The sequence below is a fragment of the Pseudomonas subflava genome (genome assembly GCF_023823685.1).
Taxonomy (GTDB): domain Bacteria; phylum Pseudomonadota; class Gammaproteobacteria; order Pseudomonadales; family Pseudomonadaceae; genus Aquipseudomonas; species Aquipseudomonas subflava.
On sequence record NZ_JAMXBF010000006.1, the window covers coordinates 279,178 to 389,198 of the forward strand.

107 protein-coding genes (2 of these 107 only partly in view) are annotated in these 110,021 nt (G+C 65.8%); 80 read left to right on the forward strand and 27 right to left on the reverse strand.

What is annotated here, in order from left to right:
- The 10 genes from NF616_RS10460 to NF616_RS10505 form a co-directional block, all read left to right on the forward strand.
- Positions 1-29, forward strand: the 3' end of a protein-coding gene (locus tag NF616_RS10460) for a PilZ domain-containing protein (RefSeq protein WP_286675006.1). 1,186 nt of this gene lie to the left of the window's left edge; 29 of the gene's 1,215 nt are visible here — the last part of the coding sequence; its start codon lies beyond the left edge, outside the window; it ends in the stop codon at positions 27-29.
- A gap of 29 nt (positions 30-58) precedes the next feature.
- On the forward strand, positions 59-1,396 hold the full coding sequence (locus NF616_RS10465; protein ID WP_252273195.1) for a tetratricopeptide repeat protein: 1,338 nt from the start codon (positions 59-61) through the stop codon (positions 1,394-1,396).
- Entirely contained in the window at positions 1,393-2,811 is a 1,419-nt protein-coding gene (locus NF616_RS10470) for an alginate export family protein (RefSeq protein WP_252273197.1), read from the forward strand. Before NF616_RS10465 ends, NF616_RS10470 begins: the two co-directional genes overlap by 4 nt.
- A gap of 73 nt (positions 2,812-2,884) precedes the next feature.
- Positions 2,885-4,372 (forward strand): mannuronan 5-epimerase AlgG, encoded by a 1,488-nt coding sequence (algG, locus tag NF616_RS10475; protein WP_252273396.1) that lies wholly within the window; start codon positions 2,885-2,887, stop codon positions 4,370-4,372.
- On the forward strand, positions 4,369-5,790 hold the full coding sequence (locus tag NF616_RS10480; RefSeq protein WP_252273198.1) for an alginate O-acetyltransferase: 1,422 nt from the start codon (positions 4,369-4,371) through the stop codon (positions 5,788-5,790). Before algG ends, NF616_RS10480 begins: the two co-directional genes overlap by 4 nt.
- 66 nt (positions 5,791-5,856) lie before the next feature.
- Complete coding sequence (locus tag NF616_RS10485) at positions 5,857-7,353, forward strand: MBOAT family O-acyltransferase (protein WP_252273199.1); 1,497 nt, start codon at positions 5,857-5,859, stop codon at positions 7,351-7,353.
- 12 nt (positions 7,354-7,365) lie between these two features.
- Positions 7,366-8,520 (forward strand): alginate O-acetyltransferase, encoded by a 1,155-nt coding sequence (locus NF616_RS10490; RefSeq protein WP_252273200.1) that lies wholly within the window; start codon positions 7,366-7,368, stop codon positions 8,518-8,520.
- A 16-nt stretch (positions 8,521-8,536) separates the two neighbouring features.
- Positions 8,537-9,187 carry an alginate O-acetyltransferase AlgF gene (locus tag NF616_RS10495; protein ID WP_252273201.1) on the forward strand — a complete coding sequence of 217 codons (651 nt, stop codon included), beginning with the start codon at positions 8,537-8,539 and terminating at the stop codon, positions 9,185-9,187.
- Positions 9,187-10,308, forward strand: a complete 1,122-nt coding sequence (locus tag NF616_RS10500; protein WP_252273202.1) for a mannuronate-specific alginate lyase — start codon at positions 9,187-9,189, stop codon at positions 10,306-10,308. Before NF616_RS10495 ends, NF616_RS10500 begins: the two co-directional genes overlap by 1 nt.
- A 75-nt stretch (positions 10,309-10,383) precedes the next feature.
- Entirely contained in the window at positions 10,384-11,832 is a 1,449-nt protein-coding gene (locus NF616_RS10505) for a mannose-1-phosphate guanylyltransferase/mannose-6-phosphate isomerase (protein WP_252273203.1), read from the forward strand.
- Positions 11,833-12,108: 276 nt separating this feature from the next.
- Here NF616_RS10505 and acnA read toward each other — a convergent pair whose 3' ends face one another.
- On the reverse strand, positions 12,109-14,850 hold the full coding sequence (gene acnA, locus NF616_RS10510; protein ID WP_252273204.1) for an aconitate hydratase AcnA: 2,742 nt from the start codon (positions 14,848-14,850) through the stop codon (positions 12,109-12,111).
- 130 nt (positions 14,851-14,980) lie between these two features.
- Here acnA and rlmM point away from each other — a divergent pair, with 130 nt between their 5' ends.
- The 3 genes from rlmM to NF616_RS10525 all read left to right on the forward strand — a co-directional run bounded on the left by rlmM (position 14,981) and on the right by NF616_RS10525 (position 16,889).
- Positions 14,981-16,030, forward strand: coding sequence for a 23S rRNA (cytidine(2498)-2'-O)-methyltransferase RlmM (gene rlmM / locus NF616_RS10515; RefSeq protein ID WP_252273205.1), 1,050 nt, complete (start codon positions 14,981-14,983; stop codon positions 16,028-16,030).
- Between the two features lie 131 nt (positions 16,031-16,161).
- Positions 16,162-16,401, forward strand: a complete 240-nt coding sequence (gene tusA / locus NF616_RS10520) for a sulfurtransferase TusA (protein WP_252273206.1) — start codon at positions 16,162-16,164, stop codon at positions 16,399-16,401.
- Between the two features lie 35 nt (positions 16,402-16,436).
- Positions 16,437-16,889, forward strand: a complete 453-nt coding sequence (locus tag NF616_RS10525) for a gamma-glutamylcyclotransferase family protein (RefSeq protein WP_252273207.1) — start codon at positions 16,437-16,439, stop codon at positions 16,887-16,889.
- On the opposite strand, the gene NF616_RS10530 is transcribed toward NF616_RS10525, so the two are convergent.
- Positions 16,847-18,253, reverse strand: coding sequence for an MATE family efflux transporter (locus NF616_RS10530; protein ID WP_252273208.1), 1,407 nt, complete (start codon positions 18,251-18,253; stop codon positions 16,847-16,849). The genes NF616_RS10525 and NF616_RS10530 overlap by 43 nt on opposite strands.
- Before the next feature lie 143 nt (positions 18,254-18,396).
- Here NF616_RS10530 and pdxB point away from each other — a divergent pair, with 143 nt between their 5' ends.
- A complete protein-coding gene (pdxB, locus tag NF616_RS10535) occupies positions 18,397-19,527 on the forward strand; it encodes a 4-phosphoerythronate dehydrogenase PdxB (protein WP_252273209.1) in 1,131 nt (376 codons plus the stop codon).
- Positions 19,528-19,535: 8 nt separating this feature from the next.
- On the opposite strand, the gene NF616_RS10540 is transcribed toward pdxB, so the two are convergent.
- A complete protein-coding gene (locus NF616_RS10540; protein WP_252273211.1) occupies positions 19,536-19,703 on the reverse strand; it encodes a PA1571 family protein in 168 nt (55 codons plus the stop codon).
- 112 nt (positions 19,704-19,815) lie between these two features.
- Between NF616_RS10540 and NF616_RS10545 the strand changes: the two genes are divergently transcribed.
- The 5 genes from NF616_RS10545 to NF616_RS10565 are packed head-to-tail and all read left to right on the forward strand — an operon-like array spanning position 19,816 to position 24,176.
- Entirely contained in the window at positions 19,816-20,928 is a 1,113-nt protein-coding gene (locus NF616_RS10545) for an ATP-NAD kinase family protein (RefSeq protein WP_252273212.1), read from the forward strand.
- Positions 20,929-20,942: 14 nt separating this feature from the next.
- Positions 20,943-21,341 (forward strand): GFA family protein, encoded by a 399-nt coding sequence (locus tag NF616_RS10550; RefSeq protein ID WP_252273213.1) that lies wholly within the window; start codon positions 20,943-20,945, stop codon positions 21,339-21,341.
- Between the two features lie 2 nt (positions 21,342-21,343).
- Positions 21,344-21,916: a DUF1287 domain-containing protein gene (locus NF616_RS10555; protein ID WP_252273214.1), complete on the forward strand. Its 573-nt coding sequence runs from the start codon at positions 21,344-21,346 to the stop codon at positions 21,914-21,916.
- A 53-nt stretch (positions 21,917-21,969) separates the two neighbouring features.
- Positions 21,970-22,401 carry a thiol-disulfide oxidoreductase DCC family protein gene (locus NF616_RS10560; protein WP_252273215.1) on the forward strand — a complete coding sequence of 144 codons (432 nt, stop codon included), beginning with the start codon at positions 21,970-21,972 and terminating at the stop codon, positions 22,399-22,401.
- On the forward strand, positions 22,398-24,176 hold the full coding sequence (locus NF616_RS10565; protein WP_252273216.1) for an ABC transporter transmembrane domain-containing protein: 1,779 nt from the start codon (positions 22,398-22,400) through the stop codon (positions 24,174-24,176). The genes NF616_RS10560 and NF616_RS10565 overlap by 4 nt, the downstream gene beginning before the upstream one ends.
- Before the next feature lie 119 nt (positions 24,177-24,295).
- Here NF616_RS10565 and rhtA read toward each other — a convergent pair whose 3' ends face one another.
- The 3 genes from rhtA to NF616_RS10580 all read right to left on the reverse strand — a co-directional run bounded on the left by rhtA (position 24,296) and on the right by NF616_RS10580 (position 26,215).
- Positions 24,296-25,156, reverse strand: coding sequence for a threonine/homoserine exporter RhtA (gene rhtA, locus NF616_RS10570; protein WP_252273217.1), 861 nt, complete (start codon positions 25,154-25,156; stop codon positions 24,296-24,298).
- A 153-nt stretch (positions 25,157-25,309) separates the two neighbouring features.
- A complete protein-coding gene (gene ppnP / locus NF616_RS10575; protein ID WP_252273218.1) occupies positions 25,310-25,591 on the reverse strand; it encodes a pyrimidine/purine nucleoside phosphorylase in 282 nt (93 codons plus the stop codon).
- A gap of 81 nt (positions 25,592-25,672) precedes the next feature.
- Complete coding sequence (locus tag NF616_RS10580) at positions 25,673-26,215, reverse strand: 3'-5' exonuclease (protein ID WP_252273219.1); 543 nt, start codon at positions 26,213-26,215, stop codon at positions 25,673-25,675.
- 143 nt (positions 26,216-26,358) lie between these two features.
- On the opposite strand from NF616_RS10580, the gene NF616_RS10585 reads away from it, so the two are divergent.
- Positions 26,359-27,231 (forward strand): NAD(P)-dependent oxidoreductase, encoded by an 873-nt coding sequence (locus NF616_RS10585; protein ID WP_252273221.1) that lies wholly within the window; start codon positions 26,359-26,361, stop codon positions 27,229-27,231.
- A 266-nt stretch (positions 27,232-27,497) separates the two neighbouring features.
- Here NF616_RS10585 and NF616_RS10590 read toward each other — a convergent pair whose 3' ends face one another.
- On the reverse strand, positions 27,498-27,839 hold the full coding sequence (locus NF616_RS10590; protein ID WP_192398343.1) for a DMT family protein: 342 nt from the start codon (positions 27,837-27,839) through the stop codon (positions 27,498-27,500).
- A gap of 132 nt (positions 27,840-27,971) precedes the next feature.
- On the opposite strand from NF616_RS10590, the gene NF616_RS10595 reads away from it, so the two are divergent.
- Entirely contained in the window at positions 27,972-28,223 is a 252-nt protein-coding gene (locus tag NF616_RS10595; RefSeq protein WP_252273222.1) for a YkgJ family cysteine cluster protein, read from the forward strand.
- A 63-nt stretch (positions 28,224-28,286) separates the two neighbouring features.
- Positions 28,287-28,895 (forward strand): START domain-containing protein, encoded by a 609-nt coding sequence (locus NF616_RS10600; protein ID WP_252273223.1) that lies wholly within the window; start codon positions 28,287-28,289, stop codon positions 28,893-28,895.
- Positions 28,896-28,957: 62 nt separating this feature from the next.
- Here the strand turns inward: NF616_RS10600 and gltA are convergent, their stop codons facing one another.
- Complete coding sequence (gene gltA / locus NF616_RS10605; RefSeq protein ID WP_252273224.1) at positions 28,958-30,244, reverse strand: citrate synthase; 1,287 nt, start codon at positions 30,242-30,244, stop codon at positions 28,958-28,960.
- Between the two features lie 351 nt (positions 30,245-30,595).
- On the opposite strand from gltA, the gene sdhC reads away from it, so the two are divergent.
- The 22 genes from sdhC (at position 30,596) to NF616_RS10715 (ending at position 57,957) form a co-directional block, all read left to right on the forward strand.
- Positions 30,596-30,982 (forward strand): succinate dehydrogenase, cytochrome b556 subunit, encoded by a 387-nt coding sequence (sdhC, locus tag NF616_RS10610; protein ID WP_252273225.1) that lies wholly within the window; start codon positions 30,596-30,598, stop codon positions 30,980-30,982.
- Positions 30,976-31,344 carry a succinate dehydrogenase, hydrophobic membrane anchor protein gene (gene sdhD / locus NF616_RS10615; RefSeq protein WP_252273226.1) on the forward strand — a complete coding sequence of 123 codons (369 nt, stop codon included), beginning with the start codon at positions 30,976-30,978 and terminating at the stop codon, positions 31,342-31,344. The genes sdhC and sdhD overlap by 7 nt, the downstream gene beginning before the upstream one ends.
- Positions 31,345-31,347: 3 nt before the next feature.
- Positions 31,348-33,123, forward strand: coding sequence for a succinate dehydrogenase flavoprotein subunit (gene sdhA / locus NF616_RS10620; RefSeq protein WP_252273228.1), 1,776 nt, complete (start codon positions 31,348-31,350; stop codon positions 33,121-33,123).
- Between the two features lie 11 nt (positions 33,124-33,134).
- Positions 33,135-33,854, forward strand: coding sequence for a succinate dehydrogenase iron-sulfur subunit (locus tag NF616_RS10625; RefSeq protein WP_252273229.1), 720 nt, complete (start codon positions 33,135-33,137; stop codon positions 33,852-33,854).
- 244 nt (positions 33,855-34,098) lie between these two features.
- Positions 34,099-36,930 (forward strand): 2-oxoglutarate dehydrogenase E1 component, encoded by a 2,832-nt coding sequence (locus NF616_RS10630; protein WP_252273231.1) that lies wholly within the window; start codon positions 34,099-34,101, stop codon positions 36,928-36,930.
- Positions 36,931-37,002: 72 nt separating this feature from the next.
- On the forward strand, positions 37,003-38,223 hold the full coding sequence (gene odhB / locus NF616_RS10635) for a 2-oxoglutarate dehydrogenase complex dihydrolipoyllysine-residue succinyltransferase (protein ID WP_252273233.1): 1,221 nt from the start codon (positions 37,003-37,005) through the stop codon (positions 38,221-38,223).
- A gap of 69 nt (positions 38,224-38,292) precedes the next feature.
- Positions 38,293-39,729, forward strand: coding sequence for a dihydrolipoyl dehydrogenase (gene lpdA / locus NF616_RS10640; RefSeq protein ID WP_252273235.1), 1,437 nt, complete (start codon positions 38,293-38,295; stop codon positions 39,727-39,729).
- Positions 39,730-39,917: 188 nt separating this feature from the next.
- A complete protein-coding gene (gene sucC / locus NF616_RS10645; RefSeq protein WP_252273237.1) occupies positions 39,918-41,084 on the forward strand; it encodes an ADP-forming succinate--CoA ligase subunit beta in 1,167 nt (388 codons plus the stop codon).
- A complete protein-coding gene (gene sucD / locus NF616_RS10650) occupies positions 41,084-41,971 on the forward strand; it encodes a succinate--CoA ligase subunit alpha (RefSeq protein WP_044400216.1) in 888 nt (295 codons plus the stop codon). Before sucC ends, sucD begins: the two co-directional genes overlap by 1 nt.
- A gap of 279 nt (positions 41,972-42,250) precedes the next feature.
- Positions 42,251-43,564, forward strand: a complete 1,314-nt coding sequence (gene brnQ, locus NF616_RS10655) for a branched-chain amino acid transport system II carrier protein (RefSeq protein ID WP_252273238.1) — start codon at positions 42,251-42,253, stop codon at positions 43,562-43,564.
- A gap of 155 nt (positions 43,565-43,719) precedes the next feature.
- On the forward strand, positions 43,720-44,526 hold the full coding sequence (locus NF616_RS10660; protein ID WP_252273239.1) for an alpha/beta fold hydrolase: 807 nt from the start codon (positions 43,720-43,722) through the stop codon (positions 44,524-44,526).
- Positions 44,523-45,386: an alpha/beta hydrolase gene (locus tag NF616_RS10665; protein WP_252273241.1), complete on the forward strand. Its 864-nt coding sequence runs from the start codon at positions 44,523-44,525 to the stop codon at positions 45,384-45,386. Before NF616_RS10660 ends, NF616_RS10665 begins: the two co-directional genes overlap by 4 nt.
- A gap of 49 nt (positions 45,387-45,435) precedes the next feature.
- A complete protein-coding gene (locus tag NF616_RS10670; RefSeq protein ID WP_252273242.1) occupies positions 45,436-46,089 on the forward strand; it encodes a glutathione S-transferase family protein in 654 nt (217 codons plus the stop codon).
- Between the two features lie 8 nt (positions 46,090-46,097).
- On the forward strand, positions 46,098-46,898 hold the full coding sequence (locus NF616_RS10675) for a DUF4892 domain-containing protein (protein WP_252273243.1): 801 nt from the start codon (positions 46,098-46,100) through the stop codon (positions 46,896-46,898).
- Positions 46,899-46,948: 50 nt separating this feature from the next.
- Positions 46,949-48,022 carry an AI-2E family transporter gene (locus NF616_RS10680; RefSeq protein WP_252273245.1) on the forward strand — a complete coding sequence of 358 codons (1,074 nt, stop codon included), beginning with the start codon at positions 46,949-46,951 and terminating at the stop codon, positions 48,020-48,022.
- A gap of 193 nt (positions 48,023-48,215) precedes the next feature.
- A complete protein-coding gene (locus NF616_RS10685) occupies positions 48,216-49,796 on the forward strand; it encodes a YdgA family protein (RefSeq protein ID WP_252273246.1) in 1,581 nt (526 codons plus the stop codon).
- Positions 49,797-49,975: 179 nt separating this feature from the next.
- Positions 49,976-50,065: a K(+)-transporting ATPase subunit F gene (gene kdpF, locus NF616_RS10690; protein ID WP_081963146.1), complete on the forward strand. Its 90-nt coding sequence runs from the start codon at positions 49,976-49,978 to the stop codon at positions 50,063-50,065.
- Between the two features lie 8 nt (positions 50,066-50,073).
- Positions 50,074-51,762 carry a potassium-transporting ATPase subunit KdpA gene (gene kdpA, locus NF616_RS10695; protein WP_252273247.1) on the forward strand — a complete coding sequence of 563 codons (1,689 nt, stop codon included), beginning with the start codon at positions 50,074-50,076 and terminating at the stop codon, positions 51,760-51,762.
- Between the two features lie 12 nt (positions 51,763-51,774).
- Positions 51,775-53,820 carry a potassium-transporting ATPase subunit KdpB gene (gene kdpB / locus NF616_RS10700; RefSeq protein WP_252273248.1) on the forward strand — a complete coding sequence of 682 codons (2,046 nt, stop codon included), beginning with the start codon at positions 51,775-51,777 and terminating at the stop codon, positions 53,818-53,820.
- Between the two features lie 111 nt (positions 53,821-53,931).
- On the forward strand, positions 53,932-54,507 hold the full coding sequence (gene kdpC, locus NF616_RS10705) for a potassium-transporting ATPase subunit KdpC (protein WP_252273249.1): 576 nt from the start codon (positions 53,932-53,934) through the stop codon (positions 54,505-54,507).
- Positions 54,504-57,158 (forward strand): sensor histidine kinase, encoded by a 2,655-nt coding sequence (locus tag NF616_RS10710; protein ID WP_252273251.1) that lies wholly within the window; start codon positions 54,504-54,506, stop codon positions 57,156-57,158. Before kdpC ends, NF616_RS10710 begins: the two co-directional genes overlap by 4 nt.
- Positions 57,159-57,261: 103 nt before the next feature.
- Positions 57,262-57,957, forward strand: a complete 696-nt coding sequence (locus tag NF616_RS10715; RefSeq protein WP_252273252.1) for a response regulator — start codon at positions 57,262-57,264, stop codon at positions 57,955-57,957.
- Positions 57,958-57,963: 6 nt separating this feature from the next.
- Here NF616_RS10715 and NF616_RS10720 read toward each other — a convergent pair whose 3' ends face one another.
- Positions 57,964-58,965: a patatin-like phospholipase family protein gene (locus NF616_RS10720; RefSeq protein WP_252273253.1), complete on the reverse strand. Its 1,002-nt coding sequence runs from the start codon at positions 58,963-58,965 to the stop codon at positions 57,964-57,966.
- A gap of 133 nt (positions 58,966-59,098) precedes the next feature.
- On the opposite strand from NF616_RS10720, the gene NF616_RS10725 reads away from it, so the two are divergent.
- The 6 genes from NF616_RS10725 (at position 59,099) to NF616_RS10750 (ending at position 64,919) form a co-directional block, all read left to right on the forward strand.
- Positions 59,099-59,377: a lipoprotein gene (locus NF616_RS10725; protein WP_252273254.1), complete on the forward strand. Its 279-nt coding sequence runs from the start codon at positions 59,099-59,101 to the stop codon at positions 59,375-59,377.
- 1 nt (position 59,378) lies between these two features.
- Entirely contained in the window at positions 59,379-59,987 is a 609-nt protein-coding gene (locus NF616_RS10730) for a flavin reductase family protein (protein ID WP_252273255.1), read from the forward strand.
- 110 nt (positions 59,988-60,097) lie between these two features.
- Positions 60,098-61,015: an AAA family ATPase gene (locus tag NF616_RS10735; protein ID WP_252273257.1), complete on the forward strand. Its 918-nt coding sequence runs from the start codon at positions 60,098-60,100 to the stop codon at positions 61,013-61,015.
- Complete coding sequence (locus tag NF616_RS10740; protein ID WP_434091880.1) at positions 61,015-61,974, forward strand: DUF58 domain-containing protein; 960 nt, start codon at positions 61,015-61,017, stop codon at positions 61,972-61,974. Before NF616_RS10735 ends, NF616_RS10740 begins: the two co-directional genes overlap by 1 nt.
- Positions 61,971-64,007 (forward strand): transglutaminase TgpA family protein, encoded by a 2,037-nt coding sequence (locus NF616_RS10745; protein ID WP_252273259.1) that lies wholly within the window; start codon positions 61,971-61,973, stop codon positions 64,005-64,007. Before NF616_RS10740 ends, NF616_RS10745 begins: the two co-directional genes overlap by 4 nt.
- Positions 64,008-64,121: 114 nt before the next feature.
- On the forward strand, positions 64,122-64,919 hold the full coding sequence (locus NF616_RS10750) for an acyl-CoA thioesterase (RefSeq protein WP_252273260.1): 798 nt from the start codon (positions 64,122-64,124) through the stop codon (positions 64,917-64,919).
- Here the strand turns inward: NF616_RS10750 and NF616_RS10755 are convergent.
- The gene (locus NF616_RS10755; RefSeq protein ID WP_252273261.1) at positions 64,916-65,719 is read right to left on the reverse strand and encodes a TatD family hydrolase; all 804 of its coding nucleotides are present in this window, start codon (positions 65,717-65,719) and stop codon (positions 64,916-64,918) included. The genes NF616_RS10750 and NF616_RS10755 overlap by 4 nt on opposite strands.
- Positions 65,720-65,947: 228 nt before the next feature.
- Here NF616_RS10755 and NF616_RS10760 point away from each other — a divergent pair, with 228 nt between their 5' ends.
- Positions 65,948-67,354 carry an MltF family protein gene (locus NF616_RS10760; protein WP_252273262.1) on the forward strand — a complete coding sequence of 469 codons (1,407 nt, stop codon included), beginning with the start codon at positions 65,948-65,950 and terminating at the stop codon, positions 67,352-67,354.
- A gap of 107 nt (positions 67,355-67,461) precedes the next feature.
- Positions 67,462-67,896, forward strand: coding sequence for a DoxX family protein (locus NF616_RS10765; RefSeq protein ID WP_252273263.1), 435 nt, complete (start codon positions 67,462-67,464; stop codon positions 67,894-67,896).
- 49 nt (positions 67,897-67,945) lie between these two features.
- Here NF616_RS10765 and NF616_RS10770 read toward each other — a convergent pair whose 3' ends face one another.
- From NF616_RS10770 to thpR, 3 genes are all read right to left on the reverse strand, one after another.
- Positions 67,946-68,977 (reverse strand): lipase secretion chaperone, encoded by a 1,032-nt coding sequence (locus tag NF616_RS10770; protein ID WP_252273264.1) that lies wholly within the window; start codon positions 68,975-68,977, stop codon positions 67,946-67,948.
- 54 nt (positions 68,978-69,031) lie between these two features.
- Positions 69,032-69,973 (reverse strand): triacylglycerol lipase, encoded by a 942-nt coding sequence (locus tag NF616_RS10775; RefSeq protein ID WP_252273265.1) that lies wholly within the window; start codon positions 69,971-69,973, stop codon positions 69,032-69,034.
- A gap of 263 nt (positions 69,974-70,236) precedes the next feature.
- Positions 70,237-70,734, reverse strand: coding sequence for an RNA 2',3'-cyclic phosphodiesterase (gene thpR / locus NF616_RS10780; protein WP_252273266.1), 498 nt, complete (start codon positions 70,732-70,734; stop codon positions 70,237-70,239).
- A gap of 166 nt (positions 70,735-70,900) precedes the next feature.
- Between thpR and NF616_RS10785 the strand changes: the two genes are divergently transcribed.
- Positions 70,901-71,212, forward strand: a complete 312-nt coding sequence (locus tag NF616_RS10785; RefSeq protein WP_252273267.1) for a class I SAM-dependent methyltransferase — start codon at positions 70,901-70,903, stop codon at positions 71,210-71,212.
- On the opposite strand, the gene greB is transcribed toward NF616_RS10785, so the two are convergent.
- From greB to NF616_RS10800, 3 genes are read right to left on the reverse strand one after another with little or no spacing between them, the layout of a single operon-like run.
- The gene (greB, locus tag NF616_RS10790) at positions 71,199-71,711 is read right to left on the reverse strand and encodes a transcription elongation factor GreB (protein ID WP_252273269.1); all 513 of its coding nucleotides are present in this window, start codon (positions 71,709-71,711) and stop codon (positions 71,199-71,201) included. The two genes, NF616_RS10785 and greB, sit on opposite strands and share 14 nt — an antisense overlap.
- Positions 71,712-71,751: 40 nt before the next feature.
- A complete protein-coding gene (locus NF616_RS10795; protein ID WP_252273270.1) occupies positions 71,752-74,244 on the reverse strand; it encodes an ABC transporter permease in 2,493 nt (830 codons plus the stop codon).
- Positions 74,244-74,927, reverse strand: a complete 684-nt coding sequence (locus NF616_RS10800) for an ABC transporter ATP-binding protein (protein WP_252273271.1) — start codon at positions 74,925-74,927, stop codon at positions 74,244-74,246. Before NF616_RS10800 ends, NF616_RS10795 begins: the two co-directional genes overlap by 1 nt.
- Before the next feature lie 10 nt (positions 74,928-74,937).
- On the opposite strand from NF616_RS10800, the gene NF616_RS10805 reads away from it, so the two are divergent.
- The 3 genes from NF616_RS10805 to NF616_RS10815 all read left to right on the forward strand — a co-directional run bounded on the left by NF616_RS10805 (position 74,938) and on the right by NF616_RS10815 (position 76,906).
- Entirely contained in the window at positions 74,938-75,543 is a 606-nt protein-coding gene (locus NF616_RS10805) for an arylesterase (protein ID WP_252273272.1), read from the forward strand.
- Between the two features lie 56 nt (positions 75,544-75,599).
- Positions 75,600-75,881: a hypothetical protein gene (locus NF616_RS10810; protein ID WP_252273273.1), complete on the forward strand. Its 282-nt coding sequence runs from the start codon at positions 75,600-75,602 to the stop codon at positions 75,879-75,881.
- Between the two features lie 71 nt (positions 75,882-75,952).
- On the forward strand, positions 75,953-76,906 hold the full coding sequence (locus tag NF616_RS10815; RefSeq protein ID WP_252273275.1) for a L,D-transpeptidase family protein: 954 nt from the start codon (positions 75,953-75,955) through the stop codon (positions 76,904-76,906).
- Positions 76,907-77,030: 124 nt separating this feature from the next.
- Here NF616_RS10815 and oprI read toward each other — a convergent pair whose 3' ends face one another.
- Positions 77,031-77,282, reverse strand: coding sequence for an outer membrane lipoprotei OprI (oprI, locus tag NF616_RS10820; protein ID WP_003239826.1), 252 nt, complete (start codon positions 77,280-77,282; stop codon positions 77,031-77,033).
- Between the two features lie 311 nt (positions 77,283-77,593).
- Between oprI and NF616_RS10825 the strand changes: the two genes are divergently transcribed.
- Both NF616_RS10825 and NF616_RS10830 read left to right on the forward strand, forming a co-directional pair.
- Positions 77,594-78,856: a hypothetical protein gene (locus tag NF616_RS10825; protein ID WP_252273276.1), complete on the forward strand. Its 1,263-nt coding sequence runs from the start codon at positions 77,594-77,596 to the stop codon at positions 78,854-78,856.
- 16 nt (positions 78,857-78,872) lie between these two features.
- On the forward strand, positions 78,873-79,154 hold the full coding sequence (locus NF616_RS10830) for a GNAT family N-acetyltransferase (protein ID WP_252273277.1): 282 nt from the start codon (positions 78,873-78,875) through the stop codon (positions 79,152-79,154).
- Between the two features lie 55 nt (positions 79,155-79,209).
- Here NF616_RS10830 and NF616_RS10835 read toward each other — a convergent pair whose 3' ends face one another.
- Both NF616_RS10835 and NF616_RS10840 read right to left on the reverse strand, forming a co-directional pair.
- Complete coding sequence (locus NF616_RS10835) at positions 79,210-80,286, reverse strand: 3-deoxy-7-phosphoheptulonate synthase (protein WP_252273278.1); 1,077 nt, start codon at positions 80,284-80,286, stop codon at positions 79,210-79,212.
- Between the two features lie 120 nt (positions 80,287-80,406).
- Positions 80,407-80,826: a PilZ domain-containing protein gene (locus NF616_RS10840; protein WP_252273279.1), complete on the reverse strand. Its 420-nt coding sequence runs from the start codon at positions 80,824-80,826 to the stop codon at positions 80,407-80,409.
- Positions 80,827-80,840: 14 nt separating this feature from the next.
- Between NF616_RS10840 and NF616_RS10845 the strand changes: the two genes are divergently transcribed.
- The 4 genes from NF616_RS10845 (at position 80,841) to cysB (ending at position 83,846) form a co-directional block, all read left to right on the forward strand.
- The gene (locus NF616_RS10845) at positions 80,841-81,212 is read left to right on the forward strand and encodes a thioredoxin family protein (RefSeq protein WP_252273280.1); all 372 of its coding nucleotides are present in this window, start codon (positions 80,841-80,843) and stop codon (positions 81,210-81,212) included.
- On the forward strand, positions 81,212-82,165 hold the full coding sequence (locus NF616_RS10850; RefSeq protein WP_252273281.1) for a putative 2-dehydropantoate 2-reductase: 954 nt from the start codon (positions 81,212-81,214) through the stop codon (positions 82,163-82,165). Before NF616_RS10845 ends, NF616_RS10850 begins: the two co-directional genes overlap by 1 nt.
- An 88-nt stretch (positions 82,166-82,253) precedes the next feature.
- On the forward strand, positions 82,254-82,739 hold the full coding sequence (locus NF616_RS10855) for a universal stress protein (protein WP_252273282.1): 486 nt from the start codon (positions 82,254-82,256) through the stop codon (positions 82,737-82,739).
- A gap of 132 nt (positions 82,740-82,871) precedes the next feature.
- A complete protein-coding gene (gene cysB / locus NF616_RS10860; RefSeq protein WP_252273283.1) occupies positions 82,872-83,846 on the forward strand; it encodes an HTH-type transcriptional regulator CysB in 975 nt (324 codons plus the stop codon).
- 54 nt (positions 83,847-83,900) lie between these two features.
- On the opposite strand, the gene NF616_RS10865 is transcribed toward cysB, so the two are convergent.
- Positions 83,901-84,521 carry a phosphoadenosine phosphosulfate reductase domain-containing protein gene (locus NF616_RS10865; protein WP_252273284.1) on the reverse strand — a complete coding sequence of 207 codons (621 nt, stop codon included), beginning with the start codon at positions 84,519-84,521 and terminating at the stop codon, positions 83,901-83,903.
- A 142-nt stretch (positions 84,522-84,663) separates the two neighbouring features.
- Between NF616_RS10865 and thrH the strand changes: the two genes are divergently transcribed.
- Positions 84,664-85,281, forward strand: a complete 618-nt coding sequence (thrH, locus tag NF616_RS10870) for a bifunctional phosphoserine phosphatase/homoserine phosphotransferase ThrH (RefSeq protein WP_252273285.1) — start codon at positions 84,664-84,666, stop codon at positions 85,279-85,281.
- Between the two features lie 51 nt (positions 85,282-85,332).
- On the opposite strand, the gene pabB is transcribed toward thrH, so the two are convergent.
- From pabB to rloA, 4 genes are all read right to left on the reverse strand, one after another.
- Positions 85,333-86,676: an aminodeoxychorismate synthase component I gene (gene pabB / locus NF616_RS10875; RefSeq protein WP_252273286.1), complete on the reverse strand. Its 1,344-nt coding sequence runs from the start codon at positions 86,674-86,676 to the stop codon at positions 85,333-85,335.
- Between the two features lie 101 nt (positions 86,677-86,777).
- Entirely contained in the window at positions 86,778-87,761 is a 984-nt protein-coding gene (locus tag NF616_RS10880; RefSeq protein ID WP_252273398.1) for an alpha-L-glutamate ligase-like protein, read from the reverse strand.
- Between the two features lie 7 nt (positions 87,762-87,768).
- The gene (rloB, locus tag NF616_RS10885) at positions 87,769-89,295 is read right to left on the reverse strand and encodes an osmotic stress tolerance membrane protein RloB (protein WP_252273287.1); all 1,527 of its coding nucleotides are present in this window, start codon (positions 89,293-89,295) and stop codon (positions 87,769-87,771) included.
- 5 nt (positions 89,296-89,300) lie between these two features.
- Positions 89,301-89,837, reverse strand: coding sequence for a retropepsin-like aspartic peptidase RloA (rloA, locus tag NF616_RS10890; RefSeq protein WP_252273288.1), 537 nt, complete (start codon positions 89,835-89,837; stop codon positions 89,301-89,303).
- A 277-nt stretch (positions 89,838-90,114) separates the two neighbouring features.
- On the opposite strand from rloA, the gene NF616_RS10895 reads away from it, so the two are divergent.
- From NF616_RS10895 to prpF, 5 genes are all read left to right on the forward strand, one after another.
- Entirely contained in the window at positions 90,115-90,834 is a 720-nt protein-coding gene (locus tag NF616_RS10895) for a GntR family transcriptional regulator (RefSeq protein ID WP_252273399.1), read from the forward strand.
- Positions 90,831-91,730, forward strand: coding sequence for a methylisocitrate lyase (gene prpB, locus NF616_RS10900; RefSeq protein WP_252273289.1), 900 nt, complete (start codon positions 90,831-90,833; stop codon positions 91,728-91,730). The genes NF616_RS10895 and prpB overlap by 4 nt, the downstream gene beginning before the upstream one ends.
- A gap of 57 nt (positions 91,731-91,787) precedes the next feature.
- Positions 91,788-92,948 (forward strand): bifunctional 2-methylcitrate synthase/citrate synthase, encoded by a 1,161-nt coding sequence (gene prpC / locus NF616_RS10905; protein WP_252273290.1) that lies wholly within the window; start codon positions 91,788-91,790, stop codon positions 92,946-92,948.
- Positions 92,949-92,959: 11 nt separating this feature from the next.
- Positions 92,960-95,569, forward strand: a complete 2,610-nt coding sequence (acnD, locus tag NF616_RS10910) for a Fe/S-dependent 2-methylisocitrate dehydratase AcnD (RefSeq protein WP_252273291.1) — start codon at positions 92,960-92,962, stop codon at positions 95,567-95,569.
- 117 nt (positions 95,570-95,686) lie between these two features.
- Positions 95,687-96,874 (forward strand): 2-methylaconitate cis-trans isomerase PrpF, encoded by a 1,188-nt coding sequence (gene prpF, locus NF616_RS10915; protein ID WP_252273292.1) that lies wholly within the window; start codon positions 95,687-95,689, stop codon positions 96,872-96,874.
- A 16-nt stretch (positions 96,875-96,890) separates the two neighbouring features.
- On the opposite strand, the gene NF616_RS10920 is transcribed toward prpF, so the two are convergent.
- Positions 96,891-97,538: a LysE family translocator gene (locus NF616_RS10920; protein WP_252273293.1), complete on the reverse strand. Its 648-nt coding sequence runs from the start codon at positions 97,536-97,538 to the stop codon at positions 96,891-96,893.
- A 12-nt stretch (positions 97,539-97,550) separates the two neighbouring features.
- Positions 97,551-98,369 carry a posphoenolpyruvate synthetase regulatory kinase/phosphorylase PpsR gene (gene ppsR, locus NF616_RS10925; RefSeq protein ID WP_252273294.1) on the reverse strand — a complete coding sequence of 273 codons (819 nt, stop codon included), beginning with the start codon at positions 98,367-98,369 and terminating at the stop codon, positions 97,551-97,553.
- A gap of 154 nt (positions 98,370-98,523) precedes the next feature.
- Here ppsR and ppsA point away from each other — a divergent pair, with 154 nt between their 5' ends.
- From ppsA to galU, 10 genes are all read left to right on the forward strand, one after another.
- A complete protein-coding gene (gene ppsA, locus NF616_RS10930; protein ID WP_252273295.1) occupies positions 98,524-100,899 on the forward strand; it encodes a phosphoenolpyruvate synthase in 2,376 nt (791 codons plus the stop codon).
- 124 nt (positions 100,900-101,023) lie between these two features.
- Positions 101,024-101,992, forward strand: a complete 969-nt coding sequence (locus tag NF616_RS10935; RefSeq protein WP_252273296.1) for an alpha/beta fold hydrolase — start codon at positions 101,024-101,026, stop codon at positions 101,990-101,992.
- 64 nt (positions 101,993-102,056) lie between these two features.
- The gene (locus NF616_RS10940; RefSeq protein ID WP_252273297.1) at positions 102,057-102,356 is read left to right on the forward strand and encodes a Rieske (2Fe-2S) protein; all 300 of its coding nucleotides are present in this window, start codon (positions 102,057-102,059) and stop codon (positions 102,354-102,356) included.
- Positions 102,357-102,376: 20 nt separating this feature from the next.
- The gene (gene rraA, locus NF616_RS10945) at positions 102,377-102,865 is read left to right on the forward strand and encodes a ribonuclease E activity regulator RraA (protein WP_252273298.1); all 489 of its coding nucleotides are present in this window, start codon (positions 102,377-102,379) and stop codon (positions 102,863-102,865) included.
- Positions 102,866-102,878: 13 nt separating this feature from the next.
- Positions 102,879-103,859, forward strand: a complete 981-nt coding sequence (locus tag NF616_RS10950; protein ID WP_252273299.1) for a zinc transporter ZntB — start codon at positions 102,879-102,881, stop codon at positions 103,857-103,859.
- Positions 103,860-103,915: 56 nt separating this feature from the next.
- On the forward strand, positions 103,916-104,155 hold the full coding sequence (locus NF616_RS10955) for a CrfX protein (RefSeq protein WP_252273300.1): 240 nt from the start codon (positions 103,916-103,918) through the stop codon (positions 104,153-104,155).
- A 2-nt stretch (positions 104,156-104,157) separates the two neighbouring features.
- Positions 104,158-104,982 (forward strand): mechanosensitive ion channel family protein, encoded by an 825-nt coding sequence (locus tag NF616_RS10960; protein WP_252273301.1) that lies wholly within the window; start codon positions 104,158-104,160, stop codon positions 104,980-104,982.
- An 88-nt stretch (positions 104,983-105,070) separates the two neighbouring features.
- Positions 105,071-105,661 carry an RNA polymerase sigma factor SigX gene (sigX, locus tag NF616_RS10965; RefSeq protein WP_252273302.1) on the forward strand — a complete coding sequence of 197 codons (591 nt, stop codon included), beginning with the start codon at positions 105,071-105,073 and terminating at the stop codon, positions 105,659-105,661.
- Between the two features lie 140 nt (positions 105,662-105,801).
- The gene (locus NF616_RS10970; RefSeq protein WP_252273303.1) at positions 105,802-106,767 is read left to right on the forward strand and encodes an OmpA family protein; all 966 of its coding nucleotides are present in this window, start codon (positions 105,802-105,804) and stop codon (positions 106,765-106,767) included.
- 153 nt (positions 106,768-106,920) lie between these two features.
- On the forward strand, positions 106,921-107,760 hold the full coding sequence (gene galU, locus NF616_RS10975) for a UTP--glucose-1-phosphate uridylyltransferase GalU (RefSeq protein WP_252273304.1): 840 nt from the start codon (positions 106,921-106,923) through the stop codon (positions 107,758-107,760).
- 46 nt (positions 107,761-107,806) lie between these two features.
- Here galU and NF616_RS10980 read toward each other — a convergent pair whose 3' ends face one another.
- A complete protein-coding gene (locus NF616_RS10980) occupies positions 107,807-108,229 on the reverse strand; it encodes a VOC family protein (RefSeq protein WP_252273305.1) in 423 nt (140 codons plus the stop codon).
- Positions 108,230-108,323: 94 nt separating this feature from the next.
- Between NF616_RS10980 and gorA the strand changes: the two genes are divergently transcribed.
- The gene (gene gorA, locus NF616_RS10985) at positions 108,324-109,679 is read left to right on the forward strand and encodes a glutathione-disulfide reductase (protein WP_252273306.1); all 1,356 of its coding nucleotides are present in this window, start codon (positions 108,324-108,326) and stop codon (positions 109,677-109,679) included.
- 59 nt (positions 109,680-109,738) lie between these two features.
- Positions 109,739-110,021 carry the 5' portion of a trimeric intracellular cation channel family protein gene (locus NF616_RS10990; protein ID WP_252273307.1) on the forward strand. 341 nt of this gene lie beyond the right edge of the window, so only the first 283 of its 624 coding nucleotides appear in the window; its start codon is at positions 109,739-109,741; its stop codon lies off the right edge, out of view.

Genomic DNA, 110,021 nt, shown 5'->3' on the forward strand with positions numbered 1-110,021 from the left:
CGGCCAGTGAAACGGCGGCCGGCCAATGAACGGGCGTCTCACCGCGATCGCGCTGTGCGTGGCCATCGGCGGCTGCGCCCAGCTGCCCGATCTGGAGCGCGCCGAGCGCGCCAAGACTGGCGGTGATCTGCAAACGGCGGAGGAGAACTTCCGCCCGTTGGCAGAAATGGGCTACGAGGAGGCGCAGCTCGGCCTGGCCGATGTCCTGGTGAAAAGCCCGGCTCCCGAGCGCCGGGCTGAGGGCGAGGCCATTTACCGTCGCGCCGCCGCCAGCTCCGTGCAGGCAAGGATCAAGCTGGGCAAGTGGCTGGCGGTCAAGGAGAACGCCACCGAGGCCGAACGCCAGGAGGCTATGGGTCTTCTGAGCGATGCCATCGACAGCGGCGATCAGAGCGTGCTCATCGCCTTGGTGCGGTTGCAGCTGGAGGACCCGCAGCGCCAGGGCACGGCCGAGCTGGAACGCCAGCTCGCGGCCTGGCAGGCCCAGGGCATGCCCCAGGCGAAGCTCGGTTGGATCATGCTCTACCGCGCCCGTGGCGACTACGAGCAGCATCTGGATGAGATCCGTCAGTCCTGCGAGACCTGGCTCAATGAGGTCAGCGACTGCTATGCCGAACTGGCCACGGTCTACCGCATCCAGGGCGACGAGGAAGCGCTTAAGGGCCTGCTCGTGCGTCTTGAAGCCGACTACACGAGCGAGCGTGTGCCGCCGGTCGAGGTCAAGAGCGTAGCCCGGGCCCTAGCCGACGAGGGCTCAGGCGAGCCGCGGCCGGACGAGGCCAAGCAACTCTACGAGATGATTGCACCGCAGTGGCCGGATGCCTGGGCCAGTCTCGCCACCCTGGTTCGCAACTACCCCCAATTGGGTGAGGGCGAGCAGGTGGTGGAATACCTGGAGAGGGGCGTTGAAGCCGGCTCGAGCAAAGCTGCCGCCAGCCTTGGGCAGGTTTACCTCAACGGTCAGCTCGTCCCGGCGGAGCCGGACAAGGCCGAGAAGTACCTGCTGATCGCTGCGCCGCAAGAGCCCAAGGCGCGAATCATGTTGGCTCGACTGTACCGCGAAGGAAAGCTCGGCGCGGTTTATCCCGAGAAGGCCCTCGAGCAGCTCCTGATCGTCGCCCGCAGCGGCAATCCGAGCGCCGACGTGGCGCTGGCACAACTGTTCGGCGACGGCCGCGGCATTCGCATCAATCCGGTCTATGCCTACGGTTTCGCCACCCTGGCCAAGGAACAAGGCATGCCTCAGGCCGACCTCTGGCTGGAGCGAATTGCACCGCGCCTGCAACCCGGAGACATGGAGCGGGTTAGGGCAATGGTGGCCAAGGAAAAGGCAGCCAGGACTGGCGAGCAAGTCAGTCTGGGCGCCTCCAATAATCTAGTGCGGGAAACGCTATGACCCTTAGCAAATCTCTCCTCGGTATTGTCATCGCGGCCAGCGGAACTCTGACCGTCAATGGCGTGCGCGCCGATGAGGCCTCGAGCTTCGATTACGGCGTCAACTTCAAATTCACTGCCCAGTCCGTGGACGACCTGGACCTGGGCACTCGCGACGAGGGCGACTACAACGGCGTCGGCCTCAGCGCCCGGCCCTGGCTGTTCGGCCAGCGCGGCGACTGGTCCGGTTTCGTTCGCGGCGAGGCATTTGTTGCCACCGACGTGCTCGAGTCCTCCCAGGTGGACAGCGACGCCATCGAATCCCAGGACGCCCGCGAGCGCGACGAGAACTTCCTCGCGCTGCACGAGTTCTGGGTCGACTACGGCGGCTTTACTTCCTATCCCGGAGAATCGCTGCGCTTCGGCCGTCAGCGCATCCGTACCGAGGATGGCTTGTGGTGGGACTCCAATATCGAGGCGCTGCGCTGGAACTTCGATACCACGCTGCTGAGTGGTCATGTGGCGATCGCCGAGCGCTTCAGCGACTACCGCACCGACCTGGACGACCTAGCGCCGCAGGACGAGGATCGCCAGCACTTGCTGGCCGGTGTCGCCACTCAGTGGCGCCCCAACCACTGGGCCGGGCTCAAGCTGCATCACAGCCGCGACAACGGCGACCTGCCGAATACCGGCGAGCGCATCGATGAACTGAGCAAGACCTACACCGGCGACATCACCTGGTTCGGTGCCGAACTCAATGGTGACTTCTTCAATCCGCGCAGCACCGCTCCGATCAACTATTGGGCCGCGGCTACGGTCATGCGCGGTGACGCCGAGCTGCTGCAGACCAGCAGTGTCACCGGCGAGCGCCGGGCGGCCGGCAGCCGCGATCAGGATGTGGACGGCTGGGCCGTGGATCTGGGTCTGCGCTGGAACATCGACGAGAACTGGCGCGTCGGCGGCACCCTGACCCGCGCCAGCGGCGGTGGCGATGCTGAGGACTCCGACCAGTTCATGCAGACCGACCTGCACAGCAACCGTGCGCGCTTCACTGGCACCCGCTCGACGGTCCACCGTTTCGGTGAGGCCTACCGCGGTGAGATGAACAACCTGCAGGCCGCCTCGCTGTTCGGCAGCTGGATGTTCGACAAGAAGTACGACGCCAGTCTGGTCTACCACCGCTTTTGGCGCGTGGACGAGGACCTGGACAGCACCAGCGGCCTGAACGCCCCCCTGGAAGCCGGCGACAAGGATCTCGGCCAGGAGGTCGACCTGGTGCTGACCCGCTACTTCGATCGCAGCGAACTGGGTGTGGTCGAGGCCGACTCCGCCCTGGTGCGCCTGCGTGGCGGCGTGTTCTTCCCCGGCGATGCCTATGCCAGCGGTACTGATTCGAGCATGCATCGGGTGATGCTCGACGTGATTTGGCGCTATTGAGGAATTGACCATGAAGCAGTGCAATCACGGATGGCCGCGTGGCATCGGGCTAGGGCTCTGCGCCTGGCTCGCCATGGCCGGCAACGCCCACGCGGTCAACACCGAGGTGTCACCGGAGTTCTACCGCGTCAGTAGCGCGCCGGCCGAGCCGCTACAGATGGATCCACCCAAATTACCCGATTTGACCCCGTTCACCCCCGCGGCGGTTGAAGCAAAGATCGTACGCAAGCCGGCGGCCAAGGTGTCCCTGCAGCGCATGACCGGTATGGATCAGTTGACCGAGTTTACCGGTGGCGACGAGCGTCTGCGCGAGTGGGTATCGCGGCAGCGCGGCATGCCCCAGGCCATCGTGGTAGAGGGCGGATACTTGACCCCCGCCGGGCTGGCCAAGGCCCTGCAGCCGCGCTATTTCGCCGAGGTCGAGCCAGGCGTGTACATGCTGCGCGCCCCGCTGGTGGTGATGCCAGGCGCGACGCTGCACATCGATAAGGCTACCAAGGACTTCCGCATGTCCACGGACCGCGGGGCCTTCCTCATCAACGACGGCAAGCTGTTCATCACCGACACCCGGGTTACCGCCTGGCGCGAGGCCGATAACAAGCAGGACTGGTTCGCGAAGAAGGGGCAGTTCCGCCCCTTCATCAACGCCTGGGGCGGCACCGAGACCTACGTCGTCGGTTCGACCATCTCCAGTCTCGGTTACACCTCGAGTAAGTCGTACGGCTTCTCGATCTCCCAGTACAGCCCATCGATGCACCCGAAAATGAAGCGTGGCCACCCCACCGGCTGGCTGCTGAACTCGAAATGGGATGACATGTGGTACGGCTTCTACTGCTACGAGGCCGACGATGTAGTCATTCGTGGCAATACCTACATCAACAACCTGGTGTATGGCATCGACCCGCACGACCGTTCGCGGCGCCTGATCATTGCCGAGAATACCGCCTACGGCACCAAGCAGAAGCACGGGATCATCGTCTCGCGTGAGGTCAACGACAGCTGGATCTTCCACAACCGTTCCTACGAGAACGAGTTGTCTGGCATCGTCATCGACCGCAGCAGCGTGAACAACGTGCTCGCTTACAACGAGACGTACCGCAACAAGTCCGACGGCGTGACCATTTACGAGAGCGGCAACAACCTGCTGTGGGGTAACAAGGCCTACAACAACGAGCGTCACGGCATCCGCGTGCGCAACAGCATGAATATCAAGCTGTACGAGAACCTGGTGGTGAGCAACGGCAAGTTGGGTGTCTACGGCCACGTCAAGGACCTCAGCAATACCGATCGCGACCTCCTCCTCGACCCCTTCGAAACCAGCATCTCGATGCTCATCGTTGGCGGCAAGCTGGTTGCCAATTCTTCCGGGCCCATGGGCGTGGACTCTCCGCTGAGCCTGGAACTGTACCGGGTGGAAATGCTGTCGCCGACCAAGAGCGCCGGCATCACGCTGCCGGGCATCCTCGGTCCCTACCAGGACAAGATCCTTGACCTGATGGTGCGCCAGGACAAACCGGTACTAATCGATTATCTCGGCAAGGACATGGAGGCGAAACGATGAATGCTCTGCTGCGCGCCCGCCACGGTCTGGCGCTAGGTCTGCTGCTTGCCACCACTCCGACGGTCGCGGCCCAGTTCCCCACCTACGAGATCGAGCTGATCGACGGGCTGTGCCCGGCGGCAGCCGACCCGGCCAGGTACGACACGAAGGAACTGCAGTTCCACTTCTCGCTGATCGACGGGCAGGACGGCTGGCTATTCCGCACCAAGAATGACTTGCGCACCGACATCGGGACCTCGCCGCAAGGCTATGCCCAGCTCAAGCGTTTCCGCGATGCGCTCAAGGCCCGTGGCGTGGAACTGCTGGTGGTGTTCCAGCCGACAAAGGGGCTGGTCAACCGGGAGAAGCTGACGCCCGAATGGCAGGCCAAGTACGACTGGGAAACCGCCCGCGCCAACTACATCAAGACCATCGAGCAGTTTCGCAAAATCGGCATCTGGGCTGCGGATTACTCGCCGCTGTTTGACGAGCATCACCAGGAAACCAACTTCTTTTTCAAGGATGACCACCACTGGACATCTCGTGGCGCTCGCGAGACGGCCAAACTGACCGCGGAAGTGCTGAAGCAGATTCCGGCCTATGCCGACATGCCGAAAAAGGAATTCGTGACCAAGCGCGTCGGCATTCTCGGTAGCCCGGGCAGCTCGGGCGAGGCGGCCGGCAAGCTCTGCAACAATAGCTACGACACCGAGTACGTCGACCGCTTCGCCACCGAGCCGGCCGACGAAAGCTCTGGCGACAGTCTGTTCGGCGACGAGCCCACGTCGGATGTCGTGCTGGTGGGCACCAGTAACAGCGGCGTCGCCTACAACTTTTCCGGATATCTGGAGCAGTACAGCGGCGTGCCGGTCATGAACATGGCGGTTACCGGCGGTGGCTACGAGGCGGCCATGCTGCAGCTACTGGCCAGCGATGAGTTCCAGAAGAATCCGCCGAAGGTGGTCGTCTGGGAGTTCGCCACTCATTACGACATGTCCCTGCGTGACTTCTACCGCCAGGCCGTTCCCATGGTCAACAACGGTTGCGCCGGCCAGCCGGCGTTGATGAGCAATAAGGTCAAGCTGCATCAGGGTAACAACCAGGTACTGCTCAACGGGACGAATGGCCTGAAGGAGCTGCGTAGCGCCGATCACATGATCGACCTTCGCTTTAGCGATCCGAGCATCCACGAAGCCAAGACGACTGTCTGGTACTTCAGTGGACGCAAGGAGGGCTACAAGCTTGAACAGAGTGACCGCATCGATACCGGTGGCCGCTATGTCTTCGAACTTCGCGATGAGGGTGACTGGGCCGACCTGACCTTGATGGGGTTGGAAGTGGAGGCGCCGGAGAACACGCCTGAGGGCCTGACTGTCGAAGCGACGGTGTGCAAACGTCACGACATGGGAGGCCGCCAGCGGCTGGCGCGCAACGACTGATGAATCTGCAATCCATTCCGGTCGCGCTGACGGCCGGCGGCCTGCTCATTTCCAGGAGAGACTAGGATGGTTTTCTCGTCTAACGTGTTTCTGTTCCTGTTCCTGCCGATCTTCCTCACGCTCTACTACCTGTGCGGAAATCGCTATCGCAACCTGCTGCTGCTGGTTGCCAGCTATATCTTCTATGCCTGGTGGCGGGTGGACTTCCTCGCCCTGTTTGCCGGCGTCACTGTGTTCAACTACTGGATAGGCCTGCGCATTGGCGCGGCCGGGGTGCGCACGAAAAAGGCCCAACGCTGGCTGCTGTTCGGTGTGGGCGTCGATCTCTGCGTGCTGGGTTACTTCAAGTACGCCAACTTCGGTGTCGAGAGCTTCAACGCGGTAGTCGCTTCGTTCGGCATGGATCCCTTCGTGCTGACCCACATCCTGCTGCCGATCGGCATCTCGTTCTACGTATTCGAGTCGATCAGCTACATCATCGACGTGTACCGCGGCGATACCCCGGCGACCCACAATCTGATCGATTTTGCCGCCTTTGTGGCGATCTTCCCGCACCTCATCGCCGGTCCGGTGCTGCGTTTCCGCGACTTGGTGGACCAGTTCAATCACCGTACCCACACGGTGGACAAGTTCGCCGAGGGCTGCACGCGCTTCATGCAGGGCTTCATCATGAAGGTGTTCATCGCCGACAGCGTGGCGCCAATCGCCGATCATTGCTTCGCCCTGTCCGACCCCACCACGGGTGAGGCGTGGCTCGGTGCGGTGGCGTACACGGCGCAGCTGTACTTCGACTTCGCCGGTTACAGCAGCATGGCCATCGGCCTGGGCCTGATGATGGGCTTCCGCTTCATGGAGAACTTCAACCAGCCCTACATCAGCCAGTCGATCACCGAGTTCTGGCGGCGCTGGCACATCAGCCTGTCCACCTGGCTGCGCGACTATCTGTACATCAGCCTGGGCGGCAATCGCGGTAGCACCTTCCAGACCTACCGCAACCTGTTCCTGACTATGCTGCTGGGCGGTCTGTGGCACGGCGCCAACTTCACCTACGTGATCTGGGGTGCCTGGCACGGCATGTGGCTGGCCATCGAGCGGGCCCTGGGCGTGGATGCCGCGCCGCGTACTCTCAATCCGCTGAAATGGTTGTTCACCTTCTTCCTAGTGGTCCTGGGTTGGGTCATCTTCCGCGCGGAGAACCTCGACGTGGCCGGGCGCATGTACGGCGCGATGTTCAGCTTGTCCAACTGGGGGCTGTCGGAGCTGACCGTGGCGCAGCTGACCAGCCTGCAGATCGGCACGCTGATCCTGGCCTACGTGGTGATCGCGGTGCTGGGCATTCGCCAGTTCTATTCCAACCCGCTGGCCAAGCGCGCGCCGCAGGCCAAAGCTGGGGAGGAGGGCGGAGCCGTCGCGCCGCTGGGCGCCGGTACGGCAGTCGCCGCGGCCGCCGCGCCGGCCTATGCGGTCGTGCTCGGACGCACGCTGGTTCTGCTGCTGTTTGTCGCCTCGGTACTGAAGCTGTCGGCGCAAAGCTTTTCACCCTTCCTGTACTTCCAGTTCTAAGGAGGAGCCGACATGCGCACCATCAACATCGCTTATGGCCTGATCTTCGTCGCGCTGCTCGTCGGGCTGTCGCTGGCCTCGCTGCCCAACCTGTTTAGCTTCTCGGCGGCGGCCGGCACACCATTCCTCAACGGCAAGCTGTCCCATGCCATCGAGAAGCACTATGACAAGGGCTTCCCGGTCAAGGAGTTCGGTACCAATGCCTGGGCTGCGGTGGAGTACGGCCTGTTCGGCGAGGGGCGTCCGGGCGTGGTCGTGGGTCGCGAAGGCTGGCTGTACACCGACGAGGAGTTCAAGCCGGCCAAGCAGGCCGACCAGCTGGATGACAATTGGAAGCTGATCGCCGGCGTGCAACGTGAGTTGCAGCGCCGTGGCATAGAGTTGCAACTGGTGCTGTTGCCGGCCAAGGCACGCCTGTACCCGGAGCACCTCGCAGGACGGCAGCCCGCTCGTCAGCAGCAGGAGCTCTATGGCCAGGCGCAGGAACGCATGCGAGCTCTCGGTCTGCAGGGGCCGGATCTGCTCGCCGCCATGCGTAACGGCAAGGCGCAGGGCCAGGTCTTTCTGCGGACCGACACACACTGGTCGCCCTACGGAGCAGAGGTGGCGGCGCGGGCGGTGGTCGACCATCTGCAGCGCAACGCGCAGTGGCAACGGGGCGGGGTGGGTTATCACACCCAGGTGACCGGCAGCGAAACGCACAAGGGCGACTTGCTCAGCTACTTGCCGCTGGACCCGTACTTCGCCGGCATGCAGCCACCGCACGAGGAACTCGAGCAGCGTCGCACCGATCAGAACGGTGGTGAAGATGCTGCCGATCTGTTCGGCGGCAGCGTTCCCCAGCTGGCTCTCGTCGGCACCAGCTACAGCGCCAATCCCAAGTGGAATTTCCCCGGCGCACTGCGCCAGGCCCTGGGGGCTGACCTCTACAACTACGCCGAGAACGGCCACGGCCCGCTGGTGCCGATGCTGCGTCTGCTGGCCAAGGGCGAGGAGGAAACCCAGGGCATCAAGCTGGTGCTGTGGGAAGTGCCGGAACGCTACCTGACGATGCCCAGCGACCTGACCGAGTTCGATCCCCAGTGGCTGGCGCAGCTGCAGGGCGATTCGGGTGAGGCCGAGCGTCTGGCGATGAAGGGCACCGCCAAACCCCTGGCGGCCCATTGAGAACCCCCATAAGGAGATGAATATGCATACCACCATCCGCAAACTGGCCCTGGGTCTGAGCTGCCTGAGCCTGGGAGTCGCCATCAACGTTGCCCACGCTGACGAAGGCGGCTTGTACGGGCCTACCGCACCGGCCGGTTCGGCTTTCGTGCGCGCCTATAACGCTGGCTCCAGCGAACTGGACCTGACCCTCGGCTCGGTCAGCATCAAGGATGTGGGGCCGCGCGCCAGCAGTGACTTTTCCTTCCTGCCGGCTGGCAGCTACAGCGCCAGCGCCTCCGGCAAGAGCCTGCCGGTGGACCTCAAGGCCAATCAGTACTACACCTTGGTGCAACTGCCCAGCGGCGAGCTGAAGCTGGTCGAGGATCCGGCCTTCAAGAACCGCCAGAAGGCCCTGGTGCGCATCCAGAATCTGTCCGACACCCCCGTCAGCCTGAAGACCGCCGACGGCAAGACCGCGGTGATCGAGTCCGTGGCCGGCAAGAGCCGTGGCGATCGTGAGATCAATCCGGTCAAGGTGCGCATGGCGCTGTTCGCCGGTGATCGCAAGGTCAGCGAGCTGAGTCCGGTGGTTCTGGAGCGCGGCGAAGTGGCAGCGCTGTATGTGACCGGCAGCGGCTCGAGCCTGACCCCTGTGTGGGTCCAGCGCCCCGCAGGTACCGAGTGATGCTTGTGACCCCGTCCAAGCGCCTCGTGTCGTCCGTCGCAGTGCTGAGCGCACTGCTGGCGGGCTGCACCCCGTCCTCCGAGCGCGGCCCGTCCGGCTCGGCGGCACTGGTGGCGCCGACCGGCTATTACCGCGCCGCGCCGCCGCCGGAAGGCAAGCCGCGTGAGTGCGAGGCGCCGCCGCCGCCCTATACCGGCGAGCTGGATTTCCCCAGCAAGTACCAGGGCTCCGACTCGTCGCGCGACACGCTCAACGTGGCTGCCGAGCGGCGTTATCTGAAGCTGACCGGCGACATGCGCGAGATGGAGAAGGGCGTCAACCGCATGGTGGGACGCTACTTCAAATACGGCAGGCCTCAGGAAGTGGACTGCGCCATGACCTGGCTGGAGAGCTGGGCCGATGCCGGCGCACTGCTCAGCAAGGACTACAACCACACCGGCATGTCGGTGCGCAAATGGACCCTTGGTAGCCTGGCCGGCGCCTATCTGCGTCTGAAGTTCTCTACCTCGCGACCACTCGACGCACATACGGAGCAGAGCGCCAAGGTGGAGCGCTGGTTCGGTCAGATGGCCGATATGGTAGTGGCGGACTGGAACGCGTACCCGAAGGAACGCAGCAACAACCACAACTACTGGGCGGCCTGGTCGGTGATGGCCAGCGCAGTGATTCTGGACCGCCGTGACCTGTTCGACTGGTCGGTGGGTCAGTATCGCCATGGCGTGGACCAGATCACCAGGGACGGTTACCTGCCCCGCGAACTGGTGCGGGAGACCCGTGCCTTGTCCTACCACAACTACAGTATCGCTCCGCTGATGATGGTGTCGGCCTTCGCCAAGGCCAACGGCCTCGATCTGCGCGGCGAAGACGACGGCGCCTTGCTGCGCCTGGCCCGCAACGTGGAAGCGGGCCTGCAGAACCCGAAGATATTCCAAGAAAAGACCGGCTATGAGCAGAAAGCTGTCGACCTGCAACAGAGCAGCCGGTTCGCCTGGTTGGAGCCTTACTGCGCGCTGTATCAGTGCTCACCGAGCACCGAGGCGTGGCGGCGTTCGATCGAACCGCTCAGCACCTATCGGCTAGGCGGCGATCTAACTCAACTCTTTTCCGGGCAACTGCCTTGAGATCGACCCTGACGTTCACCCCCGACCGGGTTGTCCGGTACGGGATATGACAGAGATTCGAATGGAGATTGACCCATGATTCCGGTAATCCTCTCTGGTGGTAGCGGTTCCCGCCTGTGGCCCCTGTCGCGCAAGATGTATCCCAAGCAATTCCTCGCCCTGACCGGCGAGCAGTCGCTATTCCAGCAGACCCTGCAGCGTTTGAGCTTCGACGGCATGCAAAAGCCGATGGTGGTGTGCAACCTCGAGCACCGCTTCATCGTCAACGAGCAGCTCGGCAAGATCGGCATCACCACTCAGGGCCTGCTGCTCGAGCCGTTTGGCCGCAACACCGCGCCGGCCGTGGCCATGGCCGCCCTGCAACTGATCGCCGAAGGCCGTGACGAGCTGATGCTGGTGCTGCCGGCCGATCACGTGATCGACGACGAACTGGCCCTGCGCAAGGCCCTGGAGCTGGCCCGCGTAGCCGCCGAGGAAGGCGAGATGGTGTTGTTCGGCATTCCCGCCAACGCGCCGGAAACCGGCTTCGGCTACATCAAGGCCGCCCGCAGCGACGATGGCGACGACCTAGTGCCGGGCGCGTTCCGCGTCAGTCAGTTCGTTGAGAAGCCCGATCACGAACGCGCCGCCGAATTCGTACGCAGCGGCGGCTATTACTGGAACAGCGGCATGTTCCTGTTCCGCGCCAGCCGCTTCCTCGATGAGCTACGCAACCACGAGCCGGACATCTACGACACCTGTGTGCTGGCGCTGGAGCGCAGCAAGGCGAGCAACGGCGTGGTGACCATCGACGCCGGCACCTTCGAGTGCTGCCCGGACAACTCCATCGACTACGCCGTGATGGAAAAGACCAGCCGCGCCTGCGTGGTGCCCCTGGCCGCGGGCTGGAACGATGTCGGCAGCTGGTCCTCGCTGTGGGACGTGCACGAGAAGGACAGCGACGGCAACGTGCTCAAGGGCGACGTGGTCACCCACAGCAGCCACAACAGCTTCGTCCATGCCACGTCCAAGCTGGTCACCCTGATCGGCATGGACGACGTGGTGGTGGTCGAGACCAAGGACGCGGTGATGATCGCCCACAAGAGCGCCGTGCAGGACGTTAAGAAGATGGTCGGCATGCTCGACGCCAAGGGCCGCCAGGAAACCCAGAGCCACTGCGCCGTGTACCGCCCGTGGGGCAGCTATGACTCGGTGGACAACGGCAACCGTCACCAGGTCAAGCACATCACCGTGCGTCCGGGCGCGCAGCTGTCGCTGCAGATGCACCACCACCGCGCCGAGCACTGGATCGTGGTGTCCGGCACCGCGCAGGTGACCTGCGACGACAAGACCTTCCTGCTCACCGAGAACCAGTCGACCTATATCCCGATCGCCTCGGTGCACCGCCTGGCCAACCCCGGCAAGATCCCGCTGGAGATCATCGAGGTGCAGTCCGGCAGCTACCTCGGCGAGGACGACATCGAGCGGCTGGAGGATGTCTACGGACGCACCCAGACCCAAACTCAGCCGGCAACGGTTGGCTGATCGGTTGAATGAAAAGGGGCGGCCAGATGGCCGCCCCTTTTCTTTTGTCGTCCCATCGTGCCGTCGCGGGAGCGTCGCCCGGGACGTAGGGTGGCCTCGCCGCGAAGCGGCAGTCCACCGGACGCGGCAAGAAGGATCGCATCGCCGACACCCACCTCCGAGCCGTAGCCGGCGGCGCGCTGCCCTGCGGGCGAGGGCGCCCTACATGGAGCGTTGCTCTACACGGAGCGTCGCCCGACGTAGGGTGGCCTCGCCGCGCAGCGGCAGCCCACCGCATCATCCCCTGAGCAGCTGACGCAGCACGTAGTGCAGGATGCCGCCGGCCTTGAAGTACTCCACTTCGTTCTGCGTGTCGATGCGGCAGAGGACCTCCACCAACTGATGGCTGCCGTCCTCACGCTGAATGTCCAGCTCCAGGGTCATCTGCGGCCGCAGTTCGACGCCCTCCAGCCCGCGGATATCCACCTTTTCCCGGCCGCTCAGGCCGAGGCTCTTGCGGTCCTGGCCCGGCTTGAACTGCAGCGGCAGCACGCCCATGCCCACCAGGTTGGAGCGGTGGATGCGCTCGAAGCTCTCGGCGATCACCGCCTTCACCCCGAGCAGGTTGGTGCCCTTGGCCGCCCAGTCGCGGGACGAGCCGGTGCCGTACTCCTTGCCGGCGAAGATCACCAGCGGCACGCCCTCGGACTGGTAGCGCATGGCCGCGTCGTAGATGGCCAGCTTGTCGCCGCCGGGCAGGTGCAGGGTGTTGCCGCCTTCCTCGCCACCGAGCATCTCGTTTCTGATGCGGATGTTGGCGAAGGTGCCGCGCATCATCACCTCGTGGTTGCCGCGCCGCGAGCCGTAGGAGTTGAAGTCCACCGGTGCCACGCCGTGTTCGCTGAGGTAGCGCCCGGCGGGGCTGTCCTTCTTGATGTTGCCGGCCGGCGAGATGTGGTCGGTGGTCACCGAGTCGCCGAGCAGGGCGAGAACCCGCGCGCCCTGGATGTCGCCGACCCGTGGCGGGGCGTCGGCGATGCCTTCGAAGAACGGCGGGTGCTGGATGTAGGTGGAATCGGTCTGCCATTCGTAGGTCGCCGCCTGCGGCACGGCGATGGCCTGCCATTGGGCGTCACCGGCGAACACCTCGGCGTATTCCTTGCGGAACATGGCGGTGTCGACCTTGCCGATGGCCTCGGCGATTTCCAGCTGGCTCGGCCAGATGTCCCTGAGGTACACCGGCTGGCCGTCCTTGCCGGTGCCCAGCGGGTCGCGGCTCAGGTCGATGCGCACGCTGCCGGCCAGGGCGTAGGCCACCACCAGCGGCGGCGAGGCCAGCCAGTTGGTCTTCACCAACGGATGCACGCGGCCCTCGAAGTTGCGGTTGCCGGACAGCACCGAGGCCACCGTCAGGTCGGCGCTCTGGATCGCCTGCTCGATGGGCTCCAGCAGCGGGCCGGAGTTGCCGATGCAGGTGGTGCAGCCGTAGCCGACCAGGTCGAAGCCCAGCTGGTCCAGGTAGGGCGTCAGGCCGGCGGCCTTGAAGTATTCGGTGACCACCTTGGAGCCGGGCGCCAGCGAGCTCTTCACCCAGGGCTTGCGGGTCAGGCCCTTTTCCACCGCCTTCTTCGCCAGCAGGCCGGCGGCCATCATCACGCTGGGGTTGGAGGTGTTGGTGCAGGAGGTGATCGCTGCGATCACCACCGCGCCGTGCTGCAGGCGGTGAGTGGCGCCTTCATAGCGGTATTCGGCCTCGTTGACCTGGGCGGCATTGCCCACTGCCACGCCGCCGCCACCTTCGCTGAGCAGGCGGCCTTCCTCCTTGCTCGGCGGCTTCAGCTGCACGCCGAGGAAGTCCTCGAAGGCGGCCGGCACGTCCGGCAGCGCGACACGGTCCTGCGGGCGTTTAGGGCCGGCCAGGCTGGCTTCGACGCTGCCCAGGTCCAGCGCCAGGCTGTCGGTGAACACCGGCTCTTGGCCGGGCAGGCGCCACAGGCCCTGGGCCTTGGCGTAGGCTTCCACCAGCTGCACGCTCTGTTCCGGGCGGCCGGACAGGCGCAGGTAACCCAGGGTGATGTCGTCCACCGGGAAGAAGCCACAGGTGGCGCCGTACTCCGGCGCCATGTTGGCGATGGTGGCGCGGTCGGCCAGCGGCAGGTCGGCGAGGCCGTCGCCGTAGAACTCGACGAATTTCCCCACCACGCCTTTCTTGCGCAGCATCTGGGTAACGGTCAGCACCAGGTCGGTGGCGGTGATGCCCTCACGCAGCTTGCCGCTGAGCTTGAAACCGATCACCTCGGGAATCAGCATCGACACCGGCTGGCCGAGCATGGCCGCCTCGGCCTCGATACCGCCCACGCCCCAGCCGAGTACGCCGAGGCCGTTGACCATGGTGGTGTGCGAATCGGTGCCTACCAGGGTGTCGGGGAAGGCCCAGGTGGCGCCGTTCTCGTCCTTGGTCCACACGGTGCGGGCCAGATATTCCAGGTTCACCTGGTGGCAGATGCCGGTGCCCGGCGGCACCACGCTGAAGTTGTCGAAGGCGTTCTGCCCCCAGCGCAGGAAGGCGTAGCGCTCGCCATTGCGCTGCATCTCGATGTCGACGTTCTGCTCGAAGGCGGCGGCGGACGCGTAGCGATCGACCATCACCGAGTGGTCGATGACCAGGTCCACCGGCGACAGCGGGTTGATCTTCTGCGGGTCGCCGCCGGCCTTGGCCATGGCCGCGCGCATGGCGGCCAGGTCGACCACGGCGGGTACGCCGGTGAAGTCCTGCATCAGCACTCGCGCCGGGCGGTACTGGATCTCGTGATCGGAGGTGCGCGGGCCGAGCCAGCCGACCATGGCGCGGATGTCCGCTGCGCTGACGGTGTGTTCATCCTCGAAGCGCAGCAGGTTCTCCAGCAGCACCTTGAGCGACATGGGCAGGCGGTCGATTTCGCCGAGGTTCTTGGCGGCCTCGGGCAAGCTGTAATAGAAGTAGGTCTTGTCGCCCACCTTCAATTCACGTCGGCAATTCAGGCTATCCAGGGAAGGCATTATCAGACTCCTGCTCGGTTGAGCTTTTGAAACTAGACCTTCAGGTCAGCTCCTGCCACTGGTCTGGACCGGCCGGGCGCGCCTGGGGTTCCCGAGTTCGCTATCATGCGCGCCCTGAGGAGAACCCCGGATGAACATTCTGCTACTGCATTGCCGCCCCGGCTTCGAGGGCGAGGTCTGCGCCGAGATCAGCGACCACGTCGCGCGCCTCGGTGTGGCCGGTTATGCCAAGGCCAAGCCGAACAGCGCCCATGCCGAATTCACCTGCCTGGAGCCCGGCGGCGCCGAGCGATTGATGCGAGGCCAGCGCTTCAACCGGCTGATCTTTCCGCGCCAGTGGGCGCGGGGCGACTATCTGCCACTGCCGGAAACGGACCGCATCAGCGTGCTGCTGCAGGCCCTGGCCGACTACCCGGTGTGCGGCAGCCTGTGGCTGGAGGTATTCGATACCAACGACGGCAAGGAGCTGTCGAACTTCTGCAAGAAGTTCGAGGGGCCGCTGCGCAAGGCGCTGGAAAAGGCCGGCAGGCTGGTCGAGGACGCGAGCAAGCCGCGCCTGCTGCTGACCTTCAAGAGCGGCCGCGAAGTCTTCCTCGGTCTGGCCGAGGCCGACAACCAGGCGCCCTGGCCGATGGGCATCCCGCGCCTGAAATTCCCCCGCGAGGCGCCGAGTCGCTCGACCCTCAAGCTGGAGGAGGCCTGGCACTTCTTCATTCCGCGCGAGCAGTGGGGCGCACGCCTGTCGGATGAGATGACCGGCGTCGACCTCGGGGCCGCCCCCGGTGGCTGGACCTACCAGCTGGTGCGCCGCGGCATGTTGGTCACCGCCATCGACAATGGCCCCATGGCCGAGAGCCTGATGGACACCGGCCTGGTGACCCACCTGATGGTCGACGGTTTCACCTGGAAGCCCAAACAGCCGGTGGACTGGATGGTCTGCGACATCGTCGAGAAGCCGGCGCGCACCACGGCGATGGTCGAGGAGTGGATCGGCGGCGGGCACTGCCGCGAGGCGGTGGTCAACCTCAAGCTGCCGATGAAGCAGCGCTACGCCGAAGTCTGCAAGCTGCTGCAGCGCCTGGAAGATGCGTTCGCCGAACGCAGGATCAAGGTCTCCATCGCCTGCAAGCAGCTGTACCACGACCGCGAGGAAGTCACCTGCCACCTGCGCCGTCACTGAGGCGTGGGCGCCGCGGGTGAGCGGCGCTCGCCGCCGAGCCCAGGTGTCGCCGCCGGCCACCGTTCGGCCTCCCGCGCTGGGCGCGTCTGACCCTTTGCGCCACAATAGCCGCCTGTTTTCCGGAGTAGCCCATGTCCCAGCAACCCGACGCCATCCTCGACGCCTGCGGCCTCAACTGCCCGGAGCCGGTGATGATGCTGCACAACAAGGTGCGCGACCTGCCGGCCGGCGGCCTGCTCAAGGTGCTCGCCACCGACCCCTCGACCAAGCGTGACATTCCCAAGTTCTGCCTGTTCCTGGGGCACGAGCTGCTGGAGCAGGGCGAGGACGCGGGCACCTATCTGTACTGGATTCGCAAGAAGCTCGATTGATCCACCGGCGCCCGCGCTGGCGCCCCGAGTTCCCCATGCCTTATTACTTCGCCTACGGCTCCAACATGAACCCCGCACGCATGCAGGCCCGCGGGCTCGTGGTGGAGGAGATGATGGCCGCGCGCCTGCCGGGCTACGCCCTGAGCTTCAACAAGCGCGCCCTCGACCAGCCCGGTCGGGCCTACGCCAACATCCGCCATCAGGCCGGCGGCGTGGTGGAGGGCGTGCTGTACCGGCTGGCGGACGAACGCGAGATCCTCAAGCTGGATGTGTTCGAAGGCACGCCCATCAACTACAGCCGCGAGCGCATGCGCGTCGAGACCGAGCGCGGCGCCATCTCCGCCTGGCTTTATATCGCCAATCCGGCCTGGCGCAGCGACGGGCTGGCGCCCAGCAGCGGCTACCTGGCCCATCTGCTGGCCGGGCGCGAGTTGCTGTCCGCGGACTACTGGGCGGCGCTGGCCGCCACCGTCGCACTGGCCGACTGAATGCGGATCTGCCGGCGCGCGCTGCGCTGCAGGCGGATGCCGAGCAGCACGGCGGCGCAGGTCAGGCCGACCACCAGGCCCTGCCACAGGCCCTTCGGCCCGGAAGGCTCGCCGAACAGGTCGCTCAGGCCCAGGGCGTACCCCACCGGCAGGCCGATGCCCCAGTAGGCGAACAGGGTGAAGACCATGGTCGCGCGGGTGTCCTGATAGCCGCGCAGGGCGCCGGCGGCGGTGACCTGGATGGCGTCGGAGAACTGGAACAGCGCGGAGTAGACGATCAGCCCGCCGGCGATGACGATCACCTCGGGGGCCGAGGTGTAGATCTGCGCGATCTCGTGGCGCAGTGCGAACATCAGGCTCGCCGACAGGCAGGCGTAGCCCAGCGCCGTGCCCATCGCCACGCCCGCGGCGAAGCGCGCCTCGCGCGGCTGACTGCGGCCCAGCGCCTGGCCGACCCGCACCGTGGCGGCCATGCCCAGCGAGTAAGGGATCATGAACACCAGCGAGCTGAAGTTCAGGGCGATCTGGTGGCCGGCCACCACCGTGGCGCCCAGGCCGCCGATCAGCAGGGCGATGACCGAGAAGATGCTTGCCTCGGCGAAGATCGACACGCCGATCGGCACGCCGATCGACAGCAGGCGCCGGATCACCGGCCACTGCGGTCGGTCGAAGCGCACGAACAGCTGGCTGGCCCGATAGTAGGGCGCGCGCCGCACCCACCACAGCAGGGCCAGCAGCATGGCCCACATGACGATGCCGCTGGCCCAGCCGCAGCCAACGCCGCCCAGCGCCGGCAGGCCGAGGTGGCCGTAGATCAGCACGTAGTTGAGCGGGATGTTCAGCAGCAGGCCGGCGATGCCGATGACCATGGTCGGCCGGGTGTGGCCCAGACCGTCGCTGAAGCAGCGCAGCACCTGGTAGATGGCCACCGCGGGAAAACCGACGGCGATGCCCTGCAGGTAGCGCATGGACATGTCGGTCAGCGCCGGCTCCACCTGCATCAGGCGCAGCACCGGCGTGGCATGCCACAGGGCCAGGCCGGCCAGGCAGCCGATGGCCAGGCCCAGCCACAGGGCCTGGCGCACCAGCGGGCCGATCTCCGCGTGCTGGCCGGCGCCGAAGCGCTGCGCCACCTTGGGCGTGGTGGCCAGCAGCAGCCCGGTCATCAGCAGGTACACCGGCACCCACAGCGAGTTGCCCAGGGCCACGGCGGCCAGGTCGCGGGCGCCGACACGGCCGGCCATCACGGCGTCGACGAAGCCCATGGCGGTGTGCGCCAGCTGGGCAATGATGATCGGTGTCGCCAGGGCCAGCAGGGCGCGCAATTCGGCCATGGCTCGGGCGGAACGGGAGAGGGCGGGCATGGAGGGTCCGGCGGGAGGAGCGAAGAGGCGCGCTAGTCTAGCCCTGTCCTCCCGGTCAGCAAAGTGCTTGCGCGCGGTCGCATGCCGGCCGCGACGAAATCCGGGCGGGCCCTTAGAATGGCCGCTCGTGATTGGAGTGCCCCATGCAGATAGTCGCCGACGAAAACATCCCGCTGCTCGACGAGTTCTTCTCCACCTTCGGCGCGATTCGTCGTCACCCCGGCCGCGCCATCGACCGCGCCGCGCTGGGCGACGCCGAGGTGCTGCTGGTGCGCTCGGTGACCCGCGTCGACCGCGCGCTGCTCGAAGGCAGCCAGGTGCGCTTCGTCGGCACCTGCACCATCGGCACCGACCATCTCGACCTGGACTACTTCGCCGAGGCCGGCATCGCCTGGTCCAGCGCCCCCGGCTGCAACGCCCGCGGCGTGGTGGATTACGTGCTGGGCTGCCTGCTGGCGCTGGCCGAGCGCAGCGGTGCACGGCTGGCCGAGCGTCGCTATGGGGTGGTCGGCGCCGGCCAGGTCGGCGGGCGCCTGGTCGAGGTGATGCGTGGCCTGGGCTGGAATGTGCGGGTCTGCGATCCGCCGCGCCAGGCCGCCGAGGGCGGCGACTTCGTCGACCTGCAGACCATCCTGCGCGAGTGCGACGTGATCAGCCTGCACACACCGCTGGATGCCGGCACCCGCCACTTGTTGGGCGCCGAGCAGTTGCGCGCGCTGCAGCCCGGTGCCTGGCTGATCAACGCCAGTCGCGGTGCGGTGGTCGACAACGCGGCGCTCAAGGCCCACCTGCAGAGTGGCGCCGACCTCGAGGTGGCGCTGGATGTATGGGAGGGCGAACCGCTGGCCGATCCCGAGCTGGCCGCGCTGTGCCGGATCGCCACGCCGCATATCGCCGGCTACAGCCTGGACGGCAAGCTGCGCGGCACCGCGCAGATCTACCGGGCCTATTGCGAGCGCATGGGGCTGGAGGAGGCGGTGCAGCTGGACGACCTGTTACCGCCGGCCTGGCTGGGCGAGCTGACGCTGCACGAGGATGCCGATATCGACTGGGCGCTGGCGACCCTGTGCCGTGCGGTCTACGACCCGCGGCGCGACGATGCGGATTTCCGCCGCAACCTGGTCGGCGATGCGGCCCGTCGCAAGGCGGCGTTCGACGCGCTGCGCAAGCACTATCCCTATCGCCGCGAGATCGACGGCCTGCGGGTGCAGCTGGTGGGTGAGGCGCCGCACCTGGCGGCGCTGGCGGCCGCGCTGGGGTGCGGGATTTCCTGAGGCTCGTCTCAGGAGGCGCGGCGCGCGGGCTGCCAGGTCTGGTCCAGTTCGCGGCAGGCCTGCTGGATCATCTGCTCGGTGATGGGGATTTCCCGGCCCTGAGCATCGATGATGGCGCCACCGACCGGCTGTTGCGGGTTGAAGGGGAATTCACGGTTCTGCTGTTGTGCGTTCATGGCCGACTCTCTCCTGGCTGTGGGGCGCAGTCTAGGCAGGGCATATGAAAGCGCCGTTACAGCGGCGCGACAGTGTTTCGGGCGCCGGCAGGTGCCGTGATGTGGAGTGGTTATGAGCGTTTTCCATCTGGGTCTGATCATCAACCCGCTGGCCGGCCTCGGCGGCCCGGCGGCGCTCAAGGGCAGCGACGGCGTGGCCGCCGAGGCCCTGGCCCGTGGCGCCGAGCCGCGTGCGGCGGAGCGTACGCGCATCGCCCTGGAATGCCTGCGGCCGGTGGCCGGGCGGCTGGAGTTCGTCACGTTCCCCGGGCCCATGGGCGCCGACCTGCTGGCCGAGCTGGGTTACGCCCACCGGGTGCTCGGCAGCCTGGGCGAAGGCCCGACCACCGCGGCGGACACCCAGGCCGCGGTGCACGCCCTGCAGGACGCCGGCTGCGCGCTGATCCTGTTCGCCGGCGGCGACGGCACCGCGCGTGATGTGTGCAGCGCGGTGCGCGAGGATCAGCCGGTGCTGGGCATTCCCGCCGGGGTGAAGATCCATTCCGCGGTCTACGCCATCAGCCCGCGCGCCGCCGGGCAAATGGCCCTGCGCCTGATCGAGGGCCGCCTGGTGCGGCTGTCCAGCGGCGAGGTGCGCGATATCGACGAGGCAGCCCTGCGCGACGGCAAGGTCGGCTCGCGTCACTACGGCGAGATGTGCGTGCCGGTGGAGGGCGAGTTCATGCAGCACGTCAAGCAGGGCGGCATGGAGTCCGAGGAACTGGTGCTGGTGGACCTGGCCGACTGGCTGGCCGAGAGCTGGGAGGAGGGCGTGCGCTATGTGTTCGGCCCCGGCTCGACGCTGCACGGCCTGGCGCAGAACCTGAATCTCGAGACCACGCTGCTGGGAGTGGACGTGGTCGAGAACGGCACGGTGATCGCCCGCGACGTCACCGAGGCGCAGCTGTTCGAACTGGTCGACGGTCACTCGGCGCGCCTGCTGGTCACCGCCATCGGCGGCCAGGGCCATATCCTCGGCCGCGGCAACCAGCAGATCAGCCCGCGGGTGCTGCGCGCCATCGGCCTCGACCACCTGCGGGTCGTCGCCACCAAGCGCAAGCTCGGCACCCTGGAGGGCAGACCACTGTTGGTGGACAGCGGCGATCCTGCGCTGGATGACGCCTTCCCGGATGCGGTACGGGTGTGGGCGGGTTACAAGGAAGAACTGTTGTATCCAGTGCGTTGAGCCAGGAGGGAGCCATGCACCAGGGAAGCTGTCTGTGCGGCGATGTCCGCTACCGGATCGAGGGCGAGCTGCCGCCGATCCAGCTGTGCCACTGCAGCCAGTGCCGCAAGGCGCAGGGTGCGCCGTTCGCCAGCAACATCCCGATCGACGAATCCGCCTTCCAGTTGCTCAGCGGTGCTGAGCGTCTGCAGGCGTTCGAGTCCTCGCCGGGCAAGCAGCGGGTGTTCTGTTCGCGCTGCGGCTCGCCGATCTACAGCCGCACCAGTAAGCTGCCGGGCGTGCTGCGCATCCGCGCCGGCAGCCTCGAGGGTGAAGTGGCCAGCCGGCCCGGCTGGCATATCTTCGCCGACTCCAGGGCCAACTGGTGGGAGCTGCAGGACGATCTGCCGCGCTACGCCGAACGCAAGGAGTAGCCATGCGTGTGTTGCTACTGTGGCTGTTCCTGTTTGTCATGCCCGCCTGGGCCGCGGCCATCGACCCGCAGCAGCTGGTCGACGACGCCCGCCGCCAGGTCGGCGTGACCCTGGGTTACGACCCGGTCTACCGGCAGCTCGACTACCCCGGCGGCGACGTGCCGCTGAGCACCGGCGTGTGCACCGACGTGGTGATACGCGCCCTGCGCGAGCAGGGCCTGGACCTGCAGAAGCGCGTGCACGAGGACATGCGCGGCCACTTCGCTGCCTACCCGCGCAACTGGGGGCTGACGCGTGCGGACCGCAATATCGACCACCGCCGGGTGCCCAACCTGATGACCTGGTTCCAGCGCCAGGGCATGGCGCTGAAGGTGAGCGACAAGCCGGTGGACTACCGGCCCGGCGACATCGTCACCTGGGACCTTGGCCGCGGCCTGACCCATATCGGCATCGTCTCCGACCGCCAGGGCACGGGCGGCGTGCCGTTGATCCTGCACAACATCGGGCGCGGCACGCAGGAAGAAGACATCCTGTTCAGCTTCCGCATCACCGGCCATTATCGGCTCGCTCGATAGGCCGTCGTTTCGCCCGATGGGTTAGCATCCGCCTAACCAATCCGGAGATAGCGATGGCCCTCCCACCCCATATTCAGGCCGGCGAGCGCGTGGTGCTGTTCGATGGCGTATGCCGGCTGTGCAACGGCTGGGCGAAATTCCTGATTCGCCATGACCGCGAGAGGCGCTTCCGTCTGTGTTCGGTGCAGTCCGCCGAGGGGCAGGCGATCCTGGCCTGGTTCGGTCTGCCCACCGACGCTTTCGAGACCATGGCCTATGTCGAGGGCGAGACGCTGTTCGTGCGCTCCGACGCCGTGCTGCGCATCGTCGCCCAGCTGCCCGGTGCCTGGCGCCTACTGGCCGTCCTGCGCTGCCTGCCGCGCGTGTTGCGCGACTGGTGCTACGACCGCATCGCTCTGAACCGCTATCGCCTGTTCGGCCGCTACGACAGCTGCCTGCTGCCGGACCCGGACCACGACCGCCGTTTCCTCGAGTCCCGCCAATGAGCCTGCTGTCTTCGGGCCGGCGCCAGGCACTGCGCCTGGCCTGGCGCTTCGTCGCGCCATACCGCTGGCGCCTGGCCGGCGCCCTGGCGGCGCTGCTGTTCACTGCCGCCATCACCCTGTCCATGGGCCAGGGCATTCGCCTGCTGGTGGACCAGGGCCTGGCGACCCAGTCGCAGGCGGCGCTCAACCATTCCATCGGCCTGTTCTTCGTGCTGGTGCTGGCCCTGGCCGTCGGCACCTTCAGCCGTTTCTACCTGGTCAGCTGGATCGGCGAGCGTTTCGTCGCCGATATCCGCCAGCGCGTGTTCGACCACCTGATCGGCCTGCACCCGGGCTTCTACGAGAGCAACCGCGCCTCGGAGATCCAGTCGCGGCTGACCGCCGACACCACGCTGCTGCAGACGGTGATCGGCTCCTCGCTGTCCATGGCCCTGCGCAACGGCATCATGCTGATCGGCGGCATCGTCCTGCTGTTCGTCACCAATGCCAAGCTCAGCGCCATCGTGGTCTGTTCGTTGCCGCTGGTGGTGGCGCCGATCCTGCTCTTCGGCCGCCGGGTGCGCGCGTTGTCCCGGCAGACCCAGGACCGGGTCGCCGACGTGGGCAGCTACATCGGCGAGACCCTGGGCCAGATCAAGACGGTGCAGGCCTACAACCACCAGGCCCAGGACCAGGCGCGCTTCGCCGGTACGGTAGAGGCGGCGTTCGCCACGGCCGGCAAGCGCATTCGCCAGCGCGCCTGGCTGATCACCACGGTGATCGTCCTGGTGCTGGGCGCGGTGGGCGCCATGCTCTGGGTCGGCGGCATGGACGTGATCGCCGGGCGCATCAGCGGCGGCGACCTGGCCGCGTTCGTGTTCTATAGCCTGATCGTCGGCATGGCCTTCGGCGCCATCAGCGAGGTGATCGGCGAACTGCAGAGCGCGGCCGGCGCCGCCGAACGCATCGCCGAGCTGCTGCGCACACGCAACCTGATCAGCGCGCCGCCGGAAGGCGAGCGGCTGCACCTGCCCGAACGGGTCAGCGGCGCGCTCGAGCTGCGCGGCGTGCGCTTCAGTTATCCGAGCCGCCCGGAGCATCCGGCCATCGATGGCATCGACCTGAGCGTGCGCGCCGGCGAGACCCTGGCGCTGGTCGGCCCCTCTGGCGCCGGCAAGTCGACCCTGTTCGACCTGCTGCTGCGCTTCTTCGACCCGCAGGAGGGCGAGGTGCTGGTCGAGGGGCTGCCGATCTGGCGCCTCGATCCGGCCGATCTGCGCCGCTGCTTCGCGCTGGTGTCGCAGAACCCGGCGCTTTTTTATGGCAGCGTGGCGGACAACCTGCGCTACGGCCGGCCCGACGCCAGCGACGCGGAGGTCGAGGCGGCGGCGCGTGCGGCGCATGCCCACGAATTCATCGAGCGCTTGCCGCAGGGCTACCAGACCCACCTGGGCGAGGCGGGTCTCGGCCTCTCCGGCGGCCAGCGCCAGCGCCTGGCGATTGCCCGCGCGCTGCTCACCGACGCGCCGATCCTGCTGCTCGACGAGGCCACCAGCGCGCTGGACGCCGAGAGCGAACACCTGATCCAGCAGGCCCTGCCGGGACTGATGCGTGGGCGCACCACCCTGGTGATCGCCCATCGCCTGGCCACGGTGAAGAACGCCGACCGCATCGCGGTGATCGACCGCGGCCGCCTGCAGGCCATCGGCAGCCATGGCGAGCTGGTGCAGAGCAATCCGCTGTATGCCCGGCTGGCGCAGCTGCAGTTCAATACCGAGCGTCGCGAGCGCGACTGAGGCCAAGGCGGAGAGGGATCTCCGCGTGGTGGCCAACTTCGCCTGGTGATGCTCCGCCAGCCGATCTGCATCGTGGCGCCATGCCCGCCTGCGATGGGGACGGCGTGCGCCGACTCTGCTCAGTCGTGCTGCCGCGGCTTGATGGTCGCCGCCGCGCCCGTCGAGGCGAGGATGATGGCGCCGATCGCCAGCCACTGGGTCGGGCTGAGCACCTCGCTGAGGAAGATCAGCCCGGAGAGCGCGGCGATGGCCGGCTCCAGGCTCATCAACACGCTGAAGGTGCGCGCCGGCAGGCGGGTGAGGGCGATCATTTCCAGGCTGTAGGGCAGGGCCGAGGACATCACCGCCAGGGCCAGCGCCACCGGCAGCAGGTCCAGCGAAAACAGCCCGCTGTCGACCTGCCAGAGCCCCACCGGGAACACCAGCAGGGCGGCGACCACGGTGCCGAATGCCACGGTCTGCGCGCCGTGGGCGGCACCGGCCTTCTGCCCAAAGAGGATGTACAGCGCCCAGCAGACCCCGGCGCCCAGGGCCAGGGCCATGCCCAGCGGGTCGAGGTGGTCACTGGCGCTGGTGTCCGGCAGCAACAGCCAGAGGCCGAGCGCGGCCAGGACGATCCAGGCGAAGTCCAGCAGACGGCGCGAGGAGAACAGCGCCAGGGCCAGCGGGCCGGTGAATTCCAGGGCGACGGCGATGCCCAGCGGGATGGTCTTCAGCGACATGTAGAACAGCAGGTTCATCGCCCCCAGCGACAGTCCGTAACCGAGCAGGGAGCGCCACGCGGCGAAGTTCGGACGCGTGCGCCAGGGGCGCATGACCAGGCAGAGGATCAGCGCCGCCAGGCTCAGGCGCAGCGCGGTGGTGCCCTCGGGACCGACCAGCGGGAACAGGCTCTTGGCCAGGGAGGCGCCACTCTGGATGGACGTCATGGCGACCACCAGCAGGGCGATGGGCAACGCTATCGAGGTGGCGCGAGGCATGGGGGAATTCCAGAGAAGCGCTAGCAGGGTGCGTGGTGCGCACCTTGGCACGGTGTCGGCCTGTCGGTGCGGCGCAGCCTACGACAGCGCGTGGCCAACGGATGGCCAATAAAAAACCGGCCGCCAGGGCCGGTTCATTCAACCCGGCCCGACTCAGCGATATTCGCAGAGGTAGGCGGTGTCCACGGCGACCTTCAGCTGGAACTTGCTGTTGCCCGGTACGGTGAACTGGCTGCCGGCGGCGAAGGTTTCCCAGCTCTCGCTGCCCGGCAGCTTGACGATCAGCTCGCCGGCCACCACGTGCATCACTTCCAGCTGGGCGGTGCCGAATTCGTACTCGCCGGGGGCCATCACGCCGATGGTGGCCGGGCCTTCGGCCATGGTGAAGCCGATGGATTTGACGGTGCCGTCGAAGTATTCGTTGACCTTGAACATGGCGGGTTCCTCGGGAGGGGCTAAAAAGGCCCGCCAGTATGCCCAAGGCGGAGGGCGCCGTCAGCTCTGCAACCCGCTGATTCAGGGGGCAAATATCAGTGGCAACAGGCGTGCGGTGTTGCGCGCGTCTTCCAGCGCGCGGTGCTGCTGGCCCTGGAACTGCAGCCCGGTCAGCTGCAGGGCGCCGTTGAGCCCCACCGGGCGCTTGAGCTGGCGGCTCTCGGCAAAGCGCTGCTTGAGGTTGTGGTGGGGAAGTTCCTGCAGGCAGCTGTGTAGGCCATGGCGCTGCCATTCCAGTTGCAGCTGGCGGCGGTCGTAGTCGCCCCAGCTGCCCCAGCCCACCAGGTGCGCCAGGTGCGACTCCAGCCAGCGCTCGAACTGCGGCCAGACCACGTCCAGTGCCTGGGCGCCGTCGACCTGGGCCTGGTCGATATGCGTCAGCTCGCGGCAGAAGGCGGTGAGGCAGGGGCGGCGCAGTGGGCGCACGAAGCGCTGGAAATGCTCCAGCTCATGGCCATCGGCGGCTACCAGGCTGGCGCCGATCTCGATGATCTCCATGTCTTCCACGGGCCAGCCGCCTTCTTCGGTGGTGGCCTCCAGGTCGATGATCAGCCATTGGCGCATGCGTCCCTCCTTAGCTGCTGGCCAGTATGGTCGGGCTCGACGCGCCGGGCAAAGCGCCGCGCACAGTTTTGCCGCTCGGCTGTATCGGCCGGCGTGGCGTTGATCCGGGCTATGCTTGGGCCTCGTTCAACGAGGAGGTGGGCATGGCGAAGGTGGCTTTCATCGGTCTGGGGGTGATGGGGTTTCCCATGGCCGGACATCTGGCGTGCGAGGGTCATGAGGTCTGCGTGTACAACCGCAGCCCCGACAAGGCCCGGTTGTGGCAGGACGAATTTGCCGGCGAGACGGCGCGGACCCCGCGTGAGGCTGCCCAGGGCGCCGAGCTGGTGATGACCTGCGTCGGCAACGACGACGATCTGCGCAGTGTGGTGCTCGGCGCGGACGGTGCCTTCGCCGGCATGGCGGCCGGTGCCGTGCTGGTCGACCACACCACCGCCTCGGCCAATGTCGCCCGCGAGCTGGCGGCGGTCGCGGCGAAGAAGGGGCTCGGCTTCCTCGATGCGCCGGTATCAGGTGGTCAGGCCGGCGCCGAGAACGGCATGCTGACGGTGATGGTCGGCGGCGAGGAGGCTTTTTATAAGCGTGCCGAACCGGTGATCGACGCCTACGCCAAGATGATCAAGTTGATGGGCCCGGTCGGCAGCGGCCAGCTGACCAAGATGGTCAACCAGATCTGCATCGGTGGCCTGGTCCAGGGGTTGTCCGAGGCCCTGCATTTCGCTCAGTGCGCCGGCCTCGACGGCCACGCGGCGATGGAGGTGATCAGCAAGGGCGCGGCGCAGTCGTGGCAGCTGGAGAACCGCCACCAGACCATGCTGGAGGGCAAGTTCGATTTCGGCTTCGCCGTGGACTGGATGCGCAAGGACCTGTCGATCCTGCTGGAAGAGGCCCGCCGCAATGGCGCGCAGCTGCCGGTGACGGCGCTGGTCGATCAGTTCTATTCCGATGTACAGGCGATGGGCGGTGGCCGCTGGGATACATCCAGCCTGATTGCCCGTCTCAAGCAGCGCCCCTGAGAACCTGTCTACGATCTGCTGCGCGTCGGCCAGGCGTCGTTAAAAACAGGCGGGACGCGGCGTCTCGGAATGCTCATTTGCCATTCGTGAGCTCGGATGCGAGCCCAGTCCGCTTCTTCCCCTGTTTTTGCGGGGCCGCCGAGGCCTAGCTTGGCTCCAGCTCGCGAAATCGTAGACAGGTTCTACGTCGCATCGCCCGCCCGGCCCCGGGCGGGCTTACTGGCGTCATTCGCCGCCCGTTTCGACGTGCTCAGCCGCCGCGCGCCTCAGGCGCGGAAGATAAAGTACACCGCGCCGAGCAGGCACAGGCCCGCCCACAGGTAGTCCAGCTTCAGCGGCTGCTGCATCACGTAGACGCTGAAGGGGACGAACACCGCCAGGGTGATGACCTCCTGCATGATCTTCAGCTGGCCCACCGACATCTCGGTGTAACCGATGCGGTTGGCCGGCACCATGATCAGGTACTCGAACAGCGCGATGCCCCAGCTGACCAGCGCCGCGACCAGCCACGGCTTGCTGTTCATGGTCTTCAGATGGCCGTACCAGGCGAAGGTCATGAAGATGTTGGAGAGGGTGAGCAGGGCGGCGGTTTGCATCCAGACCGGCATGACAGGCGTCTCGTGGGGGAAAGCGGCAAGCCTAATGGCCGCCACGCGGCCGGCCAAGCCCCTCGAGCGGCGGCGATGGATCGAGACGGGCGCAGGCGTTAACATCGCGCCCGCTCAGCGCATGAGGTCTTCATGGAGTGTCGTCCCGGCTGCGGTGCCTGCTGCATCGCGCCTTCCATCAGTTCACCGATTCCCGGATTGCCGCAGGGCAAGCCCGCCGGGGAGCGCTGTCCGCACCTTACCGCCGAATTTCGCTGCGCCATCTTCGGTCGCCCCGAGCGGCCGAGCGTCTGCGCGGGCTTCGCCGCCGCCGACTATGTCTGTGGCAATAGCCGCGAGGAGGCGATCCGCCTGATCGGCTGGCTGGAACAAGCCACCGCCTGATCGAATCGAACCCCTAGGTCCGGTCGCGTCGTGCAGCGGACCTTTTTTCACCAAGGAGCAATGATGATTTCGTTGAGTCGAGCGGCCGCAATTTGCGGTCTCGGTCTGCTGGCAAGCGGCCTGGCCCATGCCGAGGACTGGAAACTGGCCAAGGACGAGGATGGCATCAAGGTCTACCTGAGCGAGGTGCAGGGCTCCAAGTACAAGGCCTACCGTGGTGTGACCACCATCGCCAGCGATGTCGCTTCCCTGCGCGCGCTGCAGGAGGACGTCGACGGTTCGTGCAAGTGGATCCATGCCTGCGCCGAGCAGAAGCTGTTGAAGCACGAAGGCGCCGAGAGCTGGGTCTACACCCGCTTCGACATGCCCTGGCCGGTGGAGGCGCGGGATTCGGTGCTGCACGTGGTGTCGGAGGAGGGCGCCGATGGCAGCGTGCTGCGCAAGCTGGACGGTCAGCCGCAGTACCTGCCGAAGGAGGACGGTTATACCCGTGTGGCCAGCCTGCAGGGCTTCTGGAAGTTCGTGCCGCAGGGCGACGGCAGGGTCGAAGTGACCTATCAGGTACACACCGAGCCGGGTGGCAGCGTGCCGTCCTGGCTGGCCAACAGCTTCGTGGTCGAAGCGCCGTTCAATACCCTCAGCGGTCTGCGCGCGCTGGCCGAGAAGCGCTGAGCAGCCGGCGGAAATGAAAAAGGCTGCCGATTGGCAGCCTTTTTATTGCTCGGCAGCGGCGCTTACTTGCGCGCTTCCACCGCGACGAAGTCACGCTTGTCGTAGCCGGTGTACAGCTGGCGCGGACGGCCGATCTTGTACGGACCGGAGAGCATTTCCTTCCAGTGCGAAATCCAGCCGACGGTGCGCGCCAGGGCAAAGATCACGGTGAACATGCTGGTCGGGATACCGATGGCCTTGAGGATGATGCCCGAGTAGAAGTCCACGTTCGGGTACAGGTTGCGCTCCTTGAAGTACGGATCGTTGCGGGCGATCTCGTCGAGCTTCATGGCCAGCTCCAGCTGCGGGTCGTTGATGCCCAGCTCGGCCAGCACTTCGTCGCAGGTCTGCTTCATCACCTTGGCGCGCGGGTCGAAGTTCTTGTACACGCGGTGGCCGAAGCCCATCAGCTTGAACGGATCGTTCTTGTCCTTTGCCTTGGCGATGTACTTGTCGATGTTCTCGACGCTGCCGATCTCGTCCAGCATAGTCAGCACCGCCTCGTTGGCGCCGCCGTGGGCCGGGCCCCAGAGGGCGGCGATGCCGGCGGCGATACAGGCGAACGGGTTGGCACCCGACGAGCCGGCCAGGCGTACGGTGGAGGTGGAAGCGTTCTGCTCATGGTCGGCATGCAGGACGAAGATGCGGTCCATGGCCTTGGCCAGCACCGGGCTGATCGGTTTGATCTCGCACGGGGTGTTGAACATCATGTGCAGGAAGTTTTCCGCGTAGTTCAGGTCGTTACGCGGGTACATCATGGGCTGGCCCATGGAGTACTTGTAGGTCATGGCGGCGATGGTCGGCATCTTGGCGATCAGACGCATGGCCGACACTTCGCGGTGGTGCGGGTTATTGATGTCCAGCGAGTCGTGGTAGAAGGCGGAGAGGGCGCCGACCACGCCACACATGATGGCCATCGGGTGGGCATCGCGGCGGAAACCGTTGAAGAAGTTCTTCAGCTGCTCGTGAACCATAGTGTGGTTCTTGATGGTGCTGACGAACTTGGCTTTTTCTTCGGCGTTGGGCAGTTCGCCGTTCAGCAGCAGGTAGCAGGTTTCCAGGTAATCGGATTTCTCTGCCAGCTGTTCGATGGGATAGCCGCGGTGCAGCAGGACACCGGCGTCGCCATCGATATAGGTGATCTTCGACTCGCAAGAGGCGGTCGACATAAAGCCAGGATCAAAGGTGAAGCGACCCGTGGCGGTCAGGCCCCTCACGTCGACTACATCGGGACCCACGGTGCCGGTCAGTACGGGCAGCTCTACGGGGGCATTGCCCTCGATGATCAACTGCGCTTTTTTGTCAGCCATGTGTGGCCTCCTGTTTATGCTTGGAATCATCTGACAGCCCCCCACGCAGGGCCCGGGACACTATAGAGACATAAATCTGAAAGTCAATTTGCCAGAACCCAGACAGCAGAGGGGTTCCAGCCGGTTTTGAAGGGGCGGGGAACGGCCTAATACGTCATTTATTAATGGCGCGCAATCCGCTTTTTAGGGTGGGCCATTGCATTGTCATTAGTGTCCTAACTGTCTATACTCTGCGCCCGGCCGTCAGGGGCTTGAAAGCCCATAAACAGGCGGCTGGCACTCCCTTTGGTGAAGGGGTACCTGACCAGTGCACTTCCCGACAACTTGCCCTGCTTGTTAGGGGCCTCTAGTGTGAAAAAAGCCGTGAATAGCCAACGACCTGTAAACCTAGATCTCAGGACCATAAAACTCCCGATCACAGCTTATACGTCCATTCTGCACCGTATTTCCGGTGTCATCCTCTTCCTGGGTATCGTCATCGTGCTCTTCGCACTCGACAAATCCCTGGCCTCCGAGGAAGGCTTCGCAGAAGTTCAGGCGTACCTGGCCAGCCCGCTGGCGAAGCTGATCATCTGGGGTCTGCTGTCCGCCCTGCTGTATCACCTGGTGGCCGGCGTGCGCCACCTGATCATGGACATGGGTGTCGGCGAGTCGCTGGAAGGCGGCAAGCTGGGCTCGAAGATCGTCATCGCCGTCTCGGTGGTGGTCATCGTTCTGGCGGGGGTCTGGGTATGGTAACCAACGTAACCAACTTCTCGCGCTCGGGCCTCTATGACTGGATGGTTCAGCGCGTATCGGCGGTCGTTCTCGCGGCTTATTTCCTGTTCCTGATCGGCTACATGGTGGTCAATCCGGGCATCGGCTACGCCGAATGGCATGGCCTGTTCTCCCACACTGCGATGCGCATCTTCAGCCTGCTGGCTCTGGTCGCGCTGATCGTGCACGCCTGGGTCGGTATGTGGACCATCACCACCGACTACCTGACGCCCATGGCCATCGGCCGCTGGGCGACCGGTGTGCGTTTCCTCGTCCAGGCGGCTTGCGGCGTGCTCCAGTTCGTCGTGTTCGTCTGGGGTGTGCAGATTCTGTGGGGTTTCTGATTCATGGCTAGCATTCGTACTCTTTCTTATGACGCCATCATCGTCGGTGGTGGCGGTGCCGGCATGCGTGCCGCGCTGCAACTGGCCCAGGGTGGTCACAAGACCGCCGTGGTGACCAAGGTCTTCCCGACCCGTTCGCACACTGTTTCCGCCCAGGGCGGCATCACCTGCGCCATTGCCTCGGCCGACCCGAACGACGACTGGCGCTGGCACATGTACGACACTGTCAAGGGCTCCGACTACATCGGTGACCAGGACGCGATCGAATACATGTGCTCCGTCGGTCCGGAAGCCGTGTTCGAGCTCGAGCACATGGGTCTGCCGTTCTCCCGTACCGAACAGGGTCGCATCTATCAGCGTCCGTTCGGTGGCCAGTCCAAGGGTCCAGACAATCCGTCCGTCCAGGCTGCCCGTACCTGCGCCGCGGCCGACCGTACCGGTCACGCCCTGCTGCACACCCTGTACCAGGCCAACCTGAAGGCCGGCACCTCGTTCCTCAACGAGTGGTACGCCGTGGACCTGGTGAAGAACCAGGACGGCGCCATCGTCGGCATCATCGCCATCTGCATCGAGACCGGCGAAACCGTCTACATCCGCTCCAAGGCCGTGGTTCTGGCCACCGGCGGTGCTGGCCGTATCTACGCCTCCACCACCAACGCCCTGATCAACACCGGCGACGGCGTGGGCATGGCCCTGCGTGCCGGCGTACCGGTGCAGGACATCGAGATGTGGCAGTTCCATCCGACCGGCATCGCCGGCGCTGGTGTACTGGTCACCGAAGGTTGCCGTGGCGAAGGTGGTTACCTGATCAACGCCCATGGCGAGCGCTTCATGGAGCGTTACGCTCCGAACGCCAAGGACCTGGCCGGTCGCGACGTGGTCGCCCGCTCCATGGTCAAGGAAGTGATCGCCGGCAACGGCTGTGGCCCGGACAAGGACCACGTGCTGCTGAAGCTCGATCACCTCGGCGAGGAAGTGCTGCACAGCCGCCTGCCGGGCATCTGCGAACTGTCCAAGACCTTCGCCCATGTCGACCCGGTACTCGCTCCGGTTCCGGTGATCCCAACTTGCCACTACATGATGGGCGGCGTTGCCACCAACATTCATGGCCAGGCCATCACCCAGGACATCAACGGCAACGACAAGATCATCGAAGGTCTGTTCGCCGTGGGCGAAGTCGCCTGCGTATCGGTACACGGTGCCAACCGTCTGGGCGGCAACTCGCTGCTCGACCTGGTCGTGTTCGGCCGCGCCGCCGGCCTGCACCTGGAAAAAGCGCTGAAAGAAGGCGTGGAAGTCCGTGGTGCCAGCGAAACCGACATCGAGGCTTCCCTGAAGCGTCTGTCCGGCGTCAACGAGCGCAGCACCGGCGAAGACGTGGCTCCGCTGCGTAAAGAACTGCAGCAGTGCATGCAGAACTACTTCGGTGTGTTCCGTACCGGCGAATACATGAAGAAGGGCATCGCCCAGCTGGCCGATCTGCGTCAGCGTATCGCCAACGTCAAGATCGCCGACAAGAGCCAGGCCTTCAACACCGCGCGTATCGAAGCGCTGGAGCTGCAGAACCTGCTGGAAGTGGCCGAAGCCACTGCCATCGCCGCCGACACCCGTACCGAGTCCCGTGGCGCTCACGCCCGCGAAGACTACGAGGATCGCGACGACGAGAACTGGCTGTGCCACTCCCTGTACTTCCCGGGTGAGAAGCGCGTGTCCAAGCGCGCCGTCAACTTCGCGCCGAAGACCGTTCCGGCGTTCGAACCCAAAGTACGTACTTATTAAGGGTGGCCACCATGTCTCTTGGTAACACTTTGCAAGTCAGCGTTTATCGCTACAACCCGGAAAAGGACGCCGCGCCGTTCATGCAGGACTTCACCGTCCAGATCGACGGCAAGGATCTGATGGTGCTCGACGTACTGGCCCTGATCAAGGAACAGGACGAAGGCTTCTCCTACCGTCGCTCCTGCCGTGAAGGCGTGTGCGGTTCGGACGGCATGAACATCAGCGGCAAGAACGGCCTGGCCTGTATCACCCCGATCTCCACCGTGGTGAAGGGCGATAAGCTGGTGATCCGTCCGCTGCCGGGTCTGCCGGTCATTCGTGACCTAGTCGTCGACATGAGCATCTTCTACAAGCAGTACGAGAAGGTGCAGCCATTCCTGCAGAACGATACCCCGGCTCCGGCCATCGAACGTCTGCAGAGCCCGGAAGAGCGCGAGAAGCTGGACGGTCTGTACGAGTGCATCCTGTGCGCGTGCTGCTCCACCAGCTGCCCGTCCTTCTGGTGGAACCCGGACAAGTTCCTCGGTCCCGCCGCGCTGCTGCAGGCCTACCGCTTCCTGGCCGACAGCCGCGACACCAAGACCGCAGAGCGTCTGGCGTCCCTGGACGATCCGTTCAGCGTGTTCCGCTGCCGCGGCATCATGAACTGCGTGAACGTGTGCCCGAAGGGTCTGAATCCGACCAAGGCCATCGGTCACGTACGCAACATGCTGCTGCAGAGCGGTACCTGATACACGGCTTCACGCAACACCTGCGCCGGCGGATCGATTCGCCGGTGCAGTAAAGCCAGAGCCCCAGCTCACAAAGCCAGGGTTCTTATTTTGAAAGAAAATGACGACCAGCAGGGGCATCCGGGCTGGTACCCGGACTATCTGCGGGATCCGTAGTGGCTTATCAGGTCGCTGCTTCAGGACTTCGAATGGCCAAGCTACGGCTTCCACGCCGGTGGTGTCCCCTTACCGAGGGTGACCAAGCATGCAAGAAAGCGTGATGCAGCGCATGTGGGAAAGCGCCCACCTATCCGGTGGTAACGCGGCCTACGTGGAAGAGCTCTATGAGCTCTACCTGCACGATCCCAACGCTGTGCCCGAAGAGTGGCGCACCTACTTCCAGAAACTGCCGGCCGACGGCAATGCCGCCACCGACGTTTCGCACTCCACTGTCCGCGATCATTTCGTGCTGCTGGCGAAGAACCAGCGCCGCGCTCAACCGGTTTCCGCCGGGAGCGTCAGCAGCGAGCACGAGAAGAAGCAGGTGGAAGTCCTGCGCCTGATCCAGGCATACCGCATGCGCGGCCACCAGGCCTCGGCACTCGACCCGCTGGGTCTGTGGCAGCGTCCTGCGCCGGCCGATCTGGCGGTCAACCACTATGGCCTGACCAACGCCGACCTCGACACCACCTTCCGTACCGGTGAGCTTTACATCGGCAAGGAGGAGGCGACTCTACGAGAAATCCACGAGGCGCTGCAGCAGACATATTGTCGCACCATCGGTGCAGAGTTCACCCATATCGTCGATTCCGAGCAGCGCAAGTGGTTCCAGCAGCGCCTGGAAAGCGTGCGCGGCCGCCCGGCCTATTCGGCCGAGGTGCAGGGCCACCTGCTCGAGCGTCTGACCGCGGCCGAGGGCCTGGAAAAGTACCTGGGCACCAAGTACCCGGGCACCAAGCGCTTCGGCCTGGAAGGCGGCGAGAGCCTGATTCCGCTGCTGGACGAGATCATCCAGCGTTCCGGCTCCTACGGCGCTCAGGAAATCGTCATCGGCATGGCCCACCGCGGCCGCCTGAACGTGCTGGTCAACACCTTCGGCAAGAACCCGCGCGACCTGTTCGACGAGTTCGAAGGCAAGCAGGTCGAGGGTCTGTCCTCCGGCGACGTGAAGTACCACCAGGGCTTCTCCTCCAACGTCATGACCGCGGGCGGCGAAGTGCACCTGGCGCTGGCATTCAACCCTTCGCACCTGGAGATCGTCTCCCCGGTGGTCGAAGGTTCGGTGCGCGCCCGCCAGGATCGCCGCAACGACTCGACCGGCGACAAGGTACTGCCGATTTCCATCCACGGTGACGCGGCGTTCGCCGGTCAGGGCGTGGTCATGGAAACCTTCCAGATGTCGCAGACCCGTGCCTACAAGACGGGCGGCACCATCCACATCGTGATCAACAACCAGGTTGGCTTCACCACCAGCCGTGCCGACGACGCGCGTTCGACCGAATACGCCACCGACGTGGCGAAGATGATCCAGGCGCCGATCCTGCACGTGAATGGCGACGACCCGGAAGCGGTGCTGTTCGTCACCCAGCTGGCCGTCGACTACCGCATGCAGTTCAAGCGTGACGTGGTCATCGACCTGATCTGCTACCGCCGCCGCGGCCACAACGAGGCCGACGAGCCGAGTGGCACCCAGCCGCTGATGTACCAGCAGATCGCCAAGCAGCGCACCACCCGCGAGCTGTATGCCGAGAGCCTGGTGCAGGCCGGCCGTGTCGCCGACGACGCAGTCACTGCCCGCATCGAGGAATACCGCAGCGCGCTGGATAACGGCCAGCACGTGGTCAAGAGCCTGGTCAAGGAGCCGAACAAGGAGCTGTTCGTCGACTGGAAGCCGTACCTGGGCCACGCCTGGACCGCGCGCCACGATACTCGCTTCGAGCTGAAGACCCTGCAGGACCTCGCCAGCAAGCTGCTGGAGATCCCGGAAGGCTTCGTGTTGCAGCGTCAGGTCTCCAAGGTGCTGGAAGACCGCGCCAAGATGACTGCCGGCGCCATGCCGATCAACTGGGGCTACGCCGAGAACCTGGCCTACGCCACCCTGCTGTTCGAGGGCCACCCGGTACGCATGACCGGCCAGGACGTCGGCCGCGGCACCTTCTCGCACCGCCATGCGGCGCTGCACAACCAGAAGGACGCGACCACCTACCTGCCGCTGCAGAACCTCTACGAGGGTCAGCCGCGCTTCCAGCTGTACGACTCCTTCCTCTCGGAAGAGGCGGTGCTGGCGTTCGAATACGGCTACTCCACCACCATGCCCAACGCGCTGGTGATCTGGGAGGCCCAGTTCGGCGACTTCGCCAACGGCGCCCAGGTGGTGTTCGACCAGTTCATTTCCAGCGGTGAGCACAAGTGGGGCCGTCTGTGCGGCCTGACCATGCTGTTGCCGCACGGCTATGAAGGGCAGGGCCCGGAGCACAGCTCCGCGCGGCTGGAACGCTATCTGCAGCTGTGCGCCGAGCACAACATGCAGGTGTGCGTACCGACCACCCCGGCGCAGGTCTACCACATGCTGCGTCGTCAGGTGATCCGCCCGCTGCGCAAGCCGCTGGTGGTACTGACGCCCAAGTCGCTGCTGCGCCATCCGCTGGCCATCTCGACCCTGGAAGAACTGGCCGAAGGCTCGTTCCAGACCGTCATCGGCGAGATCGATCAGATCGACCCGCAGAAGGTCGAGCGCGTGGTCCTGTGCAGCGGCAAGGTGTACTACGATCTGCTGGCCAAGCGCCGTGCCGAGGGTCGTGAGGACATCGCCATCGTGCGCATCGAGCAGCTCTATCCGTTCCCGGAAGACGACCTCACCGAAGCGCTGGCACCGTATAAGAACCTCAAGCACATCGTCTGGTGTCAGGAAGAGCCGATGAACCAGGGCGCTTGGTACTGCAGCCAGCACCACATGCGTCGTGTCGCTTCCGCGCACAACAAGGAGCTCTTCCTTCAGTACGCCGGCCGCGATGCCTCGGCCGCTCCGGCCTGTGGTTACGCATCGATGCACGCCGAACAGCAGGAAAAACTGCTGAACGACGCCTTTACTGTCTAACGCCTTCGTGCACGGAGGCGCGGCACGGGCCACTGCCTCTAAGAAGAAATCGAATTTAAGGAAACACACACAATGGCTATCGAGATCAAAGCCCCAACCTTCCCGGAATCGGTTGCCGACGGCACCGTGGCCACCTGGCACAAGAAGCCGGGCGATGCGGTCAAGCGCGATGAGCTGATCGTCGACATCGAAACCGACAAGGTGGTGATGGAAGTCCTCGCCGAAGCCGACGGCGTACTCGCCGAAATCGTCAAGAACGAGGGCGAAACCGTCCTCTCCGGCGAACTGCTGGGCAAACTGGGTGACGCCGGCGCTGCCGTTGCCGCCCCGGCCGCTGCCCCGGCTGCCGCTGCACCTGCTGCTGCCGCTCCGGCTGCCGCCGCCGATGACGACGCCATCCTGTCGCCGGCCGCGCGCAAGATCGCCGAAGAAGGCGGTATCGACCCGAACAGCATCACCGGCACCGGCAAAGGTGGTCGCGTCACCAAGGAAGACGCCGTCGCCGCCGTCGCCGCCAAGAAATCCGTTCCGGCCGCTGCCGCCAAGCCGGCCGCTCCGGCCGCCGAGGCTCCGGTGTTCGCCGCTGGCGACCGCGTCGAGAAGCGCGTGCCGATGACCCGCCTGCGCGCCAAGGTCGCCGAGCGTCTGGTCGAAGCCCAGTCCACCATGGCCATGCTGACCACCTTCAACGAAGTGGACATGCACGAAGTCATGGCCCTGCGCAGCAAGTACAAGGACCTGTTCGAGAAGACCCACAACGGCGTGCGCCTGGGCTTCATGTCCTTCTTCGTCAAGGCGGCCGTCGAGGCGCTGAAGCGCTTCCCGGCGGTCAATGCCTCCATCGACGGCAACGACATCGTCTACCACGGCTACCAGGACATCGGCGTGGCCGTATCCAGCGACCGTGGCCTTGTGGTTCCGGTGCTGCGCAACGCCGAGCTGATGAGCCTGGCCGAAGTCGAGAACGGCATCGCCACCTTCGGCAAGAAGGCCCGTGACGGCAAGCTGTCCATCGAAGAGATGACCGGTGGTACCTTCACCATCACCAACGGCGGCACCTTCGGTTCGATGATGTCGACCCCGATCGTCAACCCGCCGCAGGCCGCCATCCTCGGCATGCACAACATCATCCAGCGTCCGGTGGCCATCAACGGCCAGGTCGTGATCCGCCCGATGATGTACCTGGCGCTGTCCTACGATCACCGTCTGATCGACGGCAAGGAAGCGGTCAGCTTCCTGGTCACCATCAAGAATCTGCTGGAAGACCCGGCTCGCCTGCTGCTGGACATCTGATCCGAGCGGCTGTGCAACGCGGTGGCTCCCACAAGGAGCCACCCGGTTTTATTCGAGAAGGAATGAGTTATGACCCAGAAATTCGACGTGGTAGTGATTGGCGCGGGCCCGGGGGGCTACGTGGCCGCCATCAAGGCCGCGCAACTCGGTCTGAAGACCGCCTGCATCGAGAAGTACCAGGACAAGGACGGCAAGGTCGCCCTGGGCGGCACCTGCCTGAACGTCGGCTGCATTCCGTCGAAGGCGCTGCTGGACAGCTCCTACAAGTACCATGAGGCCCACGAAGGCTTCAAAGTCCATGGCATCGAGGCCACGGGCGTTACCATCGACGTACCGCAGATGGTCGCGCGCAAGAACACCATCATCAAGAACCTGACCGGCGGCGTCGCCGGCCTGTTCAAGTCCAACGGCGTCACCCTGCTGGAAGGCCACGGCAAGCTGCTGGCCGGCAAGAAGGTCGAAGTCACCGGTCTGGACGGTAGCACCCAGGTCGTCGAGGCCGACAACGTGATCCTCGCTTCCGGCTCCCGCCCGGTGGACATTCCGCCGGCCCCGGTCGATCAGGACGTGATCGTCGACTCCACCGGCGCCCTGGAATTCCAGGCCGTGCCGAAGAAGCTGGGCGTGATCGGTGCCGGCGTCATCGGTTTGGAGCTGGGCTCCGTCTGGGCCCGCCTGGGCGCCGAAGTGACCGTGCTGGAGGCCATGGACAAGTTCCTCGCTTCCGCCGACGAGCAGATTTCCAAGGAAGCCCTGAAGATCCTCGGCAAGCAGGGTCTGGACATCCGTCTGGGTGCCCGCGTGACCGGCAGCGAAGTGAAGGACAAGCAGGTCACCGTGACCTTCAGCGACGCCACCGGCGAGCAGAAGCTGACCTTCGACAAGCTGATCGTCGCCGTCGGCCGTCGCCCGGTGACCACCGACCTGCTGGCCGCCGACAGCGGCGTGACCCTGGACGAGCGTGGCTTCATCTACGTCGACGACCAGTGCGAAACCAGCGTCCCGGGCGTCTACGCCATCGGTGACGTGGTGCGCGGCGCCATGCTGGCGCACAAGGCCTCGGAAGAGGGCGTGATGGTCGCCGAGCGCATCAAGGGCCACAAGGCCCAGATGAACTACGACCTGATCCCGTCGGTCATCTACACACACCCGGAAATCGCCTGGGTCGGCAAGACCGAGCAGCAGCTCAAGGCCGAAGGCGTCGAGATCAACGTCGGCACCTTCCCGTTCGCTGCCAGCGGCCGCGCCATGGCTGCCAACGATACTGCCGGCCTGGTCAAGGTCATCGCCGATGCCAAGAGCGATCGCGTACTGGGCGTCCACGTGATCGGCCCGAGCGCGGCCGAGCTGGTCCAGCAGGGCGCCATCGGTATGGAATTCGGCACCAGCTCCGAAGACCTGGGCATGATGGTGTTCTCGCACCCGACCCTGTCCGAAGCGCTTCACGAAGCGGCCCTGGCGGTGAATGGCCACGCCATCCACATCGCCAATCGCAAGAAGCGCTGACGCGTGCAGGCGCCTCGCGAGCCGGGGCGCCTAACCCGAAAAAACCACGGCGGACGGCCCGTGGCGGTTCGCGACGACCCGTCGCAGGAATGTCCGTCGGACTGCTAACCAGTGCAGTCACAGGTGGTGCGGCGCCTCGAGCGCAGCGCCGAAATGCGCAATACCTAAACGAAGAACGGTAGATAAGCATGAATCTTCACGAGTATCAGGGTAAGCAGCTGTTCGCTGAGTACGGCCTGCCTGTATCCAAGGGCTTTGCCGTCGACACGCCGGAAGAAGCAGCCGAAGCCTGCGACAAGATCGGTGGCAGCGAGTGGGTTGTCAAAGCCCAGGTGCACGCCGGTGGCCGCGGTAAGGCCGGTGGTGTAAAGCTGGTCAAGAACAAGGAAGACGCCAAGGCCTTCGCCGCCAACTGGCTGGGCAAGCGTCTGGTGACCTACCAGACAGACGCCAACGGTCAGCCGGTCAGCAAGATCCTGGTCGAGTCCTGCACCGACATCGACAAGGAGCTGTACCTCGGCGCCGTCGTCGACCGCTCCAGCCGTCGCATCGTGTTCATGGCCTCCACCGAAGGTGGCGTGGACATCGAGAAAGTCGCTCACGAGACTCCCGAGAAGATCCTCAAGGCCACCATCGACCCGCTGGTCGGCGCTCAGCCGTACCAGGGCCGCGAGCTGGCCTTCAAACTGGGCCTGCAGGGCGACCAGATCAAGCAGTTCACCCACATCTTCGTCAACCTGGCCAAGCTGTTCCAGGATTTCGACCTGGCCCTGCTGGAAGTGAACCCGCTGGTGATCAAGAAGGACGGCAACCTGCACTGCCTGGACGCCAAGATCAACATCGACTCCAACGCCATGTACCGTCAGCCCAAGCTGCGCGCCATGCACGACCCGTCCCAGGACGACGCTCGTGAAGCCCATGCGCAGAAGTGGGAACTGAACTACGTCGCGCTGGAAGGCAACATCGGTTGCATGGTCAACGGTGCCGGCCTGGCCATGGGCACCATGGACATCGTCAACCTGCACGGCGGCAAGCCGGCCAACTTCCTCGACGTCGGCGGCGGCGCTACCAAAGAGCGCGTGACCGAGGCCTTCAAGATCATCCTGTCCGACAGCAACGTCGCTGCCGTTCTGGTGAACATCTTCGGCGGCATCGTGCGCTGCGACATGATCGCCGAAGGCATCATCGGCGCCGTGAAAGAAGTCGGCGTGAAGATCCCGGTCGTGGTTCGTCTGGAAGGTAACAATGCTGAGCTGGGCGCCAAGGTCCTGGCCGACAGCGGTCTGAACATCATCGCGGCTACCAGCCTCACCGACGCTGCCCAGCAGGTCGTCAAAGCCGCGGAGGGCAAGTAATGAGCGTCCTGATCAACAAAGACACCAAAGTCATCTGCCAGGGCTTCACCGGCTCGCAGGGCACTTTCCACAGCGAACAGGCCATCGCCTACGGCACCAAGATGGTTGGCGGAGTGACCCCCGGTAAGGGCGGCACCACCCACCTGGGCCTGCCGGTGTTCAACACCGTCAAGGAAGCCGTGGAAGCCACCGGCGCCGACGCTTCGGTGATCTACGTTCCGGCTCCGTTCTGCAAGGATTCCATCCTCGAAGCGGCTTTCGGCGGCATCAAGCTGATCGTCTGCATCACCGAAGGCATCCCGACCATCGACATGCTGGAAGCCAAGGTCAAGTGCGACGAGCTGGGCGTACGCCTGATCGGCCCGAACTGCCCGGGCGTGATCACTCCCGGCGAGTGCAAGATCGGCATCATGCCGGGTCACATCCACCTGCCGGGCAAGGTAGGCATCGTGTCGCGTTCCGGCACCCTGACCTATGAAGCCGTGAAGCAGACCACCGACGCCGGCTTCGGCCAGTCCACCTGCGTGGGCATCGGCGGCGACCCGATCCCGGGCTCCAACTTCATCGACATCCTGAAGCTGTTCCAGGAAGACCCGAAGACCGAAGCGATCGTCATGATCGGTGAGATCGGCGGCAGCGCTGAAGAAGAAGCCGCGGCCTACATCAAGGCCAACGTCACCAAGCCTGTAGTCTCCTACATCGCTGGTGTGACCGCTCCGCCCGGCAAGCGCATGGGCCACGCCGGCGCCATCATCTCCGGCGGCAAGGGCACTGCGGACGAGAAGTTCGCCGCCCTGCAGGACGCTGGTGTGAAGACCGTGCGTTCCCTGGCCGACATCGGCAAGGCCCTGGCCGAGCTGACCGGCTGGGAAGTCAAGAACGCCTAAGGCGCTCGCGACTGTTAAAGAGGCCGCCCCCCGGGCGGCCTCTTTCATTTCCAGCCGCATATTGCGCTCAGGCGACACCGAGTTGCCTCGGGCCGACAGCCCGACCGCCGCCGGACGCAACCGGCGACAAAAGCCGTTAGGCTTGCGACCCCTTCGTTACCGGCCCCACAAGGGCCTGCATCGATTCCTGTGACCGATCCCACCCGGTTCGGTGACGTTTCCCAATCCAGCGGAAACCCTGCCGTTTTCTATGAATTCCTGCCTGTGGTACTTCCTGCTATGACTCGTTTGAAAAGCCTCGACCTCCTGGCCCTGGGCTTCATGACCTTTGCCCTGTTCCTCGGGGCCGGCAACATCATCTTCCCGCCCAGCGCCGGCATGGCCGCCGGCGAGCATGTCTGGTCCGCCGCCTTCGGCTTCCTCATCACCGGCGTCGGCCTGCCGCTGCTCACCGTGGTCGCCCTGGCCCGCGTTGGCGGCGGGATGAACGAGCTGACCGCGCCGCTCGGCCGGCGTGCCGGCATCCTGCTGGCGGTGGCCGTCTATCTGGCCATCGGCCCGCTGTTCGCCACTCCGCGCACCGCCGTGGTGTCGTTCGAGATGGGCGTCGCGCCCTTCACCGGCAACGAGCCGCTGCCGCTGTTCATCTACACCGCTGCGTACTTCTGCGCCGTGCTGTTCCTCGCGCTCAATCCGGGCAAGCTGGTCGACAGCATCGGCAAGTTCATCACCCCGGTGCTGCTCGCCGCGCTGCTGGTCCTGGGTGGCGCCGCGCTGCTGGCTCCGGCCGGCGAGATCGGCCAGAGCGCCGAGGCCTACCAGGCCAACCCCTTCGTCAAGGGCTTCCTGGAGGGCTATCTGACCATGGATACCCTCGGCGCACTGGTGTTCGGCATCGTCATCGCCACCGCGATCCGGGATCGAGGCGTCGGCGAAGGCCGGCTGGTCACGCGTTATTCGGTGATCGCCGGCGTGATCGCCGCCACCGGCCTGTCGCTGGTCTACCTGGCGCTGTTCTACCTCGGCGCCACCAGCCAGGGCATCGCCGGCGATGCGCAGAACGGCGTGCAAGTCCTCACCACCTATGTGCAGCACACCTTCGGTACCTACGGCAGCCTGCTGCTGGCGGTAGTGATCACCCTGGCGTGCCTGACCACCGCAGTGGGCCTGCTGAGCGCCTGTGGCGAGTACTTCAGCACGCTGTTGCCGGTGTCCTACAAGACCGTGGTGCTGGTGTTCGGCCTGTTCAGCCTGGTGGTGTCGAACCAGGGACTGACGCAGCTGATCAGCGTGTCGGTGCCGGTGCTGGTGGGGCTGTATCCGCTGGCCATCGTGCTGGTGGGGCTGAGCCTGCTGAGCGGCTGCTGGCGTTCCGCGCCTCGGGTGTTCGTACCGACCATGGCGGTGACCCTGGTGTTCGGCCTGGTCGATGCCTGCAACGCGGCCGGTTTCAAGAACCTGGTGCCCGATCTGTTCGCCCATCTGCCGCTGGCGGAGCAGGGGCTCGGCTGGCTGGTGCCCGTGCTGCTGACTCTGGCGGTTGCCGCCGTGGTCGACCGCCTGCGCGGCCAGCCCACGGTCCAGGCCGCCTGATCGTCCGGGGCCGTGCAAGGCGGCCCCGAACCCTCTGCGGCGCACCTTTTGGCGCGCTGCACCTGCTCTTTGGCGCATCTGGCCTGTTCTGCCGATTGCCGCCCACCCAGCGCTGCCGGACAATCTCCGGGAATTCACCAGCAGTCCTCTTCGCCATGTCGCAAACCGTCTTCTTCGTCCACGCCAACGGCTTTCCCTCGGCTACCTACGGCAAGCTGTTCGCCGCCCTCGCACCGGACTACCGCGTCCGGCACCTGGAGCAGCACGGCCACGACCCGCGTTTCCCGGTGGACGACAACTGGAACAACCTGGTGGACGAGCTGATCCTGCACCTGGAGCAGGGCGCCGAGCCGGCCTGGGGCGTCGGTCACTCGCTCGGCGGCGTGCTGCACTACCATGCCGCGCTGCGCCGTCCGGAGCTGTACCGCGGCGTCGTCATGCTGGATTCGCCGCTGCTGACCGGCGTCGACCGCATGGTGATCCGCGCGGCCAAGCGCTTCGGCTTCATTGATCGGATCACCCCGGCCGGCCGCACCGTCGGCCGCCGCGAGGCCTTCGGCGATGTCGGAGAGGCCCGCGACTATTTCGCCGGCAAGACGCTGTTCCGCCGGTTCGACCCGGACTGCCTGGACGCCTATGTGCGCCACGGCCTGCGCGAGGAGGGCCAAGGCCTGCGCCTGCGCTTCGACCCGGCCACCGAGATCCGCATCTACCGCAGCGTGCCGCACACCGTGCCGGGGCGCCCACAGCAGCTGGCCGTGCCGCTGGCGGTGGTCCGCGGCCGCCACAGCCGTGTGGTGATGCCGCACCATGCGCGCCAGGTCAGCCGCGTGCCCAGGGGCGAATACCACAACCTGCCCGGCGGCCACATGTTTCCGCTCGAGCGCCCGCAGGACACGGCCCGGCTGCTGCGCGAGCTGTTCGACCGCTGGCAGGGCCGGGGCGAGGAGCGTTCGGCATGAGCCTGAAAGTGGAGGAGACCCGTTTCAGCCTGCCGCACGTGGAGCTGGCCGCGCACCTGTTCGGCCCCGAGGAGGGCATCCCGGTTATCGCCCTGCATGGCTGGCTGGACAACGCCATGACCTTTGCGCGCCTGGCGCCGAAGCTCGAAGGCCTGCGTATCGTCGCCCTGGACTTTCCCGGTCACGGCCATTCCGGCCACTACGCCAGCAACTCCAGCTACAGCATGTGGGAGTACCTGGAGGACGTGCTGCTGGTGGCAGAGCAGCTCGGCTGGCAGCGTTTCTCGCTGCTCGGCCATTCGCTCGGTGGGATCATCTCCACGTTGCTGGCGGCGGCGGTGCCGGAACGCATCGAGCGCCTGGCGCTGATCGACGGCCTGGTGCCCTATACCGCCGAGGCCGATAGCGCGCCCAAGCGCCTGGGCGATGCGCTGCGCGCGCGCCTGGCGGTGCGTGATAAGCAGAAGCCGGTCTACCCGGATCTGGAGAAGGCGGTGCAGGCGCGCATGCGCGGTGTGGTCGCGGTCAGCCGCGAGGCTGCCGAGCTGCTCGCCCAGCGCGGGCTGGAACCGGTACCCGGCGGCTACACCTGGCGCACGGATATCCGCCTGACCCTGCCGTCGGTGATGCGTCTGACCTTCGCCCACGTCGAGCATTTCGTGCGCGCCGTGCAATGCCCGGTCAGCCTGATCCTCGCCGAGGGCGGGCAGATGAATGTCGAGCCGCGCCTGAAGAGCCTGGTCGAGGGCACCGCCTTCGAGACCCATGTGCTGCCGGGCGGCCACCACCTGCACCTCAACGACGAGGCCGGTGCGCAGCAGGTTGCAGACTGTTTCAATCCATTCTTCCGCCGCGCTTGACGCGGCCCCGGCAACTGCCGAGGCTGTGCGGGTCGCATCGGAGATTGCCATGATCGATCTGTACACCGCCGCCACGCCCAACGGGCACAAGATTTCCATCGCCCTCGAGGAGCTGGAGCTGCCTTACCGGGTGCACGCGCTGTCCTTCGACAGGAAGGAACAGAAGACCCCCGAGTTCCTGCGCATCAACCCCAACGGCCGTATCCCGGCCATCGTCGACGACGGCTTCGCCGTGTTCGAGTCCGGTGCCATCCTCATCTACCTGGCCGAGAAGACCGGCCGGCTGCTGCCGAGCGACGCCAAGGGGCGGTCCCTGGCGCTGCAGTGGCTGATGTTCCAGATGGGCGGAGTAGGGCCCATGCAGGGCCAGGCCAACGTGTTCTTCCGCTATTTCCCGGAGAAACTGCAGGGCCCCATAGACCGCTACCAGAACGAGACCCGCCGCCTCTACGAGGTGCTCGACCGCCGCCTGGGCGAGGCCGAATACTTGGCCGGCGACTATGGCATCGCCGACATCGCCACCTATCCCTGGGTGCGCCTCCACGACTGGGCAGGCGTGTCGGTGGACGGCCTCGAGCATCTGCAACGCTGGATGGCTACGCTCGCCGCGCGACCCGCCGTTCAGCGCGGGCTGCAGGTACCGCCCCGCGCCGACGAGGAAGACCGCCTGGTGAAGACCGCCCAGAGCATGCTCACGCGTTAAGGATTCGCATGCGCCGACTGATTCTCTGCCTCATCCCATTCGTTTCTCCGCTGCTGGCGGCCGAGCCTGCCGGTAGCCAGGACCTGGACGTTCTGCCGCGATTTCCCCGCGCCGAGATCGTCGATTACCAGGATGCGCCGAGCCTGGAGAGACGCTACCCGCAGGATGGCCTGCGGCGCATCAGCGGCCGCCTGCGCGCGTCCGCTGAGGTACTGACCGAAGGGCGCCTGCGTGCGCTGACCTATCGGCTGCCCGACGAGCATTCGCCGCGCGAGGCGCTCGACGCCGCGCGCGAGCATTTGCTGGGGCAGGGCGCCCAGCTGTTGTTCTGGTGCGAGGGCCGCGACTGCGGTTCTTCCAGCCTGTGGGCCAACCAGATCTTCGGCAACGCCAAGCTCTACGGCCCCGAGGAGCGTCAGAGCTATCTGCTGCTGCGCCTGGCCGAGCCCCGGCAGGACAGCCTGCTGGCCCTGTACGGCATCACCCGCGGCAACCGCCGCGCCTACCTGCATGTCGAGCAGCTGGATGCCACCGCGCCGCTGGCCCAGCTGTTGCCGACGCCCGGCACACTGCTGCGCCAGCTCAAGAGCAGCGGCGAGCTGAACCTGGCGCAGCTGGGGGCGCCGGACGAGCAGTGGGGCGACCTGCTGGTGCGCGCGCTGAGCCTGGACAATACCCTGCGCGTGAGCCTGTCCGGCGCTCACGCCGAGGCCTGGCTGGCCGAGCTGGAGAGCCGCGGCGTGCGTGGCCGTCGGCTGCAGTTGGCGGCGACCACCGGCACGGGGCTGCGTTTGCAACAACTACGCTGAACAATGGTGCGTGCCGGGCCGCTTCTGCCCGGCTCTTGGAATCTCGAATCATGCTGAACAATGATCGCCTGCTGGTGCAGATCCTGTTGCTGGCGCTGCTCGGCGCCTGCGCCTGGGTGCTGGCGCCGTTCTTCTCCGCCTTGTTCTGGGCCGGCGTGCTGGCCTTTGCCAGCTGGCCGCTGATGCGCCTGCTGACCCGCGCGCTGGATGGCCGGGAAACCACCGCCGCGGCCATTCTCACCGGCTGCTGGATGGTTCTGGTGGCGGTGCCGCTGGTGCTGCTGGGCTTCAATCTGGCCGACCACATTCGCGATGCCACCGAGCTGTTCAAGGGCTTCCAGGTCGACGGCCTGCCGGACCCGCCTACCTGGCTCGGCGACCTGCCGCTGGTGGGCGAGCGTCTGGTCGGCATCTGGACGCGCATCGATCAGGAGGGCGTGGCCCTGCTGGCATCGGTGCGCCCCTACCTGGGCCAGGTGGGCAACTGGCTGCTGGCCCGCAGTGCGCAGATCGGCGGCGGCATGCTGGAGCTGGCCCTGAGCCTGGTGCTGGTGTTCTTCTTCTACCGCGACGGTCCACGCATGGCGGCCTTCGCCCACAGCCTGCTGGAGCGGTTGATCGGCGACCGCGCCGACCATTACCTGGAACTGGTGGCCGGCACCGTGCAACGGGTGGTCAACGGCGTGATCGGCACCGCCGCGGCGCAGGCGCTGCTGGCCATGATCGGCTTCTACATCGCCGGCGTGCCGGGCGCGCTGGTGCTGGGCCTGATCACCTTCGTCCTCAGCCTGATCCCCATGGGCCCGCCGCTGGTGTGGATTCCCGCCACCGCCTGGCTGGTCAGCCAGGAGCAGTACGGCATGGCGGTGTTCCTCGGCATCTGGGGCATGTTCGTCATCAGCGGCGTGGACAACGTGCTCAAGCCCTACCTGATCAGCCGTGGCGGCAACCTGCCGCTGGTGGTGGTGCTGCTCGGCGTGTTCGGCGGCATCCTGGCCTTCGGCTTCATGGGCCTGTTCCTCGGCCCGACCCTACTGGCGGTGGCCTTCAGCCTCCTCGGCGACTGGGTCGCCAGCACGCCGCGGGTCGCCGCGGTAGAGGCGGAGCGCAAGGACGGGGAGTAGTTGGCATCCTGTGCAGAATCCTGCTCACCCCGCTTGGTGGGCATGCGGAGGCGGTGATAGCCTTGCCCGGCTTCCCGGCCAACTAGCAGCCGGAGCAGGGCTGACGCCCCGCCTCAGACCGCGACGATCGAGTCCATAGAGGCCACGCGCGGTTCAGGGAAGAAAGACCAACACCACACAACGGACATATGCCATGAAAAAATCTGCAGGTATCGCTGTAGGCGCACTCGTTGCCGTCGCCGCCATCGGCGCGGGCGGCGCCTGGTACACCGGCAACCAGTTGCCCAAGGTACTGGACGAATCGATCAAGCAGGCCAACGCCGACATGGCCAAGACCCTGCCGGCACTGGGCCTGGACGCTTCCATCGAGCTGCTGTCGCTGGAGCGCCAGTTCCTCAGCAGCAACGCCCGCTACCGCATCACCTTCAACGGCTCACTGGATGGCGACGAGCCGCGCCAGTTCGAGCTGGTGATCAACGACCGCATCGAGCACGGCCCCTTCCCGCTGTCGCGCCTCAAGGCGTTCAAGCTGATGCCGGTCATGGCTACCAGCAACTACGCCCTGGAGTCCAACCCGGCGCTGGAGAAATGGTTCGCCGCGGCCAATGGCCAGTCGCCGGTGGAAGGTCAGGCCAGCCTGGGCTATGACCGCTCGGTGCAAGGCACCGTGCGCCTGAACCCGGTGCAGGCGGCGCTGGATGCCGACAGCAACCTGCAGTTCAGCGGCCTGACCGTCGACTTCGACAGCACCGCCCAGGCCAAGGAGATCGACGCCGAAGGCCTGATGGGCAGCCTCAAGCTCACCACCAGGCTGCCGGAAGGCGGCGAGCCGATGACCCTCGAGCTCAAGGGCCTGACCCTGGACAGCCAGACCGCCAAGAGCGCCAGCGATTTCTACCTGGGCCGCAACGAGGTCAAGCTGCAGACCGTGGAGATCCTGGTGGGCGACAACGCGCCGATCCTGGTCAAGGACCTGTCGCAGCTCGACGAGACCAGCGAAGCCGACAGCAAGCTGGCCGGCCGCTCGACCTACAAGATCGGCATGGTCAGCTACCAGGGCCATGACATCGGTGGCCTGGAGATGATCTCCAGCGTGAAGAACCTGGACGCCGGCGCCCTGCAATCGATGCTCGCGCTGTACAGCGACATCATCAAGAGCACCGGCCAGCTGCAGCAGGCCAGCCTGGACGCCGAGAGCGGCCTGCCGGAACTGAGCGAGGCGCAGAAGGCCCAGCTGATGGTGGATGTCGAGAAGCTGCTGGCCGGCAAGCCGGGCGTCGCCCTGGAGCGGCTGGCGTTCAAGACCGCCAGCGGCGAGAGCAGCCTGAGCCTGTCGGTGGATCTGAACAAGCCCGAGTCCTTCGAGCTGCCGGCGCCGGAGCTGGCCAAGCAGCTGGTCGGCCAGCTGGACGCCAAGGTGTCCGTGTCCAAGGCCATGATCGGCGACCTGGTCGGCCTGCAGGCCACCCTGGGCGGGCAGACCGACAAGGAAGCCGTGGCCCAGCAGGCCTCGATGATGACCGAGATGGCCAGCGGCATGGCCCTGTCCACCGAGCTGGCCAGGCTGGAGGGTGACGCCATTGTCTCCACCCTGCATTACGCCGACGACAAGGTCGACTTCAACGGCAAGCAGATGACCGTCGAAGAGTTCGTCGCCATGGCCTTCGCCAGCGGCGCCGGCCTCGGCGGCATGGGCGGCGGCGCCATGGCCGACGAGGAGCCCGCGCTGGAAGGCCTGGAGCTGGAGGAGGGCGGCGAAGAACTCGCCGAATAAGCCTTCACCGCGCCTGCGAAGGCCCGCGACTTCCCTGGGAGTCGCGGGCCTTCGCGTTTCCGGCGGGCGGAAATTTACGCTTTCTTTATCCGCCACCCCGCCCAGCGCAATCGCTCCTTTACGCCCCCAGGGCGAAGAATGCCTCCACGGCGGCGCAGTCCGCATCACGGAGCGATCACATGAGCATTCTCGACGGGGTGTCCCTGGGCCTGGCCCTGGGGCTGTTCATCTACCTGCTGGTGGCGCTGCTGCGCGCCGAGCGCGGCTAGGGGGCCCCATGCAACTTCAAGACTACGGGCTGATCCTGGCCTTCTTCGTTCTGGTACTGGCGCCCGCGCCCTGGCTGGGGCGCTACCTGTACCGCGCCATGGAGGGTGAGCGAACCCTGCTGACGCCGCTGCTGCAACCGCTCGAGCGGGCCTGCTACCGCTTCGCCGGCATCGACCGAAAGCGCGAGCAGGACTGGAAGACCTACGCCCTGGCGCTGCTGGCCTTCACTCTGGCCTCTCTGCTGACGCTGTTCGCCATCCTGCTGCTACAGGGTGTGCTGCCACTCAACCCGCAGCAGCTGCCGGGCCTGGAGTGGACCCTGGCGTTCAACACGGCGGTGAGTTTCGTCACCAACACCAACTGGCAGGCTTATAGCGGCGAGGCGGCGCTGAGCTATTTCAGCCAGGCGGTCGGCCTCGCCGTGCAGAACTTCGTCAGCCCGGCGGTGGGCCTGGCCATCCTGGTGGCCTTCTCCCGCGGCATCGCGCGCAAGTCGAGTGCCGGTATCGGCAATTTCTGGGTCGACCTGACCCGCGCCACGCTCTACGGCCTGCTGCCGCTGTGCCTGATCCTGGCGCTGCTGCTGGTCTGGCAGGGCGTGCCGCAGACCTTCATGGACTACGCCCAGGCCAAGACGCTGCTGGGCGCCGACCAGACCATCCCGCTGGGCCCGGCGGCCAGCCAGATCGCCATCAAGCAGCTCGGCACCAACGGCGGCGGCTTCTTCGGCGTGAACTCGGCGCACCCGTTCGAGAACCCCACGGCGCTGAGCAACCTGCTGGAGCTGGCGGCGATCCTGTTGATTCCGGCGGCGCTGGTGTTCAGCTTCGGTCATTACGTCAGAGACCTGCGCCAGAGCCGCGCGATCCTCGCCTGCATGCTGATCCTGTTCGTCATTGGCCTGGGCGTGACCCTGTGGGCCGAGCACCAGCCGAACCCGGCGCTGGCGGCGTTGCCGATCGAGCAGGCCGGCTCGATGGAGGGCAAGGAGAGCCGCTTCGGCGTCGCTGGCTCGGCACTCTGGGCGGTAACCACCACGGCCGCGTCCAATGGCTCGGTCAACGCCATGCACGACAGCTTCAGCGCCATCGGCGGGCTGGTGCCGATGTTCAACATGATGCTCGGCGAGGTGATCTTCGGCGGCGTCGGCGCCGGCCTCTACGGCATGCTGCTGTTCGTGCTGATCGCCGTGTTCCTCGCCGGCCTGATGATCGGCCGCACCCCGGAATACCTGGGCAAGAAGCTGGAGGCCCGCGAGGTGCGCCTGCTGGTGGCGACGTTGCTGGTGATGCCGGTCGGCGTGCTGGTGCTCAGCGCCCTCGCTGTCAGCCTGCCGGGCCCGGCCGCTTCGATCACCAATCCTGGCGCGCACGGTTTCAGCCAGGCGCTGTACGCCTACACCTCGGGCACCGCCAACAACGGCTCGGCCTTCGCCGGCTTCGGTGCCAACACCCCGTTCCACAACCTGCTGATCGGCCTGGCCATGCTGCTCGGGCGCTTCGGCTACATCCTGCCGATCCTCGCCATCGCCGGCAGCCTGGCGGCGAAGAAGCGCGCGCCGCTGAACGACAACAGCTTCCCCACCCACGGCCCGCTGTTCGTCACCCTGCTGACCCTGACCATCTTGCTGGTCGGCGGCCTGACCTTCCTGCCGGCGCTTGCCCTGGGCCCGCTGGCCGAACACCTGGCGTTCTAACGGAGAGTGAACATGAATGCCCCCACTCGCGTGTCCACTGGCGCGCAGACTCCCAAGACCAGCTTCCAGGCGCTGTGGCAACCGGCGCTCAAGCAGGCCTTCGTCAAACTCGATCCGCGCCAGCTCAAGCGGGCGCCGGTGATGCTGGTGGTCGAGCTGACCGCCATCCTCACCACCGTGCTGTGCTTCGTTCCGGCGCAAGGCGTCAGCACCGGCCTGGCCGTGCAGATCGCCCTGTGGCTGTGGTTCACCGTGCTCTTCGCCAACTTCGCCGAGGCCCTGGCTGAGGGCCGCGGCAAGGCCCGCGCCGACAGCCTCAAGGCCGGCAGCCAGGGCCTGACCGCGCGGCGCAAGGTCGGCGCGCAGTTCCAGGCGGTGGCCGCCAGCCAGCTGCGGCGCGGCGATGTCGTCCGCGTCGAGGCCGGCGAGCTGATCCCCGGTGACGGCGAGGTGATCGAGGGCATCGCCGCGGTCAACGAGGCGGCTATCACCGGCGAATCCGCGCCGGTGATCCGCGAGTCCGGCGGTGATCGCTCGGCGGTCACCGGCAACACCCGCGTGGTGTCGGACTGGCTGCTGGTGCAGATCACCGCCAACCCCGGCGAGTCGACCCTGGACCGCATGATCGCCCTGGTCGAAGGCGCCAAGCGGCAGAAGACGCCGAATGAGGTGGCGCTGGACATCCTGCTGATCGGCCTGAGCCTGATCTTCCTGCTGGTGGTGGCCACGTTGCAGCCGTTCGCCCGCTTCGCCGGCGGCGACCTGCCGCTGGTGTACCTGGCGGCGCTGCTGGTGACGCTGATCCCGACCACCATCGGCGGCCTGCTCTCGGCCATCGGCATCGCCGGGATGGACCGCCTGGTGCGCCTCAACGTGATCGCCAAGTCCGGCCGTGCGGTGGAGGCGGCGGGGGACGTGCACACCCTGCTGCTGGACAAGACCGGCACCATCACCTTCGGCAACCGCCGCTGCAGCGCGCTGGTCAAGGCGCCGGGCGTCAACGGCCGCGACCTGGCCGAGGCGGCGTTGCTGGCCTCGCTGGCCGACGACACGGCCGAGGGCAAGTCCGTCGTCGAGTACCTGCGCGCCCTAAGCCCGGTGGAAGTGCCGGAGCGTGGCGCGGTGCGCGGCATCGCCTTTAGCGCCGAGACGCGCCTGTCCGGTGCCGATTGGGACGGTCGCAGCTTCCGCAAGGGCGCGGTGGACGCGGTGCTGCAGTACCTGGGCATGAGCCGCGAGGGGATGCCAGAGGCGCTGGCCCGCGAGGTCGACAAGATCGCCCAGAGCGGCGGCACGCCGTTGCTGGTGGCTGGCGACAATCGTCTGTTCGGTGCCATTCACCTCAAGGACGTGGTCAAGCCGGGTATCCGCGAGCGCTTCGCCGAGCTGCGCCAGCTGGGCATCCGCACCGTGATGGTCACCGGCGACAACCCGCTGACCGCCGCCGCCATCGCCGCCGAGGCCGGCGTGGATGATGTGATCGCCGAAGCCACGCCGGAGAAGAAACTGCAGCGCATCCGCAGCGAGCAGGCCGACGGCAAGCTGGTGGCCATGTGCGGCGACGGCGCCAACGACGCCCCGGCGCTGGCCCAGGCCGATGTCGGCCTGGCGATGAACGATGGCACCCAGGCCGCCCGCGAGGCCGCCAACCTGGTCGACCTGGACAGCGATCCGACCAAACTGCTGGACGTGGTGCAGGTGGGCAAGGAGCTGCTGGTGACCCGTGGCGCGTTGACCACCTTCTCGGTGGCCAACGACGTGGCCAAGTACTTCGCCATCCTGCCGGCGCTGTTCGCCGGCATCTATCCGCAGCTCGGCACGCTCAACGTCATGCAGCTGCACAGCCCGCAGAGCGCCATCCTCTCGGCCATCGTGTTCAACGCGCTGATCATCGTCGCGCTGATTCCCCTGGCCCTGCGCGGCGTGCGCGTGCAGGCGGCGGACGCGGCCAGCCTGCTGCGGCGCAACCTGCTGATCTACGGCCTGGGCGGCATCCTCGCGCCGTTCGTGGGGATCAAGCTGATCGACGTGCTGCTGGTGGCCGTGGGGCTGGTGTAAGGCGTGGATTTCTTCTCTCGTATGCGGGAGAGGGAGGCGTTCGTAGCCCGGATGCAATCCGGGAAGGCTGCCCCGGATCGCATCCGGGCTACACGAAACTGGAGATAGATCATGCTTAAACAATTCCGCCCGGCCATTGCCATGCTGGGCCTGATGACCCTGATCACCGGCGTGGCCTATCCGCTGCTGGTCACCACCGTGGCCCAGGTGGTCTTCCCCGAGCAGGCCAACGGCAGCCTGCTGCGCAACGAACAGGGCCAGGTAGTCGGCAGCGCGCTGCTGGCGCAGAACTTCGAGGGTGCCCGGTGGTTCCAGCCGCGGCCCTCGGCCGCGGGTTTCGCCACCGTGGCCAGCGGTGCCAGCAACCTGGCGCAAAGCAACCCGGCCCTGGCCGAGCGCATCGCCCAGGATGCCCAGCGCCTGCTGGGCGAGGGCAGTGCGCCAGTGCCGCTGGAGCTGGTCACCACCTCGGCCAGTGGCCTCGATCCGCATCTGACGCCGGCCGCCGCGCGCTGGCAGGTGGCGCGCATCGCCGCCGCCCGACAGCTGCCAAGCGCGAGCCTTGAACGGCTGATCGAGCAACACACCGAGCGCTCCATGATCGGCCCCGACGTGGTCAACGTGCTGGCGCTGAATCTGGCGCTGGCGGACAATCGCGCCTTCGCCGAGAACGAGAGCACCCCATGAGCGATGCGGTACGCGCCGATGCACTGCTGGCCGAAATGCCCCGCGAGGGTCGCGGCCGGCTGAAGGTCTTCCTCGGCGCGGCCCCCGGCGTGGGCAAGACCTACGCCATGCTGCAGGCGGCCCAGGCACAGGTGCGCCAGGGCGTGGACCTGCGGGTCGGCGTGGTCGAGACCCACGGCCGCGCGGAGACCGAGGCGATGCTTACCGGCTTGCCGCAACAACCTCTCAAGCGCCTGGAGTACCGCGAGCGACCGCTGCAGGAGATGGACCTCGATGGCCTGCTGGCCAGGCCGCCGCAGCTGGTGCTGGTAGACGAATTAGCCCACAGCAACGCCCCCGGCAGCCGCCATGCCAAGCGCTGGCAGGACGTGCAGGAGCTGCTCGGCGCCGGCATCGACGTCTACACCACGGTCAACGTGCAACACCTCGAGGCGCTCAACGACCAGGTGCGCGACATCACCGGCGTGCAGGTACGCGAGACCCTGCCGGACTGGGTGCTGCAGGAGGCCGACGAGATCCTGCTGATCGACCTGCCGCCGCGCGAGCTGCTCGAGCGCCTGCGCGACGGCAAGGTTTATGTGCCGGAGCAGGCCCGTGCGGCCATCGACGCGTTCTTCTCGCAGACCAATCTCACCGCGTTGCGCGAACTGGCCATGCACACCGCCGCCGCGCGGGTGGATGCCGACCTCAATCGCCGTTACCGCCAGCAGGGCCTGGACGCGCCGGCCGTGCGCGGCCGCCTGCTGGTCGGCATCGACGGCGACGGCCAGGCCGAGCGCCTGGTGCGCCACGCCAGCCGCGTCGCCGAACGGCGCCATCTGCCCTGGTCGGTGGTGCACGTGGACACCGGCGGCCCGCGCGACGAGACGCGCCTGGGCAACCTGCAGGCGGCCCAGCAACTGGCCGAGCGCCTGGGCGGCGAGGTGGTCAACCTGCGCGCCGGCGAGGTGGCCAGCACGCTGATCGCCCACGCCCATGAGCGTCGCGCCAGCCTGATCCTGGTCGGTCGCAGCCGCCAGCGCCTGCGCCGGCGCTGGCGCTTCGGTCGCGGCCTGGCCGAGCGCCTGCTGGCCGCCGGCCAGGGCCTGGAAATCAGCGTGCTGGACACCGAGGCGGAGCGGGCGCCGGACCGGCCGCGGGCGCGGGCACCGCTGGCCTGGCGCGACTACCTGCTGGCGGCGCTGGCCACCCTGGTGGCGAGCAGCGCGGCCCTGGGCCTGGCGCGCTTCGTCGAGCTGCCGAACATCTCGCTGATCTTCCTCGCCGCCGTGCTGATGGTGGCGGTACGCAGCTCCCTGGGCCCGGCGCTGCTGTGCGCCGGCCTGTCGTTCCTGGCCTACAACCTGCTGTTCATCGAGCCGCTGCTGTCGTTGAAGATCGCCCGCCAGCAGGACGTGCTGACCCTGCTGTTCTTCCTGCTGATGGCCGGGCTCACCGGCAACCTGGCCAGCCGCCAACGCCGCCAGCTACAGGCCCTGCGCCGCACCCAGGCGGAGACCACGGCGCTGCTCGAGCTGTCGCGCAAACTCACCGTGGCTACCGACCGCCAGGCGGTGTTTTCCGCCGCCACCCAGCAGTTCGGCCTGTGGCAGGACCTCGACATCAGCCTGCAGTCGCGTGATCGCGACGGCGTGTGGAGGGTCGAGGCCGGCGTGCAGCGCCTGCTCACCGAACAGGAGCGCGCCGCCGCCGACTGGTCCTGGCAGCAGCTGCAGCCGTCCGGGCTCGGCACCGGCACGTTGCCGGGCGGGCGCTGGTGGTGGTGGCCGCTGGCCGGCGACGAGGGCCCGCTGGCGCTGCTGGGCGTGGCGCCGAAGGACGAGCGGCCGCTGAGCCCGGAGCGCCGGCGATTGATCGCCGCCCTCGGCCAGCCGCTGGCCCAGGCGCTGGAGCGCGCCCAGTTGGCGGCGGACCTGGAGGCGGCGCGCCTGCACGGGCAGACCGAGGAGCTGCGCAGCGCGCTGCTGGCCTCGGTGTCCCACGACCTGCGCACGCCGCTCACCGCCATGCGCGGCTCCATCGACAGCCTGCTGGCCCTGGGTGAGCAGATTCCCCTGGCCGACCGCCGCGAGCTGCTGGAAGGCACTCGCGACGAGGCCGAGCGCCTGGACCGCTATATCCAGAACCTGCTGGACATGACCCGGCTGGGCCATGGAGGCCTCAAGCTGGAGCGCGACTGGGTGGCGCCGGCCGACGTGGTCGCCAGCGCCGTGCAGCGCCTGCGCCCGGTGTTGGCGCCGCTGCAGGTCGAGCTGCAGGTGCCGGCCGAATTGCCGCTGCTGTATGCCCACGCGGCGCTGATCGAGCAGGCGCTGGTCAACGTGCTGGAGAATGCCGCGCGCTTCTCGCCGGCCCAGGGCCGACTTAGGGTGAGCATCGCCTGCGACGCGGGCGAGCTGCGCTTTGCCGTCAGCGATCAGGGCCCGGGCATTCCGCAGAACGAGCGGGAAAGGATCTTCGACATGTTCTATACCGCGGCCAGGGGCGACCGTGGCGGTCAGGGCACCGGCCTGGGCCTGGCGATCTGCCAGGGCATGGTCGGCGCCCATGGCGGCCGGGTGACGGTGGGCGAGGGCCTGGAGGGCCGCGGCGCGACCCTCACCCTGCACCTGCCGCTGCATCCGCAACCGCAGCCGGAAGAAGAGGTATGAGCCGAGTTCATCCCGGACTGAAGTCCGGGCTACCGAGCCCGTGCCACGTCGTGGCCCGGACTTCAGTCCGGGGCAAGTCTCCTTGCGATAACGAGCCAAGACCATGAGCGCCAATCTCCCGACCATCCTGGTCATCGACGACGAGGCGCAGATCCGCAAATTCCTGCGCATCAGCCTCAGCGCCCAGGGCTACCGGGTGCTGGAGGCCGGCAACGGCAGCGAGGGTCTGGCGCAGGCGGCGCTGGAGCGCCCCGACCTGGTGGTGCTCGACCTCGGCCTGCCGGACATGGACGGCAAGCAGGTGCTGGGCGAGCTGCGCGAATGGTCGCAAGTGCCGGTGCTGGTGCTCTCGGTGCGCGCCAGCGAGGGCGAGAAGGTGCTGGCGCTGGACGGCGGCGCCAACGACTACGTGACCAAGCCGTTCGGCATCCAGGAATTTCTCGCCCGGGTGCGTGCGCTGCTGCGCCAAGGCGGCAGCGGCGAGCCGCAGGAGGCGGCGGTGGACAGCGGGCCGCTACGGGTCGACTTCGCCTATCGGCGGGTCAGCCTGGGCGGCGCCGAGGTGGCGTTGACCCGCAAGGAGTATGCGGTGCTGGCCATGCTCGCGCGCCACCTGGGACGGGTGGTGACCCAGCAGCAGCTGCTCAAGGAGATCTGGGGGCCGAGTCATGTGGAGGACAGCCACTACCTGAGGGTGGTGGTCGGGCACCTGCGCCAGAAGCTCGGCGACGACCCGGCCGCGCCGCGCTTCATCGTCACCGAGGCGGGGGTCGGCTACCGCCTGCTGGAGCTGGCCTGATCGGCCTCAGTGCTCGCGCTCGTACTTGTCCAGCGTATCGCTGGCGATCTGCCGGCCGAGCTGGATCAGCTCCGGCGCCTTGTGGAAGTCGTAGAAGCGGCATACCCGCTTGGGCACGTTGACCAGAACGTCCGGCGGGTAGCCGGCGATCTTGTACTGCGCCAGTGAGGTCTGCATGGTCTCGAAGCTCTGGTTGACCAGCTCCAGCAGCGAGGCCGGGCCGACGTTGCCGACCACGTGCGCGCCGCTGGCGGACTTCGGCGCGCCTTCCGGCTCGGCCTCGGCCACGCGGCTGTCGTCCAGCCAGGGATTGGGCGCCTCCTGCTCGATCAGCAGCTCGCCGTCCTCGTCTTCGTCGCGGCGCAGGAACGACAGCTTGGCGCTGAGCGAGCCCATCAGCTGGTCGATCTTGCCCTTGATCGCCGCCGGCCGCTCGATGACCGGCAGCTGGTAGTGCTTCTGGTTCAGCGCGTTGAGGTTGACCGCGACGATCAGGTCGCAGTGGCTGGACACCACCGGCACGATCGGCAATGGATTGAGCAGGCCGCCGTCCACCAGCATGCGCGAGCCCTGGATGACCGGGGTAAACAGGCTGGGGATCGCCGCCGAGGCGCGCATGGCCTTGTGCAGGCAGCCTTCCTGGAACCAGATTTCCTGCTGGTTGGTGAGGTCGGTGGCGACCGCCGTGTAGGGGATGGGCAGCTGCTCGATGTCGATCTCGCCGAGTATCTCGTGAATCTTGCCGAAGACCTTTTCGCCGCGAATGGCGCCGAGGCTGAAGCTGACGTCGAGCAGGCGCAGCACGTCGAGATAGTCGAGGCTCTCGGTCCACTCGCGGTATTCGTGCAGCTTGCCGGCGGCGTAGATGCCGCCGATCACGGCGCCCATCGAGCAGCCCGCGATGCAGCCGATCTCGTAACCGCGGGCTTCAAGCTCCTCGATCACGCCGATGTGCGCATAGCCCCGCGCACCGCCCGAGCCCAGTACCAGGGCCACTTTTTTGCTCATGCCGATCTCCCCGTCGAAGCCCCCGAACATACCTGCGTAGAGCGGCCGAGCCAAGCCGGCTTTGCTAGAATCGACGGGCACTTCACCGCTGCGCTGGCGTCCAACCCCGGCCTTCAGCGTCCAGGAGAACACCATGCAAAAGACCGTTTTCATCGCCTCCCTACTGATCGCCCTGAGCGGTTGCGCGGCCAAGACCGCCTACCGCGACAGCTGCGCCAACAACCTCGATGCCGCCTGGCGCGAGCTCGACCTGGCCAAGGCCGAGGGCTTCGCCGGCACCGTCAGCTACTCCAAGGCGCTGACCCTGCTGACAGGGGCCAAGACCTCGCAGCAGTTCGAGGGCTACCAGAGCTGCACCAAGAATGCCGAGAAGGCGCGCTTCTACATCCGCGAATCGCGAGCGGGGCGCTGAGATGCAGCTTGACTTCGCCGCCCTGACGGCGCTGGAGGCCTACCGCTGGCTGGCCTCCACCGTCACGCCAAGACCCATCGCCTGGGTCTCCACCCGTTCGCGCGAGGGCATCGACAACCTGGCGCCGTTCAGCTTCTTCCAGGTGATCAGCGACGAGCCGCCGACGCTGATGGTCAATGTCGGCAGTCGCGACGACGGCAGCCTCAAGGACACCCTGCGCAACGCCCGGGACACCGGCGAACTGGTGATCCAGCTGGTCGGTATGGCCCAGGCCGAGGCGATGAACGCCTCGTCCGCCAGCCTGCCGCACGGCCAGAGCGAATTCGCCCACTGCGGCATCGCCAGCGAGCCATCGCAGCGGGTGGCGCCGCCGCGTGTACTGGGCGCGCCGGTGGCATTCGAATGCCGGGTGGCGGAGATCCAGCCGTACCCGCGGCAGGCGCCGAACTGCCATCTGATCTTCGCCGAGGTGCTGCTGGCGCATATCGACGATGAGGTGCTGGACACCGACGGGCGCATCGACCCCGCCCGGCTGGATCTGGTCGGCCGCCTCGGCGGCAGTGCCTATGTCGGTACTCGCGACATCTTCCGCATGCAGCGTCCGGCCTGAGTCGCCGCGCAACGTCCACCTACCGCACAGTTTCGTGAGCAACTGTTTCGCGGCGCTTTGCCCCGTCGGCCCCGACCAGTAGCATCCAGGGATCGGAACAGGAGCGAACGATGCGGACGAAACTGGACGCGGTATTGCACGAGGTGAACCAGGTGCTACTGGGCAAGGAGCCGCAGGTGCGCCTGGCGCTGACCTGCCTGCTGGCCCGCGGGCATCTGCTGATCGAAGATCTTCCGGGCATGGGCAAGACCACCCTGAGCCATGCTCTGGCGCGGATTCTCGGGCTGAGCTTCCAGCGCATCCAGTTCACCTCCGACCTGTTGCCCGGCGACATCCTCGGCACCTCGGTGTTCGACAAGGACAGCGGACAGTTCGTCTTCCACCCCGGGCCGATCTTCGCCGAGCTGGTGCTGGCCGACGAGATCAACCGGGCCACGCCGAAGAGCCAGAGCGCGCTGCTGGAGGCGATGGAGGAGGGCCAGGTGACCATCGAGGGCGCCACCCGTCCGCTGCCCGAGCCGTTCTTCGTCATCGCCACGCAAAACCCGGTCAGCTCCGGCGGCACCTTCGCCCTGCCGGAATCGCAGCTGGACCGCTTCCTCATGCGGCTGTCGCTGGGCTATCCGGCCCGCGCCGCCGAGCGCGCATTGCTGCTGGGCGAGGCACGCCGGGAAATTCTGCCGCGCCTGGAGCCGATCCTCGATCATGCCGAGCTGGCGGCGATCCAGGCGCTGATCCCGCAGGTGCGCACCAGCGATGCGCTGGTCGACTACGTGCTGCGCCTGGTCGAGGCCACGCGCAGCGAGCCACAGTTCGCCTGGGGCCTGTCGCCGCGGGCCAGCCTGGCGCTGCTGGCCGCGGCGCGCGCCTGGGCCTTCCTGGCCAACCGCGACTACGTGATTCCCGAGGACGTTCAGGCCGTGCTGCCGGCCGTGGTCGGCCATCGCCTGCGCGAGCGCGCCGACCCGGCCGGCCATGGCGGCGGGGCGCTGGTGCAGTGGCTGCTGCGCGAAGTGCCGGCGGTGTGATGTTGCCGACGTCGCTCAAGGCGCGCTGGCGCCGCTGGGTGGTGCGGCGCATTCCCGCGGCGACCCGGGTGCAGCTGAACCAGCGGCGCATCTTCATCATGCCCGACCGGGTCGGTGCCGCCTTTTCGGTGGTGCTGGTGCTGATGCTGCTGGCCGGCATCAACTACGAGAACAGCCTGGCCTACGGCCTGACCTTTCTGCTGGCGGCGGTGTTCGTTGTCGCCATCCTGCACACCTATCGCAACTTCGCCGGGCTGATCCTCAAGGCGGGCGCCAGCGGTGCCGTGTTCGCCGGCGAACAGGCGCTTTTCCGGGTGCGCCTGGAGAGCGAGGGCCGTGCGCACATGGCCATCGGCCTCGGTTGGCCGCCGCAGCCGCTGCAGCGGATGGACGTGCCGGCCAACGGCCAGCGCGAGTGCGAGCTGAGCCTTCCCGCGCTGCGTCGCGGCTGGTTGCGGCCGGAACGCATGCGCGTGGAGAGCCATTTTCCCCTGGGCATCCTGGTGGCCTGGAGCTGGGTGGATCTGGACCAGGCCGTGCTGGTCTATCCGCGCCCGCTGGAAGGCGATCTGCCGCTGGCCGCCGACGGTGCTGCCGACGAGGAAGAGGAAGGGCGCCGCGCGACTGGGCAGGGCGCCGACGATTATCAGGGCCTGCGCAGCTACCAGCCGGGCGACTCCAAGCGGCGCCTGCACTGGAAGGCCTTTTCCCGCGGCCAGGGGCTGTTGGTAAAGGACTTCGCCGCGCTGGCCGGCCGCGACCTGTGGCTGGACTTCCAGGTGCTCGGCGGCGACGTGGAAACGCGCCTGTCGCGCCTGTGCTACTGGGTGCTGCAACTCGAAGGCCGCCAGCAGGCCTATGGCCTGCGTCTGCCGGGCGTCGAGCTGAGTCCCAGCCACGGCGATGCCCATCGGCAGGCGTGCCTGCGTGCACTGGCGTTGCATGGTGAGCGCGCATGACCCGTTCGCAAACAAAAGCGGCGCAGCCGAGTGCGGTCCAACCGGGTGCGGTCCAACCGATCCCGCGCATCGCCCTGACCTGGCTGTTGGTGGCGCAGGTACTGGTGATCCTGCCGCACCTGCTGCATCTGCCATTCTGGATCGCCGGGCTGTGGCTGTTATGCGCCGGCTGGCGGGTGCAGGTGTTCCGCATGCGCGCGCGTTTCCCCACGGGCATCGAGCGCATTGCGCTGGTGATCGCCACGGGCGCCGCCGCGTTCTTCTCGCGGGGCAGCCTGATCGGCCTGGACGGCGGCGCGCTGCTGCTGGTGGCGACCTTCATCCTCAAGCTGGTGGAATTGCGCAGCCGACGGGACGGGCTGGTGCTGATCTTCCTCGGCTTCTTCGTGGTGGTAACCGGCTACCTGTTCGACGACGGCTTGCTCGCGGCGCTGTACAGCCTGTTGCCGGTGACCGCACTGCTGGCCGCGCTGATCGGCATGCAGCAGAGCGGCATGGCCGAGCGGCCGGGCGCTACCGTCAAGCTGGCGGCTTCGATGATGCTGCAGGCGGTGCCGCTGATGTTGTTGCTGTTTCTGTTCTTTCCGCGGATGGGGCCCTTATGGAGCCTGCCCAACCCTCAGCAGGCGATGACGGGGCTTTCCGACAGCATGGCGCCTGCGGACATCGCCGAGCTGAGCCAGTCGCCCGCGCTGGCATTTCGGGCCAGCTTCGATGGGAAGGTACCCGCGAGGCGAGAGTTGTATTGGCGTGCCTTGACCTTGGAGCATTTCGACGGGCGACGTTGGTCGCAGTCTTGGGGGGCTCAGCAAAGAACGCAGCCCGTATGGTTGAAGCAGGGGCCTTCTGTTAGTTACTCGGTCATCATGCAACCCACGGGTACACAGTGGCTGTTTGCCCTCGACGTCGCGGTGGTCGAACAAAAAGATATCTATCTAATGAGCGATTTCCGCTTGGAGAAAAGGCGTCCAGTCACACAGAACCTGATGTACCAGGTGCGCTCGTGGCCGCAGGCTGTGCGAGAGCCTACCCAGACCAGAGGTATGCTCAGCAGAACCCTGCAGCTTCCTGGTCGAGGGGACCCGCTGAGCCGTGAGTGGGCTGAACAACTGCGACGCGAACACACCGATCCTAAGGGCTTGGTCGAGGCGGTACTCAAGCATTTTAATCAGCAACCATATAGCTACACGCTTAAGCCCCCAACTTTAGGGGACGACAGCATTGACGATTTTCTTTTCCGCACCAAAAAGGGTTTTTGTGCTCATTACGCCGGTGCTATGACCTTTGTTCTCCGCGCGGCAGGGATTCCTGCACGCGTCGTAACGGGTTATCAGGGTGGGGAGTTGAGCCAGAGCGGAGACTACCTCTCCGTCCGCCAGCTCGACGCCCATGCCTGGGTCGAGTACTGGCAGGAAGGGCGCGGCTGGACCAGCGTTGACCCGACCTTTCAGGTCGCGCCGGAGCGCATCGACCTGGGCGCCCAGGACGCGTACTCCGACGACGAGGCCTTCCTCGAGGATTCGCCGTTCTCCCCACTGCGCTATCGCAACGTCGGCTGGATCAACGACCTGCGTCTCGCCTGGGAGAACATCAACTACAGCTGGCAACGCTGGGTGCTGGGCTATCGCAGCGAGCAGCAGCTGGGGTTGTTGCAGCGCCTGTTCGGCTCGCTCAACTGGAAGCGCATGGCCGTGGCGATCGTCGGCGGTGGTGGTCTGCTGCTCGGCCTGCTGGCTCTCTGGCTGTTCAAGCCCTGGCGGCGCGAGCGCGATCCGCAGCAGCGCCAGCTGCGTCGCTTCGAGGCTTTGCTGTTGCGCCACGGTCTGCGGCGCGCCAGGGGCGAGGGCGTTCGCGACTTCGCCGCGCGAGCGGCGGCGCTGATGCCCCGGCAGGCCGACGCGATTACCACCTTCGCCCAGGCCTTCGAGGCTCAGCGCTACGCCGGCGGGGCGAGTGCCCCGCAGGAGCTGCGTCTGCTGCTGCGCCGTCTGCGCCGCGAGCTGCCCTGGCGCGCGGCGACGCGTCGGCAGTAAACCCCCGTCGCAGAGCCGAATGACCGGCAATATCGCCGCTGAATTGGCGGCACTGTCTCTCCCTTCGTCGCGCGCTTTTCTCTAAGCTTCCGTCAGCATGAAAGGAGATTGCGCATGACCTTCGCTGAACTGATCCACGCGGTGCATACGCACTCGCAACACGTTGTCGTCCCAAGCCTGTGGGGCCAGGGCAGGGCCACCTTCGGTGGCCTGGTGGCCGCCATGGTCTACGAGGCCATGCGTCTCAAGGTGCCGGCGGGACGCCCGGTGCGTTCACTGTCGATCACTTTCGTCGGCCCCCTGCTGATGGGCGAGGCGGTGGCGTTCGAGGTAGAGGTACTGCGCGAGGGCAAGTCCGTGGTCCAGGTGGTGGGCCGCGCGGTGCAGAACGGCGCGGTGGTGGCGATGGCCCAGGGCAGCTTCGGCGCTTCGCGCGAGTCGTCGGTGCGCGTCGAGGCCGAGCCGGCGCCCGCCATGAAGGCGGTTGAAGAGTGCCAGGAACTGCCTTACGTGGCCGGCGTCACTCCCGAGTTCACCCGTTTCCTGGCCATGCGCTGGGGCGAGGGCGGCATGCCCTTCAGCAGCAATCCTTCGCGCCACATGGGTGGCTGGGTGCGTCTGCGCAGCGACGTCAGCCGCGACCGGGTGACCGAGGCCCATCTGCTCGCTCTGGTCGACGCCTGGCCGCCGGCCGTGCTGTCGCACCTGAGCAAGCCGGCTCCTGGCAGTTCGCTGACCTGGACCATCGAGTTCGTCCACCCGATTCCCAACCTGACCACCCATGACTGGTGCCTGTACCGCGCCGAAATCGAGCATGCCGCCGATGGCTACGGTCACATCGCCGCTCGCCTGTGGACCCCGGACGGCCAGTTGCTGGCGCTGAGCCGGCAGACCACCACGGTGTTCGACTAGCGCGCAGGCAGGCCGAAGAAGGCACGGGCGGTCGCGGTGGTGTGCGCGGCCAGGGCCTCCTGGCTCTCGCCGCGGTGCAGCGCGACTTCGCGCAACACCTCGGTGAGAAAAGCCGGCTCGTTGTGCCCGCTCTTCGGCTTGGGCCGCAGGCTGCGCGGCAACAGGTAGGGTGCGTCGCTCTCCAGCATCAGGCGACCGGCCGGGATGTCGCGCATCAGCGGATGCAGATGGGTGCCGCGGCGCTCGTCGCAGATCCAGCCGGTGATGCCGATGTGCAGATCGAGATCGAGATAGCCGTACAGCGTCGCCTTCTCGCCGGTGAAGCAATGCACCACGGCGGCCGGCAGGTGATCGCGGAAAGGGCGGAGAATGGCGAGGAGCCGCTCCCCGGCCTCGCGCTCGTGGAGAAACACCGGCATCTGCAGTTCGACCGCCAGCTCCAGCTGTTCTTCCAGGGCCTTCTCCTGCTGCGCGCGGGGCGACAAGTCGCGATTGAAGTCCAGCCCGCACTCGCCCACTGCACGTACCGGTGCTTCACCCAGAAGGGCGCGTAGCTGACGGGCGGTGTCTGCGCTCCATTGATCGGCGTCGTGAGGATGTACGCCGGCCGTGCTGAACAGCTGTGTGCCGCCCTCGTCCAGCTCACGGCAGAACGCCAGCGCTTTCTCGCTCTCCTCTAGGCTGGTGCCGGTCAGGACCATCTGGCAGACGCCGGCCGCGCGGGCCCGTTCGAGTATCGCCTCACGCTCCCGCGCGAGGCTGGGATGGGTCAGATTGACGCCGATGTCGATGAGTTGCATGGTGCTACCTCAAAGCCGAGCGGGGCAGCATATCAGAGCCTGCCTTCGCGCTATAAAACAAGAAATAACAGGGAGTTAAACATGCTTGTTGATGCTTCCCGTCAGCTCGGGCTGGCGCGTTGAAGGCCGCTGTGCCAACCTCCGCGCCCCTCGCCACGGAACCATCCGTCGGCGGGCTGCTCTCAGACGACCGGGCTCATTCTTGACCTGGTTCCACCCGGAGGCCCGATGACGCGAGCGCTGCTGCTCCTGCTCTGCTTGCTGGCGACGCTGCCGGCTCAGGCGCGCCTGAGCGCCCTGGGCGGCAACCTGCCACAGGCCGGCAGTCAGCGCGACCTGGCGGAGATCCGCAAGAGCGGCGAGCTGCGCGTGCTGGTCAACCAGAGCCGCGACAGCTCCGGCGAGATCAAGGGCCAGGCCATCGGCATCGAATACCAGCGCCTGCGCGCCTTCGGCCAGTACCTCAACCGCAACGCCCGCGACGGGCGCGAGCTGCGCCTGAAGATCATCCCCAAACCCAAGGACCAGCTGGTCGCCGCGTTGCAGAAGGGCCAGGGCGATCTGGTCGCGCCCGGTGAGCTGCTCGAGGCCCATCCGGGGCTGGGCATCAGTGCCAGCACGGCGATTCGCCGCGACGTGGCGCTGGTGGTGGTCGGCAACCGCGGCAATCGTCACTACCGCCGTCTGGAGGACATGTCCGGGCGCAGCCTGACGTTGCCGGTGGGCAGCGCCGTGCGCGATGCGCTGCGCGACGTCAATCAGCGCCTGGCGCAGCGCGGCAAGCCGCCGATCGTGGTGGAGTGGGCCGATCCCAGCCTCGCGGTCGAGGATGTGCTGGAGATGGTGCAGGCGGGCATCTATCCCTGGACGTCCGTGGAGTTGCCGATCGCCGAGCGCTGGCAGAAGGTGATGCCGCGGCTGCGCATCGAGCGCCATCTGGTGGTGGGCGAAGAGGGCGACATGAGCTGGTTCGTGCGCCGCGGATCGCCCATGCTGCGCGCCAGCATCGACCGCTTCCTCGATGGCTACCGAACGCCTGGCGACCAGGACTCGGCGTTCCAGCGCATCTATCGGCGTTCCTACAAGGTACGCAATCCCACGGCCCGTGCCGACCGTCAGCGCCTGGAGCGGGTACGCAGCGTGCTGCAGAAGCACGGCGGCAAGCAGGATCTCGACTGGCTGCAGCTGGCGGCGGTGGCCTACAAGGAGTCCACGCTGAACCCGGCGGCGCGCGGTGCCTCCGGGGCCACCGGGCTGATGCAGATCACGCCTGCGGCGGCGCGCAGCGTGGGCGTCGGCAATATCCAGGCGCTGGACAACAACGTGCTGGCCGCCACTCGCTACATGGCACTCATCCGTCGCGAATTCTTCGCCAGCCGGCAGATCGCCGAGAGCGAGCGCATGGCCTTCGTGCTGGCTGCGTACAACATGGGACCGCAGCGGGTGCAGGGCCTGCGTGCGGAAGCCCGCCGGCGCGGCCTCGATGCCAATCGCTGGTTCTTCCAGGTCGAGCGCGTGGCCGCGGAGCAGCTTGGCATGGGCGTGGTCAGCTACGTCAACGCGGTGAACAAGTACTACCTGGCCTATGATCGCGAACGCTACCTGCTGGACCCAACGATCGGTGGCTCGAAATAAATCTATTTATTCGATTGGATTGAGCGCTTATTTGCGCTTTCAAGATCGTAAATTTCGAATAATATGTGCCTCACACACACCACATCTCCTCCACAAGGACCTGGCACATGAGCAACCTGATCACCCGACTGATGTCCTCCAACGCCGGCTACGGCATCACCCTGCTGCGCATCGTCACCGGCTTCACCTTCGCCGCCCATGGCGCGCAAAAACTGTTCGGCTGGTTCGGCGGTTACGGTCTGGAAGGCGTCGGGCAGTGGATGGAAAGCATCGGCCTCACCCCGGGCTACCTGATGGCCGCACTGGCCGGCAGCGCCGAGTTCTTCGGCGGCCTGGCCCTGGTGGTCGGCCTGCTGGTGCGTCCGGCGGCGGTGTCCCTGTTGATCGCCATGGTGGTGGCCGCGGCCACCGTGCACTGGGCCAACGGTTTCTTCATCACCAGCAACGGCTTCGAATACGCCATGATCCTCGGCCTGATCAGCGCGGTACTGGTCATCGAAGGCGCCGGCAAGCTGTCTCTGGATCGCGCCATCGCCCGCTGAGCCTCATCCTGCTGCAGTCAAAGGCCCGCCATCGCGGGCCTTTTCACATTCAGAGTTTTTTCTCACGGCTTTCGGCCAGTTGCTCCGCGGCCTCCAGACGCAGGCGCTCGCGCTCGTCGAAACGTTCCTGCGCGAGGCTGGCGATGGCCGTGCGGCGGTCGTCCTCGCTCAAGCCCCCATTGGCTTCGATCCGCGCCTTTTCCCGGCGGTACTCGTCGAGACGCTGTTGCCACTGCTGGCGACGCTGGTCCAGCGCCTCCAAACGCGCGGTGGCTTCGGCACCGACCAGTTGCAGGCGCAACTGCTGAATCTGCGTCGGGCTTGCGCCCTGGGCCTGCAGCGCGGCGGTCTGCTGGCGCAGCTCGGCCTGCAGTTGTGGCGCGGCCATTTCCTGCAGCTCCTGCGGCAGGCCGGCGCGCAGCCGATCCATCGCCTCGGTCTTCTCCTGGTCACTCAGCGAGCGGTCGTGGCGGATCGCCAGGCGCTGCAGGGTGAACTGGTTGTAGGCCTCCTCCTGGGCGAAGAAGGCGCGATGCGCCTCGGGGCTGAAGATGCCGGCGCGCAAACCCTGCACCGCCATTTCGCGCTGGCGCATGGCCTCCAGGCTGGCCATCTGCGGCAGGTCCTTTTCCAGCTGGATCAACTGGCGCTTGTAGTCCAGATACTGCTCCAGCAGGGCCAGGGCCTGGCCCTCGGCAGGTTCGTCGAGCTGGCTGCGGATGTAAGCCTGCAGGCGATCGACGCTGGCCTTGATGCTCTCCTCGCCATAGGCGCTGAGGAAGTAGTCGAAGATGCGCCGGATATCCATGCTGATCAGCAGGTTGCCGGCCTCGTCGAGGCGGAACTGGCCGTCGACCTCGGTGCCGGCGAAGGAGGGCGGCAGTGGGGCGATGTCGGCGGTCAGCGCCGACGGCGGCGGAGCGCCGCTCTCCGGTTGCGGCGGTGCCATCGGCTCGGGCGTCGCCGTGGGTGTCGGGCGTGGCGCTTTGGGCTGGTGGGTTTCGATGGGGTTTAAGTACAGGGTCGCGGCAATGCCGGCCCCGATCAGCAGTGGCACGGTCAGGAGCAGGGGCTTGTTCACGGCGGGACTCGGCAGGAGAAAAACATCGGGGCCCGACGGGCCCCGATTCGTGGCTCAGAGGCCGGCCATCTTCAGGCGGTTGGCCTGCTGACGATACACGGTGACCGGGTCGGTCTCGAACAGGCTGGTGAGGCCGAAGGTCTGGTTGACCTCGTCCAGGTGGTTCATCCGGTAGTTGTCGCGGATCACCTTGCCCAGGTGGGAGCTGCAACGACCGACCAGGCCATCGTTGGGCTCGTCGAAGGTCAGGGAGCTCGCGCCCATCAGCAGGTCGCTGACGTCGAGGAAGTTGGTCAGCGGGCTGGTGCCGCTCCACGAGTAGTAGGCGACGCCGTTGACCTTGTAGGCGCCTTCGCCGCAGGCGCTGGTCGGAATGCCCTGCGGGTACTTGGCGTTGAACACCGCCGCCCCCTGGCTGTTGAGCGACTCGAGGGAGCCGAGGGAATTCTGCGGCGCATCGCTCGGGCTGCCGGAGAGGAAGTTGATCAGCGTGCCCAGGCCATTGACGATGCCGGCGAGCAGCGCTTCGCCAGCGGAGCCCGGCGGGATCTGGCGCAGGAAGTCGGCGGTGTCCGAACCCTTGTGAGGCGCGCCGACGCTGGTGACCGAGGCGACCAGGTCCGGGCGGATGGCGGCGACGTAGCGCACGGTGGGGCCACCATGGCTATGGCCGACCAGATTGACCTTGCCCTTGCCGCTGATGGCGGCGATTTCTTCCACCTGGTCGAGCAGCTCTTCGCCGCGCAGTTCGGAAGTGTTCAGCTGGCTGACTTCGGTGATGTAGACGCTGGCGCCGTCCGAACGCAGCGAGGAGGGAATGCCGTACCAGTAGTCGACGCCGAGTATGCTGTCGAAACCCAGCATGCCGTGGGTCAGCACGATCGGATACTTGGTCTTGGTGTAGCCGGTGGAGCCGAACAGGCCGGCATTGGCGTGGCCGGCCAGCAGGAGGCTGGTTCCGACACAGAGGGCGAGCAGGGTCTTCTTATTATTCATGTAGCGCTCTCGAACGGTGGGGTAGGCAGTGATCCGTCCTTGCGTCAGCCGTCCACTTCCTTCCTGGAACTGGTACTGCAGCCGGCGAATCGGGGCAGGATCTATGCCAATTCCAGCAATTTTAGAACGAAGGCTCTAAACGGCCGTTTGCGACGCAGGCCCCGTGAACCGGGCTTTGCCGCTGCGCTGGGTATTGTTACCGGGAGAAACAGCCACGCCCCCTCGCGGGGAGGGCGACGGTCCGGGGCACGTCTGTTCGGCGCTCAGCCCAGCGGCCAGCGGGACAGCGGCAGGTATCGGCCCTGCTCGGAGCGGTAGAGCACCAGCTCGTCCGCTCGCCAGGAGAAAACGGGGCAGTCGGAGCGTTCGGGACGGGAGCTCTCGCGCGCCAGGGTTAGGTGCGGGCGGTAGGTGCGCGGCTCGACCGGCAGGCCGTTCCCGAGCAACAGGGCATTGAGCCCCTCGACCAACCTCGGCAACCGCTCGGGCACTCGGCCAGGGGCGAGATGGAGCAAGCCGCCGTGCCAGCAGTCGAGGCGATCCAGCTCAAGCTCGAAGGACAGTTCGGTCAGAGGCAGCTGCGGTGGCAGTTGCTGCAGGAGCGCCAGACGCTCCTCGGGCTGATGGCCCAGGAAAGCCAGGGTCAGGTGCAGATTGGCCGTCGGTACGAGCCGTCCGCTGAAGGCTCGGCTGCGCCGCCAGGCGTCGATCTGCGTGGCGACAGCGGGCGGACAGGGCAGGGCGAAGAACAGTCGCAGCATGGGCTTACCTTGACAGCATCGGGTGGCATTCCTAGGATCGCACCCCATGGCGCCGATTTAAGAGCAACTTGCGGGGCGCCGCCCGGTTGGGCGAATACCGCTAAAGCGCTGGCCGGTGTCGCCTCCCACCGCAGTCCGGCGGGATTACGAGGCTGAGACTGCATCCATGAGTTGCTCGCGCACCCATCTGTATTTTTCCCCCCTGCCGCGTACCGCGGTCAATCGCCATCCGCATGTTCTGCTGGTCGGCAGCCATCAGCCCCGTTTGCTAAAGAGCCTGGAAGGCTGGCCCAAGCATTGGCCGGGCGCACGCAATTTCCTGATCCGCTTTGCCGACGCTCAGGCGCAGGAGTTGGCACGTTTGCCGGCGGACGCCTTCGATCTGGTGGTGGTGGGCGCCGAAGCGCGCCCGGTGAACCACGAGCTGATCGGCCAGCTGGTGCGCGTCGCTCGTCAGGGCCTGATCAGCCTGCGCTGAACCCGGGATAGTCGATGGCGGTGATGTAGAACGCCTGCTCGCCGCCGGGCGTCTGCACCCGTACTTCGGCGTCCAGCGCCTTGCCGACCAGAGCGCGAGCCAAGGGCGAGTCGATGCTGATCAGCCCCTGGCGGAGATCCAGCTCGTCGGGGCCGACGATGCGGTAGCGCGACTCGGCGCCATCGTCGTCTTCCAGGGTCACCCAGGCGCCGAAGTAGACTTTGTTCGGGTCGGCCGGGCGGGCGTCCACCACCTTCAGGTTTTCCAGACGCTTGGTGAGGAAGCGCACGCGGCTGTCGATTTCGCGCAGCATCTTCTTACCGTAGATGTACTCGGCGTTCTCCGAGCGGTCGCCAAGCGCCGCGGCCTCGCTGACCGCCTGGGTCACCTGGGGCCGGCGCACGTGCCACAGCTCATGCAATTCGGCGCGCAGGCGCGCCTCGCCTTCGGGAGTGATCAGCGGGGTGCCGGCGGTGCGGGGCGGACGATAACGGCTCATGGTGCTCGCGAGGTCTTGAGGTCGGGCGATTCTAGCAAGCTCAGACTTCGCGCAGCACGGTCAGCGGCGAGGCATTCAGCGCGCGCCGCGTGCCCCAGACGCCAGCTCCGCCCACCAGCAGTGCGCCGATCAGCGGCAATAGCAGCAGCCAGGGATGTGGCTGCCACTCCAGCTCCAGCGCGTAGCGATAGAGCAGGAAGCTGGCCAGTTCGGTGCCGACCGCCGCCAGCAGGCCGCTGCCGGCGCCGAGCAGACCGAACTCGGCGCGCCGAGCGCGCAGTAGCAAACGCCGCTCGGCGCCCAGCGCACGCAGCAGCGCGCCCTGGCGCAGGCGCTCGTCGAGGGTCGCCTGCAGGCCGGCGAACAGCACGGTGAGGCCGGCGGCGAGGACGAACAGCAGCACGTACTCCACCGCAATGCTGACCTGGGCCATGATGCTGCGCAGCTGCTCCAGCAACGCCTCGACCTGCAACAGGGTGACGGCCGGGAACTGCCGCGACAGCGCCACCAGTTGCTGCTCGCTCTGCGGCGGCAGATAGAAGCTGGTCAGGTAGGTGGCGGGCAGGTCCTGCAGGGTGCCCGGCTCGAAGATCATGTAGAAGTTCGGCTGGAAGCTGTCCCACTCCACTTGGCGCAGGCTGCTGACCCGTGCCTTGCGTTCCATGCCGCCGACGCTGAAGGTCAGCTCGTCGCCGAGCTTCAGGCCCAGGCTTTCGGCCAATTCCGACTCGACCGAGACGCCGGGGCGTTCGGCCTCTGGCAGCACGTCCCACCATTGTCCGCTCAGCAGCTGGTTGCCGTCTGGCAGCGACGCCGCCCAGGTCAGGCTCAGGTCGCGCTGGATGGCGCGCTCACCGCGGCTGTCCTTGCTGACGATGTCGCGCACCGGCTCGCCGTTGATCAGGGTCAGGCGCCCGGCGACTATCGGGTAGAGCGGCGCCGGGTGCGGCGACAGCTGGGCGAGACGTGCCGCGAAGGCCTCACGCTCTTCCGGCAGCACATTGAGGGCGAAGTGGTTCGGCGCCTGATCGGGCAACTGGTCCTGCCAGGTGTCGAGCAGTTCACCACGCAGCAGCGCGATCAGCGCCATGGCCAGCAGAATCAGGCCGAAGGCCAGCGACTGGCCGGCGGCGGCGAGCGGATGGCGCAACAGCTGGCCGAGGCCGAGACGCCAGGGCAGCGAGGCGCGCGCCAACAATCGACGCAGGGCGTTCATGCCGAGCAGCAACGCACCGCCGAGTAGCAGCGCGGCGAGCACACCACCGCCGAGCAGGCCGAGAGTCAGCTTCAGGTCCAGGCTCAGGCGCCACATGATCAGGCCCAGCGCGGCCAGCGCGGCGCCATACACCAGCCAGGAGCTGGGCGGCACCGGCAACAGATCGCGGCGCAGTACGCGCAGCGGCGGAACACGACCGAGGGCCGCGAGGGGCGGCAGGGCGAAACCGGCCAGCGCCACCAGGCCGGTGGCCATGCCGGCCAGCGCGGGCAGCAGACCGCCAGGCGGCACGCCGGAGGGCAGCAGGCCCTGCAGCAGCTTGAACAGCACCAACTGGCCGACCCAGCCGAGCAGCGCACCGGCCAGGCTGGCCATCAGGCCGAGCATGGCCAGTTGCAAGCCGAACAGGCCCAGCGCCTCGCGTCGAGACAGGCCGAGGCAGCGCAACAGTGCGCTGGCGTCGAAGCGGCGAGCGGCGAAGCGGGTGGCGGAGAGGGCGACGGCCACACCGGCCAGCAGCACGGCGGCAAGGCTGGCGAGGTTCAGGTAGCGCTCGGCACGCCCCAGCGCGCCGCCGATCTGGCGATTGCCGTCGCGGGCGTCTTCCAGGCGCTGGTGCGGGGCGAGCTCTTGTTCCATGTCCTGGCGATAGCGGGCGAGGGTGTCGCTGTCGCCACGCCACAGCTCGCGATAGCGCACCCGGCTGCCCGGTTGCACCACGCCGGTGGAGGCCAGGTCCTCCAGGTTGATCAGCACGCGCGGGGTAAGGCTGTAGAAATCGCCGGCGCGGTCCGGCTCGTGGGTCAGCACCCGGGTCAGGCGCAGCTGGCGGTTGCCGACCTCGATGCTCTGGCCGACCTTCAGGTCCAGCGCGGCGAACAGTCGTGACTCGGCCCAGGCCTCCCCGGGTTGCGGACCGCCGCCGGGACGGTCGGCGGCATAGGGCTCGGCCGCGCTCTTCAATTCGCCCCGCAGCGGATAGTTGCCGCTGGCAGCCTTGATGCTGGCCAGCTGGATACCCTGGTCGCCGGCGATGACACTGGCGAATTCCACTACCTGGGCATGCTCCAGCCCCAGTTTGCGGCCGGCCTCGATCTGCTCGGGGGCCGCCGGTGCGCTGCCGCCCAGTACCAGGTCGGCACCGAGGAACTCGGTGGCGCGCAGCAGCATGGCGCCGTTGAGGCGCGCGCCGAAATAGCCGATGGCGGTGCTGGCGGCCACGGCCACCAGCAGGGCGAAGAACAGGACGCGCAGTTCGCCGGCGCGGGAGTCGCGCAACAACTGGCGCCAGGCGAGGACGAAGAGGCGGGCGATCATCAGGGCTCGACGCTCTCGACCAGGTGCCCGGCTTCCAGGCGGATCAGCCGGCGGCAGCGGTGGGCCAGACGCTCGTCATGGGTGACCAGCACCAGGGTGGTGCCGCGCTCCTGGTTGAGCTCGAAGAGCAGATCGCTGATGCGCTCGCCGGTGTGGCTGTCGAGGTTGCCAGTCGGCTCGTCGGCGAACAGGATCGCCGGCTCCGCGGCGAAGGCGCGGGCGATGGCCACGCGCTGTTGCTCGCCTCCGGAGAGTTGACGGGGATAGTGACCGAAGCGCTGGCCCAGGCCGACCCGCTCCAGCAAGCTCGCGGCGCGCTGGCGGGCATCGCGACGACCCTCCAGCTCCAGCGGCAGCATGACGTTCTCCAGCGCGTTGAGATTGTCCAGTAACTGGAACGACTGGAAGACGAAGCCGACATGCTCGGCGCGCACCCGGGCGCGACTGTCCTCGTCCATGGCTTGCAGTGCATGACCGCTTAGCTCGACCTCGCCGGCGCTCGGCAAATCGAGCCCTGCCAGCAGGCCGAGCAGAGTGGATTTGCCCGAACCTGAGCTGCCGACGATGGCCAGGCTGTCGCCGGCGGCGAGATCGAGGGAGAGGTCGTGGAGGATGGCCAGCTCGCCTTCCGTGCTGGGAACCACTTTGCTAAGGTGCCGCGCAGTGAGAATGCTTGCGCTCATGGAGAGTCCGATGCGTGCATTGTTGATGAGCGGTGCGCTGGCGCTGCTGCTATGGGCCCAGGGCGCACTGGCCGGCACCGTCCTGGTGGTCGGGGATAGTATCAGCGCCGCTTTGGGACTGGATACCCGCCAGGGTTGGGTCACCCTGCTGCAGAAACGCTTGCAGGACGGCGGTTTCGAGCATCAGGTGGTGAACGCGTCGATCAGTGGCGACACCAGCTCCGGCGGCGCCGCGCGGCTGCCTGCGCTGCTTGCGCAGCATCGTCCGCAACTGGTGATCATCGAACTCGGTGGTAACGATGGGCTGCGTGGCCAGCCGCCCGCGCAATTGCAACAGAATCTTGCCCGCATGGTAGATGCGTCGCGTGCTGCCGGCGCGGGCGTGCTGCTGCTGGGCATGCGCCTGCCGCCCAATTATGGCCAGCGCTACACCCAGGCCTTTGCCCAGGTGTTCAGCGATGTGGCGACGGATAAACAGGTGCCGCTGGTGCCGTTTCTGCTCGAGGGCGTCGGTGGTGTGCCGGGCATGATGCAGGCCGACGGCATCCATCCGGCGGCCGCGGCTCAGACGAAGATGCTCGAGAACGTCTGGCCGAGCCTGGAACCGCTGCTCTGAGCCTTCCTTGCCTGCTGGCTTTCGGCTATCGTGGCGCCCCCGCTTCGGAGCCCTGAATGCCGCGCCCTGCCTGGTCCCTGTTCGCCTACCAACTGATCGTGCCGGACGAACAGCTCGACCTGTTCGCCTGCCGCGAGGCGAGAGTGCATCTGGTCGCTCGTCAGCTGGAGCTTGGCGGTTATGCGGACCGTACATTGTGTGGCGGCCTGTTGCCGGCCCTGCCGGTGCTGCGCGACGTGAGCCGAGCGGGACTGCGCGACAAGCGCCTGTGCCCGCATTGCCGCGAGACGCTGGAGGCCCAGCGCCGCGGCGATCGACCCCTGTGGCCCGACGCCTGAGCACTCCCGGCCCGTTTGCCGCCCGTGTACAATCCCGAGTCTTTCCCTCACCCATTGCCAAGGATTTACGGATGTTGTCGCTCGCTCGCTCCCTGAGCCTCGCCGGCCTGATCGCGGCCGGCCCCGCTGCCGCCCTCGAGCTGCCCCTGCCGCCCCCGGGCGAAGATATCGTCGGCCAGGTCCAGGTGATCAAGGCCAAGTACGAGGACACCTTCGCCGACCTCGCCTCGGCCAACGACCTGGGCTATCTGGAGATGGTTGCGGCCAACCCTGGCGTGGACGCCTGGCTGCCGGGCGAGGGGACCGAGATCATCCTGCCGACGCGCTACATCCTGCCGCCGGGCCCGCGCGAGGGCATCGTGATCAACCTGGCCGAGTACCGCCTGTACTACTTCCCCAAGGGGCAGGACGTGGTGCATACCTTCCCGCTGGGTATCGGCCGCGAGGGCTGGGGGTCGCCGATCGCCCACACCTCCGTGATCGCCAAGACGCCGAACCCGGGCTGGACCCCGCCGGCCTCCATTCGTGCGGAGCACGCTGCCGATGGCGATCCGCTGCCGGCCTATGTGCCGCCCGGCCCGGACAATCCGCTGGGGCCGTTCAAGTTCACCCTGGGCACCCCCGGCTACCTGATCCACGGCTCGAACAAGAAATTCGGTATCGGCATGCGCGTCAGCCATGGCTGCTTCCGCATGCTCAACAACAACGTCCTTGAACTGGCGAAGATGGCGCCGGTGGGTACTTCCGTACGCATCATCAACGAGCCGTACAAGTTCGGCGTGAGCGGCGGCAAGGTCTATCTCGAGGCCCACGAGCCGCTGAGCGACAGCGGGGAGCCATCGGTGGTGGACAAGCACACCGCGGTGATCAATGCATTGCTGAAGAACGAGCAGCTGGGCGGCGACATGCGCCTGGACTGGGAGATGGTGCGCGAGGTGGTGGCGTCGGAAGATGGCATGCCCATCGAGATCGCCATTCCCGAGCAGGCGGTAGCCGGTCACGAGGTCGCTCCGCTGGAGATCTGAGGCAACTCCATCGAGGCCCGCTCGCAGTTCTTGCCGGCGGGCTTTTTTGTGCCCGGCCGAATCGGGCGCATAAAAAAAGCCGACTCGGCGAACCGAGTCGGCTTCTTCAAAGCCTTGGCAAGGATTACTTGCGGCTAGCTTTTTCCAGCATGCGCAGAGCGCGCTCGTTGGCTTCGTCAGCGGTCTGCTGAGCCTTCTGAGCAGCGGCCAGAGCCTCGTCAGCCTTACGGTAGGCTTCGTCGGCACGAGCTTGAGCGCGAGCAGCAGCGTCTTCGGTAGCGGTCAGACGAGCTTCGGTTTCTTTGGACATGCTGCTGCAGCCAGTAGCCAGAACGGCGGCCAGGGCCAGAGCAGAGAATTTCAGAACATTGTTCATCGTGTTCCCCTTAAGTGGACTTTCCATGAAAGCAATTTCCCAAGCTTGAGAAATTAGCCGCGCTACATACTACCCATTACTTTTAGTAAGTAAACTGAGCCAAGGCAAGTGAAGCAAAAAAATTTCAAGCCTGCTCAAGCTTTAATCTTTTTGTTTAAAAAACATACAGTTCTAGTTCCCCGATAAGCGCGCGATAGTTCATCTTGGTACGCCCGTGCATGCTCCGATACATGGCTGTCGTCCTGGCCAATTGGTAAGATCGCTGCGCCGTTCCGGCAGGAAGCTTTTCCGGATAAACCAAGGATGTAGCGATGTCGAAATTCATCAAATGGGCCCTGCTCGGTATTCTTGCCGTCGGGATCCTGATCAAGGTTTCGCTCTGGTTGTCGGTTCGCTCGATCATGAACGATGCCATCGCCCAGTTTTCCCCGTTCGCACAGTTGAGTTATCGAGGCATCACTTCATCTTTCGATGGTCGTGTCGGCGTCGAAGGCATCGAAATTCGAGTGCCGATGCTCAATGACACGTTTCACATCGCGCATGCGGAGCTCAGGTTCAAGGGGTTGCGCGAGCTATTGGCATTCAAGGAGCGCCTGGCAGAGGGCAAGCTCCCTGAGCAGTTGGCGGTGCGTATCGAAGGCCTGGCGATCGATGTCCACGGCCCGTTCATGACAATGGTCCACGAGGCGCCGCCGGCTCCGGATCTGGAAGCTGCCCTTACCAGCGTCGCCTGTGGCGACGTGAACCGCATTGGCGTCGATGATCTGCTTGAAATGGGCTATCGCACGCTGGAAACCGATGCCGAGTTTTCGTACCGGTTCCAGCCGGGCGCGCAGAACCTCGCCTTCAATCTCACTGCCGACACGCGGGGCATGGGTGAGTACCGGGTCAGTCTGCAGATGGCCAATGTGTCGGAAAAGCCTGGTGACATGCGGGTGAACCCGCCGCGCATCTCCAGTCTCGTCCTGGAAATCAACGACAACCAGTATCAGCGCAAGGTCAACAGCTACTGCGCCGGCAAGCTCGGCCAGTCCAGCGAAGAGTATGTGCGCACATCGCTGGAGAAGCTGGACAGCGAGCTGCGTGCCCAGCGCATCGCCCTGGAGCCTGCTTTGCTCGATTCGCTGGGCGGCTATTACCGCGACCCCCAGGCCCTTCGCCTGGAGTTGACCCCGACCGATGGCGCGATCTGGGACGGCCTGCAGTTCTTCGAACCCAAGGACGTGCTGGCCATGCTGCGCCCGGTATTGCTGATCAATCAGCAGGTGGTTGAGCCGCTGTCTTTCGCCTGGGTGAATCCTCAAGCGGCACCAATATCCGAGCCGAACGAGCTGATCCGGGTCGAGGCCAATGAGCAGCAGACGAGCCCCCAGTTCGAGTTCGTCAGCGTGGAAAGCCTACCCAGCCATGCGGGCAAGCGGCTACAGTTCATCACCTATGACGGCACCTACTATCAGGGCGTGCTGCATAAAGTGGAGAACGGCAGGGTGTTTCTCAGTGTCCAAATGGGCAGTGGCTCGGCCGAGATGTTCCTCCGCCAGGAAAAGATCGATAAGGTAAGGGTACTGTTTTAACCCACGAGGAGAGGAAATGAGCGAAGGGCTGTCCATCCACCATGACCAGGCGGGTCATCAATTCGAGGCCGTGATCGACGGCCATCGCGCCTATCTGGCCTATATGGATCTGGGCAAGCAGACGCTCGACATCTACCGTACCTTTGTACCCAACGCCTTGCGTGGACGAGGCATTGCCGCCGCGCTGACCGAGCAGGCGCTCGAGTACGCCGAGTCCATGGGGTATACGGTGATTCCGTCGTGTTCCTATGTCGAACGCTACCTGGAGCGCCGCCAGCGCCAGCAGACCAGCGGCTGAGAGGCCGAAAACGAAAACGCCGGGCATTGCCCGGCGTTTTCGTTTGCGCTGAATGTCAGCCGCGCTGGCGCTTGGGCAGCACGTCCTTGAGCTTGCTGTGCATGCCGCGCAACGTCTTCTCGGTGGTGTCCCAGTCGATGCAGGCATCGGTGATGGACACGCCGTACTTGAGGTCGCCCAGGTCCTTCGGAATCGACTGGTTGCCCCAGCCCAGATGGCTCTCCACCATCAGGCCGACGATCGAGGTGTTGCCCTCGAGAATCTGGTTGGCGACGTTCTCCATTACCAGCGGCTGCAGGGCCGGGTCCTTGTTGGAGTTGGCGTGGCTGCAGTCGACCATGATGTTCGGGCTGATCTTGGCCTTGGCCAGCTCCTGCTCGCAGATGGCGACGCTGACCGAATCGTAGTTGGGCTTGCCGTTGCCGCCGCGCAGTACCACATGCCCGTAGGCGTTGCCCTTGGTGGTGACGATCGACACGCCGCCTTCCTGGTTGATGCCGAGGAAGCGATGCGGGCTGGACACCGATTGCAGGGCGTTGATCGCCACGGTCAAGCCGCCGTCGGTGCCGTTCTTGAAGCCGACGGCCGAGGAGAGGCCCGAAGCCATTTCGCGGTGGGTCTGGGATTCGGTGGTGCGGGCGCCGATGGCTGACCAACTGATCAGGTCCTGCAGGTACTGCGGTGAAATCGGGTCGAGCGCTTCGGTGGCGGTCGGCAGGCCCATCTCGGCCAGGTCGCGCAGCAGGCGGCGGCCGATGTGCAGGCCGTCCTGGATCTTGAACGAGTCGTCCAGGTAGGGATCGTTGATCAGACCCTTCCAGCCCACGGTGGTGCGCGGCTTCTCGAAGTACACGCGCATGACCAGGAACAACGTGTCGGACACCTCGGCGGCCAGCACCTTCAGGCGCTCGGCGTAGTCATGGGCGGCCTTGATGTCGTGGATGGAGCAGGGGCCGACCACCACGAACAGGCGGTGGTCCTTGCCGTCGAGAATGTCGCGGACCACCTGGCGGCCATTGGCGACGGTGCGCTGGGCGGCTTCAGTGAGGGGGATTTCGCGCTTGAGCTGCGCCGGGGTGATCAGGGTTTCATTGGACGAAACGTTGAGATCGTCAATCGGTAAATCAGCCATCGTGGTACTCGTCAGGTCACGGGAGCCGAGCGCCTCTTCAGGCGAAATCACTGGGCGCAGCGGGGGACCGGAACCTTAACGCGTTCGAGGCTGCCTCGACAATGGCAGATCGGCTGGAATCTAGTGGATGCGGGCGCTCGGGAATTCGGCGGCGTGCAGCGCGATCCACTCGCGTGCGACCGCTTCCACCTCCAGTGGCGTGCCCAGTTCGAGTTCGCGCTGATGGCGGTAGTGCTCGATCTGGCAGACCTGCTCGACCATGCGCGCCCGGAACAGGGTGTCTTCGTCGATGAAAGCGATGCCGATCAGATACTGGTCGGCCTGCTTGCGGCACCAGGCGACCACCCCCGGGTAGCGCGCGTCGTCGCCGAACAGCGGGATGCGCAGCTCGACCGCGGTGCCCTTGCGAAATCCCTTGCTGGAATTGCAAGCCACGCCGCCGAGGCTGATATTGTTCAGCCTTTGCCGCGGCAGGAAGGCGTGTTTGCGTTGCACCAGCTCGATCGGCATATCGCTGGGGTGACGAAGAAAGCGACGCATTGCGACTACTCCGGATGCCATCTAAATGCCATCATGCAAGGCCCAGTATAGTGCCTGATCTCGAACTGACCGATTTCGATGCCGACCATCGGTTGCTGGCGATGGCCGGCAGCACGCTGCTGATCTTCGTCAGTGCCGGCTGTGCCGGTTGTCGCTGGGCACGCCGTGAGCTGCCGGGTATGGACCTTCCCGTCGACCGCCTGTGCTGGGTCGATGCCGGCGAGAACGGCGGCCTGGTGCAGCGCTATGAGGTATTCCGTCTGCCGAGCCTGTTCCTGGTGCGCGATGGCCAGTATTTCGGTGCCCTTTCGTCCGCGCTACTGGCAACCGAATTGTCTGCGGCGATCCGGCAGGCGCTCGAACGCGAACCCGAGGAGTTACCCTGATGACCGAATCAAAACGTCCGCGCATTGGCATCGTCGGCACCGGGGCCATCGGTGGCTTCTATGGGCTGATGCTGGCTCGCGCCGGTCATGACGTGCATTTCCTGCTGCGCAGCGAGTATCGCGCCGTGGCTGAACGAGGCCTGCAGCTGAACAGTGCGGTACATGGCGAGCTCGCCCTGCAACCGGTGCAGGCATGGCATTGCGTCGCGGACATGCCGAAGTGCGACTGGCTGCTGGTGGGTGCCAAGACCACCAGTAACGCCGAGCTGGCGCCGCTCATTGCCCGTCTGGCCGCTGCCAACGCCCGGGTGGTGCTGCTGCAGAATGGCCTGGGCGTAGAGGACCGGTTGAGACCGCTGCTGCCCGACTCGCTGCATCTGCTCGGCGGGCTCTGCTTCATCTGCGTCCACAGGTCCGCTCCCGGGGTCATCGAGCACCAGGCCCTCGGTGCCGTGAACCTGGGCTATCACTCCGGTCCGCCGGAGCTGGACGAAGGACGACAGGCGATTGTCGAGGAGGGGGCCGAGCTGTTTCGTTCGGCCGGTATCGAGTCCGTCGCCATGGCCGACTTGCAGCAGGCGCGCTGGCAGAAGCTGGTGTGGAATGTTCCCTACAACGGCCTCTCGGTTTTGCTGAATGCCGGCACCCGGCGCCTGATGGACAGCGCCGACAGTCGTGCGCTGATTCTCGAGCTGATGTGCGAAGTGGCCCGCGGCGCCGCGGTGTGCGGGCAGACACTGCCGGACGGCTACCCGGAGCAGCTGCTGGCCGCCACCGACCGGATGCCCGACTACCTGCCCAGCATGTACCACGACTTCCGCCATGGCCGCCCGGCGGAGCTCGAGGCCATCTACGAGGCGCCACTGGCAGCCGCTGCGGCGGCGGGATGCGAGCTGCCGAAGATGCGCATGCTGCTGCAGGCGTTGCGATTTCTCGAGGCCGCTCGGGGCTGATCGAGCAGGGCCGGACGGCGGGTGACGCGGGAAGTCCGCCGAGGCGCTGCTAAGCTCAGCCTAGGTCCAGCAGTCTCAGGACGGCCCCATGCTGCGTTCCATTCTCTATGCCACCGATCTCGGGTTGTACGCGCCGTACGTGCTGCAGCACGCTTTGGCGTTGGCCAAGGCGTTCCAGGCCGAGCTGTATGTCGTGCACGCGGTGGAGCCGATGGGCCTGTTCGCCGAATCGGTGCTGCAGACCTACCTGGACGAGACGACCCTGCAGGAGTTACGCAGCAAGGGGCTCGCCACCGTGATGGCCAGCATCGAGCAGCGCGTGCTGGAGGGTTTTCGCGATGAAATGGGCGAGGCCCAGCAGGACATGCAGATGATCCGCAGCGTACGCGTCGTACAGGGGGATCCGGCCCAGGTGATTGTCGAGGAGGCCGGGAAACTCGGCGTCGATCTGCTGGTCGTAGGCAGTCACAGCCATGGCGCAGCGCAGGATATTCCCCTGGGCAGGACCGCGGCGCGCGTACTGCAGCTGTCGGATAAGCCGGTCTATCTGGTGCCTATGCTGCAGCACCGCTAGCCGCGGGTTTGCGAAGCGCTGGACGAACGGCATGCATTGCTCAGAAAATCGTCTAGCTTTAATCACTGAACCAATAATATGGTTATATCGCCCAAGGGCGTCGGCAGCGCTTTTCTGCTTTGAGGGACCTCTATGAAGCTGCAGCAACTGCGCTACATCTGGGAAGTAGCGCATCACGATCTCAACGTCTCTGCCACCGCGCAGAGCCTCTACACCTCGCAACCCGGCATCAGCAAGCAGATCCGCCTGCTGGAAGATGAACTGGGTGTCGAGGTCTTCGCCCGCAGTGGCAAACACCTGACCCGCGTGACGCCGGCCGGAGAACGGATCATCACCACTGCTGGCGAGATCCTGCGCAAGGTCGAGAGCATCAAACAGATCGCCCAAGAATTTTCCAACGAGAAGAAGGGCACCCTGTCCATCGCGACGACCCACACCCAGGCCCGCTATGCGCTGCCGGCGGTGATCAGCGGTTTCATCAAGCAATATCCCGAGGTGGCCCTGCACATGCAGCAGGGTACGCCGACCCAAATCGCCGAGATGGCGGCGGACGGCACCGTGGACTTCGCCATCGCCACCGAGGGCCTGGAGCTGTTCAACGACCTGGTGATGATGCCGTGTTACCGCTGGAACCGTTGTGTGATCGTGCCCCAGGGCCATCCGCTGACCAAATTGCCGAAGCTGACTCTTGAGGCGCTGGCCGAGCATCCGATCGTCACCTACGTGTTCGGCTTCACCGGTCGCTCCAAGCTCGACGAGGCGTTCAGTCACAAGGGGCTGTCGCCCAAGGTGGTATTCACCGCGGCCGATGCTGACGTGATCAAGACCTATGTGCGGCTGGGGCTGGGCGTCGGCATCGTCGCGGGCATGGCGGTCGACCCCAAGCTCGACAGCGACCTTGTGGTCCTTGATGCCAGCGAGCTGTTCGAGGCCAGCGTCACCAAGATCGGCTTCCGGCGCGGCACTTTCCTGCGCGGCTTCATGTGCGACTTCATCGAGAAGTTCGCCCCGCACCTGACCCGCGACGTGCTGGCCAAGGCCGTGCAGTGCCATACCAAGGCCGAGCTGGACGAGCTGTTCGCCGGTGTCGAGCTGCCGACGCATTAGCACGTAGGCCATGAAAAAGGGCGCCATGCGGCGCCCTTTTTCGTTGTGCTGCCCTCAGTGGCTGAGGTGCAGCCCGCATTCGCGGTTTTCCTCGCCCTTGGTCGGGTCGATGTAGTCGAAGTTGTTCGGCAGGTTGTGCTCGACCAGGTACTGATACAGCTCCTTGGAGCTCCAGTGCAGCAGCGGGGCGACCTTGATCAGACCGTCCGGGTTGATGCTGACCGGGTCCATCTGCGCACGCACGGCGGTGTCGCTGGCACGCAGCGCGGTGAACCAGACCTGCGGCGCGGTCTCGCGCAACGCGCGGGCGAAGGGTTCCAACTTCACCTCCTCGGTGAAGGCGGCATGACGCGGATCATCCAGCGCCGGTACCGGGCCGTCGACGGCCTCGCGGTGGGCGCGCGAGCGCAGTGGCAGGTAGGTCTTCAGGTTGAGATCGAGCAGCTTGGTGACTTCATCGGCGAACTGGTAGGTCGCCTCGGTGTTGTAGCCGTTGTCCATCCAGATCACCTGGATGTCCGGCTTGACCTGGGTGACCATGTGCAGGATCACCGCCTCGAAGGGGCGGAAGTTGGTGGTGCAGATCGCCGTCTTGCCCAGGCTCAGGGCCCACTCCACGAGTTTTTCGGCGTCTTTCCCGAGTTCGGCATTGATGCGAGCCAGATCGAGGGTCATCGGAGTGGTCCTGTGGGCAGTCGATGGGAGGGGCGCCGATGTTACCAGCCCGTGACCGGCTCAACCACCGGGCGCCCGGTTTACCAGCGACTCGCCATGCTGCTAGAGTGCCGGCCCTCTCTCAGCCCGTAAGGAGTCGCCCGTGGAAATCGCCTGCCTCGACCTCGAAGGTGTACTGGTTCCGGAAATCTGGATCGCCTTCGCCGAGAAAACCGGTATCGACGCGCTCAAGGCGACCACCCGCGATATTCCCGACTACGACGTGCTGATGAAGCAGCGTCTGCGCATCCTCGACGAGCACGGCCTCAAGCTGCGCGACATCCAGGAAGTGATCGCCACCCTCAAGCCGCTGGAAGGCGCCGTCGAGTTCGTCGACTGGCTGCGCGAGCGTTTCCAAGTGGTGATCCTGTCGGACACCTTCTATGAGTTCTCCCAGCCGCTGATGCGCCAGCTGGGCTTCCCGACCCTGCTGTGCCACAAGCTGGTCACCGATGAGACCGATCGCGTGGTGGGCTATCAGCTGCGCCAGAAGGACCCCAAGCGCCAGTCGGTGATCGCCTTCAAGAGCCTGTACTACCGCGTGATCGCCGCCGGTGATTCGTACAACGACACCACCATGCTCGCCGAGGCCCACGCCGGCATCCTGTTCCATGCGCCGAACAACGTGATCCGCGAGTTCCCGCAGTTCCCGGCGGTGCACACCTACGAAGACCTCAAGCGCGAGTTCCTCAAGGCGTCCGACCGCGAGCTGAGCCTGTAAGGTTATCGGCAACAAAAAAGGCCCGCTGATGCGGGCCTTTTTCATGGGCGATCAGAGCGCTTCCAGTGTCTGCAGCAGGACCCTCACCTTGGTGATGGACTCCTGATACTCGGCCTGCCAGTCCGAGTCCGCCACGATGCCGCCGCCGCCCCAGCAGCTGACGCTGCCGTTGCTGACCAGCAGGCTGCGGATGGCGATGGAGCTGTCCAGTTCGCCGCGTACGTCCAGATAGAGCAGGGAGCCACAGTATAGGGCGCGGCGGGTCGGCTCCAGCTCGTCGATGATCTGCATGGCGCGGATCTTCGGCGCGCCGGTGATCGAGCCGCCGGGGAAGCTGCCGGCCACCAGGTCCAGTGCGTCGTGGTCGTCTGCCAGCTCGCCGGTCACGGCGCTGACCAGGTGATGCACGTTGGGATAGCTCTCCAGGGCGAACAGCTCGGGCACCCTGACCGAGCCGGTGCGGCAGCTGCGACCCAGGTCGTTACGCAGCAGGTCGACGATCATCAGGTTCTCGGCGCGGTCCTTAGGACTGGCCAGCAGCTCGGCGGCATTGGCCTCGTCCTCGGCTGGCGTGGCGCCGCGCGGGCGGGTGCCCTTGATCGGGCGGGTCTCGACGCGGCCCTGGCTGATCTGAAGGAAGCGCTCCGGCGACAGGCTGAGGAGGGCATCACCCTCGTCGAGGGCCTGAAATCCGGCGAAGGGCGTAGGGCAGGCGGCCCGCAGTGCCTGGTAAGCGCTCCAGGCATCGCCCCGGCAGGGCGCCTGGAAACGCTGGGCGAAGTTGACCTGATAGCAGTCGCCGGCCTGGATATAGGCCTGGATGCGTTCGATGGCGCGACGGTAATCGTCCTGGGTCAGGTCGGCCCGGAAGGGGCGGCTGAGCGAGAAGGGCGCGACTGCGTCGGGCGCCGGCGTTTCGAACAGGGCGATCAGTCGCTCGCATTCGGCCGGCTCCAGGCTGGGATGGAACACCAGCTGGCTGGTCCGCTGCCGGTGGTCGCTGACCATCGCCCAGGCGTAGAGGCCGAAGCGTGCGTCCGGCAGGTCGAGATCATCGATGGCCTGCGCGGGCAGTCGCTCGAGGCGTCGGCCGAAGTCGTAGGCCAGGTAGCCGATCAGGCCGCCGGTGAAAGGCAGTTCTCGGTCCGCGGGAGCCTCGGCACGGCCGAGTGCAGCCAAGCCGTCGCGCAGGCGCTGGAAGAAGGCGCCGCCGCTCTCGTCATCGCCCGGCGCGTAGGTTGCCAGCGGCCAGGCGCTGAACAGGTCGTAGCGTCCGCGCTCGGCATGCGGGCGTCCGGCATCCAGCAGTACGGCTCCCGGTGCTCCGCGCACCAGGGCGAAGTAGGGGGCAGGGTCCGCCCGGTAGGGCAGCGGATGTAGGCGGCAGGTGCTCATGGTCGGCATCGGAAGGCTGAAGGCGCGATTGTAATGCGGCGCGCAACGAAAAAGCCCGGCATCGCCGGGCTTGGGATCGGGCAGGCTCCGGGTTCGCTGGCTCAGAGCTCCTTGGGCTTGATATGGCCGAACAGCTCCTGGGAGAAGCGTACCCGCTCCTCCGCCGTTTCCAGCACGCCCTTCTTGGCCAGCTCCTCGAGCCGCGCCTCGACGGCGTGAGCGCGATGGGTCAGGCCGCAGTCGTTGGCGATCTGGATGTTCAGGCCGGGACGCGCGTTGAGCTCGAGAATCAGCGGGCCCTTGTCCACGTCCAGCACCATGTCCACGCCGATATAACCGAGGCCGCAGAGCTCGTAGCAGCCCGCCGCCAGCTTCATGAAGCCGTCCCAGTTGGGCAGCTGCACGCCGTCCACGGCATTGGTGGTGTCAGGGTGCTTGGTGATCTTGTTGTTCAGCCAGGTGCCCTTGAGGGTGATGCCGGTGGCCAGATCCACGCCGACGCCGATGGCGCCCTGGTGCAGGTTGGCCTTGCCGTTGGACTGGCGGGTCGGCAGGCGCAGCATGGCCATCACCGGGTAGCCCATCAGCACGATGATGCGGATGTCCGGCACGCCCTCGTAGCTGATGCTCTTGAAGATCGGGTCCGGCGTGACGCGGTATTCGATCAGCGCGCGGTCGCGGTGGCCGCCGAGGGAGTACAGGCCGGTGAGGATGCTGGAGAGCTGGTGCTCGATGTCTTCCTGGCTGACGATCTTGCCGGAGACCGTCTTGTAGCGGCCCTCGAACTTGTCGGCGATCACCAGGATGCCGTCGCCGCCGGCGCCCTGCGCCGGCTTGATCACGAAATCGTTGCGCTCGCCGATGATCTCGCCGAACTTCTCGATCTCCTTCTCCGTGGAGATCACGCCGTACAGCTCGGGCACGTGGATGCCGGCGGCAAGGGCGCGCTCCTTGGTGATGATCTTGTCATCGACGATCGGATACAGGTGCCGCTTGTTGTACTTCAGCACGTAGTCCGCGTTGCGGCGGTTGATGCCCATGATGCCTTTGGCTTCGAGGGCCTTCCATGTCTTCCACAGACCGATCATGGGTTCAATCCTTCAGGAAGGCTTTGAAACGGAACAGCTCGGTCAGGCGGTAGCCGCGGTAGCGACCCATCGCCAGCATGAAGCCCACCAGTACCAGCAGTACGGCCGGGAAGGTGAAGACGAAGTAGGTCAGCTGCGGAATGCTCATCAAGGCGTGGGCCAGGGATGCGGCGATCAGGGTGCCGACGGCGACCTTGAAGGCGTGGGTGCCGCCGCGCTCTTCCCAGGTGATGGACAGGCGTTCGATGGTCATGGTCAGGATCACCATGGGGAACAGCGCCACCGACAGGCCGCGTTCCAGGCCGAGCTTGTGGCTGAACAGGCTGATCACGGCGATCAGCACCACCACGAACGTCAGCACCACCGACAGGCGCGGCAGCATCTGCAGTTTGAGGTGTTCGAGGTACGAGCGCAGTGACAGGCCGAGCGCGGTGATGATGGTGAACAGCACGATGCCGAAGCCCAGCTGGGTTTCGCGGAAGGCGAGGGCGATCAGTACCGGGGTGAAGGTGCCGAGGGTCTGCAGACCGCCGAGGTTGCGCAGGATGAGGATCACCAGTACGCCGATCGGGATCATGATCATGATCTGGTAGGTCTGCTGGGTCTGCAGCGGCAGGCCGTACAGGGAGTACTCGAGGAAGTCGACGTCGGTGTTCTCGTCGGTCAGTTTGGCCAGGCGGATGGCGTTCATCTCGCTGTTGTTCAGAGTGAACGTGACCTGAGGCTTCTTGCCGCCCTCGATGTTCACCAGCGGGTCGTCACCGGTCCACCACACCACGCGGTCGGTCGGCAGGCCCTGTTCGCCGCTCTCCGGATTGAAGTACAGCCAGTTCTCGCCATTGAAGCTGCGCAGCCACAGCTCCGGGCCCTGCTGGGTATCGGCGATCAGGCGGATGGTGTGTACGCGCTCCATCGGCACATGGGCGATGGACAGCAGCAGGTCGATCACCTTGGCCTTGTTGACGGTGGAGGCGTCGCCGCCAAGCAGCAGTTTGACGTTGTCGTCATTGGCGTTGTTGACGCGCTTGATGGTCTCGCTGATGAAGGTCTGCACGTCGGCCGAATGCTGGCGGATGGGTGCGAGCAGGGCTTCGGCGGCGATCTTCTCGGGACCTTCGACCGGGATGCTGTCGCGGAAGATCGGGCCCTTGGCCTTGGCCGGCTCGCCGCTGTAGCGCTTGGTCAGCACCAGGCGGTAATAGAGGGTCTGGTTGCCGTTGGCGCGACGGGCCGACCAGGTCAGCTTGCGGTTGCCGTCCACCCGATTGACGCTCACGCCGTAGTTATTGGAGATGAAGCTCTCGTTGAGGCTCACGTAGTCCTGGTTCAGCGGCGGCACGAACATCTGCACCTTGACCGGCTCGCGCGGGCTGGCCTGGAACTCGATCTTGGCGTCGATGTTCCAGAGATCGTCGGTTTCGTCTTCGGTCACCGGAATGCCGAGAACGAAGATCTGATAGGCCGTGACCAGAACGCCCACCGTCACCAGGAGGGTGATAAGGACTTTCAGATGCAGGGTAAGAGAGCGCATGTAGGTTACTCGGCGGAGTTTGCGTCGGTGGTGCAGCCGGGTTTGCCAGCGGCGTATTTAAGGCTCGGATCGACCACGGCGTTCAGCCGTTTGAGCGCTTCCGAGCCGATCAGCAGCGGGTATTGGAAGGCGCTGCGGTCGGTGAGGTTCACTTCGATGGTGCGCAGGGCCTTGCCCATGCACATCTGCAGTTCGACCACGGGGCGTGCGGTGTAGCTCTTGCCCTCGTCCGGGTCGAAGTCGCCGGCGCGGCGCTTGATCTTGCTGATGCGCGCCAGCGGGCGCTCGATGGGGTGCTCGTGGGCGTCGTCGATGGCCAGGTAGAAGCGCACCCAGGTTTCACCGTCACGCTTGAAGCGCTTGATGTCGCGGGCGCTGAGGGAGGCTGTCTTGGCGCCGGTATCCAGCTTGGCGGCGACTTCCAGATCGAGATCGGTGAGCCTGATGTATTCGTTCAGACCATAGACGGTCTTGTCGGCGGCGGAACTCAGGCCGGGAAACAGGCTGCAGCCGAGGAGGATGGCGAAAGGCGTGAGTCGCATAAATCCTTTGATATTCGCGTCGTCGGGGCGGCGGTGCGCACAGCCGAGTGTAGTCTAGCAGCCGATGCGGAGCTCCGTGCCGGCTCATGCGGGCGGTATTCTAGCATGCTGATTTTCAGTGGTAACAGCCGCTTATGAGCGTTTCTGCAAGTTGATTGCCAATTACGTCGATTTCCGAGCTGCCGGATTGATTGTCGACAATCTTGTCGTGTGTGGTTGACTGCGCGGGTCCCCAGGCGTACTTTTTGCGCCATATCCACTTGCCGTGTTGACAATGATGCTCGACTCGATCGAAGTGCCCGTCGCTGGCCAAAACGATTCGGAAACCCTTGCCGAGCACGTATTCCGTCGTATCCAGGCGGCCATCGTGCAGGGCGAGATCCCGCCCGGCAGCAAGATCTCCGAACCGGAGCTGGCACGTACCTACGGCATCAGCCGCGGCCCACTGCGCGAGGCGATCCACCGCCTGGAGGGGCAGAAGCTGCTGGTGCGAGTGCCTCACGTCGGCGCGCGAGTGGTCTCGCTCAGCCATGCCGAGCTGATCGAGCTGTACGAGATCCGCGAATCCCTGGAAGGCATGGCGTGCCGCCTTGCCGCCGAGCGCATGAGCCGGGCCGAGATCGACGAGCTGCGCCGGGTCCTGGAACTGCATGAGCAGGACGCCGCGTTCAAGGCTGGCGTCGGCTATTACCAGCAGGAAGGCGACTTCGACTTCCACTACCGGATCATCCAAGGCAGCGGCAACCGCACCCTGACCCAGATGCTCTGCGGCGAGCTGTACCAGCTGGTGCGCATGTACCGCCTGCAGTTCTCGACCACGCCGAACCGCCCGCACCAGGCCTTCGCCGAACACCACCGCATTCTCGATGCCATCGCCGACCGTGACGGCGAGCTGGCCGAGCTGCTGATGCGCCGTCACATCGGCGCCTCCAAGCGCAACATCGAGCGCCACTACCGGGAAGCGCTCGCCAATCCGTCCACACGAGGTGAGTCATGACTCCGTTGTCTACCCAGAGCAGCGCCGGCCAGCGTTTCCGTCAGGCCCTGGCCGAAGAGAAGCCGCTGCAGGTCATCGGCGCGATCAACGCCAACCACGCGCTGCTGGCCAAGCGCGCCGGCTTCCGCGCCATTTACCTGTCCGGTGGCGGCGTCGCGGCGGGCTCGCTGGGCCTGCCTGACCTGGGCATCAACACCCTGGACGACGTGCTCACCGACGTACGCCGCATTACCGACGTCTGCGATCTGCCGTTGCTGGTCGACATCGACACCGGCTTCGGCCCCTCGGCCTTCAACATCGAGCGGACCATCAAGAACCTGATCAAGGCCGGCGCCGCCGCCGCCCATATCGAAGACCAGGTCGGCGCCAAGCGTTGCGGCCATCGTCCGGGCAAGGAAATCGTCTCCTGCGAGGAGATGGTCGACCGCGTGCGCGCCGCCGCCGATGCCAAGACCGACCCGAACTTCTTCCTGATCGCCCGTACCGACGCCATCCAGGCCGAGGGCGTGGACGCCGCCATCGAGCGCTGCCAGCGCTACGTGGAGGCGGGCGCCGACGGCATCTTCGCCGAGGCCGCCTACGACCTGCCGACCTACAAGCGCTTCGTCGATGCGCTGAACGTGCCGGTGCTGGCCAACATCACCGAGTTCGGCGCCACTCCGTTGTTCACCCGCGACGAGCTGGCCTCGGTCGGCGTGGCCATCCAGCTGTATCCGCTGTCCGCCTTCCGCGCTGCCAACAAGGCGGCGGAAAGTGTCTACACCTCGATCCGCCAGAACGGCCATCAGAAAGACGTCATCGAGCTGATGCAGACTCGCGCCGAGCTGTACGACCGCATCGGCTACCACGCCTTCGAGCAGAAGCTCGACGCGCTGTTCGCCGCCGGCAAGAAGTGACGACACGCAGGTCCGCCTGCGGATGAACAAGAAACGAATGATGAGGAGACACCCGCGATGAGCGCCCCAGAAGCGAGCACCCCTGGCTTCAAGCCGAAGAAGTCCGTGGCCCTGAGCGGCACCGCCGCCGGCAACACCGCCCTGTGCACCGTCGGCCGCACCGGCAACGACCTGCACTACCGCGGTTATGACGTGCTCGATTTCGCCAACCGCTGCGAATTCGAGGAGATCGCCCACCTGCTGGTCCACGGCAAGCTGCCCAACGTGGCTGAGCTGGCCGGCTACAAGGCCAAGCTGAAAGCTCTGCGCGGCCTGCCGGCCGGGGTGAAGGCCGCCCTGGAAACCCTGCCGCCGTCGGCCCACCCGATGGACGTGATGCGCACCGCCGTATCCGTGCTCGGCTGCCTGTCGCCGGAGAAGGACGACCACAACCATCCGGGCGCCCGCGACATCGCCGACAAGCTGATGGCCTGCCTGGGCTCCGCGCTGCTGTACTGGTACCACTTCAGCCACAACGGCAAGCGCATCGACGTGGACACCGACGACGACTCCATCGGCGGCCACTTCCTGCACCTGCTGCACGGCGAGAAGCCGCGCGAGTCTTGGGTGCGCGCCATGCACACCTCGCTCAACCTGTACGCCGAGCACGAGTTCAACGCCTCGACCTTCACCTCCCGGGTGATCGCCGGCACCGGCTCGGATATGTATTCGTGCATCGCCGGCGCCATCGGCGCCCTGCGCGGGCCGAAACACGGCGGCGCCAACGAAGTGGCCTTCGAGATCCAGAAGCGCTACGACAACCCGGACGAGGCCGAGGCCGACATCCGCGCCCGCGTCGAGAGGAAGGAAGTGGTGATCGGCTTCGGCCACCCGGTCTACACCGTGTCCGACCCGCGCAACAAGGTGATCAAGGAAGTCGCCCAGCAGCTGTCGCAGGAACAGTCCAACACCAAGATGTACGACATTGCCGAGCGCCTGGAGACCATCATGTGGGACATCAAGAAGATGTTCCCCAATCTCGACTGGTTCAGCGCCGTGAGCTACCACATGATGGGCGTGCCCACCGCCATGTTCACCCCGCTGTTCGTCATCGCCCGCACCGCCGGCTGGTCCGCACACGTTGTCGAGCAGCGCATCGACGGCAAGATCATCCGCCCGAGCGCCAACTACACCGGTCCCGAAGACCTGAAGTTCGTGCCGCTCAAGGACCGCAAGTGATGAGCAGCCCGATGAATAGCCAATACCGCAAACCTCTGGACGGCACCCAGCTGGACTATTTCGACGCCCGCGAGGCGGTCGATGCCATCGCCCCCGGTGCCTGGGCTGGCCTGCCTTATACCTCGCGCGTGCTGGCCGAGCAGCTGGTGCGCCGTTGCGAGCCTGATCTGCTGACGCCCGCGCTGGAGCAACTGATCTACCGCAAGCGCGACCTGGACTTCCCCTGGTATCCGGCGCGGGTGGTCTGCCATGACATCCTCGGCCAGACCGCGCTGGTCGACCTGGCCGGCCTGCGCGACGCCATCGCCGAGCAGGGTGGCGACCCTTCCAAGGTCAATCCGGTGGTGCCGACCCAACTGATCGTCGACCACTCGCTGGCCGTAGAAGCGCCGGGCTTCGATCCGGATGCTTTCGAGAAGAACCGCGCCATCGAGGATCGTCGCAACGAGGACCGCTTCCACTTCATCGAGTGGACCAAGACGGCCTTCAAGAACGTCGACGTGATCCCCGCCGGCAACGGCATCATGCACCAGATCAACTTGGAGAAGATGAGCCCGGTGATCCAGGCGCGCGGCGGCGTGGCCTTTCCGGATACCTGCGTGGGCACCGACTCGCACACCCCGCATGTGGACGCCCTGGGCGTGATCGCCATCGGCGTCGGCGGCTTGGAAGCCGAGACGGTGATGCTCGGCCATCCCTCGATGATGCGCCTGCCCGACATCGTCGGCGTCCGTCTGACCGGCAAGCGCCAGCCCGGCATCACCGCCACCGACATCGTCCTCGCCCTGACCGAGTTCTTGCGCAAAGAGCGGGTGGTCGGCGCCTATGTCGAGTTCTTCGGCGAAGGGGCGGACAGCCTGTCGATCGGCGATCGCGCGACCATCTCCAACATGTGCCCGGAATACGGCGCCACGGCTTCGATGTTCTACATCGACCAGCAGACCATCGATTACCTCAAGCTGACCGGCCGCGAGCCGGAGCAGGTGGCGCTGGTCGAGCGCTACGCCAAGACCACTGGCCTGTGGGCCACCGCGTTGGAGACGGCGGAATACGAGCGCGTGCTCGAGTTCGATCTGTCCGGCGTGGTGCGCAACATGGCCGGCCCGAGCAACCCGCACAAGCGCCTGCCGACGTCGGCCCTGGCCGAACGCGGCATCGCCGGTGATGCGCAGCTGGCCGCCGCCAAGGCGGAGGAGGCTGCCGGTCAGCTGCCGGATGGCGCGGTGATCATCGCCGCCATCACCAGCTGCACCAACACCTCCAACCCGCGCAACGTGGTGGCCGCCGGCCTGCTGGCGAAGAAGGCCAACGAGCTGGGCCTGATCCGCAAACCGTGGGTCAAGACTTCGTTCGCTCCCGGTTCGAAGGTCGCCAAGCTGTATCTGGAAGAGGCCGGTCTGCTGGTGGAGCTGGAGAAGCTCGGCTTCGGCATCGTCGCCTATGCCTGCACTACCTGTAACGGCATGTCCGGCGCGCTGGACCCGGTGATCCAGCAGGAAATCATCGAGCGCGACCTGTATGCCACCGCCGTATTGAGCGGCAACCGAAACTTCGACGGCCGTATTCATCCCTATGCCAAGCAGGCCTTTCTGGCCTCGCCGCCGCTGGTGGTGGCCTACGCCATCGCCGGTACCGTGCGCTTCGATATCGAGCAGGATGTGCTGGGCTTTGATGCGAACGGCCAGCCGATCACCCTCAAGGACCTGTGGCCGAGCGACGAGGAAATCGATGCCATCGTTGCGGCCAGCGTGAAGCCGGAGCAGTTCAAGCAGATCTACATCCCGATGTTCGACCTCGGCACCGTGCAGGAGGCCGAGAGCCCGCTGTACGACTGGCGTCCGATGTCCACCTACATCCGCCGTCCGCCGTATTGGGAAGGTGCGCTGGCCGGCGAGCGCACGCTCAAGGGCATGCTGCCGCTGGCGATCCTGCCGGACAACATCACCACCGATCACCTGTCGCCGTCCAACGCCATCCTGCTGGACTCGGCCGCCGGCGAATACCTGGCGAAAATGGGCCTGCCGGAGGAGGACTTCAACTCCTACGCCACCCACCGCGGCGACCACCTGACCGCCCAGCGCGCCACCTTCGCCAACCCCCAGTTGGTCAACGAGATGGTCGTGGTCGACGGCGCGGTGAAGAAGGGCTCGCTGGCCCGCGTCGAGCCGGAGGGCAAGGTGATGCGCATGTGGGAAGCGATCGAGACCTACATGAACCGCAAGCAGAACCTGATCATCGTCGCCGGTGCCGACTACGGTCAGGGCTCGTCCCGCGACTGGGCGGCCAAGGGCGTGCGCCTGGCGGGCGTGGAAGTGATCGTGGCTGAAGGCTTCGAGCGCATCCACCGCACCAACCTGGTGGGCATGGGCGTGCTGCCGGTGGAGTTCAAGCCGGGCACCACTCGCCTGACCCTGGGGCTGGACGGCACCGAGACCTATGACGTCGAAGGCGATATTTCGCCGCGTTGCGACCTGACGCTGGTGGTCAATCGCCGCGACGGCGAAGTGGTACGGGTACCGGTCACCTGCCGCCTGGACACCGCTGCCGACGTCAGCGTGTACAAGGCCGGTGGCGTGTTGCAGCGTTTCGCCAAGGACTTCCTCGAGTCGTCCCAAGACTGATGCCTTACCGGGGTGACACGAGTCGCCCCGGTGCTTCTGTCCGTAGCCCGGATTTAATCCGGGGTACCTCGTTTCCCGGATTGCCTCCGGCTACTTTGACTCAGCCAGGACCCCATCATGGCTCATCAACCCCAGATCAAGATTCCCGCCACCTACATGCGAGGCGGCACCAGCAAGGGTGTGTTCTTCCGCCTGCAGGACCTCCCCGAGTCCTGCCAGATGCCCGGCGAGGCCCGCGACAGGTTGTTCATGCGCGTGATCGGCAGCCCCGATCCTTACTCGGCGCATATCGACGGCATGGGCGGCGCCACCTCGTCGACGTCCAAGTGCGTGATCCTCTCGAAGAGCAGTCAGCCCGATCACGACGTCGACTACCTCTATGGCCAGGTCTCCATCGACAAGGCCTTCGTCGACTGGAGCGGCAACTGCGGCAACCTGTCGACCGCCGCCGGCGCCTTCGCCATTCATGCCGGGCTGGTCGATCCAGCGCGCATTCCGGACAACGGCGTGTGCGTGGTGCGCATCTGGCAGGCCAATATCCGCAAGACCATCATCGCCCACGTACCGGTCAGCGACGGCCAGGTGCAGGAAACCGGCGACTTCGAGCTGGATGGCGTGACCTTCCCGGCGGCGGAGATCGTGCTGGAATTCCTCGATCCGTCCGACGATGGCGAGGAGGGCGGCGCCATGTTCCCCACCGGCAATCTGGTCGACGACCTGGAGGTGCCGGGTGTCGGCCCGCTCAAGGCGACCATGATCAGCGCCGGCATCCCCACCGTGTTCGTCAATGCCGAGGACATCGGCTATCAGGGTACCGAGCTGCGCGAGGCCATCAACGGCGATCCGGCCCAGCTCGCGCGCTTCGAGCAGATCCGCGTGGCCGGCGCTCTGCGCATGGGCCTGATCAAGACCGCCGACGAGGCGCTCAAGCGCCAGCACACGCCGAAGATCGCCTTCGTCAGTGCGCCCAAGCGCTACCAGGCCTCGAGTGGAAAGGTGGTGGAGCCGGGTGAGGTCGACCTGCTGGTGCGCGCGCTGTCCATGGGCAAGCTGCACCACGCCATGATGGGTACCTGCGCGGTGGCCATCGGTACGGCGGCGGCCATACCCGGCACCCTGGTCAACCTGACGGCAGGCGGCGGCGAACGTGAAGCTGTGCGTTTCGGCCATCCCTCCGGCACCTTGCGCGTTGGTGCCGAGGCGCGTCAGGTCAATGGCGAGTGGACAGTGACCAAGGCCATCATGAGCCGCAGTGCGCGGATCCTGATGGAAGGCTGGGTGCGGGTGCCGGGCGACAGCTTCTGAAGAGCCGCCGCGGACGTCAGTGGTTGTTGACGCCCAGCATCAATCCGCCGGCGCCGACGAAGAAGGCGCCGGTGCCTTTGTTCAGGCGGCTCGCGCCCTTGCGACTGCGCACCAGGCGGCGGATCTGCAGGCCAAACAATGCGTAGGTCAGTGAGGCGACGCACAGCTCGGCCAGCAGGTAAGTGGTGCCCAGGTAGAGAAACTGCTCGGCCGCCGGCTGATCCGGTTTGATGAACTGCGGGAAGATCGCGGCGAACAGCAGAATGGCCTTGGGGTTGCTGATGCCGACCAGGAACTCGTTGAGCATCAGCCTGGCGATCGGCGCCGTCGCCGGCTTCTGCTCGACCCGTTCGCCATCAATGGACTGCAGGCCGCCGAACTCCGTGCTGCGCCAGGTCTTGATGCCCAGGTACACCAGATACAGCGCACCGATCCACTTGACGAGGGTAAAGGCGGTTTCCGAGGCCAGCAGCATGGCGCCGAGACCGACTGCGGAGATGAACAGGAAGATGGCGAAGGAGGCCAGTCGGCCAAGGCTGGCGACTAGCGCGACGCCGACGCCATAGTGGATACCGTTGTGCAGGGCGCAGAAGTTGCTGGGCCCCGGGCCGAGCGAGATCAGCGCGGCGACGGGGGCGAACAGCACTGCATCCATCAGCGTCATGACGGTCACCGATTATTTGAGGCGGCGCTCGACGCCTTTTTCCACCAGGATCTTCGCCGAGATTTCCTCGACCGAGAAATGGGTGGAGTTGATGAAGTTGATGCCCTCGCGGCGGAACAGGTTCTCCACCTCGCGCACCTCGAACTCGCACTGGGCGTAGCTTGCGTAACGGCTGTTGGGCTTGCGCTCGTGGCGGATGGCGGTCAGCCGGTCGGGGTCGATGGTCAGGCCGAACAGCTTGTGTTTGTAGGGTTTGAGGGCCGCCGGCAGCTGCAGGCGCTCCATGTCTTCCTCGGTGAGCGGGTAGTTCGCGGCGCGGATGCCGAACTGCATGGCCATGTACAGGCAGGTGGGCGTCTTACCGCAACGCGAAACACCGATCAAAATCAGATCGGCTTTGTCGTAGTAATGCGTGCGGGCTCCGTCGTCGTTGTCCAAGGCGAAGTTGACCGCCTCGATCCGCTCCATGTAGTTGGTGCTGCTGGCGATGGAGTGGGACTTGCCGACCGAGTAGGAGGAGTGCTCGCTGAGCTCGGCTTCCAGGGGCGCGAGAAAGGTGGAAAAGATGTCGATCATGAAGCCGTCGGACTGGGCCAGGACGTCACGGATCTCGTGGTTGACCACGGTGTCGAAGATGATCGGCCGGGCGCCGTCTTTCTCGGCAGCATTATTGATTTGCTGTACCATGGCCCGCGCCTTCTCGACACTGTCTATATAGGGGCGTGTGAGCTTGGTGAAGCTGATGGCCTCGAACTGTGCCAGCAGACTTTGCCCAAGAGTCTCCGCGGTGATACCCGTGCCGTCGGAGATGAAGAATGCGGTTCGTTTCATTGATGGCGGAGGCCTTAAGTCAGGAACGATTCTTGGCTATCATAGGCCCCCTTTGCCGGGCCCCTTGTGGACGGCATTGTGACTATTTCCTTGAGGCAAAGCCAGGTAGCGGCGCCGCTGCACCGGCTCTGCCACGTACAGTGGAGAGTGCACCTTGGTAGAGTACGTCATTTCCCTCGAGAAGCTCGGCGTCCACGATGTGGAGCGTGTAGGGGGCAAGAACGCATCCCTCGGCGAGATGATCAGCAACCTCGCCGGTGCTGGCGTATCGGTACCCGGTGGCTTCGCCACCACCGCCCAGGCCTACCGTGACTTCCTCGAGCAGAGCGGCCTCAACGACCGCATCCACGCCGCCCTCGACGCGCTGGATGTGGACGACGTCAACGCCCTGGCGAAGACCGGCGCGCAGATTCGCCAGTGGGTGATGGACGCCGAGTTCCCGGCCCAGCTGGATGCCGACATCCGCACGGCCTTCGCCGCAATGAGCGGCGGCAATGAGCAGATGGCAGTCGCCGTGCGTTCCTCGGCCACCGCCGAAGACCTGCCCGACGCCTCCTTCGCCGGCCAGCAGGAAACCTTCCTCAACATCCGTGGCGTGGATAACGTGATCCGCGCGGCCAAGGAAGTCTTCGCTTCCCTGTTCAACGACCGTGCCATCGCCTACCGCGTGCACCAGGGCTTCGACCACAAACTGGTCGCCCTGTCCGCCGGCGTGCAGCGCATGGTGCGTTCGGAAACCGGCACCGCCGGCGTGATGTTCACCCTGGACACCGAATCGGGCTTTCGCGACGTGGTGTTCATCACCGGCGCCTACGGCCTCGGCGAGACCGTGGTACAGGGCGCCGTGAACCCCGACGAGTTCTACGTGCACAAGCAGACCCTGGAAGCCGGTCGCCCGGCCATCCTGCGCCGCAACCTGGGCAGCAAGGCGATCAAGATGATCTACGGCGAAGAGGCCAAGGCCGGTCGCTCGGTCAAGACCGTCGACGTCGACCGCGCCGAGCGTGCGCGCTTCTGCATCACCGACGCCGAAGTCAGCGAGCTGGCCAAGCAGGCGCTGATCATCGAGAAACACTACGGCCGCCCGATGGACATCGAATGGGCGAAGGACGGCGACGACGGCAAGCTGTACATCGTCCAGGCCCGTCCGGAAACCGTGAAGAGCCGCGCCAGCGCCACCGTGATGGAGCGCTACCTGCTGAAGGAAAAGGGCAAGGTCCTGGTGGAGGGCCGCGCCATCGGCCAGCGCATCGGCGCCGGTCCGGTCCGCGTGATCCACGACGTGTCCGAGATGGACAAGGTTCAGCCGGGCGACGTGCTGGTCTCCGACATGACCGATCCGGACTGGGAACCGGTGATGAAGCGCGCCAGCGCCATCGTCACCAACCGCGGCGGCCGTACCTGCCACGCCGCCATCATCGCCCGTGAGCTGGGCATTCCGGCCGTGGTCGGCTGCGGCAATGCCACCCAGGTGCTGCAAGACGGTCAGGGCGTGACCGTGTCCTGTGCCGAGGGTGACACCGGCTTCATTTTCGAGGGCCAACTGGGCTTCGACATCCGCAAGAACTCGGTCGACGCCATGCCCGACCTGCCGTTCAAGATCATGATGAACGTCGGCAACCCGGACCGCGCCTTCGACTTCGCCCAGTTGCCCAACGAGGGCGTGGGCCTGGCCCGCCTGGAATTCATCATCAACCGCATGATCGGCGTGCATCCCAAGGCGCTGCTGAACTTCGCCGGTCTGCCGACGGAGATCAAGGACAGCGTAGAGAAGCGTATCGCCGGCTACGACGACCCGGTCGGCTTCTACGTCGAGAAGCTGGTCGAGGGCATCAGCACCCTGGCCGCGGCCTTCTGGCCGAAGAAGGTCATCGTGCGCCTGTCGGACTTCAAGTCCAACGAGTACGCCAACCTGATCGGCGGCAAGCTGTACGAGCCAGAAGAAGAAAACCCGATGCTCGGCTTCCGTGGCGCCTCGCGCTACATCAGCGAAAGCTTCCGCGATTGCTTCGAGCTGGAGTGCCGCGCGCTGAAGAAGGTGCGCAACGAGATGGGCCTGACCAACGTCGAGATCATGGTGCCTTTCGTACGTACCCTGGGTGAGGCGTCGCAGGTGGTCGAGCTGCTCGCCAGCAATGGCCTGGAGCGTGGCAAGGATGGCCTGAAGGTCATCATGATGTGCGAACTACCGTCCAACGCGTTGCTGGCCGACGAGTTCCTCGAGTTCTTCGATGGCTTCTCCATCGGCTCCAACGACCTGACCCAGCTGACCCTGGGTCTTGATCGAGACTCCGGCATCGTCGCCCACCTGTTCGACGAGCGTAACCCGGCGGTGAAGAAGCTGCTGGCCAACGCCATCGCTGCCTGCAACAAGGCCGGCAAGTACATCGGCATCTGCGGTCAGGGCCCGTCGGACCACCCGGACCTAGCCAAGTGGCTGATGGAGCAGGGCATCGAAAGCGTCTCGCTGAACCCCGACTCGGTGCTGGATACCTGGTTCTTCCTCGCCGAAGGCCAGCCGCAAGGCTGACCCCGAAGCCTTTACCAGAAGGGTGGGAGCGATCCCGCCCTTTTTTATGGCCTGTCATTCAGGCCGTGTTGCCACCGCGAAACCGCGTTGGAATGCCCCGGCCACTTTCTTGTGCAAGAGCGACATGCAGAGCAGTAGTGAGTTGTTTCCCGTCGCGCTGGTCAGCGCCGAACTGCGCGGCGACCTGAGCGAAGACGTCTATCGCCTGAAGCCCGGCAACGCGTCGGATTTCTCCGTCGAGCTGGCGCTCACCCGGCTGGGCCTGGCAGGCCAGCAGGGACGCGGCATGCCGGTGATCCTGCTGCACGGCAGCTTCTCCAACCGGCGCTTCTGGTATTCGCCACGCGGCATCGGCCTCGGGCCTTTTCTCGCGCGTGCGGGTTTCGATGTCTGGATCGCGGAGATGCGGGGGCATGGGCTGTCGCCACGCAATCAGGCGTACAAGCACAACAGCGTCGCTGAGTACGCCCGCTACGACCTGCCGGCCATTGCCGCCTTCGTCCGCGAGCAGAGCGGCCAGGTACCGCATTGGGTCGGTCATTCTCTCGGCGGCATCACCTTGGCGGCGGCGCTGGGCGGCGGTTACCTCACGGCCGAGCATGCCGGCTCGGCGGCGCTGTTCGGTGCGCAGGTCAGCCGCGTGTACTGGCCGCTGAAGGTGCCGCCGGTGGAGTGGGGCGGGCGCCTGCTGCTGAAGGGCTTCCAACATATCTCCGGCGCCCGTTTCAAGCGTGGCCCGGAGGATGAACCGGTCGGCGTGGCGCTGGAGAGCTTGCGTTGGCACCGCCTGTTCGGCCGCTTCGGCGACGCCGAGCGCGACTGGTGGGCGGGCATGGCCGATGTGCAGGTGCCGCTGCTGGCCGTGAGCGCAGCCGGTGATCTGCAGGATCCGGCCTGGGCCTGTCGCAAGCTGTTCGAGCAGTTCAGCTCCGCGTCGCGCAGCTTTCTGCTGCTGGGCAAGGAGCAGGGCTTTTCCAGCAACTTCGGCCATGTCGAGATGCTGGTCAGCAAGGAGGCGCAGACCGAAGTGTGGCCATTGGTCGAGCACTGGCTGCGCGAGCGGCGACTGCCCGCAGATAAGCAGCACGATTGAGGTTACAAGGGTTCAGGCATACGGCTAAGATGTGACGAAATTCGCCGGTGCGGTCACGATTCGCATGTTCGTCGCCCTGGAACGCCTGATCAACCTGCAGGATGGCTACCGGCGTACCTTTCGGGTCGCCGGCCGCGAGCTGCTGTTGCTGGTGGTCGAGCAGCAGCCACTGCTACTGGAGAACCGCTGCCCGCATCAGGGCGCGCCGCTGCACAACGCCACGCTGAGCGGCCGGGTGCTGCGTTGCGCCCGCCACGGCGTCGAGTTCGATCTGCACAGCGGGCAGCCGCTCAATGCGCGGTGCCCGGCGCTGAGCCGGTTCGACCTGGCCTATGACGGCGACCGCATCGGTATCGATGTTTGATTCAACCAAAGGAGCTTCCCATGCAATACGTCACTCCCGACTTGTGCGACGCCTACCCGGAACTGGTCCAGGTAGTCGAGCCGATGTTCGCCAACTTCGGCGGCCGCGACTCCTTCGGCGGTGAGATCGTCACCGTCAAGTGCCATGAGGACAACTCGCTGGTGAAGTCGCAGGCCGACCAGCCGGGGCAGGGCAAGGTACTGGTGGTGGATGGTGGCGGCTCCCTGCGTCGCGCGTTGCTGGGCGACATGATTGCCGAGAAGGCCGCGAAGAACGGGTGGGAAGGCATGGTCATCTATGGTTGCGTACGTGACGTGGACGTGCTGGCGCAGACCGATCTGGGCGTGCAGGCCCTGGCCAGCCACCCGATGAAGACCGACAAGCGCAACATCGGCGACCTCAACGTGGCCGTGACCTTCGGCGGCGTGACCTTCCAGCCGGGCCACTACGTGTATGCCGACAACAACGGCATCATCGTGTCGCCCGAACCGCTGAAGATGCCGGAGTAAGGCGCACGGCGGGATGTTCGAGAAAAGCAATCTGCATTGGGGGCTGGTGCACGCCTTCGTCCTCGACGGGCGAGGCGGCGCCCGCAGCCTGGAATGGGACCAGCTTCCTGGGCTGCAGTTGGCGGACCAGGAGAGTCTCTGGCTGCACTGGGATCGCGGCCACCCCGAGACCCACGACTGGCTGCGTCGGCACAGCGGCCTCAGCGAGTTCAGCTGTGATCTGCTGCTCGAGGAAAACACCCGCCCGCGTCTGCTGACACTGCCGGAGCACGCGCTGCTGCTGTTCCTGCGCGGCGTCAACCTGAACCCTGGCGCAGCACCCGAAGACATGATCTCGCTGCGCATTTTTGCCGATGCCCGCCGCGTCATTTCCTTGCGCCTGCGTCCGCTGCGCGCCACCGAAGAGCTGATCGCGCTGCTGGAAAAGGGCCAGGGCCCGCGCGACAGCGCGGAGCTGGTGCAGCAGCTGGCTCATTACATGACCGACCGCGTCGACGGGCTGCTGGAAAAGCTCTCGGAGCAGGTCGAAGGTCAGGAAGAGCGGCTCGACGGCGATGCGCGTTTCATGCCCGATCATGGTCTGGTGTTGCAGGTACGCCGCCGCGCGGCCGGCCTCCGGCGCTTCCTGTCGCCGCAGCGGGACATCTTCGCCCAGCTGACGCGCAACGGTTTCGGCGACGCCGATCAGTGGAACGAGCTGAACAATCGCCTCACCCGTCATCTGGAGGAGCTGGAGATGGTCCGCGAACGGGTAGGGCTGGTGCTGGAATCCGAGCACCGGCGGATGAGCGAGAAGATGAATCGCGCCATGTACCTGCTCGGTGTCACGACCGTGTTCTTCCTGCCCATGAGTTTTCTCACCGGCCTGCTCGGCATCAACGTCGGCGGCATTCCCGGTGCGGACAGCAACTACGGTTTCTTTCTGATCTGCGCAATCCTGGCCAGTGTCGGCGCTCTGCAATGGTGGGTTTTTCGCCGCCTGCGCTGGCTGTAGCGTGTGACCCGTGACCCGGTCGCCACGTCTAGGCAACAAATCCGTGCGAGGTACGCATGTACGATCCCTTTGAAGAATCCCTGCGCGACTTGTTGAAGTCGTCGCCCGCGGACCACGACGACGATGCAACCCTCGGGCGCGTGCTCAAGACCGCCAACCGCCAGGTCGGCGTTGGCGACCTGTTCGGCCTGATGGGCCGCGGCCTGGAAGCGCTGATGATCGCCCTCAACAACGGTTCGCCGCACCTGACGCCGGTGTCCCGCTCCTCCGCCCGTTCTGCAGACAAGGCTGACTGAATATGGAACTCGATCCCTGGACCCAAGCGCTGGTCGCAGCGATGACCACCCTCTGGAGTAAGATCGCGGGCTTCATCCCCAATCTGTTCGTCGCCCTGGTCCTCGTGCTGCTCGGCTTCGTGGTGGCCAAGCTGCTCGACACCCTGATCTCCAAGCTGCTGGCAAAGCTCGGCCTGGATCGCCTGATGGCCGGAACCGGATTGACCAAGCTGATGGCGCGGGTCGGTATCCAGGTGTCGGTCTCGACCCTGATCGGCAAGATCGTCTACTGGTTCGTGCTGCTGATCTTCCTGGTCTCGGCCGCCGAATCTCTGGGCCTGCAGCGTGTTTCGGCAACTCTCGATGTGCTTGCCCTGTACCTGCCGAAGGTGTTCGGCGCGGCCTTGGTGCTGCTCGCCGGCGTGCTTCTGGCGCAGCTGGTCAGCAGTCTGGTACGCGGCGCTGCCGAGGGCGTCGGGCTGGACTATGCCGCCGGCCTCGGCCGCATCGCGCAGGGCCTGGTGATCATCATCAGCATCTCGGTCGCCATCGGTCAGCTGGAGGTCAAGACCGACCTGCTGAACAACGTGATCGCCATCGTGCTGATTTCGGTGGGCCTGGCGGTGGCGCTGGCGCTCGGCCTGGGCAGCCGGGAGATTGCCGGGCAGATCCTTGCCGGCATTTATGTGCGCGAACTCTATGAGGTCGGGCAACAAGTGAAGGTCGGCGAGGTCGAAGGCCAGATCGAGGAAATCGGCACGGTAAAAACCGTTCTGCTGACCGACGAGGGTGAGCTGGTCTCGGTGGCCAACCGCACCCTGCTCGAACAGCGCGTCAGCAGCCGCTGACACGCCAATCCCTGCTAATGTATGCGACCAGCGCCGCCCGCGTGGCGGGCTGGCGCTGCCATCTACCTGACTGTCGGCACGAGTCGTTTTGAACAAGGCCCAATCGCACCCCACGCGGTACGACCCTCGCGAGCTCTCGGATGAAGAGCTGGTGCAGCGTGCTCACGTCGAGTTGTTTCACGTTACCCGCGCGTACGAAGAGCTGATGCGGCGTTACCAACGCACACTGTTCAATGTCTGCGCGCGCTACCTCGGTAATGATCGCGACGCCGATGACGTGTGCCAGGAAGTGATGCTTAAAGTTCTTTATGGACTGAAAAATTTCGAAGGCAAGTCAAAGTTCAAGACTTGGCTATATAGCATCACCTATAACGAGTGCATCACCCAGTACCGCAAAGAGCGGCGCAAGCGTCGCCTGCTCGACGCGCTCAGCCTTGACCCCCTCGAGGAAGCGTCCGACGAGAAGGCGCCGAAGCTCGAAGAAAAGGGCGGTCTGGACCGTTGGCTGATTCACGTCAATCCGATCGACCGGGAAATTCTGGTTCTGCGTTTCGTGGCTGAACTCGAGTTTCAGGAGATCGCCGACATCATGCACATGGGCCTGAGCGCCACCAAAATGCGCTACAAGCGAGCCCTCGATCGGCTGCGTGGAAAATTTGTGAATTCTGTTGAAACTTAATTAGCGCTATCTCGCTCTTAGGCGCAGTGCGTGCGATTTAATCCAATACACGCTGATGTGTAATTTGGTTACAATCGCCGCCCTGTTGCCGGGCCACTCGGCCAGACAACACATAATCGTCTTTAGATGGGGATTTACGGATGAAACTGAAAAATACCTTGGGCGCCGTCATCGGTAGTCTGGTTGCCGCCACTTCGCTGAATGCACTGGCTCAAGGCCAGGGCGCCGTAGAAATCGAAGGCTTCGTCAAGAAGCAGTACTTTGATGAAGCTCGTGACTTCAAGAACGATGGCAACCTGTTCGGTGGCTCCATTGGTTACTTCCTGACCGATGATGTCGAACTGCGCCTGGGTTACGACGAAGTGCACAATGCTCGTGCCGAAGACGGCCGCAACATCAAGGGCTCCAACACCGCCCTGGATGCTCTGTACCACTTCAACTCTTCGGGCGACAGCCTGCGTCCGTACATCTCCGCCGGTTTCTCCGACCAGAGCATCGGTCAGAATGGCCGTAGCGGTCGCAACGGTTCCACCTTCGCCAACCTGGGCGGCGGTGCCAAGTACTACTTCACCGAGAACTTCTACGCCCGCGCTGGTGTTGAAGCTCAGTACAACATCGATCAGGGTGACACCGAGTGGGCCCCGAGCGTTGGTATCGGCCTGAACTTCGGTGGCGGCTCCAAGCCGGCCCCGGTCGCCGAGCCGGTTGCCGAAGTCGTTCAGGAAGAAGTGGCTCCGACTCCGGAACCCGCCGAGAACGTTCGCGTCGAGCTGGACGTGAAATTCGACTTCGACAAGTCGGTGGTCAAGGAAGAAAGCTACGGTGACATCAAGAACCTGGCCGACTTCATGAACCAGTACCCGCAGACCAACACCACCGTTGAAGGCCACACCGACTCCGTCGGTACCGACGCCTACAACCAGAAGCTGTCCGAGCGTCGTGCCAACGCCGTTCGCGAAGTGCTGGTCAACCAGTACGGTGTAGGTTCCGAGCGCGTGGGCTCCGTCGGTTACGGCGAGTCCCAGCCGGTTGCCGACAACGCCACCGAAGCCGGTCGCGCCGTCAACCGTCGCGTAGAAGCCGAAGTGGAAGCCCAGGCCCAGTAATCGGGCTCTGAGTGACGAAAAACCCGGCCTCGGCCGGGTTTTTTGTATTCGCGGAGGGCCCGGATCGCAAGGGCGTTCCTGCCTCGCATTGTAAGGCCGCGGTCGCGTGTTTAGACTGCGCGGCAGACCCGTTTCGCAGTACCAAGGATTGTCATGATCAAGAAATGTCTGTTCCCGGCTGCCGGTTATGGCACCCGCTTCCTACCGGCCACCAAGGCCATGCCCAAGGAAATGCTGCCCGTGGTCAACAAGCCGTTGATCCAGTACGGCGTCGAGGAAGCCCTCGAAGCGGGACTGAGCGAAATCGCCATGGTGACCGGCCGCGGCAAGCGCGCCCTGGAGGACCATTTCGACATCAGCTACGAGCTGGAACACCAGATCCAGGGTACCGACAAGGAGAAGTACCTGGTCGGCATCCGTCGCCTGATCGACGAGTGCACCTTCTCCTACACCCGCCAGATCGAGATGAAGGGCCTGGGCCACGCCATCCTCAGCGGCCGTCCGCTGATCGGCGACGAGCCGTTCGCCGTGGTGCTGGCCGACGACCTGTGCTTCAACCTCGAAGGTGACGGCGTGCTGCAGCAGATGGTCAAGCTGTACAACCAGTTCCGCTGCTCGATCGTGGCCATCCAGGAAGTGCCGCCGGAAGAGACTTCCAAGTACGGCGTGATCGCCGGCGAGATGATCCGCGACGACATCTTCCGCGTGAACAACATGGTCGAAAAGCCGAAGCCGGAGGATGCGCCGTCGAACCTGGCGATCATAGGCCGCTACATCCTCACCCCGGACATCTTCGACCTGATCGAGAAGACCGAGCCGGGCAAGGGTGGCGAGATCCAGATCACCGACGCGCTGATGAAGCAGGCCCGCGATGGCTGCGTGATCGCCTACAAGTTCAAGGGCAAGCGCTTCGACTGCGGTGGCGCCGAGGGTTACATCGAAGCCACCAACTTCTGCTACGAGAACCTGTACAAGACCGGCAAGGCCTACTGACAGGTCTGCCGCCAGAAAGAGCCACCTTCGGGTGGCTTTTTCGTTCTCAGGGAATGGGCATCGCCTCCGAGCCCGGACCCAGCGGCTGGCCGTAGCTGAACTCGACGTAGTGGCCGGCCGGATCGCGCAGACCGCAGTAGTAACCGACCGGGTAGGGCTCGTCGCGTGGCGCCCAGATCAGGCAGCCGCGCTCGGCGGCGCGGGCGGCGAGCGCATCGACGGCCTCGCGACTCTCCAGGGCGAAGCCGAAATGGCTGTAATCGTCGCTGGCAAGTTTCCGGTCGACGCCGCCCGGCATGATCACGAAGATGAAGTCATGCTCCTTGCCCGGCTCGGCCATCCAGACGATCTTCGAGCCCTTGCCGGCGCGTTCGTGGATCACCTGCATGCCGCAGAACTCGCGATAGAAGTCCACACAGGGCTGCAGCTGCGGCACATGCAGGGCGATGTGGGTGAGGCTGGGGCGCATGAGGTACCTCCCGGTTTCGATCGTGGAGCAGGGCGAGCATACACGCAGGGCGGCGAGCTCTCCGGTATGCTGGGCGCCTGCAAGGAGAACTGCCATGTCCTATGACTTCGACCTGTTCGTGATCGGCGCCGGTTCCGGCGGCGTGCGTGCCGCCCGTTTCGCCGCGGGCTTCGGCGCCAAGGTGGCGGTGGCCGAGAGCCGCTATCTGGGGGGTACCTGTGTCAACGTCGGCTGTGTGCCGAAGAAGCTGCTGGTCCACGGCGCCCATTTCCACGAGGACTTCGAGCACGCTGCGGGCTTTGGCTGGAGCACCGGCGAGCCGAGCTTCGACTGGCCGACGCTGATCGCCAACAAGAACCGCGAGATCCAGCGCCTCAACGGCATCTACCGCAACCTGCTGGTGAACAGTGGCGTAACGCTGCTGGAAGGCCACGCCAGGCTGCTCGGCCCGCACGAGGTCGAGGTGGACGGCCAGCGCTACCGTGCCGAGCGCATCCTCATCGCCACCGGCGGCTGGCCGCAGGTGCCGGACATTCCCGGCAAGGAGCTGGCGATCACCTCCAACGAGGCCTTCTTCCTCAAACAGCTGCCCAAGCGCGTGCTGGTGGTGGGCGGCGGCTACATCGCCGTCGAGTTCGCCTCGATCTTCCACGGCCTGGGTGCGCAGACCTCGCTGCTGTATCGCAAGGACCTGTTCCTGCGAGGCTTCGACGGCGCGGTGCGCAGGCATCTGAAGGAAGAGCTGGAGAAGAAGGGCCTGGACCTGCAGTTCAACAGCGACATCGCGCGCATCGAGCGCCAAGACGACGGCAGCCTGCTGGCGACGCTCAAGGACGGCCGCGCGCTGGCCGCCGACTGCGTGTTCTACGCCACCGGCCGGAGGCCGATGCTGGACAATCTGGGCCTGGAAAACACCGGTGTGACCCTGACCAATAAGGGCTTCATCGAGGTCGACGACCAGTTCGAGACCCGCGAACCTTCGATCCTGGCCTTGGGCGACGTGATCGGCCGCGTCCAGCTCACCCCCGTGGCGCTGGCCGAGGGCATGGCGGTCGCGCGACGCCTGTTCAAGCCGGACGAGTATCGCCCGCTGGATTACGACCTGATTCCCACGGCGGTCTTCAGCCTGCCGAATATCGCCACCGTCGGCCTCAGCGAGGAGCAGGCGCGGCAACAGGGCCACCAGGTGGAGGTCTTCGAGAGCCGCTTCCGGCCGATGAAGCTGACCCTCACCGACGACCAGGAGCGCACCCTGATGAAGCTGGTGGTGGACGCCAACGACGACCGGGTGCTGGGCTGCCACATGGTCGGGCCGGAATCGGGCGAGATCATCCAGGGCCTGGCCGTGGCGCTGAAGGCGGGCGCGACCAAGCGCATCTTCGACGAGACCCTGGGCATTCATCCGACCGCCGCGGAAGAGTTCGTCACCCTGCGTACGCCAGTCGCCTGATGCCGCCGTGGCGGGGCTGAGGTAAACTCCGCGGCCCCGCCAATCCTGCGACCGTGACCATGCAGCAACTCTTCTATCTTGCCGACCTGTTCGGCGTCGCCGTTTTCGCCATCACCGGCGCGCTGATGGCCGGACGCAAATCCATGGACCTGTTCGGCGTGTTGGTCATCGCCGTGATCACCGCCCTCGGAGGCGGCACCCTGCGCGACCTCATCCTGGACAATCATCCGGTCAGCTGGATTCGTAACGACACCTATATCCTGCTCGCCTCCGCGGCGGCCGTCGGCACCGTGCTCTGGGTGCGCCTGACCCAGCCCATTCACGAACGCGGCCTGTTGATCG

What these genes read in the sequence shown, in the direction of transcription:
- greB (WP_252273269.1), bottom strand. Translation starts at nt 71,711, where the DNA reads ATGAGCCGTTATCGTCCGCCCCGCACCGCCGGCACCCCGCTGATCACT.
- NF616_RS10830 (WP_252273277.1), top strand. Translation starts at nt 78,873, where the DNA reads ATGAGCGAAGGGCTGTCCATCCACCATGACCAGGCGGGTCATCAATTC.
- acnD (WP_252273291.1), top strand. Translation starts at nt 92,960, where the DNA reads ATGAATAGCCAATACCGCAAACCTCTGGACGGCACCCAGCTGGACTAT.
- tusA (WP_252273206.1), top strand. Translation starts at nt 16,162, where the DNA reads ATGTCCCAGCAACCCGACGCCATCCTCGACGCCTGCGGCCTCAACTGC.
- NF616_RS10600 (WP_252273223.1), top strand. Translation starts at nt 28,287, where the DNA reads ATGATTTCGTTGAGTCGAGCGGCCGCAATTTGCGGTCTCGGTCTGCTG.
- NF616_RS10495 (WP_252273201.1), top strand. Translation starts at nt 8,537, where the DNA reads ATGAATATGCATACCACCATCCGCAAACTGGCCCTGGGTCTGAGCTGC.
- cysB (WP_252273283.1), top strand. Translation starts at nt 82,872, where the DNA reads ATGAAGCTGCAGCAACTGCGCTACATCTGGGAAGTAGCGCATCACGAT.
- kdpA (WP_252273247.1), top strand. Translation starts at nt 50,074, where the DNA reads ATGCAACTTCAAGACTACGGGCTGATCCTGGCCTTCTTCGTTCTGGTA.
- NF616_RS10545 (WP_252273212.1), top strand. Translation starts at nt 19,816, where the DNA reads ATGAGCGTTTTCCATCTGGGTCTGATCATCAACCCGCTGGCCGGCCTC.
- NF616_RS10740 (WP_434091880.1), top strand. Translation starts at nt 61,015, where the DNA reads ATGTTGCCGACGTCGCTCAAGGCGCGCTGGCGCCGCTGGGTGGTGCGG.
- NF616_RS10580 (WP_252273219.1), bottom strand. Translation starts at nt 26,215, where the DNA reads ATGCGCCAATGGCTGATCATCGACCTGGAGGCCACCACCGAAGAAGGC.
- NF616_RS10805 (WP_252273272.1), top strand. Translation starts at nt 74,938, where the DNA reads ATGCGTGCATTGTTGATGAGCGGTGCGCTGGCGCTGCTGCTATGGGCC.
- NF616_RS10980 (WP_252273305.1), bottom strand. Translation starts at nt 108,229, where the DNA reads ATGCGCCCCAGCCTCACCCACATCGCCCTGCATGTGCCGCAGCTGCAG.
- NF616_RS10665 (WP_252273241.1), top strand. Translation starts at nt 44,523, where the DNA reads ATGAGCCTGAAAGTGGAGGAGACCCGTTTCAGCCTGCCGCACGTGGAG.
- NF616_RS10950 (WP_252273299.1), top strand. Translation starts at nt 102,879, where the DNA reads ATGTTCGAGAAAAGCAATCTGCATTGGGGGCTGGTGCACGCCTTCGTC.
- NF616_RS10670 (WP_252273242.1), top strand. Translation starts at nt 45,436, where the DNA reads ATGATCGATCTGTACACCGCCGCCACGCCCAACGGGCACAAGATTTCC.
- NF616_RS10505 (WP_252273203.1), top strand. Translation starts at nt 10,384, where the DNA reads ATGATTCCGGTAATCCTCTCTGGTGGTAGCGGTTCCCGCCTGTGGCCC.
- rloA (WP_252273288.1), bottom strand. Translation starts at nt 89,837, where the DNA reads ATGCGACTCACGCCTTTCGCCATCCTCCTCGGCTGCAGCCTGTTTCCC.
- NF616_RS10800 (WP_252273271.1), bottom strand. Translation starts at nt 74,927, where the DNA reads ATGAGCGCAAGCATTCTCACTGCGCGGCACCTTAGCAAAGTGGTTCCC.
- odhB (WP_252273233.1), top strand. Translation starts at nt 37,003, where the DNA reads ATGGCTATCGAGATCAAAGCCCCAACCTTCCCGGAATCGGTTGCCGAC.
- sdhD (WP_252273226.1), top strand. Translation starts at nt 30,976, where the DNA reads ATGGTAACCAACGTAACCAACTTCTCGCGCTCGGGCCTCTATGACTGG.
- acnA (WP_252273204.1), bottom strand. Translation starts at nt 14,850, where the DNA reads ATGCCTTCCCTGGATAGCCTGAATTGCCGACGTGAATTGAAGGTGGGC.
- NF616_RS10795 (WP_252273270.1), bottom strand. Translation starts at nt 74,244, where the DNA reads ATGATCGCCCGCCTCTTCGTCCTCGCCTGGCGCCAGTTGTTGCGCGAC.
- gltA (WP_252273224.1), bottom strand. Translation starts at nt 30,244, where the DNA reads ATGGCTGACAAAAAAGCGCAGTTGATCATCGAGGGCAATGCCCCCGTA.
- lpdA (WP_252273235.1), top strand. Translation starts at nt 38,293, where the DNA reads ATGACCCAGAAATTCGACGTGGTAGTGATTGGCGCGGGCCCGGGGGGC.
- sdhA (WP_252273228.1), top strand. Translation starts at nt 31,348, where the DNA reads ATGGCTAGCATTCGTACTCTTTCTTATGACGCCATCATCGTCGGTGGT.
- algG (WP_252273396.1), top strand. Translation starts at nt 2,885, where the DNA reads ATGGCCGGCAACGCCCACGCGGTCAACACCGAGGTGTCACCGGAGTTC.
- prpF (WP_252273292.1), top strand. Translation starts at nt 95,687, where the DNA reads ATGGCTCATCAACCCCAGATCAAGATTCCCGCCACCTACATGCGAGGC.
- NF616_RS10715 (WP_252273252.1), top strand. Translation starts at nt 57,262, where the DNA reads ATGAGCGCCAATCTCCCGACCATCCTGGTCATCGACGACGAGGCGCAG.
- kdpF (WP_081963146.1), top strand. Translation starts at nt 49,976, where the DNA reads ATGAGCATTCTCGACGGGGTGTCCCTGGGCCTGGCCCTGGGGCTGTTC.
- rhtA (WP_252273217.1), bottom strand. Translation starts at nt 25,156, where the DNA reads ATGCCTCGCGCCACCTCGATAGCGTTGCCCATCGCCCTGCTGGTGGTC.
- rraA (WP_252273298.1), top strand. Translation starts at nt 102,377, where the DNA reads ATGCAATACGTCACTCCCGACTTGTGCGACGCCTACCCGGAACTGGTC.
- rlmM (WP_252273205.1), top strand. Translation starts at nt 14,981, where the DNA reads ATGAACATTCTGCTACTGCATTGCCGCCCCGGCTTCGAGGGCGAGGTC.
- NF616_RS10920 (WP_252273293.1), bottom strand. Translation starts at nt 97,538, where the DNA reads ATGACGCTGATGGATGCAGTGCTGTTCGCCCCCGTCGCCGCGCTGATC.
- NF616_RS10750 (WP_252273260.1), top strand. Translation starts at nt 64,122, where the DNA reads ATGACCTTCGCTGAACTGATCCACGCGGTGCATACGCACTCGCAACAC.
- brnQ (WP_252273238.1), top strand. Translation starts at nt 42,251, where the DNA reads ATGACTCGTTTGAAAAGCCTCGACCTCCTGGCCCTGGGCTTCATGACC.
- NF616_RS10755 (WP_252273261.1), bottom strand. Translation starts at nt 65,719, where the DNA reads ATGCAACTCATCGACATCGGCGTCAATCTGACCCATCCCAGCCTCGCG.
- prpC (WP_252273290.1), top strand. Translation starts at nt 91,788, where the DNA reads ATGAGCGCCCCAGAAGCGAGCACCCCTGGCTTCAAGCCGAAGAAGTCC.
- ppsR (WP_252273294.1), bottom strand. Translation starts at nt 98,369, where the DNA reads ATGAAACGAACCGCATTCTTCATCTCCGACGGCACGGGTATCACCGCG.
- NF616_RS10845 (WP_252273280.1), top strand. Translation starts at nt 80,841, where the DNA reads ATGCCATCTAAATGCCATCATGCAAGGCCCAGTATAGTGCCTGATCTC.
- NF616_RS10560 (WP_252273215.1), top strand. Translation starts at nt 21,970, where the DNA reads ATGGCCCTCCCACCCCATATTCAGGCCGGCGAGCGCGTGGTGCTGTTC.
- NF616_RS10970 (WP_252273303.1), top strand. Translation starts at nt 105,802, where the DNA reads ATGAAACTGAAAAATACCTTGGGCGCCGTCATCGGTAGTCTGGTTGCC.
- NF616_RS10525 (WP_252273207.1), top strand. Translation starts at nt 16,437, where the DNA reads ATGCCTTATTACTTCGCCTACGGCTCCAACATGAACCCCGCACGCATG.
- NF616_RS10955 (WP_252273300.1), top strand. Translation starts at nt 103,916, where the DNA reads ATGTACGATCCCTTTGAAGAATCCCTGCGCGACTTGTTGAAGTCGTCG.
- NF616_RS10785 (WP_252273267.1), top strand. Translation starts at nt 70,901, where the DNA reads ATGAGTTGCTCGCGCACCCATCTGTATTTTTCCCCCCTGCCGCGTACC.
- prpB (WP_252273289.1), top strand. Translation starts at nt 90,831, where the DNA reads ATGACTCCGTTGTCTACCCAGAGCAGCGCCGGCCAGCGTTTCCGTCAG.
- NF616_RS10480 (WP_252273198.1), top strand. Translation starts at nt 4,369, where the DNA reads ATGAATGCTCTGCTGCGCGCCCGCCACGGTCTGGCGCTAGGTCTGCTG.
- kdpC (WP_252273249.1), top strand. Translation starts at nt 53,932, where the DNA reads ATGCTTAAACAATTCCGCCCGGCCATTGCCATGCTGGGCCTGATGACC.
- NF616_RS10565 (WP_252273216.1), top strand. Translation starts at nt 22,398, where the DNA reads ATGAGCCTGCTGTCTTCGGGCCGGCGCCAGGCACTGCGCCTGGCCTGG.
- NF616_RS10660 (WP_252273239.1), top strand. Translation starts at nt 43,720, where the DNA reads ATGTCGCAAACCGTCTTCTTCGTCCACGCCAACGGCTTTCCCTCGGCT.
- NF616_RS10470 (WP_252273197.1), top strand. Translation starts at nt 1,393, where the DNA reads ATGACCCTTAGCAAATCTCTCCTCGGTATTGTCATCGCGGCCAGCGGA.
- NF616_RS10810 (WP_252273273.1), top strand. Translation starts at nt 75,600, where the DNA reads ATGCCGCGCCCTGCCTGGTCCCTGTTCGCCTACCAACTGATCGTGCCG.
- oprI (WP_003239826.1), bottom strand. Translation starts at nt 77,282, where the DNA reads ATGAACAATGTTCTGAAATTCTCTGCTCTGGCCCTGGCCGCCGTTCTG.
- NF616_RS10625 (WP_252273229.1), top strand. Translation starts at nt 33,135, where the DNA reads ATGTCTCTTGGTAACACTTTGCAAGTCAGCGTTTATCGCTACAACCCG.
- NF616_RS10490 (WP_252273200.1), top strand. Translation starts at nt 7,366, where the DNA reads ATGCGCACCATCAACATCGCTTATGGCCTGATCTTCGTCGCGCTGCTC.
- NF616_RS10500 (WP_252273202.1), top strand. Translation starts at nt 9,187, where the DNA reads ATGCTTGTGACCCCGTCCAAGCGCCTCGTGTCGTCCGTCGCAGTGCTG.
- NF616_RS10745 (WP_252273259.1), top strand. Translation starts at nt 61,971, where the DNA reads ATGACCCGTTCGCAAACAAAAGCGGCGCAGCCGAGTGCGGTCCAACCG.
- galU (WP_252273304.1), top strand. Translation starts at nt 106,921, where the DNA reads ATGATCAAGAAATGTCTGTTCCCGGCTGCCGGTTATGGCACCCGCTTC.
- pabB (WP_252273286.1), bottom strand. Translation starts at nt 86,676, where the DNA reads ATGAGCACCTGCCGCCTACATCCGCTGCCCTACCGGGCGGACCCTGCC.
- NF616_RS10865 (WP_252273284.1), bottom strand. Translation starts at nt 84,521, where the DNA reads ATGACCCTCGATCTGGCTCGCATCAATGCCGAACTCGGGAAAGACGCC.
- NF616_RS10725 (WP_252273254.1), top strand. Translation starts at nt 59,099, where the DNA reads ATGCAAAAGACCGTTTTCATCGCCTCCCTACTGATCGCCCTGAGCGGT.
- rloB (WP_252273287.1), bottom strand. Translation starts at nt 89,295, where the DNA reads ATGCGCTCTCTTACCCTGCATCTGAAAGTCCTTATCACCCTCCTGGTG.
- NF616_RS10735 (WP_252273257.1), top strand. Translation starts at nt 60,098, where the DNA reads ATGCGGACGAAACTGGACGCGGTATTGCACGAGGTGAACCAGGTGCTA.
- NF616_RS10895 (WP_252273399.1), top strand. Translation starts at nt 90,115, where the DNA reads ATGCTCGACTCGATCGAAGTGCCCGTCGCTGGCCAAAACGATTCGGAA.
- kdpB (WP_252273248.1), top strand. Translation starts at nt 51,775, where the DNA reads ATGAATGCCCCCACTCGCGTGTCCACTGGCGCGCAGACTCCCAAGACC.
- NF616_RS10530 (WP_252273208.1), bottom strand. Translation starts at nt 18,253, where the DNA reads ATGCCCGCCCTCTCCCGTTCCGCCCGAGCCATGGCCGAATTGCGCGCC.
- thpR (WP_252273266.1), bottom strand. Translation starts at nt 70,734, where the DNA reads ATGCTGCGACTGTTCTTCGCCCTGCCCTGTCCGCCCGCTGTCGCCACG.
- NF616_RS10720 (WP_252273253.1), bottom strand. Translation starts at nt 58,965, where the DNA reads ATGAGCAAAAAAGTGGCCCTGGTACTGGGCTCGGGCGGTGCGCGGGGC.
- NF616_RS10540 (WP_252273211.1), bottom strand. Translation starts at nt 19,703, where the DNA reads ATGAACGCACAACAGCAGAACCGTGAATTCCCCTTCAACCCGCAACAG.
- NF616_RS10840 (WP_252273279.1), bottom strand. Translation starts at nt 80,826, where the DNA reads ATGCGTCGCTTTCTTCGTCACCCCAGCGATATGCCGATCGAGCTGGTG.
- NF616_RS10850 (WP_252273281.1), top strand. Translation starts at nt 81,212, where the DNA reads ATGACCGAATCAAAACGTCCGCGCATTGGCATCGTCGGCACCGGGGCC.
- NF616_RS10710 (WP_252273251.1), top strand. Translation starts at nt 54,504, where the DNA reads ATGAGCGATGCGGTACGCGCCGATGCACTGCTGGCCGAAATGCCCCGC.
- NF616_RS10760 (WP_252273262.1), top strand. Translation starts at nt 65,948, where the DNA reads ATGACGCGAGCGCTGCTGCTCCTGCTCTGCTTGCTGGCGACGCTGCCG.
- NF616_RS10940 (WP_252273297.1), top strand. Translation starts at nt 102,057, where the DNA reads ATGTTCGTCGCCCTGGAACGCCTGATCAACCTGCAGGATGGCTACCGG.
- NF616_RS10675 (WP_252273243.1), top strand. Translation starts at nt 46,098, where the DNA reads ATGCGCCGACTGATTCTCTGCCTCATCCCATTCGTTTCTCCGCTGCTG.
- NF616_RS10960 (WP_252273301.1), top strand. Translation starts at nt 104,158, where the DNA reads ATGGAACTCGATCCCTGGACCCAAGCGCTGGTCGCAGCGATGACCACC.
- NF616_RS10550 (WP_252273213.1), top strand. Translation starts at nt 20,943, where the DNA reads ATGCACCAGGGAAGCTGTCTGTGCGGCGATGTCCGCTACCGGATCGAG.
- NF616_RS10595 (WP_252273222.1), top strand. Translation starts at nt 27,972, where the DNA reads ATGGAGTGTCGTCCCGGCTGCGGTGCCTGCTGCATCGCGCCTTCCATC.
- NF616_RS10765 (WP_252273263.1), top strand. Translation starts at nt 67,462, where the DNA reads ATGAGCAACCTGATCACCCGACTGATGTCCTCCAACGCCGGCTACGGC.
- NF616_RS10630 (WP_252273231.1), top strand. Translation starts at nt 34,099, where the DNA reads ATGCAAGAAAGCGTGATGCAGCGCATGTGGGAAAGCGCCCACCTATCC.
- gorA (WP_252273306.1), top strand. Translation starts at nt 108,324, where the DNA reads ATGTCCTATGACTTCGACCTGTTCGTGATCGGCGCCGGTTCCGGCGGC.
- NF616_RS10835 (WP_252273278.1), bottom strand. Translation starts at nt 80,286, where the DNA reads ATGGCTGATTTACCGATTGACGATCTCAACGTTTCGTCCAATGAAACC.
- NF616_RS10730 (WP_252273255.1), top strand. Translation starts at nt 59,379, where the DNA reads ATGCAGCTTGACTTCGCCGCCCTGACGGCGCTGGAGGCCTACCGCTGG.
- NF616_RS10815 (WP_252273275.1), top strand. Translation starts at nt 75,953, where the DNA reads ATGTTGTCGCTCGCTCGCTCCCTGAGCCTCGCCGGCCTGATCGCGGCC.
- NF616_RS10685 (WP_252273246.1), top strand. Translation starts at nt 48,216, where the DNA reads ATGAAAAAATCTGCAGGTATCGCTGTAGGCGCACTCGTTGCCGTCGCC.
- NF616_RS10680 (WP_252273245.1), top strand. Translation starts at nt 46,949, where the DNA reads ATGCTGAACAATGATCGCCTGCTGGTGCAGATCCTGTTGCTGGCGCTG.
- NF616_RS10935 (WP_252273296.1), top strand. Translation starts at nt 101,024, where the DNA reads ATGCAGAGCAGTAGTGAGTTGTTTCCCGTCGCGCTGGTCAGCGCCGAA.
- pdxB (WP_252273209.1), top strand. Translation starts at nt 18,397, where the DNA reads ATGCAGATAGTCGCCGACGAAAACATCCCGCTGCTCGACGAGTTCTTC.
- NF616_RS10825 (WP_252273276.1), top strand. Translation starts at nt 77,594, where the DNA reads ATGTCGAAATTCATCAAATGGGCCCTGCTCGGTATTCTTGCCGTCGGG.
- sucD (WP_044400216.1), top strand. Translation starts at nt 41,084, where the DNA reads ATGAGCGTCCTGATCAACAAAGACACCAAAGTCATCTGCCAGGGCTTC.
- NF616_RS10775 (WP_252273265.1), bottom strand. Translation starts at nt 69,973, where the DNA reads ATGAATAATAAGAAGACCCTGCTCGCCCTCTGTGTCGGAACCAGCCTC.
- sucC (WP_252273237.1), top strand. Translation starts at nt 39,918, where the DNA reads ATGAATCTTCACGAGTATCAGGGTAAGCAGCTGTTCGCTGAGTACGGC.
- ppnP (WP_252273218.1), bottom strand. Translation starts at nt 25,591, where the DNA reads ATGTTCAAGGTCAACGAATACTTCGACGGCACCGTCAAATCCATCGGC.
- NF616_RS10555 (WP_252273214.1), top strand. Translation starts at nt 21,344, where the DNA reads ATGCGTGTGTTGCTACTGTGGCTGTTCCTGTTTGTCATGCCCGCCTGG.
- NF616_RS10590 (WP_192398343.1), bottom strand. Translation starts at nt 27,839, where the DNA reads ATGCCGGTCTGGATGCAAACCGCCGCCCTGCTCACCCTCTCCAACATC.
- NF616_RS10585 (WP_252273221.1), top strand. Translation starts at nt 26,359, where the DNA reads ATGGCGAAGGTGGCTTTCATCGGTCTGGGGGTGATGGGGTTTCCCATG.
- NF616_RS10855 (WP_252273282.1), top strand. Translation starts at nt 82,254, where the DNA reads ATGCTGCGTTCCATTCTCTATGCCACCGATCTCGGGTTGTACGCGCCG.
- NF616_RS10485 (WP_252273199.1), top strand. Translation starts at nt 5,857, where the DNA reads ATGGTTTTCTCGTCTAACGTGTTTCTGTTCCTGTTCCTGCCGATCTTC.